The organism is Dyella telluris (genome assembly GCF_014297575.1).
Taxonomy (GTDB): domain Bacteria; phylum Pseudomonadota; class Gammaproteobacteria; order Xanthomonadales; family Rhodanobacteraceae; genus Dyella; species Dyella telluris.
On the sequence record NZ_CP060412.1, the window covers coordinates 396460 to 511802 of the forward strand.

Sequence of the window (115343 nt, forward strand, 5' to 3'; positions counted from 1 at the left end):
GCGGCAGCCCCAGCAGCACCTTCAGCGCCTCGGTGGCCTGCATGGCGCCCAGCACGCCGGGCACGGGCCCGAGCACGCCATTGAGCACGCAACTGCCCACGGCTTCCGGCGCGGGCTCCTGCGGCCACAGGCAGCGCAGGCATGGCATGCCGGGCCGGGCGGCGATGAACTGCAGCTGCCCTTCGTACTGGTAGATGCTGGCAAGGATCAGCGGCGTGCCACTGAGCACGGCCGCGTCACTGCTCAGATAGCGACTGCGCATGTCGTCCGTGCATTCCACCACCAGGTCGAACTGGCGGAACACTTCGACTGCGTTGCCCGCGTTCAGCGGTTCCTTCCACGCCTGCACCTGGACGGTCGGGTTGAGCGCCGCCACGCGGCGCGATGCCAGCTCGGCCTTGTAGCCGCCAATATCGCGCGCGTCGTACATCGTCTGCCGGTGCAGGTTGCTGGCGTCGAGACGATCGCCGTCCACGATGCCCAGCGTGCCTACACCCGCGCCCGCGAGATAGCTGATCACCGGACAGCCCAGCCCACCCGCGCCGATCACCAGCACGCGCGAAGCGGAAAGCTTCGCCTGCCCCGCCTCACCCACTTCCCGCAGGCGCATCTGCCGCGAGTAATCGGGAACGAAGGGTTCCACGTGTGCGTGGTGCTGATGATCGTGATGGTGGTGGTGACCTTCGTGTTCGTGCTCGCGATAGACATGCGTGCAGGCCACCCAGTCCGACTCGCCGGTGACGTAGTGCTCTTTTTTCCAGATCGGCAGGCGATGCTTGATCTCGTCGATGATGTAGCGGCAGGCGCGGAACGCTTCGTCGCGATGCGGCGCGGATGCGCCGACCCATACCGCCATGTCGCCGATCTTCAGGTCACCCGTGCGATGCACGCAGCGTGCATCGGTGACGCCGTAGCGTTCGATGGCCTCGGCCACGATGCGATCACCTTCGACCATCGCCAGCTCGGCATAGGCTTCGTAGGAAAGCCCGTCGACTTCGCGACCTTCGTTGCTGTTGCGCACCCAGCCCTCGAACGCGCAGTAACCGCCACTGGACGCGTGGCGCAGCCGCTCGCGCTGGGCCGCCAGGTCAACCGGTACAGCAGAGAGTTCGAAGTGGCTCATCCGCCGGCCACCGGTGGAATGAAGACGATGGTGTCACCGTCGCTCAGCGCGCGATCCCACGGGCTGAACTGGGTATTCACGGCGACCTTCAAGGCATCGGCCATCAGCGAGAACCCGTGCGTGGCGCGCAGTTCTTCATAGAGGTCGCGCAAGGACGTTGCCGATGTGACCACCTGTTCGCCGCTTACGCCGGCTTGCTCGCGCAGCTGCGCGTAGTACTGAAGATTCACCACCGTCATGCCAATGACTCCAGGCGTTGTTGCATGGCTTCGCGCTCCTCGGGGGTGTTCACGTTGTCCAGCGCATCGCCGGGCGCGGGCAGCAGCTTGATGCGGGACTGGATGAGTGCCTTGCGCGGGCAGTAGCTGCCATCCTGATAGCGCTGCAGCAGCCGCGCATGGCTGGACGGTTCCCATATCGCACAGAGCGGCTCCGGCAGGCCGTCGTGGTTGCTGGTGAACACGGTGGCATCGGCCTGCGGGTCGCGTGCATCGATCAATTGGCGCAGCGTGCCGCTGTCCAGCAGCGGCAGGTCGCACGCCAGCACCAGCCACGCCGCGTCAGGGTGTCGAGCCTGTGCGGAAAGGATGCCGGCAGCGGGGCCGATGGCATCATAGGTGTCCACGATCTGCGGCAGGCCGGCACGCAGCGGGTCATCACGCTGGCTGTCGCGCACGGAAACAAAGGCACGTTCGGTCACCGCCTCCAGCAGGCGCCATGCACGCAGCAGCTGGGGTTCGCCGCGATAGGCAAGTATGGCCTTGTCCTGGCGCATGCGCTGGCTGGCGCCGCCACTCAGCAGCAAGCCGTACAACGGAGTAGGTGCCTGACTCATGCGGTCTCCACGGTGCCGAAGTCGCTTTTGCCGCCGGTCTTGGATACCAGCCGGATCTCGCCGATCACGATGTCGTGAGACATCGCTTTGCACATGTCGTAGATGGTGAGTGCGGCCACGCTGGCGCCGGTCAGTGCTTCCATCTCCACGCCGGTGCGCCCGCTGCAGGACACCGTGCAATCGACCAGCGCGTCCACGCCCTCCATGTGGATGGCGATGTCGCATTGGTCGATGGCCAGCGGGTGGCACAGCGGAATCAGCTGCGAGGTCGCCTTGGCACCCATCACGCCGGCAACCTGCGCCACGGTGAGCACGGCGCCCTTGGGCGTGACGTAACCGGCCTCGTGCAGGCGTTGTGCCACCTCCGCCGGGAAGGTAACCCGGGCGCGCGCCTGTGCCGTACGGCGGGTCACGGCCTTGGCCCCGACATCCACCATGCGAGGCTGCTGCTGGTCATCGACGTGGGAAAGCTGGGTGGACATCGAGGTCACGCGTCACTCCGGGTAAAACGCCTGGGGGCATTATCGACCCGGCGCAGGCGGGGGGAAATCAAGGATCTGTCTAAAAGGCCCTGCAGGACAGCGCCGGGCCCGATTTATCCGCCGATATAGTGCATTTCGATCTTGCGGACGACCCTGCCGTGGCGTTCGGCGCGCTCCTCGCTGTAACGGTCGCGGCGGCGCAGCCAAGTATCCCGCAGCAGTTGGCTGATCTCCTCGTCGCCGGCCCCGTCTCGCAGCAGCATGCGCAGGTCAGTGCCCTGGTTGGCGAACAGGCAGGTGTAGAGCACGCCCTCCGAGGAAAGACGCGCGCGCGTGCAGCCGCCGCAGAACGGCTGGCTGATCGACGAAATGGTGCCGATCTCGCCGGTGCCGTCCTCGAAGCGGTAGCGCGTGGCGACCTCGCCCGGGTACTTCGGCGGCACGGCGCGCAGCGGCCAGCGTTCATGGATCAGCTTCACCAGTTCCGCCGACGGCACCACGGCCTGCGGGCGCCAGTCGTTGCGGTTGCCCACGTCCATGTATTCGATGAAGCGCACCACGATGCCGCTGCCGCGAAAGCGTTCGACCAGATCCAGCACCGTGTGCTCGTTGACGCCCCGCTGCACCACGGTGTTGAGCTTCACGCCATGGGGGAAGCCGGCCGCCTGGGCGGCCTCGATACCCGCAAGCACATCGTCCAGCGCACCACGGCCACCGCTCATGCGATGGAACAGCGCAGGATCGAGCGTATCCAGGCTGATGGTGACGCGGTCCAGCCCTGCGTCGCGCAGTTCGGCGGCGTGGCGCGACATCAATACGCCGTTGGTGGTCAGGGCGAGATCGGTAATGCCTTCGATCCGGCGCAGGCGGTTTATCAGCTCGGCCAGATGAGGACGCAGCAGGGGCTCGCCACCGGTCAGGCGAAGCTTGCTGACGCCCAGCGGCGCAGCCAGCCGGCACAGCCGTTCGATCTCATCGAAGCTCAGCCGCTCGTCGTTGCGCAGGAAGGTGAAGTGCTCGCCGTACGTCGACTCCGGCATGCAGTACGGGCAACGGAAATTGCAGCGATCCATCACCGAGATGCGCAGGTCGTGCAGCGGCCGACTCCAATGGTCGACCGGCAGCGCGGCAGTCTCGTTGAGGGCATCGATTGCGTTCATCTCACCACCGGTAGAAGGCCGCCACCGTACCGGCGGGCGCCTTGCCCTGCCCCGGCGGCAACTGCACGAATCCCTGCGTACGTGGCAGGGAAGAAAAATCACCCGACGTGCGTGAAGGTACCGGATAGGCGACCAGGCGACCTGAAGCGTCGCTTTCCACGCGGGCGGGGAGAAAACTGGCCAGCGAGGGGTTGGCGTCCACCGCCTCGCTCAGGCTGACCAGCTCCCTGACCGGTGCAGCCATGCCCTGCGCCGCCAGCAAGGCGGGTCTCGCATAGCGCGTGGCACACACCAGCGCCGATACCGGGTTGCCGGGCAAGGCGAACACCGCCTGCCCGCGCGGGCCAATGCCGAACCACATCGGCTTGCCCGGCTTCTGTGCGATCCGGTGGAACACCTTGCGCACCCCCTGCGCGGCCAGCGCGGCCGGCACGTAATCACGCTGGCCCATCGACACGCCACCGGAGAGCAGCAATACGTCGTGCCGCTCCAGCAACGCGGCGATGCGCTCGCGAGTGGCCGCTTCGTCGTCCACGATGTGCTCCATCGCCACGCGGTCGAAACCATCCATGCGCAATGCGGTGCGCACGGCAGTGTCGTTGGAACGGCGGATCTGGCCTTCACCCAACGCCGCACCGACATCCACCAGTTCGTCGCCGGTGGACACGATGGCCACCGAAGGCACGGATGCCACTTCCACGTTCGCCACGCCGTTGGCTGCCAGCAAGGCCATTTCGGCCGGGCCCAGCCGCATGCCCGGCGACAGCAGGCGCGCGCCCTGCACGCAATCGGAACCGCGGCGGTGAATGAACTGCCCGGCGAACGGATGGCAGTCGTCGCCCAGCACATAGTCGTCGCCGTCGCGGCGCACCTGCTCCACCGGAATCACGCAATCACTGCCGTGCGGCAGCATGGCACCCGTGGTGACTTCCAGGCAGTCGCCCTCACCGGACAACGACTGCCGTCGCATGCCGGCCATCTGCGCCCCGGCCACGTGCAGGCGCTGCGGCAAGGTCTCCGACCAGAGGGTGGCAATGCCATCCATCATCACGCGGTCAAAGGGCGGATGGTCGTGCTCCGCATGCACGGATTGCCGCAGTACCCGCCCTGCTGCATCGTCCAGACGCACGCGCTCACTGCCAAACGAAGGCATATGTTCGGCGATCAAGGCTTCCGCCTGACTGACGCTGATCAATTCGCTCATGGTCCCTGCCATGCAAGGGAAAAAGGCTGCACGCCACGCAGCATAGCGCGCCCGTCAAAGCCCCAGCGCAACGGCCTTCACCTGTGCCCAGGCCGTGCCGCCCGGCGCAAGCGCCAGCGCGTGCCAGGAACGCCGGGTGACGCGCGCCAGCAGGATGCTGCCGCCCACATCCAGTTGCACGAGCACCTGGGAAGGATGGTCGGCGTCGGCCACGGCGACAATACGGCATGGCAACTGGTTGAGTGCGCTGGTGCCTTCGTGCGGGGTTGTGGTCAGCACCACGTCCCGCGCGCCGATGCGGCAGCGCAAGCGCTGGCCGACCGTTTCGTGGCGATAAGGCAACCATAGCCGCCCACCCGCGAACTCCAGCGCAATCAGTTGGTCGTGTGCGTCATAGTCCACCACCTGGCCATCGATCACCGCGCCCATGGCCTCGCCCAGCGCCGGCGGCAGGTCCAGCCGGGTCAACGTGTCCTGCAGCGAGCCCTGTGCGACCACGTGCCCGGCTTCCATCAGCACCAGGTGATCCGCCAGGCGAGCCACTTCATCCACGTTGTGGCTGACGTAGATCATCGGTACCCGCAGCGTGTCATGCAGGGCTTCCAGGCTGCCCAAAAGATCGGTGCGGGCCGTGCCGTCGAGGGCTGAAAGGGGTTCGTCGAACAACAGCAGTGCGGGATCGGACAGCAGCGCCCGCACCATCGACACGCGCTGCCGTTCGCCGCCGGACAAGGTATCGACGTGGCGCGCCAGCAAGGCGCGCAGGCCGAAGCGGTCGATCAGGCCCTCGCGATCCAGATGGGCAGGCCGCCCCGCGCGGCGAAAACCGAAGTCCAGGTTGCCCGCCACGTTGAGGTGGGTGAACAGGCCAGGCTCCTGGAACACATAGCCGATGCGGCGCTGATGCGGCGGCACGAACGCGCGATGCAGGGTGTCCTGCCACACCGCCGACCCGAAGCTCACCCGCCCGACAGCATCGCGCTCAAGACCTGCCACGGCACGCAGGCAACTGGTCTTGCCGGCGCCCGACGGCCCGAACAAGGCGGTAATGCCCTGCGCCGGCAGGCTCAGGTCGATCTCGAACGCCAGCGCGCCACGCCGCCAGGTGAGCTTGGCCTCCAGCCCGTGCGACTCAGTCATGCGCCTGCCTGCGCGTGCGCAACAGCGACATGGCGAGCAAGGCCGCGAATGAAACCACCAGCAGGCACAGCGAGAGCACGTTCGCCTGGTGGTATTCCCCCGCCTGCACGTGGTCATAGATGCGCATGGAAAGCACGCGCGTCTGGCCGGGGATATTGCCGCCAATCATCAGCACCACGCCGAACTCGCCCACCGTATGAGCGAAACCCAGCACGGCCGCCGTGAGGACGCCCGGCCACGCCAGCGGCAAGGCGACACTGAAGAAGCGATCCAGCGGGCCGGCGCGCAGGCAGGCCGCCACTTCCAGCGGGCGCCTGCCCACGGATTCGAAGGCATTGTGCAGCGGCTGCACCACGAACGGCAGCGAATAGATCATGGAGGCAACCACCAGCCCCTTGAAGGTAAATGGCAGCGCCGCCAGCCCCAGCGCCGCCATGGTCCGACCCACCACGCCGTTGGGGCCCAGCAACATGAGCAGGTAGAAACCCAGCACCGTAGGTGGCAGCACCAGCGGCAAGGCCACCACGGCAGCCAGCGGGCGCCGCCAGCGCGACCGCGTATGCGCCAGCCACCAGGCCAGCGGCATGCCCAGCAGCAACAAGAGCACAGTGACCGTACTCGCCAGCCGCAGGGTCAAGCCGAGCGCCTCCATGTCCGGTTCAGTCAGCAAGGCCATCGATGCGGCTCAGGGGGCGTTTTCCACGGGAAGGTTGAAGCCGTAGCGCGACAGGATGGCCTTGCCCTGCCCGCCCTGCACGTAACTGGCAAAGTCCTTGGCCAGCGCATTGGCTGCACCGCGCCGGGTGATCACGAAGCTCTGCTTCAAGGGCTCATAGAGCGACGACGGCACCGGCGCGGAACTGCCTTTGACGGGTGAGTTGATCACCAGCGACTCGGCCACCAGCCCCACCTGCGCGTTGCCGCTCTGCGCGAACTGCGCGGTCTGGCCAATGTTGTCGCCAAACACCAGGCGCGACTGCACTTTGTCCCACACGCCTGCCGCGCGCAGCGCCTGCTCGGCCCGCTTGCCATAAGGCGCATGCTGCGGATTGGCGATGGCGATGCGGCCGAAGCGCGGCTGCGCCAGGTCAGCCACCTGCACGCCCCGCATGTCGATGCTGGCGCTCCACATCACCAGATGGCCCAGCGCATAAGGGACCGGCGTGCCGCCCGCCTTGCCGTGTTCCACCAACTGCTGCGGGTAGTTGCTGTCGGCGGAGAAGAAGATCTCGAACGGCGCCCCCTGCTCGATCTGGGTCAGCAAATTTCCGGAGGAACCGTACACCACGTCGACCTTGCTCGCGGGATGATCGTGGCGATAGGCCGCGACCACTTCGTCCATCGCCTGATGCAGGTCCGCCGCTGCGGCAACGGTGATGTGCTCGTCGGCAGGTGCGGCCATCGACGACGAGGCCCACGCCACTCCCAGTGCCAGCAGGCCCTGCAACCAACGGCGCTTCATCATGTCGCTCCTTTCACCCGGCCGGGCAGAGGCGCCGAGAGTAGCCCAAGGTGGCCGGTGTACGTGTCTATTTGGCGCGACGATGGCGCACGCTGTCACGCACGTCCACGTCGAACAACAGGGTCAGCGGCTTGCCGTCCCCGCTTTCCAGCTCGAAGCTGAGTCCGTCGCGCGTGGGCAGCACGGCTGCGTGCTCGCGCACCGAGGCTTCGGGCAGGTCGATCGACCAGGCGTCCGGCTGCCCACTGAAGCGCGCCGCCGCTCCTGCCACCGCACGCACAGTGCAGGACAGCGACATGGTGTGCGTAAAGCGCGTGTGCAGCACCACCGGCTGGCCGGTCAACAAGGTGGCCAGCTCTTCTTCGCCAATGCGCACGCGCAACTTCTGCCCTTCAATCTGCAATTTCATGATGCGACTCCCGATGAATCGAGCACGCCGGGAAATGGCGCGCCCGAATGCAGGCCGGTAACGACCACCCGCGTCCCTGCCTCCAGCGCACCGCCTTCTTCGGACAGCACCACCCAGGCTCCGGCCTGCGAGAACGGCTGGATGCGGAACGGCTGCTGCTGGGCCAGCACCTGCGCATGCAGGCGGCCGGTTTCGTCCTGGCTCACGCTGGCGCGCAGGAAATGACGCAGGCCCGGCTTGGGCTGCTGCGGCGTATCGAGCATGGCGTGCCACTGCGGCTCGGGGCCCTGCCCGCGCATCGCGCGCAATACCGGCGTGATGAAGAACCGCAACCCCACGCCTACCGCCATGGGTGTGCCGGGCAAGGCGAAGACCATCGCGTCATCCAGCACGGCGACCAGCTGCGGCTTGCCCGGACGAATGGCGACCTTGTGGAACAGCACGCGCGCACCGAGTTCCGCCAGGGCATCGGGCACAAAGTCATAGCGCCCCATGGAAACGGCGCCGGTGGTCACGATGAGGTCGGCGCCGGCACCGCGCGCACGCTGCACGGCGCTGACAAAGGTGGGCCCGGTGTCGTCCACGGTTTCGCAGGACAACACCGTGGCGCCCAGCATGCCCAGGGCCGCGGCCAGATATGGGCCGTTGGAGGCGTAGATCTCGCCATCGCCCAGCGGCGTGGCCGGGTCGGGCTGCAGTTCCTTGCCGGTGCAGACGATGGCGACGCGCGGCGCACGCACCACCGTCACGCTGGCGATGCCCAGCGCCGCCAACAGCATGATGTGGTTCGCCTCGATGCGGGTACCCGCGGCGGCAACCAGCGCTCCCTTGGCGACATCGCTGCCGGCATAGCGCACGTTGGCCGCCGGCATCAGGGTGTCCAGCAGACGGATGCGGGCGGGCGAGCCATCCGCCCGGCGTTCGAGCAACTCGGTGCGTTCCACCGGCACCACGGCATCGAGCCCGTGCGGCAGCCGCGCACCCGTCATGATCTCCCACGCGCCACCGCCGGAAGCCTGGCTTGCGTCGCCGGCCGCCTGGGAGCCGTGCACGGCATGCTCGGAACCTGCCGCCAACGGGGTGGCTGCGTGCAGTGCATAACCGTCCATCGCCGAGTGGTCGAATGAGGGCAGGTCCATCGGGCTGGCCACATCGCAGGCCAACACCCTGCCAAGAGACTCGCCCACCGGACAGGACACCGCGTCCAGACGCCTGACGTGTTGCAGGAGTTCGTGCAGGGCGTCGGCGTAGGAGATCATGCGTGGCTGGGCCTGGGGCGTCGGGCGGGAGGAAATCCGTGCGGACATGCTCGGCGCGGTCGCCGTGACATGCAAGGGTTCAAGCGACATTGATACGATGCGAGGCGTCGACCGGGATGGCTCTTGTCCCGTGACCATGCGACGCCATGCCGCCTTCGCCGGAGGAACCGAGTGACCACGCCCGAGCGCGAAGAAACCTCCCGAGGCTACGCCGTGCGGTCCGTCGACCGCTGGCGTGATGGCGTCTCCACGCATGACGAGGACTTCGTCGCCGAGGAAGTCCCCGTCGCCATGGTCTACAACGGCGCGACCTTCGCCGTGATGATGGCCTCGCCACACGACCTTGACGATTTCGCCCTGGGCTTCTCGCTCACCGAGCGCCTGATCACCGACGCCTCGCAGTTGTTGCAGCTGGAAATCCACCCGTTGCTGGAAGGCATCGAGCTGGCAATCAAGGTGACCGACAACGCCCCCGGCGCGCATCTGGACAAGGAACGCGAGCGACTGCTGCCCGGTCGCAGCGGTTGCGGCATCTGCGGCACGCGCGACCTGGAGAACGCCATACGCCATGACGGTGCGGTAGGCGCCGGCCCCCGGCTGTCGCGCGAGGCACTGGAGCAGGCGCTGCGCGAACTGAAGGATGGTCAACCGATGAACCTCGCCACGGGCGCCGTCCATGCCGCGGCGTGGGCCGACACGGAAGGCCACATCCTGGTCGTGCGCGAGGATGTCGGGCGCCACAACGCGCTGGACAAGCTGATCGGCGCCATTCGGCGCGCGGACATCGATGTCGATACCGGCTTTGCCCTGGTGACCAGCCGCGCCAGCTACGAAATGGTCACCAAGGCCACCAGCGCGGGCATCAGCCTGGTGGCGGCCATTTCCGCGCCCACCGCGCTGGCCGTCGAACTCGCCCGCAGCGCCGGCATCACCCTGGTCGGCTTCACGCGGCCCGGCAGCCACAACATCTACACGCATCCCGACCGGCTACTGCCCGGCACCACTGCCTAGGCGGTAACCCGGCAGGAAACGCCCCCTGCCGACAGACCGGGGTGGCCACTTTTCGTCGCCATACCGCCGCAGTGAGCGAATCCGGCGCTTCACCTGACGTGCGGTAAGGCAAGGCCTGCCCCACGAGCGGAAGATCACTCCCAATCCCTTGCTGCGCGCGGCCATCGAAGTGTGCGCGCCGTTCATGGCTGGATATCCCTTCCCGAAACATCGAAGCCAATCCCTGCCTGGGATCGGATATCGCGCGCCTGCCTCGATGCCCATTCCGACCGACGGCGATCAGGTCAAACCCACGGAAAACCCATGCTCACACTGGACACGTTCTACATCGACGGCCGCTGGGCGTCCCCCGCTCCCGGCGCCACCCTGATGGATGTGATCGATCCCGCCACGGAAGCCCCCATCGGCAAGCTCGCCATGGGTGGCGAGGCGGATGTCGACCGCGCGGTCAGTGCCGCACGCAAGGCGCTGGCCAGCTGGTCCCAGACCAGCCAGGCCGAGCGCATCGCCCTGCTCGAACGCATCGTCGACGCCTACCAGGCGCGCTTCGACGATCTGGCCGAAGCGGTCTGCACCGAAATGGGATGCCCGCTGCCGCTGAGTCATGAACTGCAGGCCGCCATGGGTCTGGCGCACTTCCGGCTGACCTTGAAAGCCCTGCGATCCTTTGCGTTCGAGCATGCCCAGGAACAAACCCTGCTTGTACGCGAACCCATCGGCGTGGCCGCGCTCATCACGCCCTGGAACTGGCCCCTGAACCAGATCGTGGCCAAACTGGCGCCGGCCCTGGCCGCCGGCTGCACGGTCGTGCTCAAGCCCTCGGAAGTCACCCCGCTGAGCGCGCGGCTATTGGCCGATGTACTGCACGATGCCGGCGTGCCGGCCGGTGTGTTCAACATGGTGTTTGGCCTGGGCCCCGTGGTCGGCACCGCCATGGCGCGCCACCCTGATGTCGCCATGATCTCCATTACCGGGTCCACCCGGGCCGGCATCGACGTCGCCGTGAATTCGGCGCCCACCGTCAAGCGCGTGACCCAGGAGCTGGGCGGCAAGTCGCCCTTCATCGTCCTTGACGATGCCGAGCTGCCCGCGGCCATCTCTGCGGGTGTCCTCACCTGCATGTCCAACTCCGGCCAGACCTGCGTCGCCCCCACGCGCATGCTGGTTCCCCGCGCGACATACCAGGAAGCCACCGTCATCGCCGCCAACACCGCCCATGCGCTGCAGGTCGGCCCGCCCAGGGATCCCGCATCCAAGCTTGGGCCCATTGCCCATCGCGCGCAGTACGAGCATGTGCAGCAGATGATCGACAAAGGCATCAACGAAGGCGCCCGCCTGATCGCCGGCGGCCCGGGTCGACCAGCGTCCCTCGCCAGGGGTTTCTACGCCAGACCAACCATTTTTGCGGATGTGTCCAACGACATGGCGATTGCCCGCGAGGAAATCTTCGGCCCCGTGCTGGTCATGATTCCTTACGACACGGAAGAGGACGCCATCGCCATCGCCAACGACACGCCATACGGCCTTGCCGGCTATGTCTGGTCAGGCGACGCGGCACGCGCCCTGCGCGTGGCCCGCCGCATTCGCGCGGGAGCCGTGCAGATCAATGCCGCCCATATCGATCTCTCGGCCCCCTTCGGCGGATACAAGGCTTCCGGCAACGGCCGGGAATTTGGCCACGAGGGCATCGGCGAGTTCCTGGAGTGGAAGTCCATTCCCGGCGGCGTGATGTAACCGGGTGGCGGATGGCCGGTCTTCATGATCGCCCATCCGCTCGCCTGCTCGCTGGCGCGTCCGTCAGGGCCGACGGGTAGTACCACCGTCCACCACTTCGATAGTGGTTACGTTGCGCACCCACCGCGCGGGACGCTTGTCGCCAGGCACCAGCAGGCGGAAGGGCCCATCCTTGTCCAGCGGTTTGCCATCACGCGTATCGACCAGCAATACCTGGGTGTGTCCCAGCGTGGCGTCGAGATCAGCCAGCCCGAACACGACCTGATAACCATCGGCGCCGGTAACGCGCACGAAGGTCGCCAGCGACTTCCCGCGCAGCGGCTTGTCCAGCGACACACCCACCTTGGCCAGCACCTCGTCCAGCTTCACGCCTCGCCACTGACTCGCAGGCTCGTCGTGGGCCGATGCGGTGACTTCCTCATGGGCCATGCCAGCCAGCGCCTTCGCATCCAGCCGCAGCCCGGGGTTGTCGGGCGCTGACACCTGCACCCCTGAACCCGGGACCGCCATTGGCGCATCTGCCGCGTGCGCGGCAAACATCAGACACGCAGTCAGCACAAAACTACTTAAGTAGAACAACGACCCTGTCCGCTTCTTCATGTCCGGTTCCTTCATTACGGTAATTCACAACGCCTTCATGGCGACGAAAATCAGCGGCGCGTAGACTCGAACGAGCATGCATCGAAGCATGCTTTGCCGGCCATCGCCACCAGCGACGGCTGGGCTGATCCATGTCAGTGGTCCGGGGGACATGCCGGTTTAGTTTATCGCGCAGATCTGGGTAGAGCCGTCCTGCAGGAAGGAGGTGCGCGTGGAACCCATGAACAACATAGGTACGCGCAAACAGGAACGCACCACTTTCCTGCTGCTGCTCGTGCTGTTTCCGGCACTGTCGGTCTTGTTCATTGCCGCCTTCGGCTTTGCCGTGTGGTTCTGGCAGATGTTCGTCAGCGGGCCACCCCATGTCTGAGTCCCACGCTTCCCCCTCGAGGAACGCCATGCGGGATGAACACCATATTTCCAGCCTGGTCGTGCTGCACAGGCCCGACGCCATCGAAGCACTGAAGTCCTTCGTCGACGATCACGCCGCCCTGGACATCGCCGCACAGGGCGACAGCCGCTGCGTGATGGTGTGCGAAACCGACAGCCAGCGGGCAGTGATGAACCTTATCGACGCCCTGGAAGCCCTGCCCGGCGTCATCAACGTATCGCTGATCTACCACCACGTGGAGCCACACGCCGTCATGGACGACGTGATGGTAACGGGCGCATCGCCCCAAGGAGCCGACGCATGACACTGCCCCTGACCCGACGGGAATTCATCCGCAACACCGCCATTGCGGTCGCGGCGAATGTGGCCGGCCTCGCGCTGCCCGCCAGTGCCACCAATGTGCTGCTCGAGGGCGACCTGACCCAGCTCAAGTGGAGCAAGGCGCCCTGCCGTTTCTGCGGCACCGGTTGCGGCGTCAACGTGGCGGTGAAGGACGGCCGCGTGGTGGCCACGCACGGCGACCAGCTGGCCGAGGTCAATCGCGGCATCAACTGCGTGAAGGGCTACTTCCTTTCCAAGATCATGTATGGAGCGGATCGCCTCACCGCCCCGATGCTGCGCAAAAAAGATGGTGTCTACGCCAAGGACGGCACCTTCACCGAAGTGTCGTGGGATGAGGCCTTCGACGTGATGGCCCAGCAGTTCAAGCGCGTACTGAAGGAGAAAGGCCCCGAGTACGTCGGCATGTTCGGCTCCGGCCAGTGGACGGTGTGGGAGGGCTACGCCGCCAACAAGCTGTTCAAGGGCGGCTTCCGCAGCAACAACCTTGACCCGAACGCACGCCACTGCATGGCATCGGCCGTGATGGGCTTCATGCGTACCTTCGGCATGGACGAGCCGATGGGTTGCTATGACGACATCGAAGCCACCGACGCCTTCGTACTGTGGGGCTCGAACATGGCGGAGATGCATCCCATCCTGTGGACGCGCGTGACCGATCGCCGCCTGTCCAACCTCAATGTGAAAGTGGCAGTGCTGTCCACGTTCGAACATCGCAGCTTCGAGCTGGCGGATATCCCCATTGTGTTCACGCCACAGACGGACCTGGTGATCCTCAACTACATCGCCAACCACATCATCCAGACCGGGCGCGTGAACAAGGACTTCGTCACCAAGCACACCAGTTTCAAGCGCGGCGTTACCGACATCGGCTACGGCCTGCGCCCGGACAACCCGCTGGAGGTGAATGCGAAGAACGCGAAGGACCCCAATGCCAGCGAGGTGATCGACTTCGATCAGTTCGCCGCCTTCGTCAAGCCTTACACGCTGGAAAAAGCGGTGGAAATGACCGGCGTGGAAAAAGGCTGGCTGGAGAAACTGGCCGAGCTTTATGCCGACCCCAACACCAAGGTCGTGTCGTTCTGGACCATGGGCTTCAACCAGCACACGCGCGGCGTGTGGGCCAACAACATGGTTTACAACCTGCACCTGCTCACCGGCAAGATCTCCACGCCAGGTAACAGCCCGTTCTCGCTGACCGGCCAGCCATCGGCCTGCGGCACCGCGCGCGAGGTGGGCACGTTCAGCCACCGACTGCCCGCCGACATGGTGGTGACCAACCCCGAGCACCGCAAGCACGCCGAAGACATCTGGAAGATCCCGCACGGCATCATCCAGCCCAAGGCCGGCTACCACGCGGTACAGCAGAACCGCATGCTGCGCGACGGCAAGCTCAACGCGTACTGGGTCCAGTGCAACAACAACGTGCAGGCCGGCGCCAACCTGATGCAGGAGACCTACCTGGGTTATCGCGACCCGCGCAACTTCATCGTGGTGTCCGATGCCTACCCCACCGTCACCGCGCAGTCGGCCGACCTGATCCTGCCTGCCGCCATGTGGGTGGAGAAGGAAGGCGCCTATGGCAACGCCGAACGCCGCACGCAGTTCTGGCACCAGCTGGTGAAAGCGCCAGGGCAGGCCCGTTCGGATCTCTGGCAGCTGATGGAGTTCTCCAAGCGCTTCACCACCGACGAAGCGTGGCCGGCGGACATCCTTGCCGCCAATCCGCAATTCAAGGGCAAGACCCTGTTCGACGTGCTGTTTCGCAACGGCAACGTGGACAAGTTCCCCGCCACGGAGATGGAAGCGGGCTACGACAACGACGAAACGGCTGCCTTCGGGTTCTACGTGCAGAAGGGCCTGTTCGAGGAATACGCCACGTTTGGCCGTGGCCACGGCCACGACCTGGCGCCGTTCGACGACTATCACAAGGCGCGCGGCCTGCGCTGGCCCGTGGTCAACGGCAAGGAAACGCGCTGGCGCTATCACGAAGGCTCCGACCCGTACGTCAAGGCGGGCACCGACTTCCAGTTCTACGGCAACCCCGACGGTCGCGCGGTGATCTGGGCCCTGCCCTACGAGCCGCCCGCCGAGATGCCGGACAAGGAATACGACCTGTGGCTGTCCACCGGCCGCGTGATTGAACACTGGCACTCCGGCTCGATGACCATGCGCGTGCCCGAGCTTTATCGCGCGTTCCCCGAGGCCGTCGTTTTCATGAACCCCGATGACGCCCGTGCGCGCGGACTCAAACGCGGCGATGAAGTAAAGGTGATCTCGCGTCGCGGCGAAATGCGTTCGCGGGTGGAGACGCGTGGCCGCAATCGCCCGCCGCAGGGCCTGGTGTTCGTACCGTGGTTCGATGCCGGCCAGCTGATCAACAAGGTGACGCTGGACGCGACCGATCCCATCTCCAAACAGACCGACTACAAGAAGTGCGCCGTCCGGGTCGTGGCCGTCTAGGAGAACCAGCCATGCGCGACAAGTCCCTCATCATCATCGCGGCCGTGGTGGTCTGCGTGGCGGCTGTCATCGGCTTCGCCGTGGGTCGCAAGTCCACGCCCGAGCCACGCGTCACCGCGAGTGCCCTCACCCAACCGGCCACCCCGGGGTCGGCCGAACCGGCCCCGGCTGCTGACCAGATCGACGCCATCCGCCGGGGCGCCGCCATCAATCAGGAAATCGCCCCGCCGCTGATGGCTCACGTGGAAAACACGGACGTCAAGCGCAACCGGGCCTACCCGATGCAGCCGCCGACCATTCCGCACTCCATCGACAACTACCAGATCGACAAGAACTCCAACCGCTGCCTGCTGTGCCACTCGCGCGCCAACGCGGACAAATTCCAGGCGCCGCCGGTCAGCGTGACCCACTACATGGATCGCAACGACCAGTTCCTGGCCACCATTTCGCCGCGCCGCTATTTCTGCAACCAGTGCCACGTAGTGCAGACCGACGCCAAGACACTGGTCGCCAACAACTTCAAGGACATCGACACCATCCTGTCCGAAGAACACGACAAGAAGGCGAACTGACCATGTGGCAGCGACTCAAGCGCTGGCTCGTCGCCCTGTGGCAGACCGTTCGCAAACCCAGCGTGCACTACAGCCTGGGCTTCCTCACACTGGGTGGGTTCATAGCCGGCGTGCTGTTTTGGGGCGCGTTCAACACCGGCCTTGAGATGACCAACACGGAAGCGTTCTGCACGGGTTGCCATGAAATGCGCGACAACGTGTTCCAGGAGCTGAAAACCACCATCCACTACACCAACCGCTCCGGCGTGCGCGCCACCTGCCCCGACTGCCACGTGCCGCACAACTGGACGGACAAGATCGCCCGCAAGATGCAGGCATCCAAAGAGGTGTGGGGCAAGATCTTCGGCACGGTCGACACGCGCGAAAAATTCCTCGACCACCGCCTGGAGCTGGCCGAGCACGAATGGGCCCGACTGAAGGCCAACGACTCACTGGAATGCCGCAACTGCCACAACTACACGTCGATGGACCTGACGCGGCAATCCGAGCGTGCGGCGGCCATTCACAAGCGGTGGCTGGGCACCGGCGAGAAAACCTGCATCGACTGCCACAAGGGCATCGCGCATCACCTGCCTGACATGACCGGGATCCCGCAGGGCTGACCGCTGCCACCACCGTCCACGAGAGACCAGACCCGACGCGTTGGGTCTGGTCTGCCCGGGAAAGCGTTGGCTAACCCATCTTGCCCAGCACCGACTGCATCTCCGCGCCGGTGAACGCGCGCAACAGTTCGGACCGCGTATTTCCCGCGGCGCTGATGGTCAGGCCAAAGGCCACGGCGGACTGCTCATCGGGGGCATCGATAATGGTCACGATGTCGTACTGACCGAACGTCCAGTAGACGTCCCTGAGTTTGGCGCCGAACTTCCCGGCGACCGCCTGCAGCGCCTCGGCGCGCTTGGTGGTGTCCTTGATTGACCGCATGCCTTGCTCGGTCAGGTGCGTCAACGTGATGTACGTCGCCATGCTCGTTCTCCTGTCTGGATCCAGCGTGAGAGTGGAACGGTGGGCGGTACAGACACTGCGCCTGCCCCGGAACGCCAGGCTGCGCCTTGCCGGGGACGGGGCACCACCGGTGGCAGGGCATCCACGCCGCCGGGTCCAACGGTCGGCGACTATAGGCACGGCCTCGCGAGCGGCAGGTGAAGCCGGCAAACCGGGAGCTTCAGGCCCTCGGCGGCCCCTTCAGCTCGACCATGTTGCCCTGCGGGTCGTACAGGTAGATGGACGGCCCTTCGCCCCTGGCTCCGTAGCGCGAGCCGATCTCGCCCACGCGTACGCCATGGGCCTTGAGGTGGGCCACGATGGCGGCTTCGTCATAGCCCTCCACCTGCAGGCACAGGTGATCCATGTTGTGGCCCTGCTGGCCCGGACCCGCGCCACCCAGCCGGCCGAGCTTGCCGTCCAGTGCCACCAGGTCAATCAGGGAGTCGCCGGCACGCAGCTGTACCAGGCCGATCTCGTCCTGCCGGCGTTCCTCCCGGCAGCCCAGTACGTCGCAATAGAAGCGCCGCATGGCATCCATGTCGGCCACGCGTAGTACCACATGGTCGATCCGGGCCAGTTGGAACGGGGGCTGGGACATGGGGAGGCTCCGTAGATGGTCTTCTCGAGAGGCTCGATCAACCGGGCAGTTGGCTCGTCATCCCCGCGAAGGCGGGGACCCAGCGCCTTTTCCTTTCTGCGGTGGCATGGAAAGGCACTGGATTCCCGCCTTCGCGGGAATGACGGGCGATGGGATGGCTCGCGATCTTAAGTCCTTTGAGACCAGGGCCGCACCGTGGCTGAAGCCATGGCCCGTCGGGGAGGCAAACGCGGCCAAGGCACCTTATAATCGTCAATTAGCGTGTGGTGGGAGAAGCGGTGCGAACCGCTGCCGAAGGCGCAAACGCCCGTAATCGCTCAGGCCCCAGACCATCACCCGCATCAACACTCTGGAGAGACCGGTTCAATCCGGCGCCGAAGGGGCACGAGGCCCGGGTCACCCGCCCGGTCTTCCAAACTCTCAGGCAAAAGGACAGAGGGGCGCTTTGCGTGCGGCTTGCACGTTCGGCCGTTTACGGCCCCGCTCTTCCATTGTCACTCCGGATGCCCCTGCCATGAGTCAGAACGCCAATCCTTCCCTGCGCGACCTCGAGCACCACGACGCCTTCATCGAGCGTCATATCGGCCCCAACGAAGCAGAAATCGCCACCATGCTGGCGCTGCTGGGCTACGAATCGCTGGAAGCGATGACCGACGCCATCGTGCCGGGCAAGATCAAGTCGCCGGCCCCGCTGGCCCTGCCCTCGCCGATCAGCGAAGTGGAAGCGATCGCCAAGATCCGCGCCATCGCCGACAAGAACCAGGTGCTCAAGAGCTTCATCGGCCAAGGCTACTACGGCACGCTGACCCCGAACGTCATCCTGCGCAACATCCTGGAGAACCCGGCGTGGTACACGGCCTATACGCCGTACCAGGCGGAAATCTCGCAGGGCCGCATGGAAGCGCTGATCAACTTCCAGACCATGTGCGCCGACCTCACCGGCATGGAGATCGCCAACGCGTCCCTGCTCGATGAAGGCACCGCCGCCGCCGAAGCCATGACGCTGGCCAAGCGTTCGGCCAAGTCCAAGTCCAACGTGTTCTTCGTTTCCAACGCCGTGCATCCGCAGACGCTGGAAGTGATCAAGACCCGCGCCGAGGCCATGGGCATCGACCTGCACATCGGCGACGACAGCGATGCGACCACGGTCGACAGCTACGGCGTACTGCTGCAGTACCCCAACACCTTCGGCCAGATCAACGACTACAAGGCGCTGGCCGATGCCGTCCACAAGCGCCACGGCGTGGTCTGCGTGGCCACCGACCTGCTCGCGCTGACGCTGATCGCCGCGCCGGGTGAATGGGGCGCCGACATCGTGGTGGGCAACACCCAGCGCTTCGGCGTGCCGTTCGGCTTCGGCGGCCCGCACGCCGCCTTCATGGCCTGCCGCGACAGCTACAAGCGCTCCATGCCGGGCCGCCTGATCGGCGTGTCCATCGACGCCGAAGGCAAGCCGGCCTACCGCCTGACGCTGCAGACGCGCGAGCAGCACATCCGCCGCGAGAAGGCCACGTCCAACATCTGTACCGCGCAGGTGCTGCTGGCCGTGATGGCGAGCATGTATGCCGTGTACCACGGTCCGGAAGGCCTGACCCGCATCGCCCGCCGCGTGCATCGCCTGGCTTCGATCCTGTTCGTGTCGCTGCGCCAGGCCGGCATCGCCGCCAACACGCACTTCTTCGACACCCTGCACGTCACCGGCGTGGACGCCGCCGCGCTGCACGCCAAGGCCCGCGCTGCCGGCTTCAACCTGCGCGCCATCGATGCGAACAGCGTTGGCGTTGCCCTGGACGAAACCACCACCCGCGCCGACGTCATCGCCCTGACGGAAGTGTTCGGCGCCAAGATCACCGACATCGACGCACTCGATGCCAGCGTGCACGACGCCCTGCCGCCGCAGCTGGTGCGCACCACCAAGTTCCTGACCCATCCGGCGTTCAACACGCACCACAGCGAGCACGAGCTGCTGCGCTACATGCGTTCGCTGGCCGACAAGGATCTGGCGATGGATCGCACCATGATCCCGCTGGGCAGCTGCACCATGAAGCTCAACGCCACCGCCGAAATGATCCCGGTGACGTGGCCGGAATTCGCCAACATCCATCCGCTGGCGCCGGCCGACCAGGCCGTTGGCTACAAGCAGCTGATCGACGAGCTGGAAGCCATGCTGGTCGAGTGCACCGGCTATGACGCCGTCAGCCTGCAGCCGAACTCCGGCGCGCAGGGCGAATACGCCGGCCTGCTCGCCATCCGCGCCTACCACCGCTCGCGCGGCCAGGGCCATCGCGACATCTGCCTGATCCCTGAATCCGCGCACGGCACCAACCCCGCTTCCGCGCAGATGTGCGGCATGCAGGTGGTGGTGACCAAGTGCGACGCGAACGGCAACGTGGACGTGGCCGACATCCAGCGCGCTGCCGAGAAGTTCAGCGACCGCCTTGCTGCCCTGATGATCACCTACCCGTCCACGCACGGCGTGTTCGAGGAAGACATCGTCAAGATCTGCGAGATCGTGCATGAGCACGGCGGCCAGGTGTACACCGACGGCGCCAACATGAATGCGCTGGTTGGCGTGGCCAAGCCGGGCAAGTGGGGTTCGGACGTCTCGCACCTCAACCTGCACAAGACCTTCTGCATCCCGCACGGCGGTGGCGGCCCGGGCGTGGGCCCGTGTGCGGTCAAGTCGCACCTCGCGCCGTTCCTGCCGCGTACGTTCGGCGGCGAAGGCGACGTGGGCATGGTCTCGGCCGCCAGCTTCGGCTCGGCCTCCATCCTGCCGATCAGCTGGATGTACATCACCATGATGGGCGCCGCCGGCCTGCGCCGCGCCACCCAGGTGGCCCTGCTCAACGCCAACTACATCGCCAAGCGCCTGGCGCCGCACTACGAGACGCTCTACACCGGCCGCAACGGCCTGGTGGCGCATGAGTGCATCCTCGACCTGCGCCCGCTCAAGGACGCCACCGGCATCGGTGCGGAAGACGTGGCCAAGCGCCTTATCGACTTCGGCTTCCACGCCCCGACGCTGAGCTTCCCGGTGGCCGGCACGCTGATGGTCGAGCCGACCGAAAGCGAATCGCAGTACGAGCTCGATCGCTTCATCGACGCGATGATCCAGATCCGCGACGAAATCCGCGCTGTGGACGAAGGCAAGCTCGATCGCGAAGACAACCCGCTCAAGCACGCCCCGCACACCGCCGTGATGGTGTCGGCCAGCGAGTGGACCCACGCCTACCCGCGTGAGCTCGCTGCCTTCCCGCTGCCCAGCCTGAAGTTCCAGAAGTACTGGTCGCCGGTGGCCCGCGTGGACAACGTCTACGGCGACAAGAACGTGTTCTGCAGCTGCGTGCCGGTGGAAGCGTTCAAGGGCGAGATCGAAGCCTTCAGCGAGCCGAACGTGGCGTAATCGCGCTCCGCAATAGATGCATCAAAAAAGGGCCCCGCAAGGGGCCCTTTCTATTTCTACGTCCAAAGTTCCGCGGGTCGGGTGGCACGTCAAACAATCACCCCCATCTAAAGAACCAGATCACGCCGACAGGCTGGATTGGTCGATTCCTTCATTGAGCGAATCCAACCGTGTTTTTCGACGTCCGTATAGTCGATAGCATCTACGCCATAAGCGAGCAAAGGATTTTGCGCACATGATGAGAAAGCGAAGAATTCTGGGTGGAAGTACTTTTGCCGGGCTCGGTTCACGCCTGGACAGTAGATTGGCTGAACATATGATGCGGTCGCACTCCGCCAATCACACGGAGCAGTTGCCCACTAGCACTGTTGAAACCGCCGCTGGCTCAATCCGACTGTATGACTCGGGAAAGAGCGCGAAACCCTCGGTGATCATGGTCCCGGATGGCCCCAACGTCATTGAGCACTGCGCCCCTTTGATCCGACTGCTTGAGTCCAAGGTGCGTGTTATATGTTTCGACATGCCGGGCTTCGGTTATTCGATCCCGGCCACTTCGCACTTGCATTCATTGAACCAAGGCGCACAACTCATACTGAGCGTGATGGATAGCCTCGGGATTGGCAGCGCCACCTTGGCATTTAGCTGCGCGAACGGATTTTATGCATTGAATGCGGCAAGGATGGAACCGGCCCGCGTCACCAGCTTGATGCTATCGCAGACACCTTCGCTGGTGGCCATGCATGCCTGGGTCGGGAGGATCATTCCGCGACCGCTGCTCATCCCGATAGTCGGTCAGATCGCGACCTGGCTGTTCCGCAGAAAGCTCATTACACGTTGGTATCCCGCCGCGCTTCCGCGTACAGCCAACGTATCCAGTTTTAGGGAGCGTGCACTGGATGCCATATCTCACGGCGCGTGCTTCTGCCTTGCAGGTGTGGTTCAAGGCCTCACCCGAGAAGCAATGCCACCCATGGACGACATGAAAACCCCTTGCACGATGGTCTGGGGCGGCGGCGACCCATCACACACAGTGACCGATCCACTATCGCTGCTTCATTTGGTTCCCCACGCTAAAGTCATCACGTTCAAAGACTGCGGGCATTTTCCCGACATTGAAAGGCACACCCGCTTTAGCGCGCTTCTTCTGGAACAAGTGATGCGCTACGCGTGACACTGACTCGAAGTTTCCGCCATGGTCTCGGGGTGCCTCTCCGTGTACTGGCATGTCATCCCGAGGTCGGCAATTTAGCCGCCATCATGTAGCGATGAGCACGCACGCCCCGCACACCGCCGAGATGGATCGGCTTCCGAGTGGACCCACGCCTACCCGCGCGAACTGGCCGCCTTCCCGCTGCCCAGCCTGCACTTCCAGAAGTACTGGTCACCGGTGGCCCGCGTGGACAACGTCTACGGCGACAAGAATGTGTTCTGCAGCTGCGTGCCGGTGGAAGCGTTCAAGGGCGAGATCGAAGCCTTCAGCGAACCGAACGTGGCGTAACGCGCTCCGGTATCGATGCATCAAAAAAGGGCCCCGCAAGGGGCCCTTTTTCATGCGCCCCGTAGCCCGGATGGAGCGCAGCGGGAATCCGGGGATGGCCGTGCGGAAACACAGCTCGCACTCGCTGACTCACCGGTTGTGTGAATGACACATCCCGGATTCCCGCTGCGCTCCATCCGGGCCACAGGATCTGGACAACGTTGTCAGAAAAGTCCTACGCCAATCTGAGAGACGTCCAGACGTCTGAATCGGTCTAGACGCATCGCAGCATTGCGTCACATCACCTCCTGGCCATGTACACACGGCTATTCGCAAAAAATCACGCCAAAAGACGCTGCATTGCGCCACATAAACGGGCTTTCCCGCTGATGACATCCGCGTTTCATTTTCCCTACGGCCGTCACAGTTTGGCGTGTCCGATGGAGACAACGTTGTCATGAAAGGACAAGCAGATGACATGGCCACGGCACCGGCACGCCGCGGCAGGCAGGGATGCCGACCACAGGGGACCACGCCACGGACGACGGCCGTTCGCCACGGATACCTTCCGCTTTAGTCACGCAACACAACCCGGAGATCCTTCCATGCGCTTGAAGAACTCGGTTGTCTGGCTACGCACCGCCCTCAACGCCATCGGCACCACCGCCGGTGGCGCCATGGCCATGAGCCTGTTGACGTTTGCCCCCATGCAGGCCGCACACGCGCAGGCCACCTGCGCTGCTGCGTGGAGTGCCACGGCCGTCTATACCGGCGGCATGACGGCCAGCGAGAACGGAACCAACTACGTCGCCAACTGGTGGACACAGGGCAATGACCCGGCCACCAACAATGGCGGATCGGGCTCGGGCCAACCGTGGACCTCGCAGGGCGCGTGCACGGGCGGCTCGTCCGGTGGCGGCAGCACCGGTGGTGGCGGCACCACGGGCGGCGGCACGACCGGGGGTGGCACGACCAATCCGCCGGGCACGGGTTCCAGCCTGCTGTTCAGCCCGTACAAGGACGTCACCATCAACCTCAACTGGAACACCGACACGATGCAGACCGCCGCAGCGACGGGCTCGTCGATTCCGGTGGTAGGCAGCGGCAGTCTCAAGTCCAACTACGTCACCAACCTCGGCGCCATTACCCTGGCCTTCGCCACGGGTGAATGCGGCAGCGAAAACTGGGGTGGCGTCGCCGGTGCCAGCTTCGCCAGCGCCAACATTCCAGCGCTGTCCGCCGCGGGCGTGCAGTACGTCGTTTCCACGGGTGGCCAGGCCGGCAGCTTTACCTGCGGCAGCACCGCGAATTTCGCCACCTTCCTGTCGCGCTACATGTCGCCGCAAATGGTGGGCGTAGACTTCGACATTGAAGGCGGCCAGTCGCAGGCCACCATCAACAATCTTGTCGCCGCGGCGGTGTACGGCCAGTCGCTGTATCCCAACCTGCGCTTCTCCTTCACGCTTGCCACGCTTGGCGCGTCCGATGGCAGCTACGGTGGCGTGAACAGCCTGGGCGACATGGTGGTGCAGGCGATCAAGGCGTCGTCGCTCACCAACTACACCATCAACCTGATGACGATGGATTACGGCTCCTCCGCTGCCTCTTACCTGTGCGTGGTCTCGGGCAGCAGCTGCGACATGGGCCAGTCGGCCATCCAGGCAGCGATCAACCTCGAACACACCTACGGCATTTCGCCCAACAAGATCGAGCTCACGCCGATGATCGGCATGAACGATGCCACGAGTGAGAATTTCAGCATCGCCAACGCCGACACCATCACCAGCTATGCCGTCGCCAACGGCCTTGCGGGGATCCACTTCTGGTCGCTTGACCGCGACACGCCGTGCAGCCAGAGCTATGCCTCGGCCACCTGCAATTCCGTGCCCAGCAGCACGCCACTGCAGTACACCAAGCGTTTCCTCAGCGATCTGGGAAGGTAAGCCGGGTACCTGACGCTGCTTACCTTTCACCTGACCACGGGCGCTGCGCAACGCAGCGCCCGTTTTCTTTGTACGTGCGGCCATCCGCACTGCGCGCATCCGTCGCCGATCTATTGCACACTCACGTCCGGAGTCGCACACAAGGACGCGGCTCCGCCCTTCCTTTGCCGCCAGTGACGCACATCATGCAAGGACCCGCACCCTTCCCCGCTCCGCCGCCGATTCCCGCGCCCTCCACGCCGGCAGCGCCGAAGCCGCGCCGCGCGTTTCCACTCTGGCTGGGCGTCGCGCTGGGTGTGGTCCTTGGCGTGGTGCTCATGGTCGGCGGCTTTGCCTGGTGGGGCTGGAACCTGTTCGAAGACCAGGCCACCGCCGCCATGAACGCGCACCCGGTGATCCAGCGCTGCATCGGCACGATCGAACACACCTCGCTGGACCTCAGCGCCACCGGCGACGACCCGCGTGACGACGCCTTCGGCTTCCGCGTGCGCGGCACGCGCGGCTCGGGCTTGGTGATCGCCGTATTCACCACCGCCGATGCCGACAATGAAGCAATGGAAGACGGCGAGCTGCGCCTGGACAACGGCAAGACCATCAGGCTCGTCAGCGACGAGGATGACGACGATGACCACGACCCCGGGCAGGATTGCGCCTAAGAAAAAAGGCCCCGCTGAGCGGGGCCTTTTCCGTTCCGGCCAGTGTATCTAGCGGCGAGGCATCAACCGTTCTTCGACAGCCACGCATCCACGTCCGGCAGGCGTTCGTTGCGCACCATGATGCGGTACTTCACGTTGGCCACGGCGGTTTCGGCGTCGCGACGCGAACCCGCATCGAGGTACTGGTTCGCATAGGCGTTGATCTTGTCGACCATGGCCGGGTTGAACGAACTGCTGCCGAGCGCCGGGTAGTAACGGCTGTGCGAGCTGCTGTCGACCAGCTTGTCGACCTGCTCGCGGTGCGCCAGGGCGAAATCGAAACCCAGTTCCGGATGCTGGCGCGACACGCTGCTGATCATGCCCGCGCTGTTGGTGGCACCCGGCTCGTCGGTGAGGGCCAGATCCAGCGCGCGCTGGGCCAGTGCCTGGTCCTGGGCGGAAGCCAGCAGGCCGTACAGGCGATCCTTCACCAGCGGCGTCTTCTCGGCCTTGGCTTCGGCGTGCAGCTTGTCCCAGGTGGCGGCATCCGCGTGACGTGCCACTACAGCAAGGATGGTCTTGCGCAGCGCTGCGGGCACGGCCTTGGGATCGGTCGCCTGTGCTGCGTAGCGACGACGCGCTTCAGCCACCACGGCCTGATCGTCCAACCCCGACAGCACCGAGATCAGGTGCGTGCGCAGGATGGTGGTCGGCACGCTTTCGCCCGGCTTGGCTTCCCAGCCCACGCGCTGGAACACCGGATCGAGCTGCTTGACCGCGAAGGCACGAAACGCGGCCTGGCGCTTCGCATCACCGCGGTAATAAGCATCCAGGCCCGACAGGTCGCCGGCCATCTCGTCCCAGATCTGCGGATCGGCATCCACCGGCGTGGCCTTGGCCAGGTCGAGGATGTCCGACGCCGGACGCAGGCCTGCCATGCCCAGCGCCCAGGTGTCACCCATCACGCCCATCTGGTCGATCGGCGCAATCTTGGCGAAGTCCTTCTTGATCGCGGCGAACTGCGCCGGCGTGTAGAGCGTGCGGTAGTAACCGGTCTGCCCGGCGTTCACCAGCAGCGTGCCGCAACCCGGCACGGTCAACGTGGCCTCACCATCGACAACGGCGCTCACCGCCTTGCCGCCAGCTGCCTGCGCAATGACTGGCACATGCCAACGCAGCGGCTGCTTGTCCGGGCGATCGCGGGTGAACTCGCCCTGGGTCAGCTTGATCGTGGTGGTGTGTTTGCTGCACGTGCTCGTTTCCACGCGGATCAGCGGGATGCCCGGCTGCAGCGTGAAGTCGTGCGCGATGGTGGTGATCTGCTTGCCCGGCGCCGCTTCATCCATCGAACGCCACAGGTCGTCGGACACCGCATTGCCGTAGGCGTGGGCCTTGATGTAATCGCGCACGCCGGTGCGCCAGGTGTCTTCGCCCACATAGGCTTCGAGCATGCGGATCACCGACTCACCCTTCGAGTAGGTAATGGCATCGAAGGCCTGGCTGGCCTGATCCACCGTTTCAATGTGCTGCACCACCGGATGCGTGGTCGCCACGGCGTCGCGGGCCATGGCCGTTTCGCGCGAACCCACGCCGTCACCCAGCTTGGTGTTCCATTCCGGATGCAGGCGCGCGGTGGTGCGCGAGGCCATCCACGAGGCGAAGCCCTCGTTGAGCCACAGGTCGTCCCACCAGCGCATGGTCACCAGGTCACCGAACCACTGGTGCGCCATTTCGTGCGCGGCGGTGCCGAACACGTTCTGCTTGTCCTGCAGCGTGGAGATGGACGGGTCCAGCAGCAAGGCATATTCGAAGGTGTAGATGGCGCCCCAGTTCTCCATCGCGGAGAAGAACTGGCTGCTGCCGGGCGAAGCCACGTTGTCCAGCTTGGGCAGCGGGAACTTCGTGCCGAAGTAGTCGTTGTATTCCTTCAGCACCGCCTTGCCCGATTCCAGCGTGAAGGCACCCTGCGCGGAGAGGCCCTTCTGCGTGATTACGCCGATCTCGGTGCCGTCTTCGCTGGTGGTGACGCGGTCGAAATCACCGGCGCCAAAGAACAGCAGGTAGGTCGACATCTTCGGCGACGACTGGAACGTCACCTGGCTCAGGCCATGGCCCACGTCCTTCTTCGAGGCCACCGGCATGTTGCTCACGGCCATCTGCTCGGACGGCACCGTGGCGGTGAGGTCGAATGTCGCCTTGTAATTGGGCTCATCCCACGACGGGATGAAGCGGCGCGCGTCGGAGTTCTCGAACTGCGTGTACACCGCGCGCTTCTTGCCGTCCTTGCTGTCGTAATCGATGGCGAACAGGCCGTTGGCCTGCGTGCCGATCTTGCCGGTGTAGCTCATGGCCAGCTTGTAGCTGCCGGCGGGAACGGGCTTGTCGAAGGTGAACGTGGCGGTCTGCGCCTTGTCGTCCACCGCCACCTTGGCCTTGAACGTGCCCTTGCCCGTGGCCGGCGCCAGCGTCACCGCCGAGAAGCGCAGGTCGATGGCGTTGAGCGTGATGCTGCGCGTGGCTTCCAGCACGTCCACGTCCACCACCACCTTGCCGTCGAAGCTCAGCGTGGAGGCGTGCGGCACCACCGAGACGTCATAGTGGGTCGGGCGCACGTCGCGCGGAAGCTGCGTGGGCGCCTGCGCCGAAGCGGGCGCATCCAGCGCGATGGCGGAACCGACGGACGAGAGGCCAGCCAAAGCCAGCGCAATGGCGGAAGCCAAGCGAATTCGCATGTTTTATCCCCAGTTTGACGAGGCCGGTGCGGCCCGTGTTGACGCGTATCTGGTCGATGGTGCTGTGTGAGGGCCGACGCTGGTATGGCCCGGAAGTCATGGTGCGGCCGGGCATCCAGTGCCCTTGCCGATCGAAGCGAACCACCCCGCACTCCCCTTCGTCCACAAAAAAGCCCCGCAACGCGGGGCTCTTCTGTGGTTACCGCTCAGGATCGAAAGATCACGCGAACGGATGATCCAGCACGATGGTGTCATCGCGGTCGGCGCCGGTGGCGACGAGCGACAGCTTGCAGCCGGAGAGCTCTTCCACCGCGCGCAGGTAGGCGCGGGCGGCGGCGGGCAGCTTGTCCCACTCGCGGATGCCGGCGGTGGACTCTTCCCAGCCCGGGAACTCCAGGTACACCGGCTTGCACTCGGCCCAGCCGTCCGCGTCCAGCGGAGCCAGTTCGCGGCGCTTGCCACGGTATTCGTACGCGATGCAGACCTTGATGCTCGGCAGGCCGTCGAGCACGTCGAGCTTGGTGATGGCCAGGCCGTTGATGCCGTTGATCTGCACGGCGCGCTTGAGCGCGACCAGGTCGATCCAGCCGCAGCGACGCGGACGACCGGTGCTGGCGCCGAACTCGTTGCCGACCTTGCGCAGGCGCTCGCCCATCTCGTCTTCGAGCTCGGTCGGGAACGGACCGCCGCCCACGCGCGTGGCGTACGCCTTGCAGATGCCCAGCACGTAGTCGATGTCGTTCGCGCCCACGCCGGTACCGGCCAGTGCACCGCCGACGGTGGTGTTGGACGAGGTGACGTACGGATAGGTGCCGTGGTCGATGTCGAGCAGCGCGCCCTGGGCGCCTTCATACAGGATATGGCCGCCTTCCTTGCGCACGTCGTGCAGGATGGTGGCGACGTCGTCGACCATCGGGCGGATGAATTCGCCATAGGCCAGCGCATCGTCCAGCACCGTCTGGAAGTCGACCGGCTCGGCCTTCAGCCACTGGGTGAGGATGAAGTTGTGGTATTCCACGGCCGCCTTGATCTTCTCGGGCAGTTCGTGCGGGTACATCAGGTCGGCCACGCGCACGCTGCGGCGGGCCACCTTGTCTTCGTAGGCCGGGCCGATGCCGCGGCCGGTGGTGCCGATGGCACTCTTGCCGGCGGCCACTTCGCGCGCCTTATCGACGGCAATGTGGTACGGCATGATCAGCGGGGTCGCCGGGCTGATCTTCAGGCGCGAACGCACTTCCACGCCCTGCGCTTCCAGCTCCTCGATTTCCTGCTTGAGCGCCTGCGGCGACAGCACCACGCCGTTGCCGATCAGGCACAGCGCGTCGTCGCGCAGGATGCCCGACGGGATCAGGTGCAACACGGTCTTCTTGCCGCCGATGACCAGCGTGTGGCCGGCATTGTGGCCGCCCTGGAATCGAGCGACGGCTTTGACCTCTTCGGTCAGCAGGTCGACGATCTTGCCCTTGCCTTCGTCGCCCCACTGCGCGCCAAGGATGACTACTGACTTGCCCATGATGATCTTGCTCTCGTCAATTTGAAGAATCGGGTGCCCCGAAGGGGCGACATGAGGGTGGCTATCCTCGCCCGTCATTCCAGCGGAAGCCGGAATCCAGCGCCTTCAGTCGCTGGGCCCCTGCCTTGGCCGGGACGGCGGTGAGGAAACCAGGTTGTTCTCGATGGATTGAACGGCCCATCCACCGCATTAACTCAATGAACCAGTTGCAATGCCGCCAGGCCGACGATGATGGCCACGGCGCCACACACGCGCAGCGCCCGCGGGCTGAGCTTCACCGCCTCGCGCATGGTGGCTTGCCAGCCGCGCGGCATGGCGAACAGCACCAGCCCTTCGATCACCAGCACCAGGCACAACGCGCCGGCCAATTCACTGGACATCGCCTGTCACCACTCAGTGACGCGACGACGTGCCGTCGTTGAAATACTTCAGGAACTCCGAATCGGGCTTGAGTACCAGCACGCCCTTGCCGTCCTTGAAGGAGGTACGGTACGCGGACAAGCTTCGATAAAACGCGAAGAACTCCGGATCCTGCCCATAGGCCTGCGCGTAGATCGCGGCCGCCTGGGCATCGCCCTCGCCCTTCACCTTGGCCGCATCACGCTCGGCTTCGGCCTTGACCACCTGCGCCTGGCGATCGGCATCAGCCTTGATCGTCTCGGCAGCCTGCTGGCCGGTGTAGCGCAGTTCGTTGGCCAGCTGGGCGCGTTCGGCGCGCATGCGCTTGTAGACCGACTCGCTCACTTCATCCGGCAGATCAATGCGCTTGATACGCACGTCGATCACGGCAATGCCCAGGCTCTTGCCGGCGGCAGCGTCGGTCTGCTTGCGCACGCGCTCGGTGACGTCCTTGCGGCCAGCCGAGACCAGCTCCTGCAGGGTGCGACCGTTGAACTCGAAGCGCAGCGCATCCTTCACGATGGGCGTGAGTCGGTTGGCCGCCTGCAGCTCGTCGCCAGCGGTGGCGCGGTAATAGGCGGCGTTGTCGGCAATGCGCCACTTCACGTAGAAGTCGACGTTGACGCTCTTCTTTTCCGAGGTGAAGTAACGCTCGGGCGGCGCTTCCAGGGTGAGGATGCGGTTGTCGAACGTCATCACCTGCTGGATGAACGGGATCTTCGCGTGCAGGCCGGGCTGGTCGCCGGTGCGCACGATGCGGCCGAACTGCAGCACCAGCGCGGTCTGGCCTTCGTGCACCACGAACAGGCTGTTGAAGCCGAGCAGCACGATCAGCACGGCAAGAATGGCGGAGGCGAACTTCATGGCTGCTTCTCCTTGCCGCCGCCGAGGCTGCTGTCGCTGCCCGCCGATTGCATCACCGAACCCACGCCCTGCACTTCTTTGCCGCTGGCACGGTCAAGCGGCAGGTAGATCATGTTGCGACCGCCGGAGCCGTCCAGCACCTTGGGATTGTTCGACATCACGTCCTCGACCGTTTCCAGCCACAGGCGGCGACGTGTCACGTCCGGCGCGCCCTTGTATTCCTTGAGGATCAGGTTGAAGCGGGAAGCATCGCCCGTGGCGGTGGCCACGCGCGCCGCGGCATAACCCTGCGCTTCGGCGGCAATGCGCGCGGCATCGCCGCGGGCCACCGGCACGACCTGGCTGGCGTAGGCGCGCGCGTTGTTCTCGGTACCCTGCTTGTCTTCGCGGGCGGCGTTGACGTCGTCGAAGGCGTCCTTCACTTCCTGCGGAGGCGCGACGTTCTGGAAGCTCACGTCGGTGACCATGAGGCCGGAGTCATACTCGTCCAGCGTGGACTGCAGGATTTCTCGCGTCTGCTGCTGCAGCGTGTCGCGGGTCTGGGCCTTGGCCGAAGCAGCCACGGCGCTGGGCGCGGGGCTGGCCACGGCCGGTGCGGACGAAGCCGGCGCCGCGCTGCTGGCCGGTGCCGGGGCAGCGGCGGCCGCCACGGCCTCGGTACCCTGGCTGGTCAGGATGTTGTCCATCACGTTGGCGCCCACCACCGTGCGCACAGCGGCTTCGGCGGCCTGGCGCAGCGTGTCTTCCGGCGGACCGCTCAGCGAGAAGAGGAACTTGCGGGCATCGGACACCTGGTACTGCACGTTGAAGTCGACCGAGATGATGTTCTCGTCGCTGGTCAGCATGCGCACCTTGTCAGACACCGAACGGATTTCGGTGGTGCCGACCTTGGTGACGGTTTCAATGGGGCTGGGCGCCTTCAGGTGAAAGCCCGGCTGCAGCGTACGGGCGTACTTGCCGAAGCGAAGCACCACGCCGGCCTGGCGGGCATCCACGATGGTGAAGCTGCTCATGCCGACCCATACGATGACGAAGGCCAGCAGGATGGTGAAGACGCCGCCGGCGCCGCCACCCAGCTTGCCGAAGCGGCCACGCAGCTGCTTGAGCATGTCCTCCAGCCCCGGCTTGTTACCAGGCTGGCGATTCCTGTTCCACGGATCACGCTGCCCGTTACCGGGTTCGTTCCAGGCCATGGTCAGTCTCCTTGAGGCCGCTGGGAGGCCGGCTGCATTGGCCGGAAATCGCTTTGAACGGGTTGGGACATGGTCTCGGGTGCTTGTCGTGGCAAGTGTGCCGTCCAGGCCCTGATGGCCGCACAAACGCCGTCCATTCTACCAGACCCGCGCGACGTTTCCGCATGGGTCCGGGCCGTTCCTGCAGGAGCGCATCAGGCGCTCGCTGGACCTGCAGGGCCTGCCGCCAAGGCGGACGGGGCGCCTGCAGGGCCCGCCATTACAGCATTTCCGCCTCTTCGACGGAGCCAAGGATGCCCCGCAGCAGGGCCGCTTCGGCCGCACTGCCACCGCTCAGCGGCGCAATGACGCTGCGCGGCGCATCGATATTCAGGCGCCAGCCGTCCTCATCCACCTCTTCGCCGACGATGGCGCCGGCCGCCTTGAGGCGGGCATGCAGGCGCCCGGCCGAATGCGGCAGCCGCAGTTCGGACTGAACGCGGTCACCGCCAAGCAGTTCACCCAGCGCCTGGCGCAGCAGATCCAGGCCCTGCCCGCTTGCCGCCGACAGCCACACCGTGGTCGGGCGCCCTTCGGCATCGCGGTCGATGCGCGGCTCCACGCCAGCCAGGTCGATCTTGTTCATCACGCGCAGCTGCGGCAGGTCGCCTGCGTCAATCTCCTCGAGCACACCATCCACCACGCGGGCCAGGCGTTCGCGCTCTTCGTCGGCGGCGTCGCTTACATGCAGCAGCAGGTCGGCGTCGCGCGCCTCCGCCAGGGTGCCGCGGAAGGCCGCGACCAGGTCATGCGGCAACTCGCGGATGAAACCCACGGTGTCGGCCAGCACGGCCGGGCCGCAGGAAAGCCCGTCCAGCTTGCGGACGGTGGGGTCCAGCGTGGCGAACAACAGGTCCGCAGCGAACACTTCGCCCTCGGTCAACACGTTGAACAAGGTCGACTTGCCGGCGTTCGTATAGCCCACCAGCGCCACCCTCGGCACCGTGTTGCGCAGGCGCGCGCGACGCTGCTGCACGCGCTGGGTCTGCACCTTTTCCAGGCGCTTGGTAAGCATCTTCACCCGCTCGGCGAGCAGGCGGCGGTCGGTTTCCAGCTGGGTTTCACCCGGACCGCGGTTGCCGATGGCACCGCCGCGCTGGGCGTCAAGGTGGGTCCAGCCTCGCACCAGGCGGGTGGCCAGGTGCTTGAGCTGGGCCAGCTCCACCTCGAGCTTGCCTTCGTGCGAACGGGCGCGCTGGGCGAAGATGTCCAGGATCAGCCCGGCGCGATCCACCACGCGGATGCCGAGATGCTTTTCGAGGTTGCGCTCCTGCACGGGCGTGAGCAGGTGATCGATCAGGACCAGGTCGGCGCCCATGGCACGGGCGGCCTCGGCGACCTCGTCGGCCTTGCCGGTACCGATGTAATAGCGGGGATTGGGCACGTCGACGCGCGCCGTAATGCTGCCGAGGATCTCGGCGCCAGCCGAACGGACCAGCTCGGCGAATTCTTCGGCGCGACGCTCCGCATCGCCGGTGCCGCGGGAATGCGGCAGGACCAACAGGGCGCGTTCGCCTTTCTTTTGACGATCAAACACGTGGGCGGAAAAACCTCTATGGAGACGCCGCGCCGTGGACCCTTGCGGGCCCACGGCGCGAATCGGAGTGGAAAGTGTATGTGGACTTGCCCCTGGCCGCTAAGTGCAGCCCCAGAGCACCTCCCTCACTCTTACTCAGATGGGTCGACCACCCCGGTGAATCAAGCTTCAGGTTCGCCAGGGCCCGCGCCCTCGTGACCATCGTGGCCATTGCCGACGCGGACGTTGCGGCTGGGCACCACGGTGGAGATGGCGTGCTTGTAGACCATCTGGCTCACCTGGTTGCGCAGCAGGACCACGAACTGATCGAAGGACTCGATCGTGCCCTGCAGCTTGATGCCATTCACCAGGTAGATGGCGACCGGAATGCGCTCGCGGCGCAGTGCATTGAGAAATGGATCTTGCAACGATTGCCCTTTGGACATTTTTTGTTCTCCCCTCGCATCGGACGGACCGGGATAAAAGACGCTTGACGCGCCCCGGTCCAAGGCCGAGGAATATTAACCACTTTTAAATCGTTGATGAAAGAGCAAATGCACGCTTTCTTCAGGTGTGAAAAAGGTGTTTAGAAAACTGCAGCGAACACTATTCTCCCGCGCCGACGAACAACGCCATCGCATCCTCGGCGATACGCGTGATATCGGGCTTTTCCGGGTCGATCACCCGCGCATCGAGCTCACTGCGCAGCCAGGTGATCTGCCGCTTGGCCAGCTGCCGGGTGGCAAAGATGCCGCGATCGCGAAAATCTGCGGCGCTCGTTTGGCCATCCAGATGCTCCCAGGCCTGGCGATAGCCCACGGCCCGGATGGCCGGAAGGTCGGCATGCAGGTCGCCGCGCGCCTTGAGTGTGCGGACCTCGTCCAGAAACCCGTCCTTGAGCATGGCGTCGAAGCGCTGGGCGATCCGGGCATGCAGCGGGGCGCGGTCCGCCGGCACCAGCGCCAGCTTCAGCACACGCCAGGGAAAAGGCTCGCCACTGCCGCCGCTTTGCTGCTCTGACAGAGGGCGACCGGTGAGCTCGATGACTTCCAGGGCGCGCTGGATGCGCTGCGCATCATTGGGGCCAATGCGCCCCGCCGCGACCGGGTCGCGCTGTCGCAGGCGTTCGTGCAAGGCCGGCCATCCTTCCGAGGCGGCCTGCCCGGAGAGGCGCTCGCGGATGGCCGGGTCGGCCTCGGGCAGCTGCGAAAGCCCGCGCTGCAGGGCGCGGAAATACAGGCCCGTGCCGCCGACCAGCAACGGCACCTTTCCCCGCGCGGTGATGTCCTGCATGGCCGCCACCGCGTCGCCGCGGAAATCCGCCGCCGAATACGGCTCGGCCGGGTCGCGGATATCGATCAGCCGATGCGGGTAACGCGCCAGCGTTGCCGCGTCGGGTTTGGCCGACCCAATATCCAGGCCGCGATAGACCAGGGCCGAATCGACGCTGACCAGCTCCACGGGAAAGCCGTCGCCCAGTGCACAGGCAAGCGCCGTCTTGCCCGACGCGGTCGGGCCCATGAGGAATACGGCAAGCGGGCGCTGATCGATAGGCATCCTGCCATTCTACCGGCGAACCGAGACCTCACTGTAGGAGCGCACTTGGGCGCGACCGTGGCGACGGGACGTGCCGCGGTCGCGCCCACGTGCGCTCCTACAGGAACAGTTCCGGCGCGTCAGGCGTAGAACTCCACCTTGCCGCCCACCAGGTGATACATCGAGCCGACGATCTTGATCTTGCCGTCCTTCTCCAGCCCGGCAAGCACGTCGCTGCGATGGCGGATCTCGTCCACGGTGCGGCGCACATTGGTGGCTGCCACGGCGTCCACGAAGTCATCGTTCTTGCTGGTGCGCTCACCACTGAACTGGGTGGCATCCACGGCGGGCCTGATCTTGTCGAGCAGACCAGTGAGGTTGCCGAGCTTGGCGCCGTCGATCGCACCCTTGATGGCGCCGCAGGCGGTATGCCCCATCACCAGCACCACCTTGGAGCCGGCAATGGCGCAGGCAAATTCCAGGCTGCCCAGCAGGTCGTCGTTGGCGATGTTGCCAGCCACGCGCGCGGTAAAGGTTTCGCCGATGCCGGTGTCCAGGATGATCTCGGCCGGTGCGCGCGAGTCGATGCAGCCCAGGATCACTGCGGCCGGGTATTGGCCGCTGGCGCTCGCCCGCTTCTGCGCCAGATAGTCATGGCCCTGCATCTTGCCGGCACGAAAACGCTCGTTGCCTTCCCTGAGCAGGGTGATCACCTGGTCCGGGGTCATGGCATCGCGTTGTTCTTTCGTCAGGGCTGCGGCCTGCGCGAGCCCGGGTAACAGCCACGAGGCACCGCCGACGGCGGCGAAGGCACCCGCTCCCAGTGCCGACGCCAGCCACGTGCGCCGCGAACCATCCACTGCGTTCCCGCAGCAGCCCTCATGCTGATCGTTCATGGCGCCCCCAAAGCGTTGCGGAGCGAATACTCCGCGCCCGGAGGGATGAAACCGGCGTGAACCCATACGGCCGGATAACCCATTGTAGGAGCGCACCCTGTGCGCGACCGCGGCGCCTGGCCGATACCGCTCCGTCAGGCTGTCGCGCACAGGGTGCGCTCCTACAGAAGGAGCGCGGAGCGTCAGCGCGCCGGCACGCCCATTTCCTTCAGCAGCTGCGGCGCCGGATAGACCTTGTCCATCAACCAGCGCATGTAACGCAGGTCGACGTGGATGGCGCGCTTGTAGCGAGGGTCGAACATCCAGCTGGCGCTCACCGCCTCCCAGTTGCTGTCGAAATTGAGGCCCACCAGTTCGCCCTTGGCGTTGAGCACCGGCGACCCGGAGTTGCCACCGGTGGTATCCAGGTTGCTCAGGAAATCGACCGGCATGGCGCCGGACTTCGTATCGACGTAGTCACCGTAGTCGCCCTTGGCGATGGCGTCGAGCAAGGGACCGGGCGCGTCAAATGGTGCGGCGCCGGTGTTCTTTTCGACGATGCCGGCCGTGGTGGTGAGCGGTTCGTATTGCACGGCATCGCGTGCCTTGAGCGGCGTGACCTTGCCGTAACTCACGCGCAGCGTGGCGTTGGCGTCGGGATAAACGGCCCTGCCCTGTTTCTCACGGTACGCAATGAGCGCGTCCATGTACGCCGGACGCAGGCGCAGCAGATCACCTTCACGCGACTTGCGTTCGTCTTCCACCCGCAGCAACGCGGGCATCAACTGCGAGGCAAGCGACAAGAGTGCATCGTCCGACGCGTTGACCGCCGCAGGATCTGCCTTCAACCACGCCAGTCGCTGAGATTCGTCACCAAGATGGCTGGCGCCATAGACCTGGTCGAGCTTGTGCGCCAAGGACTCCGGAGTGCGCCCGAAGGCGGCATCGAATTCCTGCAGGCGCTGCGCATCCGGCAGTTGCTGGTAGCGAAGCAGCAATGCGGTGAGCAGCCGCTTCTCGATGCGCGCGTCGTAGCGGCGCTGCACCTGGCGCAACGTGCCGGCGATAAGGTCCTCGTCACGCGCCTGATAACCCGATTCGCGATGCGCATCGGGGCGGCCGCGCTCGTGCGCCAGCCGTTGCAGCATGATCGCCGAGCGCATCAGCTGCGTCTGCGACTGCAACAGCGTCAGCAGCAGATCGCGTTCGCGCGTGGCGCTGGCGGCGGCAATCAGTTGCTTGACCTCGTCGATCTGCGGTCGCAACCCGCCCGCCTGCGGCTGGTCTGCCAGCCACGCCATCATCGCGTCTTCGTCCTTGTGCCGGACGGCCACGGCATCACTGCGCCTTAGCCCATCCAGTTCGCCCTGGTAGCGCTTGATGTTGTTCTTCAACGACTGCAGTTGCGAGGCATAACGGATCGCCGCCTGCCGGTCGTCGCTGCCCGTGTCCTCGATGATGTGCTGCAACTGCTGCATCACCTGCACCGTGGTCGGCAGCCGCCACTGCACCTGATCAGCGAATTCGGCTGCCGTGCGATGGCGATAAGTCACGCCCGGATAACCGGCCAGCATCACGAAATCCCCTTCATGCACGCCTTCGCGTGCCACCTGCAGATGGGCCGGCGGGTGGTAAGGCACATTGTCCTTGGCATAGTCCGCCGGCTTGCCGTCCGGCCCCACGTAGGCACGCAGCAGGGTGAAATCACCCGCGTGGCGGGGCCACACGAAGTTGTCCACTTCGTCGCCGTAATTGCCGATGGCGCGCGGTGGCGCGTAGACCAGTCGCACATCGCGCAGCTCGAGCTGTTTCACCAGATAGAAATCGCGGCCGTAGAACATGTTGACCACGCTGCAGCGCACGCCTGGCTCGCGCTCGCATTCGGCCACCAGCGACTTGCTGATCGCGTCCACGGCATCGAAGTAGGCACGCCCGGTCTTGCCCTTGGCGGCGGCAAGCACTGTGTCGCTGACCTTGTCGAAGCCGGTGGTGACGCGCAGGCGGAAATCCGGATTCGCCGGCAGTTCCTCGCTACGTGCATGCGAGACGAAACCGTTCTGGATCAGGTCGCGCTGCGCATTGCTGTTGTACTGGATCACGCCGAAGGCCACGTGGTGGTTGGTCAGCACCAGGCCGTCGTCACTGATGAAGGAGCCCGTGGCCCCTCCCACCTTCACCACCGCATTGAGCGGCGCACGCGTCAGGTCCGCCAGATCGCCCGGGTTGCCCTGGAAGCCCGCCTCGCGCAGCTGCTTGCCGATGGTCGGCAACTGCGAGGGCATCCACATGCCTTCGTCAGCCTGCGCAGCCGGAGCGAACATCATGGCCATGGCCAGTCCCATCTTCTTCAAGCGCATTGGTGACACTCATTAAATCGCAACAACTTGCGACATTAAAACGGAACGGCCCTGACCGTAACGCTGCATTGCACACCTCAGCAACGAAAACCCCTGCGCCGGCATGCCGGCGCCGATGCCCGCAGCACTCAGGCGACGGGCATCGGCGTGCATCATCGGCAGGACTGCCCGGCCGGCGGCGGCAGCGCCAGGAACACCGTGCTCCACAACTGCGCCGCGTTGGATTCGTCCTCGTGCGCGCCTTCCGCGCCGAAGGGTTCGATGCGGTAATGGCCGTTGACATACGACCATGACCACAGCTCCGACGTGCGCATGGAGCCTGCGGCGCAGATGCCCTTCCACAGTTCGGTCTGCGCAGCTTCCACGTGCGTGCGGGTGGTCGCCGCCAGGTCATCACGCGCCAGCTGGCGCTTGAGGCCTGCCGCCATGATGGCCTGCTGCCAGGCCCACACCACCGTGCCGTGGTAGGCACTGTTGCCGAAGCGCGGCCACACGTCCTTGCCGGCATACGCGGGGTTGGCCACCACCATGCCCACGTCCGTCATCAGGCCCGCCGGGAACGGGCGCATCAGGCTGCTCACGCGGCGATCCAGCACGGCAGCATCCGGCCGGCCGAACAACAGGCGGAAGCCTTCGTCCGAGTGCAGCACCGGAATCGGGTGGCCCTGCGCATCGAGTGAAATAGCCGGGAATTCCAGCGCGGAATCGCCCAGCGCCTTGAGCGCCGATGCATCCGATACGCCGATCTGGGTGGCGTAATCACGCACCTGCTGCGCGGCCTGCTCGTTGTTCAGCTGCACGGAGAACAGCGCGCTGGCGTGCTGCTCCCACTCGCCGGCACTGTTGGCAGCAGCGCGCAGGCGCTCGCGCTGGGCGGGCGTGGTGTAGTCGGTCAGCAGGCCAGCGTCGAGGAACTGGCCGATGGCCCGCAACGCGGCCGGCATCCAGACGGCATTGACGTCGTAGGGATAGCGACCGCGGCCGATGCCTTCGTTGCTGTCGCGCCACTGCCCCACCGGGGCATTGGGCTTGAGCGATATCAAGTTGGCATACACCGGCTTGCGTGCGAACGCTTCGCTGCTGCCGGCGACAAATAACAGGTTGCGCACCAGCGCATCGCCTTGGCGCTGCCCGTTGAGCTTGCCGGACAGGAACGCGCGGGCGCCCTCGCGGCCGCGCGGATCATCCAGCAGCCAGGCCGCGGCCACCGGCGGCAACATGTAGTCGTCGTCCACCATCACATAGTCATAGATGGGATCGGCCGACGGCTTGCCCTGCTCCTTGAGGTGCTGCAGCACGGCGAACTCGCCGATGCCCTCTTCGTGCGCGACTTGTCCGTCGGAGGAAAGGCGCGCCAGCACCGAACCGATGCCGGCATCCACGGCTGCCGGCTGCAGCACCGGCATCAGCAGGCGCAGCGACATCAGCGTATCGCGCCCGAAATAAGTGTCGAAGCGCCAGGAGCCGGCGAGGAATTTCTCGCGATAGCTCAGGAACTGCAGGGCATCACGGCTGCGCTTGTCGTTCTGCGCGTTGTCGTTGAGCAGGTGGGTGAACGGCGTCAGCGGGGTCTCGCCGGTGCTGGCCTCGATGCGCAGGTGCACGGCCTCGCCGGCGTGATCCGGATGCAGCACGATGTGGCCGTCCTCGCGCACGAAGCGACCATCCTTGGCGGTCAGCGCCATGGCATAGCCCGGGGCACCATCCAGGCGCGGGCGCTGCCAGCGCACGGAGCGTTCGGTCAGCTCGGGCTGGGCGACGATCTTCGGCGTGGCGGCGACCTGCTCGGCGTAGCCCTGGCCCAGCTGGTAGTCGCGAAGTACGCGGATGCTGCCCAGCACGGCGTCCTTGATCACCAGGGTGTCGCCGGTGACGCTGGCCTGGGCGGCGATGCCGTGCCAGGGGTGGCCATCCACCGTATAGGTCTGGCCGGTGACCGGACCCAGCGTCCAGCGCACCCGGGTCACGGTAGGCTCGAACCAGATGCCGGCGCCGCTGTCCCCGGCCGGAAAGGCCACCAGGATGCGCGGCTTGTCACCCGAATTGAGCAGCAGATGGGCGGCCACGTCGCCGCTCTGGAAGAACGCGTTCTCGATGCCCCCTTCGGTAATGCGGAACTGCAGCGGCGCCTTGGCGCCCTGCTCCGGCGCCTGCCCGGCCCATGCGGCCGGCAGCACCGCCAGACCCATGGCCAGCGCCAGCGCCCGCCACCGATAACCCCGCCCCGCCATGCCGACTGCCCGGCCCATCGTGTTCAAACGCATTCGCCTGCTCCGTTCAGTCGCGCACAATTTTGCGACAGTACAAAGCAAGGCCCCTGAACGGCAACGTTGCAGTGCACGAAGCCGCCGCCCCACCGGCCTTCTATAATGTCGGTTTCCCCAGCCCTGCCCCACGGAAACCCCATGCCTCAGATGATGAAAGCCCTGGTCAAGCGCAATCCCGAACAGGGCATCTGGATGGAAGAAGTGCCCGTCCCCGAGGTCGGCCCCAATGAGGTGCTGATCAAGATGGAAAAGACCGCCATCTGCGGCACCGACCTGCACATCTACAAGTGGGACGACTGGTCCCAGCGCACCATCAAGCCCGGCCTGACCATCGGCCATGAGTTCGTCGGCCGCATCGTGGAGATCGGCCCCGGCGTGACCGGCTACAAGATTGGCGACCGCGTCTCGGCCGAAGGCCACATTGTGTGCGGCCACTGCCGCAACTGCCGTGCCGGCCGCCAGCACCTGTGCCCGAACACCGTGGGCATCGGCGTGAATCGCAACGGCGCGTTCGCCGAATACATGACCATGCCGGCCTCGAACCTGTGGCCGATTCCGGACCAGATCCCGTCCGAACTGGCTGCCTTCTTCGACCCCTACGGCAATGCCGCGCACTGCGCGCTGGAGTTCGACCTGATCGGCGAAGACGTGCTGATCACCGGCGCCGGCCCCATCGGCATCATCGCCGCGGGCATCGCCAAGCACGTGGGCGCGCGTAACGTCGTCGTCACGGACATCAACGACTACCGCCTCAAGCTGGCCGCCGACATGGGCGCCACCCGCGTGGTCAACGTCGCCAACCAGTCGCTGAAGGACGTGATGAAGGACCTTCACATGGAAGGTTTCGACGTGGGCCTGGAAATGAGCGGCAACCCGCGCGCCTTCAACGACATGCTCGACTGCATGTACCACGGTGGCAAGGTGGCCCTGCTCGGCATCATGCCCAAGGGCGCCGGCATCGACTGGGACAAGGTGATCTTCAAGGGCCTTACCCTGCAGGGCATCTACGGCCGTCGCATGTACGAGACCTGGTACAAGATGACCCAGATGGTGCTCACGGGCTTCCCGCTGCAGAAGGTGCTCACCCACCAGATCCACATCGACGACTTCCAGAAGGGCTTCGACCTGATGGATGCCGGCAAGTGCGGCAAGGTCGTCTGCTCCTGGAGCTGAGCGAATCCTGTCACACCCTGGATTTCTGCTTGAGAAATCCGACCTGAAATCTCGGCCGCCCTAGTACACTCGCGCTCAGGGCGGCCGACAGAATCGCTGGGATTGTGAAGGTGCACGGCCCAAGGGCCCTGCACGGTCGGCACGCGATGTCATGGGAGCATCGTGATGGCGGGCCTTTTCAGCAATCCACGTCTGGCCGCAGGACGCGACCGCGCCCTGGCCATCGCCAAGTCACACCGCACGCGCAAGATCACGCTGATCGTTGCCATCGTGGTGGTCGTGTTCGGCCTGCTCGGCTTCCTGGCCGCGCCAGGCATCATCCGCAGCCAGATCGAGAAGCGCGCCAGCGCCGCACTGGAACGCCCCGTTACCCTGGGCGCGGTGCATCTCAATCCGTACACACTGCGGCTGCAGCTCGACCAGCTGCACATTGCCGACCATGACGGCAAATCACCTTTCGTCGACATTGATCAAGCCGTGATCAACGCATCGTGGGGTTCGGTGTTCCGCCTGAAGCCGGTGCTGGATGAACTCTCCGTGCAGCATCCGCGCATCCGCATCGTGCGCACGGGTGACCAGCGCTTCAACTTCAGCGACATCATCGACCGCATCAACGCCACGCCGTCCGATCCGAACGCCGCGCCCACGCGCTACTCGCTTTCGAACATCAGCGTGCACAACGGCGACATCCAGTTCGAGGATGAAGCGCTGAAGACGAAGCACCAGGTGCAGAACCTGGAGCTGGGCATTCCGTTCATCGCCAACCTGCCCAGCGACACCGACGTGTTCGTGCAGCCGCTGCTGTCGATGAAGGTGGACGGCAGCCCCCTGCGCGTGGACGGCCACGCCAAACCCTTCGCGGACAATCGTGAGTCGACCGTCGACTTCCATCTCGACCGGCTCGATCTTGCCCGTTACATCGGTTACGCCCCCACCACGCTACCGGTCACGATCCCCAAGGGCCTGCTCAGTGGCGACCTGACCCTGCATTTCGTGCAGGCCAAGTCGTCGCCGCAGGTGCAACTCACCGGCAAGCTGCAGCTGGACGACTTTGCCCTCAACAGCAGCGACGGCCAGGCGATCGTGGGCCTGGGCAAGGCCACGGCGGATCTGGCCGATGTCCAGCCACTGGCATCGCGCTATGTGATCGGCACGCTCGCGCTCGAACAGGCTCACCTGTACTACACGTCCACGGCGGACGGCCGCAGCAACTTCGACACGCTGACGGCAGCACCGGCGAAACCCGCGACGGAAGCGAAAGCCCAGCCGATGGACCTGCGCATCCATGCGTTGACGCTGGCCAACAGCGCCATCCATTACGGCAGTGCCACCGGCAAGATCGACCTGACCAACCTGCACGGTGGCCTGCAGGGACTGAGCATGCTGGCCGCCCCACCGGCGAAGCTGGACGTCACCGCGCAGATGTTTGGCGGTGAGCTCGGCCTGAACGGCACGGTGGATCTTGCCAAGGACAAGCTGGTCGCCGCGCTCAACGTCAAGCAGGTCGACCTGGCACCGCTGCAGGCGGCCACCTATCAGGGCCTGGCCGCGCGCGTGACCAAGGGCAAGCTGGACCAGACCGGTCAGCTCGAGGTGAACTGGGGCAAGCCGTTCAACGTGAATCTGGCCAAGTCCAAGGCCACAGTCACCGACTTCGCCATGGAACCCCAGTTCAAGGGTCACAACGCACCGGTGGCGTGGACCCGCATGGAGGCGGAGATCAACCAGATCGACCTTGCCTCGCAGCAAGCCCAGCTCGGCACGGTCACGGCGACGGGCCTGAACCTGGACGTGCAGCGCAACAGCAACAAGTACATCAGCCTGGTCGATCTGTTCGCCGCCAAGGACGCCCCGGCAAAGAAGGCTTCCGCGAAGAAGGGCGACGACACCAGCGCGCCGTGGCACTGGAGCGTCGCCCACCTGGCGCTCGACAAGGCGGCCATCGTCTTTACCGATCTGGCCGCCGGCGACAAGCCGGTGAAGATCAAGATCGACTCCCTCAGCGGCGGCATGGACAACCTGAGCGACAAGCTCAACGAGCCGCGCGCGATGAAGTTGTCGGGTAACGTCGACAAGGGCAGCTTCACGGCCAATGGCAAGGTGCAGCCCGTACCGGCAGTTGCCGACATCCAGCTGGACACCAAGCGCCTGGACATCGCCACCTTCCAGCCGTACATCAGCGTGCCGCTGAACGTGACCATTTCCAGCGCGCGCATCAGCAGCACCGGCAAGGTGCACTACGACGGTCGTAGTGCGGACCCGAAGCTGACTTACAAGGGCAACGCCGCACTGGAACAGGTGCGTATCCAGGACAAGCTCACGGGCGATGACTTCCTGCGCTGGCGCACGCTGAGTGGTTCCAGCCTTGACGTGTCCTACGGCTACGGCCCGCCGCGCATGCACGTGGCGAACCTGGTGCTTACCTCGTTCTATGCGCGCATGATCGTCAATGCCAACGGCACGTTGAACCTGTCGGAGGTCGTGGCCAACCCCGAAGCGGCACCGGTATCGGTGACCCGCACCGAGAGTGAGCAGCCCGCCGGTGCCGCCACGCCGGCGCCGGCAAAACCCGCTCCGGCCCCGCCGCAGGCTCCTGCCGCAACGTCGACGGCGAAGTCGCAGGTGGCTGCTGCGCCTGCGCCGGCCTCTTCGGCCCCCGCGGCACCGCCGGCCGATATTCGCATCGGTGGCATCACCCTGCTCAACGGCCAGCTCAACTACACCGACAACTTCATCAAGCCGAACTACACCGCCAACATGACCAAGCTCACCGGCAAGATCGGTGCGTTTGGCACCACGCCGGGCGACCCGCCGGCCGATCTGGCGGTGCAGGCGGCGTTGAACGATGACTCGCCGATCGACATCGACGGCACCATCAATCCGCTCCAGCCCGTGGCCTTCCTCGACATCAAGGGCAAGGCGAACGATGTGGAGTTGACCGGCATGAGCGCGTACTCCACCAAGTACACCGGCTACCCGATCACCGCGGGCAAGCTGACGATGGACGTCCACTACATGCTGGACCAGCGCAAGCTCAATGCCGACAACCACATCTTCATCACCCAGCTGACCTTTGGTGATCGCGACGAGAGCCCGGGCGTGAAGCACCTGCCGGTGAAGCTCGCAGTGGCCTTGCTCAAGGACACCAACGGCAACATCGACGTGAACGTGCCGGTGTCCGGTTCGCTGGACGATCCGCAGTTCAGCATGGGCAGCCTGATCTGGCACGCGCTGGGCAACCTCATCGCCAAGGCCGCCACGGCGCCCTTCCGCCTGTTGGGCGCGGCATTCGGCGGTGGCAATCACGAGGACCTGGGCTACGTGGAGTTCGATCCCGGCTCGGCCGTGCTCGACAAGGCGGCGCAGGAACGGCTCGGCAAGATCGTGGCGATGCTCAACCAGAAGGCATCGCTCAACCTCGACATCATCGGCCGCGTGGATCCGTCGAAGGATCAGGATGGCCTGCGCAAGGTCACCGTGGACACCATGGTGCGCAAGCAGAAGGTGCTGGACCAGGAAGGCAAGAACGCCGACACCTCCGATGCCGCCCTCGCCGCCGTCAACGTCACGCCGGATGAATACGAGAAGTACCTCAAGCGTGCGTACAAGGACGACGACTTCAAGGACAAGCCGAAGAATTTCATCGGCCTGAAGAAGTCACTCGAACCGGACGACATGCGCAGCCTGATGGAGACCAACGTGGCCGTGGACGATGCCGCCATGCGCGACCTGGCGCAGCGCCGCGCCGCTGCTGTGGCGACCTGGCTCAAGGGCAAGCTCGACGACAAGCGCTACGCCATCAAGGATCCGAAGCTCGACACCAAGGGCATCGACGACAAGGGCAAGACGACGCGCGTGGAGTTTGGCTTGCATCAGGGGTGAGCGGAGGCAGAGGCAGCCTCAATGCCAAAGCCATACGCTCGCGAAGCCCCGCCTTGGCCGTCATTCCGGCGCAGGCTGGAATCCAGTGGCACCCGTTTTCGGTTTTCGTCGGGAGTCCGGCGACGCTCTGCAGGTCCAGTGTGGCGCATGGCCATAACCTCACCCTGACGCCACTGGATTCCGGCCTGCGCCGGAATGACGGGCTTGGGGCGTACGGCCAGCACCGCGCCCTTCCTTCCCAGCCAGCCCCCGAGGGGTCAAAATAGCCTTTTGACCCAGCTGGAATTTCCCCATGAACTACCCCGGCCAGTCGCGCTTCGCCAGCGAACTCGAATCGATCCGTGAGCAGGGCCTGTTCAAGGCCGAGCGCATCATCACCTCGCCGCAGTCGGCCAAGATCCGCCTCGACAGCGGCAAGGAAGTGCTCAATTTCTGCGCCAACAATTACCTGGGGCTGGCCGACCACCCTGACGTGATCCAGGCGGCGAAGGACGCGCTGGATACCCATGGCTTCGGCATGGCCTCGGTGCGCTTCATCTGTGGCACCCAGGACCTGCACAAGGAACTGGAAAAGAAGATCGCCGAATTCTTCGGCACCGAAGACACCATCCTCTACGCCGCCTGCTTCGACGCCAACGGTGGCCTGTTCGAGCCCCTGCTGGGTGAGGAAGACGCGATCATTTCCGACGCGCTCAATCATGCCTCCATCATCGACGGCATCCGCCTGTGCAAGGCCAAGCGCTTCCGCTACGCCAACTGCGACATGGCCGATCTGGAAAAGCAGTTGCAGGCCGCCGACGCCGCCGGCGCCCGCACCAAGCTGATCACCACCGATGGCGCGTTCTCGATGGACGGCTTCATCGCGCCGCTGGACGAGATCACCGCACTCGCCGAGAAGTACAACGCACTGGTGCACATCGACGAATGCCATTGCACCGGCTTCCTTGGCGACACCGGCCGTGGTTCGGCCGAAGTGAAGGGCGTGCTCAACAAGATCAACATCATCACCGGCACGCTGGGCAAGGCCCTCGGCGGCGCGCTCGGCGGCTTCACCACCGGTCCGCGCGAAGTGATCGAAATGCTGCGCCAGCGCTCGCGCCCGTACCTGTTCTCCAACTCCCTGCCGCCGCACGTGGTCGCTGCCGGCATCAAGGTGTTCGACATGCTCGCCGCCGCCGACGACCTGCGCGACCAGGTCAAGGCCAACACGGCCTACTTCCGCGACGAGATGACCAAGGCCGGCTTCGACATCAAGCCGGGCGTGCACCCCATCGTGCCGGTCATGATCTACGACGCGAAGAAGGCTCAGACCATGGCGTCCGAACTGCTCGACGAAGGCATCTATGTCACCGGCTTCTTCTACCCGGTGGTGCCGCAGGGCCAGGCGCGCATCCGCACGCAGATGAGCGCCGCGCACACGCGCGAGCACCTTGACCAGGCCATTGCCGCCTTTACCAAGGTGGGCAAGAAGCTGGGCGTGATCTGATAGACATCGCATCGGCTTGCCTTACGGCAAGTCGATGCGTCTCTTTCTTGTAGGAGCGCACGTGTGCGCGATCGGAGCGCAATGGCGCAACCCCTTTGTCAGGTGGTCGCGCACAAGTGCGCTCCTACATTCTCCACGACAACACAATAGGCCTGTCAGTGCGTCCCGTCGCCACCCAGAAGGCGAACCTCATCGGGCGTCAGGTGACGCCACTGCCCCTTGGGCAATTCACCCAGCACCAGTGAACCGATCGCCACGCGTATCAGGCGCAACACATCGATACCATGGGCCGCCAGCAAACGCCGGATATGGCGGTTGCGTCCTTCATCCAGCACGATCTCCAGCCACGCATTCTTCTCGCCGTGGCGCAGCAGGGTGACGCGACGCGCAGTGAGGCGCTCGCCTTCGTCCACCACGCCATCGACCAGCCGGTCGAGCAGCGCCTGATCCGGAATGTCGTTGACCTGCACGTGATAGGTCTTGTCGACGTGGTGTTTCGGCTCGGTCAGGCGCGCAGCCCACACACTGTCATTGCTCAACAGCAGTAGCCCTTCGCTCGCCTTGTCCAGACGGCCCACCGGACCCAGCCACGGCAGGCCGGCATCCTTCATCAAGTCATAGACCGTATCGCGGCCGCGCTCGTCGGCCGCACTCACCACGATGCCGCGCGGCTTGTTCAGCAGGATATACACGCGCGTACTCGCCGCCACCGGCGCACCGTCCAGCAAGATGCGTTGCCGATCCGGATCGGCCGAGCGCTCGGGATCGAGCACCACCCGGCCATCCACCTGCACCCTGCCCTCGCGTATCGCCTTTTCTGCCTGGCTACGCGAACACACACCCATCTTGCTGAGGACGCGTGCCAGCCCGTGGCGCGGTGCTGATGGCGCGGCGGATCGCGATGGCGGGCGGGATGGGCGCATGGGAACTCGAACAACGTGGGACGACTGCCGCATGGTAGGCGATAGGTGCGGGCTTACGCACAAAAAGAAAAGCCCGGCTTGCGCCGGGCTTTTCGGTACTACCTGTACAGATCCGATTACTGCTGGACCTGGAGTTCCGTGCGACGGTTCTGAGCGCGGCCAGCGTCCGTATCGTTCGAGCCGATCGGATCATTCTTGCCGTGGCCGATCGGGCCAACCAGACGGTCGGCCGTGATGCCGTGAGCCGTCAGGTACTTGAACACGATCGAAGCGCGACGCTCGGACAGATCCTGGTTGTAGGCATCCTTACCGACCGAGTCGGTGTAGCCGGCAACCGTGACCTTGACCTGCGGGTAACGCTGCAGGGTGTCGACAGCCTGGTCGAGGATGGCAACCGAGTCAGCGGTCGGCTCAGCCAGCGCCTTCTTGATGTCCGTCTCGCCCTTCTTCGGGCGGTCGAACTTGAAGTTGACGCCGCGCAGGTCGATCACGACCTTCTGCGGGCAGCCGTCCGGACCGACGATCGTGCCTTCCGGCAGATCCGGGCACTTGTTGTCGCACAGGTTCACGCCGTTGCGGAACTGCTTGGAGCAGTCCGGAGCAACCGGAGCCACCGGAGCCGGGGCCGGAGCAGCAGCCGGCTCGCCGAAGCGGGACACGATGCTGAAGCCCAGGAACCAGTCGCCGTAGCCGTTCTTCGACGGCTGGCTCTTGTCGTCCCAGTCGTAGCGGTAGCCAGCTTCCACGCGGAAGTCGGTGCTGTCGGTAACGGTCTTGGAGACACCGCCGCCGATTTCAGCCGCCGGAGCCCATGCCTTGTCGGCCGGGTTCGAGTGATAGCTGCCCATCACGCCGACGAGGGCGTACGGACGCCATGCGTTCCAGTCGCCGTAGTAGAAGCGTGCGGCGACGCCGACATTGTTGTTCGACCAACGCTGGCTGTTGCCACCGTCGATGGTGCGCTTGGTGCGGTCGAAGAACACGTCGAGCGAGGTGTACGAGTTAATGAAGCGACCGAAGCCCAGGCCGTAATAGACCTGACGGCTGTTGGTGTTGCGATCGGTGTCGTTGTAATAGCCGCCCACGGTGGGTGCGATGTACCAACGGCCGTCGTAGCTCTGCGTGGCGCTGTCCTGCGCGTGGGCTGCGCCCACTCCGCCCAGGGCCAGGGCGATCACGAAATACAAGCCCTTACGATTCATCAGGTGTCTCCTCGTTTTATTGGTATCCGCGTCCGTTCCACCCCAGACAGAAACGCGCGTCAAAACTGACTTCCACTCCGGGACTTTTCCTGTCCCGTGCTTTGCGTCCCGATCAAAGGTAAGTGTCACAAGATCACAAGCGGCGCGAAGTGTAGCAAAACCGTTAAGAGCATCGCACGCGCAAATAGACGCAGTTGGTGAACCCCTGTTCAGGCAGTTGTTGAAGACACAACGACTGCGACATTTGACTGCGACAATCTGTCACCAAGGAACAACGCGTTACTGCAAAAATCGATCTTGCAAAAAAAGAAAAGCCCGGTTTTCACCGGGCTTTTCTGACTTTCCGAGAGTTGTCGGATTACTGCTGAACCTGCAACTCCGTACGACGATTGCGGGCGCGACCGGCATCCGTATCGTTGGTGTCGATCGGATCGTTCTTGCCGTGACCGATCGGACCTTCCAGACGGCTGGCGTCGATACCATGAGCAGTCAGGTAGTCGTACACGATCTTCGCACGACGCTCCGACAGACTCTGGTTGTACGCGTCCTTGCCCACGGAGTCGGTGTAACCGGCAACCACGACCTTGACCTGCGGGTAACGCTGCAGGGTGTCGACGGCCTGGTCGAGCACGGCCAACGAATCCTTCGTCGGTTCGGCCAGCGACTTGGAGATGTCCTTCTCGCCCTTCTTCGGACGATCGAACTTGAAGTTGACGCCGCGCAGGTCGATCACGACCTTCTGCGGGCAACCATCCGGACCGACGATCGTGCCTTCCGGCAGATCCGGGCACTTGTTGTCGCACAGGTTCACGCCGTTGCGGAACTGCTTGGAGCAGTCCGGAGCCGGCGGCGGCGGCGGCGGAGCCGGCGGTGCCGGCGGTGCGCCGATGCGCGACACGATGCTGAAGCCCAGGAACCAGTCGCCGTAACCGTTCTTGTTCGGCTGGGTGTTGTCATCCCAGTCGTAACGGTAGCCACCTTCGACGCGGAAGTCGGAGCTGTCGGTGATGGTCTTGGACACACCAACGCCCACTTCAGCAGCCGGCGACCAGCCGTGCTCGAAGTTGCTGATGTGCTGGCTGCCCATCACGCCGCCCAACAGGTACGGGCGCCATGCCGTCCAGTCGAGGAAGTAATAGCGTGCGGCAAAGCCGTAGGTGTTGTTCGACCAGCGCCCGTTGTCGCCGTCCACGGTGCGCTTGGTGCGGTCACCGAAGAAGTCCAGCGAGAAGTTGGGCGAGAAGAAACGACCAAAGCCGATGCCGTAATAGAACTGACGGCTGTTGGTGTTGCGGTCGGTGTCGTTGTAGTAACCGCCGACGGTCGGTGCGATGTACCAGCGATCGTCGTACGTAGGCGTTGTGGTCGGTTCGGCAGCGCTGCCAGAAGCGGTATTGTCCTGCGCGTGAACGGCGCCGGCGCCGCCCAGGGCGAGGGCAATCAGGATGTACAGGCCCTTACGTTTCATCAGGTGTCTCCTCGTTTATTGGTGTACGCGTCCGTTCACCCCAGACGGGAAAAGCATCAGCCGGGACTTCCAACTCCTATAGAACGCCCTGGCATGACTTCGAACCCAACAACTTTTTACCCGAAACGGGCGCGGAGTAGTCTAGCAAAAGTTAAACAATTGCAAATCGACCCCAAACGCCCGTTCATTTTCAACTCACGCTGTCTTTACAACGTGAAGAGCCCCAGAAATTCCTGAACGGGCATGGCGTCCAGCCGGACCGGATCCGCCGTGGCTCCAAGAATGGCGTTGACCCGGTGGTCTGGCAAGTGGCTACGAAGGGCGGCCTCGAACTTCCCCAGCAGGACCGGGATGCCTTCGGCCCGTCGCCGGCGGTGGCCGATCGGGTAGTCGACGGTCACCTTGTCGGTCCGGGTACCGTCCTGGAAGACCACCTGCACCGAGTTGCCGATATAGCGCTTGTCCGGGTCGTAGTAGTCCCGCGTGAACCCGGGGTTCTCACTGACGACCGTCTTCTCGCGGAGGGCGTCGATGCGAGGGTCGGCGGCGATCTGGTCGCTGTAGTCATCGGCCGTGAGGCGTCCGAAGATCAACGGCACGGCCACCATATATTGAATGCAGTGGTCCCGGTCGGCGTAATTGGCCAGCGGCCCGGTCTTGTCGATGATGCGCCGGCCGGCCTCCTGGGTCTCGATCAGCACCTTCTCGACCTGCCCGAGCCTGCCCGCCACGGCGCCGTGCAGCGCCATGGCGCACTCCACGGCCGTCTGGGCGTGGAATTCAGCCGGGAAGCTGATCTTGAACAGCACGTTTTCCATCACGTAGCTGCCGAACGGGCGCTCAAACTGGAAGGCTTCCCCCTTGAAGGCCGCGTCGTAATAGCCCCAGGTCCGGGCGCTCAGGGCCGAGGGGTAGCCGACCACGCCGCGATACACCGCATTAATAGCGTGGGTGACGGCGCGACGGCAGGCATCCCCCGCCGCCCAGCTCTTGCGCGGGCCGGTATTCGGGGCGTGGCGGTAGGTACGCAGGGCGCCGTTGTCGATCCAGCTGTGGGAAATCGCCGTAATGATTTGCTCCCTGGTGCCGCCCAGCATGGCCGTGGCCACGGCCGTGGACGCCAGGCGGACCAGGATCACATGGTCCTGACCCACCCGGTTGAAGCTGTTCCTGAGCGCATAGCACCCCTGAATCTCGTGGGCCTTGATGGCCCAGGTCAGCACGTCGCGCACCGTCAGGGGCGTGCCGCCTTCACGCCCGGCCTTGCGGCCGAGGTAGTCGGCCACGGCCAGGATGGTGCCGAGGTTGTCCGACGGATGCCCTCACTCGGCGGCCAGCCAGGTGTCGTTGAAATCCAGCCAGCGGATCTGGGTGCCGATGGCGAAGGCGGCCTGCGCCGGGTCCAGCTCATGGCTGGTGCCCGGCACCCGGGCGCCGCCCGGCAGGGTCGCCCCCGGTACGAGCGGGCCAAGATGCTTGACGCATTCGGGAAACGTCATGGCCAGCATGGCCGTGGCCAGCGAGTCCAGCAGCATGATGCGCGCGGTGTCGTAAGCCTCGGCAGAATCGATGGTGTAGTCGACGACATAGTCGGCGACGTCGACCATCGGCGCGTCCGGATCGGGACGCCTGGCGGAACGGATGTCCTGCGTACTCATCGGAGCGGCTCTCCTGGCGGCACGGGGAACCGCCGTGTATCGGGATGGGTCGGCCCCGCCGCTTGTCGCGTACATGGACGAGGTCAGCTCGCCACGCCACTACCACAGAAAGGAGTCCGTACCCTCCCCTGCAGGCTCAGCCTGCAGGTATCCGAACCCAGCCTTCCATCAGCACGCGCGCGCTTCGGCTCATGATGGCCTTGGTGACAGTCCACGTACCGTCAACCCGCGCAGCCTCCGCGCCCACGCGCAAGGTGCCCGACGGATGACCGAAACGCACCGCCTGCCGCTCACCGCCACCCGCGGCCGTATTCACCAGCGTGCCGGGAATGGCCGCCGCGGTACCGATGGCCACTGCCGCCGTACCCATCATGGCGTGATGCAGCTTGCCCATCGACATGGCGCGTACCAGCAGGTCGACATCACCCGCCTTCACCGGCTTGCCGCTTGAGGCGACGTAATCGGCGGGGCCCGCAACGAAAGCCACCTTGGGCGTGTGCTGGCGCGTGGCGATCTCGTCGAGCGACTGGATCAGGCCCATGCGCAGCGCACCGTGCGCGCGGATGGTCTCGAACATCGCCAGCGCCTTCGCGTCGCCGTTGATGGCGTCCTGCAACTCCGTGCCGGTGTAACCGATGGCGGAGGCCTCGACGAAGATGGTGGGAATGCCCGCATTGATCATGGTGGCCTTGAGCGTGCCGACGCCCGGCACCTCCAGGTTGTCCACAAGGTTGCCCGTGGGGAACATCGCGCCACCCGCCCCATCCTCCTCGGCAGCCGGATCCAGGAATTCCAGCTGCACCTCGGCGGCCGGGAACGTCACCCCGTCCAACTCGAAGTCACCGGTTTCCTGCACGACGCCATCCGTCATCGGCACATGCGCGATGATGGTCTTGCCGATATTGGCCTGCCAGATGCGCACGGTAGCCATGCCATCGCGCGGGATGCGCGCGGGGTCGACCAGGCCACCGGCGATGGCGAACGGACCCACCGCCGCCGAGAGATTGCCGCAATTGCCGCTCCAGTCGACAAAGGCCTTGTCGATGGCCACCTGGCCGAACAGGTAATCCACATCGTGATCCGGCCGGTTGCTGCGGGAGACGATCACCGTCTTGCTGGTGCTGGACGTGGCGCCACCCATGCCGTCGATCTGCTTGCCATACGGATCAGGGCTGCCGATCACGCGCATCAGCAAGGCATCGCGCGCGGCGCCCGGCACCTGCGCTGCCTCGGGCAGGTCCTGCAGGCGAAAGAACACGCCCTTGCTGGTGCCGCCGCGCAGATAGGTGGCGGGAATGCGGATCTGGGGGTTATGGCTCATGGGAATCCCGTGTCGAAACAAACTTGCCGTCCCCCCTCTCCCCTTGTGGGAGAGGGGTCGGGGGAGAGGGGATGCTTTTGGCGAGCTCGATCAGGATCGCCTCAAGCACCGCTTCGATGTTCTGCAATATGTCGTTGTTCCAGAAGCGCAGCACCGTGAAGCCCTGGCTCTTCAACCATGCATCACGTACCGCATCATCGGCGCTACCGTTGTGTTGTCCACCGTCGGCCTCGATGACCAGTCGTGCACCGAAATGCACGAAGTCCACGATGTAAGGGCCGATGGGTTGTTGACGGCGGAACTTCTGATCGCACGTGCGATGGGCACGGAGATGGCGCCATAGCAGTTGTTCCGCCTCCGTCATGTTCTGGCGCAAGACTTTGGTGAACTGTCGCTGGTCCATGTCAGTCGCTCCGTTGCGCCCCCTCTCCCCAACCCCTCTCCCGCGAGGGGAGAGGGGCTTAAGGTCAGGCCGCCTGCGAAGCCTCGAGGAAATCCTGCGCAAAACGCTGCAGCACGCCACCGGCTTCGTAGATCGACACTTCTTCCGCGGTATCCAGACGACAGGTCACCGGCACGTCGACGCGCTCGCCATTCTTGCGGTGAATGACCAGCGTGAGGTCCGCGCGCGGCGTGCGTGCGCCCACCACATCGAAGGTCTCGGTGCCATCGATGCCCAGCGTCTTGCGGTTGGTGCCCGGCTTGAACTCCAGCGGCAGCACGCCCATGCCGATCAGGTTGGTGCGATGGATGCGCTCGAAGCCTTCGGCTGCAATGGCTTCCACACCCGCCAGGCGCACACCCTTGGCCGCCCAGTCACGCGACGAGCCTTGGCCGTAGTCGGCGCCTGCGATCACGATCAGCGGCTGCTTGCGATCCATGTACGTCTCGATGGCTTCCCACATGCGCATGACCTTGCCTTCCGGCTCCACGCGCGCCAGCGAACCCTTCTTCACTTCGCCATCGATCACGGCCATCTCATTGAGCAACGTGGGATTGGCGAAGGTGGCGCGCTGCGCGGTGAGGTGATCGCCGCGGTGCGTGGCATACGAATTGAAGTCCTCTTCCGGCAAGCCCATCTTGGCCAGGTATTCACCGGCGGCGCTGTCGAGCAGGATCGCGTTGGACGGCGACAGGTGATCGGTGGTGATGTTGTCACCGAGCACCGCCAGCGGACGCATGCCCTTGAGCGTGCGCTCGCCGGCCAGCGCGCCTTCCCAGTACGGCGGGCGACGAATGTAGGTGCTTTGCGCGCGCCAGTCGTACAGCGGCGCAGCGCTGGTTCCGGTGCTGCCGCTGCGCGCGAACATCGGCTCGTAGACCTTGCGGAACTGCTCGGGCTTCACGCTGGACGACACGATGGCGTCGATTTCTTCATCGGACGGCCAGATGTCCTTGAGCGTCACCGGCTGGCCATGGGCATCCACGCCAAGCACGTCCTTCTCGATGTCGAAGCGGATGGTGCCGGCGATGGCGTAGGCCACCACCAGCGGCGGCGAGGCCAGGAAGGCCTGCTTGGCATACGGATGGATGCGGCCGTCGAAGTTGCGGTTACCCGACAACACGGCGGTGGCATACAGGTCGCGATCGATGATTTCCTGCTGGATCTTCGGATCGAGCGCGCCGGACATGCCGTTGCAGGTGGTGCAGGCGAACGCGACGATGCCGAAGCCGAGCTTCTCCAGATCCGGCAGCAGGTTCGCCTCTTCCAGATACAACTGCACTGCCTTGGAGCCCGGGGCGAGCGAACTCTTCACCCACGGCTTGCGCGTGAGGCCGCGCGCATTGGCGTTGCGCGCCAGCAGCGCGGCGGCAATCACGTTGCGCGGATTGCTGGTATTGGTACAGCTGGTGATGGCGGCGATGATCACCGCGCCATCGGGCATCTGGCCTGGCTGTTCCGTCCACTCGCCCGCGATGCCACGTGCAGCAAGATCGGACGTCGGCAGGCGCTTGTGCGGATTGGACGGGCCCGCCATGTTGCGCACCACCGACGACAGATCGAACGTCAGCGTGCGCTCGTACTGCGCGTGCGCCAGCGTATCGGCCCACAGGCCGGCAGCCTTGGCGTAGGTTTCCACCAGCTTGACCTGCTCGTCGCTGCGGCCGGTAAGGCGCAGGTAGTCGGTGGTCTGGCCATCGATGAAGAACATCGCGGCGGTGGCACCGTACTCGGGCGCCATGTTGGAGATGGTGGCGCGATCGCCCAACGTCAGACTGGATGCGCCTTCACCGCGGAACTCCAGGTACGCACCGACCACCTTCTCCTTGCGCAGGAATTCGGTGAGCGCGAGCACGATGTCGGTCGCGGTGATGCCCGGCTGACGCTTGCCGGTGAGTTCCACGCCAATGATGTCCGGCAGGCGCATCCAGGAAGCGCGGCCAAGCATCACGTTTTCAGCTTCGAGGCCGCCCACGCCGATGGCGATGACGCCCAGCGCGTCCACGTGCGGCGTGTGGCTGTCGGTGCCCACGCAGGTGTCGGGATAGGCGACGCCCCTGCCCTGATCATCGTGTTGCACCTGGATCACCGGCGACATCTTCTCCAGGTTGATCTGGTGCATGATGCCGTTGCCCGGCGGAATCACGTCGACGTTCTCGAACGCCTTCTTGGTCCAGTTGATGAAGTGGAAACGGTCTTCGTTGCGGCGATCTTCGATGGCGCGATTCTTGGTGAACGCGTTCGGATCGAAGCCGCCACACTCCACCGCCAGCGAGTGATCGACGATCAGCTGCACCGGCACCACCGGGTTCACCTTGGCCGGATCGCCACCGCGCTCGGCGATGGCATCGCGCAGGCCGGCCAGATCCACCAGCGCCGTCTGGCCCAGAATGTCGTGGCACACCACGCGCGCCGGGAACCACGGGAAGTCGCGGTCACGCTTGCGCTCGATGAGCTGACTGAGCGATTCGGTCAGGATGGACGGATCACAGCGGCGCACCAGATTCTCGGCGAGCACGCGCGAGGTATAGGGAAGCGCGTCATAGGCGCCCGGCTGGATCGCCTCCACGGCGGCGCGTGCATCGAAGTAATCCAGCGACGTGCCGGGGAGAGCTTTGCGGTAGACGGTATTCATGGAGTTCGAAACCCTGGGAACGGACGCCGGGCTGACGTGGTCTGCCCATTTTAGCGGGATAAAGCCTTTTACTTAAGGGGTTTGGCTTGACTGGTATGCTCGATGGCATCGACAATGGCCCGATACTGATCCCAAAGGGGAGTAGTTCCGGGCACAGGCGTCATCCGTGCTCTCGCAGTGGTCGTCATCACGGGTGCAGCAGCACCCCGGTCACTGCGGCGGTCCTGCCGCGAACGAGACTTTTGCAGTAATGACAGGCCGCGCGTGCCTGTTGTTGCTGCATTCGTCTTACGCGCAGAGATACGCTCATGGACCTTGCGGTTACCGAATTCCTTTCCGGCCTGATGGCCATCGTGCTGCTCGACCTGGTGCTCGCGGGCGACAACGCCATCGTGATTGCGCTGGCTGCACGCAACCTCCCCCGCCAGATCCAGAAGAAGGCCGTGCTGTGGGGCACCCTTGGCGCAGTGCTGGTGCGCGTGGCGCTGACCGGCATCGTGGTCTACCTGCTGGAGCTGCCGGGCCTGATGCTGGCCGGCGGCCTGCTGCTGCTGCCCATTGCCTGGAAGCTGCTGAAACCGGATGACCCGCACGCGCACCAGGTCAACGCGGCCGGCAACTTCTGGGCGGCCATGCGCACCATCATCGTGGCCGACGCCCTCATGGGCATGGACAACGTGCTGGCCATCGCGGGCGCCGCCAAGGGCCACATGGCGCTGGTGATCATCGGCCTGGCCATCAGCGTGCCGCTGGTGGTGTGGGGTTCGTCGCTGATCCTGCGTCTGATCGAGCGCTTCCCGGTCATCGTCTATATCGGCGCTGGCGCCATTGCGTGGACTTCGGCGCGGATGATCGCCCACGACCACTGGCTGTCGCCCTGGTTCGAGGCACATGGCTGGGCGAAGTACGCGCTCGACGCCGTGCTGGTGATCGGCGTATGCCTGGGGGGCTGGCTCGCGCAACGCCGGCGTGCGTCCGCCCCTGCACAAGCTTCGGATTGATGACGACGGGCGCGGCAGGCGACACTTCATGGCTAACGCACACCGAGGAAACACCCATGAAGTTGTACTACCTGCCGGGCGCCTGCTCGCTCGCCGACCACATCGTGCTCGAATGGATTGGCCAGCCTTACGAGGCCAATCGCGTCGCACGTGAGGAACTGGGTTCGGCCGACTACCTGCGCATCAGCCCGTCGGGCTGCGTCCCTGCCCTGCAGGAACCGGATGGCTGGGTGCTGACGGAGAACGTGGCGATCCTCAACTACCTCGCGGACAAGTATCCGCTGGCCAGCCTCGGCGGCGAAGGTGCGCGCGGTCGTGCCGAAGTGAACCGCTGGATCGGTTTTCTCAACTCGGACCTGCATCCGCTGTTCAAGCCCGTGTTCCGTCCCGAACGTTTCATTGACGACGAGGGATCGCAGGAAAAGCTCCGCACCCGCGCCATCGCCCGCCTGCGCGCGTACTACGAGCGCCTGGATGCGCAGCTGCACGGACGCGACTGGCTCACCGGCACGCGCTCCTTCGCCGACCCGTACCTGTTCGTCGTGCTGCGCTGGGCCGTGGCCAAGGGCGTGGATCTGTCGGGCCTGGACAACCTGGCCCGCTTCCAGCAGCGCATGCTGGAAGATGCCGGCGTGAAGGCTGCCCTGCAGCAGGAAGGCCTCTGAGCGCATCCGCCACATGACGGCGCGCGTGCCATGGCCTAGAGCATCATGGGCACACGTACTGTCACGGTGGCATCCGGCGTGTCACGCGTCACCCCCACGCCCAACGTAAAGTTGAGCGTGCGTTTGTCGCTGAAGCGCCACGAGCCGCCGATCAGCAGCGTGCCGAGCACGGTTTTCACCGAGCCCGGCACGGTCTGCCCGTTCTGCTTGGTGACGCCCACGAAACTCTGGTCGTAGCCGATGCTGAAAGAGGCCTTTTCGTTGAGCGAGATACCCATGCCGATGCTGACATCGGCGATATCGCCCTCTTTCACTTTGCCCAGGGATTCCGTGCCGCCCAACAGGATCTTGCGCGTGAGGTTGTCGCGAGGCACGTTGTACAGGTAGCTCAGGTTGCCGAAGAACACCACCGGATCGGTCGGATAGAGCCAGGTGACGCCGGGCTGGATGGACCAGAAGCCCGTGCCGGTCGGCTGCTCCAGTGGCAATCCGGTGCCGGTGGCGGAAAGATCCACCTCGTCGATGACGTTCTCCACGCAGCGATGGACGCAGTCGGTGGTGACCTCGAACGGATCGGTGCCGGTGCGTGACTTCACGCGCAGCCAGCCCACGTAGTACGCCTTGTCCGGCCCGCCGACATTGAGCTGATAACGCAGGGTCGCCTCGACGTCGCCCAATCCATGGCCACTGGAACCAAAGGCATTGTCCGTGGCGCTGCCGGTGAAGATCTCGCGGCTGATGGTGTCCTGGTGTGCATACACATACGGCACGCGCACTTCCACTTCCATGCGGTTGGTAATGCCATAACGCGCGGTCAGCCAGCCGATCTGGGTGGTGTCCTTCACCTGCCGCGCATCGATCAGGCCGATCAGGATGGCCGGAATCACGGTGTAGCCCACCAGGGCCACGCGATCCAGCGAGGAATAGCCGAACTGGTAGGCCGGCTCGATGATCACCTTGCCCTTGGGCGTCAGCACACCGGGCTGCTGGAAGATCGGTGCCACCTCCGGTGGCCGCGTATCCTGCTTGGGCGCCTGCCCCACGGCCTGCTGCCCTTGCGCCTGGTCGGTGGATGGCGCGTTGGCTGCCACCGCGTCCCCCGCCGGCATGGGCAGTGCCGATGCGCCGGGTCCACCGGCGGCAATGCTGCCGGCGCGCTGCTTGTCGAGCACGTCCATGCCCACGGCATGACGCAAGGCCTGGTAATCCGCTTCCTGCTGAGCCAGCGCGCGTTTCATGGCGTCCAGCTGTTCCATCTGGGCGCTGATCTGGCTGCGCATCGCGTCGATGCGCTCGCCTTGCTCCGACACCTTTTTCTGCAGGTCTGAAGCCGGTGCATCAGCGGTCGGTGCATTCGCTGCCGTTGCTGTCGAAGGAGCGGCAGCCGCCGCCGGTGTGCCGGGTTCCTGTGCGGAAACAGGCGCGCCAAGCATCGCCAGTCCAGCACATCCCGACGTCAGGAAATACCGCCACGTTGTCTGTCGCATCGTGCTTCCCCCGAGGCTTCCGTGTTGTTGATGTCACACAGACGAACGCGTCGCGATGCTTCTCGCGGCGCGTTCGTCGTCCAGGAAAAACCGTGGCGGTGCCCGTTCCATCTCAGTGCACCAAGGACTGAAGCTGTGCCTGTTGCAACGCGTCCTGGAAGTTCGCCGATCGGAAAGCGTTCAGCGAATTGACCGACGTGTTGAGCGTGGTGACGCTCTGGATGTTCTGATTGTTCAGCGTGTTCTGGATCACCGCCCCGGCGCTGGTCTGGCCCAGCGACGAGGGATCGAACGTATTGTTGGGGCCGATCTGCGTGATCGACATGGCATTGAGCGCGCTGGACATGGCCGACGCCTGTGTCGTCGTCATGCGCGCGATGTCGGGCACGTTGAAGCTGGTCTGGGTGACGAGGTTGCCGTTGACGTACACGGCGCGATTGATGCCAAACGAGGCCATCAGGCCATTGCCCACATCGAACCCGCCGCGGGTTTCGTCCAGGGTCTGCTCGCTCACCGGCACCCAACCGGAACCATCGGCCGGCGTCGTCGGGCTGTCGTCCGCCAGCGCACTGGCCCAACCCGCCGCGCCGACGAAAATCGTCGTTCCCAGGAAAATGACACGAAGCGTCGAATTCATCGGCATAACCTCAAAGGTCGTCCGGCCCTTTCTTGGGCATCACGGTGAAGAAAAGGCTGTTGCGGTCCACCGCGGTATCGATGGGCGCCGGTGGCGCCACCTTCCAGTCGCTGGCACTGTTGAACACCGCCAGGTTCCGACGGTTGTGGATGACGAACACCAGCCCGCTCTTCCACATGGCCATGAAGTGGCTCTGCGAGATCACGCGCGTGCCGCGTGCCGGATCGCCCACCAGCACGCGTTCATTGCGGATACCCTTGATGACCACGAAGTGGTGATAGCCCTTCTCGTCGATCAGCACGATCGCCGGCAGTCTTTCCTGCACGAGCTTGTCCAGTGGCACCTTGAAACCATCGGCCTCGAAACCGTTGGCATCCAGGAAGCGCTTGATGTCGAGCAGCGAGAACCCTTCCTTGTTGATCTTGGCGCGATCGCCATGGGTATACATCTGCTCGAAGGCCACCTGCTCGTTCATCGGGTAGCCGTACTGATAGGTCAGCAGGGTTGCGACAGCCGCGGAGCCGCAGCTGAAGTCGTACTTCTGATGGATGGTGGTCTTGTAACGGGCCTCTTTGATGCTCGTCAGGTGAATGGCGTAGTTGCCGTTGCCACTCACCACGGAAATATCGGAGGCCGGGCTCCCCGTCGGCAGCGCCACCAGAACCATCAGCAGCGCTGCAAGCATTTTCACGGTTTGAACTCGACGCTGATCACGGTGGCGTTCTGGATCAGCACGTTGCTGCCCGAGTTCTGTATCACCATCGGTATGCCCGCTTCGCCGCTGAAGGCACCGCCCGTGATGACATTGGCACCTGAAATGACATGGTCCGCGGTGTCGTTGGACACCGTGCCGGTCAGCGTAGTGTTCTGCACGACCAGGGTGCCGCCACTCAGGCCGTCCAGGGTGGCGTTGTCCACGCCGGTCCCCAGGTCCGCGGCAGCCGCCCCCTCATTCTTGGTGACATCGACGGCGGCCGCGTAGACGGCAACCGGAGACTGCGCGCCATCCAGCAGATAGGCGGCAGGTATCTGCGCGTTTTCCGCGCAGAGCAAAGTAGGTACGACCATGGCGCAGAGCGCGATGACGCCAGGCAATGCATGGAGAATCCGCACGGCACTCACTCCTGAAGGCTTGAGCACGTCCATCGACCGCGCGTTTCGCGCGCTCGCTCTGAGCAACCCTTTGCAGTTGCAGCCGGGCATGGGGGAGCCGGAACGGCTCCACCATGCCGGATGCGTACTCACTTAATGTGCGAAGTTCAGGTTGGCCTGGACATTCACGCTCTGCTGGATCAACGCCGCTGCGCCACTGTTCTGCGCAAGGATCGAGACACCAGCCGCTGCGGCTGCCGAACCGTTCATCTGGTTCGACATGTCGAAGGCACCCGTCGTGGCATAAGCCGTGCCGCCTGCGCCGCCGTTGCCGCCCGCGCCACCGGAGCCTGCGCCACCGGTACCACCCATGCCTGAGCCGCCCGCACCGCCTGCACCGGCCGTTGCGTCAGCCGCACCACTGGTGCCACCCGTGGAGGTCGACGAACCGCTATAGCTGCTCGGCGACGATGCACCCGACGAACCTGCGCCACCGGCACCGCCGGCACCACCGGCTCCGCCTGCACCACCGGCCCCTGCCGTCGCCGTACCACCGCCGGCGTAACCGCCGCCGCCGCTGGTGCGCGAATGACTGTGGCTGTTTGCACTGGAGTTGCCGCCGTCGTTGCCGCCGCCGCCATCACCGCCGCTGCCGCCACCGGCCAGCGATGCGCCAAGGGCGCCGGAATCACCCGACGAACTGCCTGAACCGCCGGCATGACCGCTACGTGCATGGGCGTCGCCGCCCGATCCGCCGTCGCCGCCGTTGCCGCCGATGGCCTTGCCACCGTAGCCGTCGCCACCGCTACCGCCGCGGCCGCCACTGGCATTGCCATTGTTGGTGGATGAGTTGCCAATACCCCAAACGGCAACGTTCGACACCGAGCCGGTAAGCGTGCTGTTGGCTACGGCTTCATTGGTATTGAAGGAGTCAGCATTACCACCGCTACTCGCTGCGGAGCCGTACTGACCGGTCGCATACGTGCTGTAGGTGTTATTGGAATCACTGCTTCCATGGTTGTGGTCATTATCCGCAAATGCCGGCAATGCCAAGCCCATGCCGAGCACAATTGCGGTCGCAATTAGAGTCTTACGCATAGTCATTACTCCTGGAACGATGCGGTGACCCCCTGTGTAGCTGGTGTTGCGAGTCCAGCAAGGCTTATTCGCAACATGCGTGCCAGCCAACGCTGCGTCTCCTTGGGCAGCGCGACTGGCATGAGATAAGCGATTACAGGGGGCCTGCGGCACGTGATCCAGAAGGTCCGCCAAGCATGCAACGGACAAAGTGACACAGCACCGTTACACCCTTTTCGGCATGTGGGTAGCGCGAGCACCCGGATGCATCAGAACAAGATGCTCAACTTCAATGATTTGCGGTGCATTGGTGATCTCGATTTTTGCAATGTAAGCCACGTATCAAAGCTGTTACACCGATGCATACGAAACCATAGCAATCTCGTACAGACACATGAACCACAACGAAATCTGCAAAAAAAAGAGGGAGCCTTTCGGCTCCCTCTTCGCAAACGCTGGCAACAGCGATCAACGCTTCTCGATCGGCACGTAGGCCTGGTCTTCCGGTCCGGTGTAGTTCGCGCTGGGACGGATGATCTTGCCGTCCTCGCGCTGTTCGATCACGTGCGCGCTCCAGCCGGAGGTGCGGGCGATGACGAACAGTGGCGTGAACATGGCCGTCGGCACGCCCATCATGTGATACGCGCTGGCCGAGAACCAGTCGAGGTTCGGGAACATCTTCTTCTGCTCCCACATCAGCTTCTCGATCTTCTCCGACACGTCGAACAGCGTGGGGTTGCCACCTTCGGTGCAGAGCTTGCGCGAGACTTCCTTGATGATCTCGTTGCGCGGATCGGACACGGTATACACCGGGTGGCCAAAGCCGATGATGATTTCCTTGCGCTCGACGCGGGCGCGGATATCTGCTTCCGCCTCGGCCGCGTTGCGATAGCGCGCGATGATCTCCATCGCCACTTCGTTGGCGCCGCCGTGCTTGGGACCACGCAGCGCGCCGATGGCACCGGTGATCGCCGAGTACATGTCCGAGCCGGTACCGGCGATGACGCGCGCGGTGAAGGTGGACGCGTTGAACTCGTGCTCGGCGTAAAGGATCAGCGACTTGTCCAGCGAGTGCGCGTGCAGCTCGCTCGGCTTCTTGCCATGCAGCAGGTGCAGGAAGTGACCGGCGATGGATTCGTCATCCGTCTCCGTTTCGATGCGCTTGCCGTTGTGGCTGTAGTGGAACCAGTACAGCAGCATCGAACCGAAGCTGGCCATCAGGCGATCGGCGATGTCATGCGCGCCGGTTTCGTTGTGATCGTCCTTCTCCGGCAGCACGGTGCCCAGCACCGAACAACCCGTACGCATCACGTCCATCGGATGGGTGGCGGCCGGCAGCAGCTCCAGCGCGCTCTTCACCGGGGCCGGCAGGCCACGCAGGCGCTTGAGCTTGGCGCGGTACGCGTTCAGTTCCGCCCAGTTCGGCAGCACGCCGTGCACCAGCAGGTACGCCACTTCCTCAAAGCAACCCTTGGCCGCCAGGTCATGGATGTCATAGCCGCGGTAATGCAGGTCATTGCCGCTGCGGCCCACCGTGCACAGCGCGGTGTTGCCGGCGGCAACGCCCGACAGTGCGACGGATTTCTTGGGCTTGGGAAGGGTTTGCTCGGTCATCGGATACGTCTCCTCAACATGCGACTCTGCCGGCCGTGGCGCACCACGACCGACGATTGGGGTGGCCGATCAGGCCTTCTTCTGGCTGGCGAACAGCGCGTCGAGCTTGTCCTCGTAGGCGTTGTAGCCCAGGAAGTCATACAGGTCGGCGCGGGTCTGCAGTGTGTCGATGATGTTCTTCTGGGTACCTTCGCGGCGCACCGTCTCGTAGAAGTTCAACGCCGCCTTGTTCATGGCACGGTAGGCGCCGCAGCAGTAAAGGGCGATATCGACGTTGGCGTCACGCAGTTCGTCGGTAGTAAAGAACGGCGTGGAACCGAACTCGGTCAGGTTCGCCAGGATCGGCACCTTCACCGCGGCCTTGAAGCGGCGGTAATCGTCCAGCGTCTTCATGGCTTCGGGGAAGATCATGTCGGCACCGGCCTCGACATAGGCGCAGGCACGATCGATCGCGGCATCAATGCCTTCGGCGGCCGCGGCATCGGTACGCGCCATGATCACGAAACCTTCATCGGTACGCGCGTCCACGGCCGCCTTCACGCGGTCGACCATTTCGTCCCTGGGCACCACTTCCTTGCCTGGGCGGTGGCCGCAACGCTTCTGGCCGACCTGGTCCTCGATGTGCACGGCGGCCACGCCGACGTTGATGAACGAGCGAATGGTGCGCGCGATATTGAACGCGCCGCCCCAGCCCGTATCGATGTCCACCAGCAGCGGCATCTGGGTGGCGTCGACGATGCGGCGTGCGTCAGTGAGCACGTCCTCCATGGTCGAGATGCCGAGATCGGGGATACCCAGCGAGTTGGCGGCGACGCCGCCACCGGAAAGATAAAGCGCCTTGTAGCCCACGCGCTTGGCCATCAGGCCGGCGTAGGCAGTGATGGCACCCATCACCTGGAGGGGACTTTCGGCGGCGACGGCGGCGCGGAACCTTGCGCCGGGGGATGCGATCTGTGCCATGAAACCTCCGCTCATAAAAACGCGATTTTAGCGCAGGGCGTGTTCAAGGGCTGTTGCGCGGCAACATGCATGGTTTCGAACGCTGCGTGTAATGAAAGTGGAAGGCCCTGATCGTTCCACGCCTTTGCGGCCTTGAGCCCCCCTCTTCTCGGAGGGGAGCGGGGGACTCGGCCTCCCCATGGGGGATGCCATCGCGCCATCAGCAGACGTCGAGTGGCAACGTGCGAGGCGACGACCCTGCGCGAAGCCACTGGATGCCCCCGCTCTTAGGCGGTTGAAAAGCGCTTCCCACCCTTGCCCCCTTTCAGGGTTCGCAGGAATGACGGACAGGAAACCGTGGAGCAGGCCCCATGGAGTGAAGGAAACCCGTCAGCGCCGTGACTTACTCCCCCTGCTCCGGCCCTCTCTCCAAGGCCTTGCGCACCTCGTCCAGCGCCGCCGGATCATCCAGCGTCGAGAGATCACCCGGGTCGGTATGCTGCACCAGCGCCTGCAGCGACCGACGCAATAGTTTCCCCGAACGCGTTTTGGGCAACGCATTGACCACGTAAACCCGTGCCGGCCTGGCCACTTTGCCCAACTGATCGCAGACGCGCTGCTGCATGGCTTTCGCCACGTCCGCGGCGCCTTCGACCACGCCCTGTCGCAACGTGGCGAACACCACGGGCACCTGCCCTTTCAACTCGTCCTGCATGCCGATCACGGCAGCTTCTGCACACGCAGGATGTGTCGCCACCGACTCCTCGATCTCGCGCGTGCCCAGTCGATGACCGGCCACGTTGATCACATCGTCGGTGCGTCCCAGGATGTTGGTGTAGCCGTTCTCGTCGCGGATGGCCCAGTCCAGCGAGCTGTACAGCAGTTCGTTGAAGTGGCTGAAGTAGCTGGTGACGTAGCGCTCGTCGTCGCCCCACACGGTGGTGAGACAACCGGGAGGCAGCGGCGGCACGAACACCAGCACGCCTTTCTGGTTCGGCGGCAATTCCTCGCCCGTGCCTTCGTCGATCACCTTCATGCGGTAGCCGGGCGCGGGCAATCCCGGTGATCCGAATTTCACCGGCTTGAGGTCCAGGCCCGGCATCAGTGTAATCGCCGGCCAACCGGTTTCGCTCTGCCAGTAGTTGTCGATCACCGGCACGCCAAGGCCGTCGGTGATCCAGTGCGCGGTGGGTTCGTCCAGTGGCTCGCCTGCCAGGAACAACCATGTCAGGCGGGACAGGTCGTACTTCTTCAGCCAGCCCGCGTCCTGCTTCTTCAGCACGCGGATGCCGGTGGGTGACGAGAACATGGTGCGCACGCCGTAGCGTTCGCACAGTTGCCACCATATGCCCGGATCAGGTTGCGTGGGCAGTCCTTCGTACAGCAATGAGGTCGCACCGCCGATCAAGGGGCCGTACACGTTGTACGAATGCCCCACGGCCCAGCCAACGTCGGAGGTGGAGAACATCACCTGCCCCGGCGCCACATCGAAGATGGTCTCGATCGACATCGCCATGGCAACGGCGTAGCCGCCCACATCGCGCTGGATGCCCTTGGGCTTTCCGGTAGTGCCCGAGGTATAGAGCAGGTAACTGGGCTCGTTCGATTCCAGCCACGCCACCGGCACCTCGGCACCTTCGTACGATGCACGCAGACTGGCGTAGTCCAGATCGCGGCCGGCAACACGCGTCATCTGCGGATCCAGTCCGCGGTCGACAATGAGCACGTGCGCGGGAGCATGCTTCACTTCATCCAGCGCAGCATCCACCAGCGGCTTGTAGGGAATGATCTTGCCTCCGCGCATGCCTGCATCGGCGGCAATCAGCAGCGTCGGCTGCGCATCATCGATGCGAAGGGCAAGATTGTGTGCCGCAAAACCGCCGAACACCACGGAATGGATGGCCCCCAGGCGCGCGCACGCCAGCATGGCAAAGACGGCTTCGGCGATGTTGGGCAGGTAGATCACCACGCGATCACCCTTGCCTACGCCCAGCGATGCCAGCACGGCGGCGAACGTATTCACTTCGCGATACAGGTCGCGATAGGTGAGCTCACGCGTGATGCCGGTTTCGGTGGAGATGGCCACCAGAGCAAGCTGGCCGCCGCGCGCATCCAGATGCCGGTCGACCGCGTTGTAGCAGAGATTGGTGGTGCCACCCACGAACCAGCGCCGGAACGGCGGGTTGGATACATCGAGGATGCGCTCGGGTGGCGTGTGCCAATGGATGCGTTGCGCCTGTTCGGCCCAGAAGGCCTCTGGCTGCTCTATCGAACGCTGATAGAACTCCTCGTAGCGCATCATGATCATCCTCGGCTCAACGGCTGTCTGGCTAGCCTAGATCAGCCGTGCGAAACGGGCTTTGCGACCTTGGTCGAGTCGCCGGAGGGGATGAGCGCCCGCATGGCGTTCATCCCTGTCCGTGGCTTACAGGCAGGACACCGCCGCGTCGCGGTAGGCGCTGTTGTATTCCTTCTTGGTGTTCTGGGTTTCGTACATCATGGCCTGCGCACCCGTGCCGTCGGAGGTCACTTCGATCAGCTCATGCGCGCCATTCTTGTCGGTGCCCGACACGGTGCCCGACTGGTCCTTGTGCGAAACGCTCACCTCGGCCGTTTCGGCCCACTTCGCGCGCACGCATTCCAGATAGGTCGGAATGTCTTTGTTGGTACGGCTGCTCATCTTCGGCGTGGTGTCACGCAGGCCGTAGCTGCCGCAGGCAGCGAGCAAAACGCAGGAAGTAGCGATGACGAGGAGTTGCTTCATGTCCGGGTTCCAGTCGAGGATTCGCTGATTTAACCATGAAGCGCCACCCGACGGAGAGGCTTGACCCTCACGTTACGTGAGCCCCCAGAGTGACCGGCACGCAAGGAGGACACCCCATGGAACTGACCGTAGGCGAACTGGCAAGGCGCAGCGGGCTCACCGTCCGCACGCTGCACCACTACGACGCCATCGGCCTGCTGGTGCCCTCGTTGCGCTCCGCTGCCGGCTACCGGCTGTACGACCGGGCCAGTATCGAACGCCTGCATCGTATCCAGGCCCTGCGCCAAATGGGTCTGTCGCTGGCCGACATCGGAGTCGCCCTGTCCGGGCCGGAACTGCCATTGGCCGAGCTGATCGACCGCCAGCTGGCGCAGATCGATCGCGAGATGGCGCGCGCCGTCCGTTTGCGCACCAAGCTTGTCCATCTGCGCGCGCAACTGGCAACCGGACAGCCCCCTGATCTGGCCGAATGGCTGGACACCCTGGAGCTGATGACGATGTACGAGAATTACTTTTCCGCCGAAGAAATCAGGCAACTGCCCCTGCTTCACGATGCCGATACCCGCGCCGAATGGGGCGCCTTGGTCAGCACCGTGCAGGCCGCGTTGGATCGCGGTGTTTCGCCCGGTTCGCCCGAGGCGCAGATCCTGGCGCTGCGCTGGATGCGCACGCTGCACCGGGACACCGGCGGCAACCCGGATTTCCTGGTGCGCCTCAACACCATGCACGACAACGAGCCGGGCTCGTGGGACGCGATGGGCGTCACCACCGCCGTTCGGGACTTTATCGAGCAGGCATTCGTGGAGAGCCGGCTGGCGATCTACCAGCGCTACCTGAAGCCCGATGAGTTCGCCTTCATGCGCAGGCACTACGGCGAAACGTTTGACGCCTGGCCGCCATTGCTGGTCGAGCTGCGCAAGGCCATGAACGATGGCGTCGCACCACACGCCCCCGAGGCACGTGCACTCGGCCTGCGCTGGATCACGCTGTTCCGCAGCTATGCCGGCGACGATCCGGGCACGCACGAACGCATCCGCGAAGCCCACGCAAGGGAACCGGATCTTACCGACAGCTCGTGGGCTGACGACGCCCTGATCGGCTACGTAAAGAACATCCTCGCCACACTCTAGGCCGCGCCGCGCAGCCACCGGGCAGCCAGACGCGACAAGGGCGGCACAGGGCCGCCCTTGTCGTGGCAACGATGACTGCTCACTTACTTCTTGGCGAACAGGTGCTCGACGCCGGCGCGCTCTTCGCGCAGTTCCTTGTTGGTGGCATCCATGCGGGCGCGCGAGAAATCATTGATTTCCAGGCCCTGCACGATGGCGTACTTTCCATCCTTCACGGTCACCGGGTAGCCGTAGATCACGCCCGGCTCGATGCCGTACGAACCGTCAGACGGGATACCCATCGAAGCCCAGTCACCTTCCGCGGTGCCCAGTGCCCAGGTGCGCATGTGGTCAACGGCGGCCGAGGCAGCCGACGCGGCCGACGACGCACCGCGAGCCTTGATGATGGCCGCGCCGCGCTGCTGCACGGTCGGGATGAAATCGCTCTCGTACCAGGCCTGGTCGACCAGCGACAGCGCCGGCTTGCCGCCCACGGTGGCGTGGTACAGGTCCGGGTACTGCGTGGAGCTGTGGTTGCCCCAGATGGTCATCTTCTTGATGTCGGTGCTGTGCTTGCCGGTCTTCTCGGCCAGCTGCGACAGCGCGCGGTTGTGGTCCAGGCGAACCATCGCGGTGAAGCACTTCGGATCCAGATCCGGAGCGTTCTGCTGGGCGATCAGCGCATTGGTGTTGGCCGGGTTGCCGACCACCAGCACGCGCACGTCACGCTTGGCGTGATCGTTCAGGGCCTTGCCCTGCGGGCCGAAGATGGCGCCGTTGGCTTCCAGCAGGTCCTTGCGCTCCATGCCCGGGCCGCGCGGACGTGCACCCACGAGCAGCGCGTAGTCCACGTCCTTGAAGGCGACGTTGAGGTCATCGGTGGCGACCACGCCAGCCAGCGTCGGGAACGCGCAATCGTTGAGCTCCATCACCACGCCCTGCAGCGCGGGCAGCGCCGGGGTGATTTCCAGCAGGTGCAGGATCACCGGCTGGTCCGGACCCAGCATGTCGCCTGCGGCGATGCGGAACAGCAGGGCGTAACCGATCTGGCCGGCAGCGCCGGTAACGGCAACACGAACGGGTGCTTTCATCGGAGAAACTCCTTCAACTTGGCTAGTGCTTACAAAAGACAAGGCCCACGTCACGCGACGCGGGCCCCAAGACCATCAGGCCAGTTCTGCAAAGAACGCCTGGATACGTTCCAGCCCGGGCTGCAATTGTGCGGTCGGGCAGGTATAGGAAATGCGCAGGGCACGCGGCTCGCCGAAAGCCGAGCCCGGCACACAGGCCACGCCCTTGGCTTCCAGCAGCGCCGCGCACAGGTCCACATCGTTGTCGATGCGCGTGCCGTTGTGGCTCTTGCCGAAGGCAACGGAGATGTCGGGGAACGCATAGAACGCGCCCTGCGGATAGGGGCAGACCACACCGGGAATCGCACGCAGCGCGTTCACGACCACGTCGCGCTTGCCGGCGAATTCCTTGCACTTGGCTTCCGGCACGTCCTGCGGGCCGGCGAACGCGGCCACGGCGGCGGCCGTGATCACTTCCGGCACGCTGGTGATGTGGTTGGAATTGAGTGTGGTGATGGCCTTGGCCACGTTCTCGGGGCCCGCGATCAGGCCCACGCGCCAACCCGGCATGCCGTAGGTCTTGGACACCGAGTCGACGAAGATCTGGCGGTCCTTCAGCTCCGGCTTGATGTGCACGAAGTTGTGGTAGCCGATGCCGTCGAACACCATCGAGTTGTAGATGTCGTCGGTGATGATCCAGGTGTCCGGATACTTCACCAGCACCTCGGCCAGCGCGGCGATTTCATCGCGCGTATAGACCATGCCCGTGGGGTTGGACGGGTTGTTGAACAGGAACACTTTCGGCTTGCGCGCCAGCGCGGCATCGAGCTGCGCGGGCGTGAGCTTGTAGTTCTGCTCGGGGCCGCAATGCAGGATGTTGGCCTTGGCACCAAGGATGTCGGCGATGTCGCGGTAGGTGGTCCAGAACGGCGCGGCAAAGGCAATTTCATCGCCCTCGTTCAGCAGCGCCTCGCCCAGGTTGTACAGCACCTGCTTGGCGCCGATGCCGATGGACAGATTGGTACGGCCGTAACCGGTGAAGCCGAGCTTTTCGATGTGGACCAGGAAGGCATCCAGCAGCGCGTCGGCGCCGCGGTTGCTGCCGTACTGGCCGGAATCATGCTGGAGTGCTTCGCGTGCGGCGGCATACACGTGCTCGCCGGGAAGAAAATTGGGGACGCCGATGGAGAAGCTGATGATGTCGCGACCGGCAGCCTTGAGCTGCTTGGCCTTTTCGGCGATGACCATGATCGCGCTGGGCTTGGCGCGACCGACACGCTGGGCAAGCTGGGGCATGACTTCCTCTTGTTCGGGGACAGGCAGCGAAAGACAGCAAACTCGGAAATTTTAGCATGTGGCGGCGCGTCATCCGCCCCGCCCGCCCTATCGGATGGTCTAACCCCGCCCCCGGAGGTGCGCTGTCATGCCCGCGAGTGCATGATGGACCTGCCAGACCGTCCCACCCGGATGGGGGCGGACGCATGGCAGGGGCCCGCGGGATGCGGGCCAGCCGTTCGGAACCAGGAAACCTTTCCAACGCTCACCAAGGACATACGCGTATGCATTGGTTATGGGTAATCATTGTCGGTCTGGTCGTCGGCATCATCGCCAAGGCGGTCACCCCGGGCAAAGAAGCCATGGGTTGGATCATCACCGCCATTCTCGGCATTGCCGGTTCGTTCATTTCCACCTATGTCGGCGAAAAGCTGGGCTGGTGGCCGGAAGCCGGTTTCATGCACTTCCTGGGCTCGATCCTCGGCGCCGTCGTGCTGCTGGTGATCTATCACGCCCTGTTCCGCCGCGGCGCCACCTCGTAGCGCCCGTTACCCGGCGGTGCCTTGCGCACCGCCGGGCTTTTGCCGCCCTCAGGCGGTTTTGTTGCCACCGAGCAGCTTGCCCGCCAGCGAGGCGAGCGAACCCAGGTCGAAACCACCCTGGCCCTGCTCCGGCACCTGGCCATCGGGGGTCAGATGGTCCACCGCATGCGGCAGCACCTGCGAGAGCTGGCCGATCAGCTGGTTCTGGTCCACGCCCAGCTTGCCGGCGGCTTCCTGCAGCACCGAACCGAGGCCACCGTTCTGCAGCGCCTGGCCCAGCTGTTCACCGGACACCTGCTGGTTGGTGCCCGAGCCGACCCACGACTGCACCGCATCGCCCAGCCCGTGCTGCTGCAGCATGGACACCAGACCCTGCACGCCGCCCGCCTTGTCGATCAACTGGCCGGCGATGGCCACCAGGGAAGAACCGCCAGCCGAATTGGCCTGGGCACCACCGAGCAGATCATTGAGGAAGGACATGGTTACCTCTCCTTGAGTGGGATGACGCACATCGTGCGTGGGGTGGAGCCGTTCGATTCTAGGCCGCTGTTTCGCACACCGCCATGACAAAACTCCCAAAGAAAAAGCCGCCGTCGACATCGACGGCGGCTCTTCACGCAATCACCACGAACAGGATCAGCCGCGCTCGTCGAGCACCGCGTTCCATTCCTTCACGCGATCGGCCTGCGCGGCCAGCAGCGCGTCGACGTCGCCTTCCACGGTGACCTTTTCGATCACGTCGCCCTGGCGGATGGCGTCGACCACGGCCTGGTCTTCCGCGCCGAGGATTTCGCCGAACACGCTGTGCTTGCCGTCCAGCCACGGCGTGGCGCCATGGGTGATGAAGAACTGGCTGCCGTTGGTGCGCGGACCGGCGTTGGCCATGGACAGCACGCCCGGCTTGTCATGACGCAGCGAGGGGTTGAACTCGTCCTCGAAGCGGTAGCCCGGGCCACCGCGACCGCTGCCTTCCGGGCAACCGCCCTGGATCATGAAGTCGGCGATGACGCGGTGGAACGCGAGGCCATCGTAGTAGCCGCGACGCGCCAGGTTGACGAAGCTGGCCACGGTCACCGGGGTCTTGTCGTCGTGCAGACGCAGGTGGATGGGACCGCGGTTGGTGGTCATGGTGACGTTGATGGTCATCAGGGAATCCTTCGTTCGCAAAAGCCGGGCGCAACCACAGGCGCCCCGCGGGGCGGCAAGGATACCCCAGCCGGCGTGACAGGCCGATCCCCCTGAATACGGCACGCCATGCGCCGTACCTAGACCGGCCCGGGTGTCCAGGTGGCTGGCAGATCCAGCGCCTCCCGGGTCAGGGTGCCGGTACCGCGCGACCTGGGCGCCGGCGTGGGCACCCTCACCGGCCACGGGGCTCCCTCATATAAGTGTGCCCAGAGGCGATCCAGTGCGGCATAGCCGTAGGGCAGCAGTGGAACGTGCCGGTCTCCGAAACCGGGAATGGCGAGGAAGGCATCGAAATGCTGGGCGCCGGGCACCTTCCAGTACAGCGGTCGCCCGCCGCCGGCCCGGAGCCAGGCCACGTAGGGCTCGGAAGTGAACGAGGCGGGCAGCAGGCCATCGTCAGCGCCATGCACGACCCAGAGCGGCAGACTGGCCCGCGGCTGCTTCACCGTCGTTGCCGCCACGCCATCGCGCAACGCCTGGGTGCTCGCATCCTTGTCCTCCCAGAGCGTCCGCAGGCAAAGAGCGCCCGGCAAGCTCGCATCGGCCGAGTGATCCATCCCGCCGGACAGGCCCACGCCCTGCCCGGGTGGAATGCCCGACGCATCCGTCCACCAGCTGGCCCTGATCACGGGGTCGATAGCCCCCGATCCGCCATAGCGGAATCCGCAGGGCATCTCGTCCGGGCCGCGCCGCATATAAGCCGATGCGTAGCCGGCGGTAATGGCACGCCACAGGTCCAGCGCCGTGGTGGAAGCGGCCGTAGCCATGACTTCATCCGTCCAGCCGCTGGCACGCAGGCGTTCATGGGCTTCCGCGGCCTGCCCGGCAAGGTGCGCGGCACTAAGTAGGCCGCGTTCGTGGAGTTGGTGGCAACGCTGCACCCATGAAGGCGGCACCTCGCCTTGCGGGGTACGCGCCATCGGCGTGCTGTCAAAACGAGCGTCCGCCAGCGCGCAGGGCAGCCAGATCGAGGCTTCCGTGGCGTAGTCGAACAAGGCTCGGCCCTGCCCCGGCACGAGCACATTGGGTTCCAGCGCCACCACACCGGCCAGCAGGTGTCCGTCATCCAGACCCGCCGCCTGCAGCACCGCCCCGCCACCATTGGAAAGGCCGGTGGCGATGATGCGGGTGTTCTGGGCCGTGAAAGGCGCCAGCTCGGGAAATGCGCGATCCAGCATGGCCAGGCCGAACTGCGCGGCCTGCAGCACGTGGCGACCCCAGTCCGCTTCGGGGTTGTCCCCGGAATGCAGGTGCTTGATGCCGATGCCACCCTGCGCGGAGGCCCGCGGTGGCTCGAATTCCAGCGTCGCGCTGCCGCGCCTGGCGCGCGTACCGTCCAGCGCGACGCCGGTGTCGTCAGCGGGGTCGAAATAGCCGCTGCCGGCCCCTTTGTCGGTGTAGGCCACGGCACAGCCGCGGGGCAGCCCCCAGGCACCCGCCAGTGCGATGGCGCCGTAGATGCCGCGGGACCCGGACGAGGCCGTCACCACCAGGCAACGATGCGCCGGGCCGAAATGGTCCGGCACCTGCACCAGCACCCGGTGCGGGGACTGCGCCCCGGGAATCCAGGCAAACGCCTGATACTCCCTCCCGGGAACATCCGGCACCGCCCCGTAGACACGCCCATAACCGCCCAGCGGTCCCAGATCGGCGATGCCTTGCCAGCTGGACTGGATCGCCCGCCGCCGCAATTCCGCCGGCGTGGGACGCAGCGGGTGCGCGATGGACGATGGCTCGGCGCCCAACCCGGACTGCCCCAACCCCGCGCTCAGCAGGTCATCGCCCTGGCGGTGCCCGGTGACGCGCACTTCGCCGCGCAGAAAATCGGGTGCCTGCATGCCTGACTCCTTTGAGGTTGCGATGGTCGTTGCCGATGACGCCGGCAACGGCGCTCGCCACAGTATCCACGGGCAAAGGTGACGGCCCACTCGCCCCATCCCTTCACACGGCCGGCAGCCCGTTTTTTCCCGGTAAGCATGTGCCGCGGCGCGGATCCCCGCGGGGTGGCGGCCCGTCCGCTTCCGACCGGGTCAGCCGCCGTGCCCCACCCGCCTGAACGAATTTGTTAAGGCCTTTCAAGCAAGCTGTCACATAACCCCGTATAATTGTCGGGTTACCCCTATAGAAACCTCACGCGACGGCCCCGTGCCGCCCGAGACGACCTCATGTCCATCGAAAATCTGCGCAATATCGCCATCGTGGCCCACGTTGACCACGGCAAGACCACGCTCGTCGACCAGCTGCTCAAGCAGTCCGGCACCCTCAACGAGCGCACCGTGCTCGCCGAGCGCGTGATGGACAGCAACGACCAGGAAAAGGAGCGTGGCATCACGATCCTGGCCAAGAACACGGCCATCACCTGGACCGACAAGAAGACCGACACCAAGAACCGCATCAACATCGTCGACACCCCAGGCCATGCCGACTTCGGCGGCGAAGTGGAGCGCGTGCTGTCGATGGTCGACACGGTGCTGATCCTGGTCGACGCGATGGACGGCCCGATGCCGCAGACGCGCTTCGTGACCCAGAAGGCCTTCGCCATGGGCTTCAAGCCCATCGTCGTGGTCAACAAGGTCGACCGTCCGGGCGCGCGTCCGGAGTGGGTGGTCGAGCAGGTGTGGGATCTGTTTGAAAAGCTCGGCGCCACCGACGAGCAGATGGAATTCCCGATCGTTTACGCCTCGGCGCTGAACGGCTACGCCTCGCTGGACGAGAACGCCCGCGAAGGCGACATGACCCCGCTGTACGAAGCGATCATGCAGCACGCGCCCAAGCCGGACGTGGATCCGGAAGGCGCCTTCCAGATGCGCATCAGCCAGCTGGACTACAACAACTTCGTCGGCGTCATCGGCATTGGCCGCATCCAGCGCGGCACCCTGAAGAAGGGCATGCCGGTCTCCGTGATCGACCGTGAAGGCAAGAAGCGCCAGGGCAAGATCGGCCAGGTGCTGGGCTTCCTCGGCCTCGAGCGCATCGAGCAGGACAGCGCCGAAGCCGGCGACATCGTCGCTATCTCGGGCATCCCCGAGCTGACCATTTCCGATACCGTCACCTCGCTGGAAGTGCCCGAAGCGCTGCCGGCGCTGAGCGTCGACGAGCCGATGATCAGCATGACCTTCCAGGTCAACAACTCGCCGTTCGTCGGCAACAAGGATCTGTCGGGCGGCAAGTTCCTCACCAGCCGCCAGCTGCGTGAGCGCCTGGATCGCGAGAAGGTGCACAACGTGGCACTGCGCGTGGAAGACGGCTCCGACGCCGACAAGTTCCTGGTCTCGGGCCGTGGCGAACTGCATCTGTCGGTGCTGATCGAAAACATGCGTCGCGAAGGCTACGAGCTGGCCGTGTCGCGTCCGGAAGTGATCATCAAGGAAATCGACGGCCAGAAGATGGAGCCGATCGAGCAGCTGGTGGTGGACATCGAAGAGCAGCACCAGGGTGGCGTGATGGAACGCCTGGGCATCCGCAAGGGTGACCTGAAGAACATGGTGTCGGACGGCAAGGGCCGCGTGCGCCTTGAATACCTGATCCCGGCCCGTGGCCTGATCGGCTTCCAGAACCAGTTCAAGACCCTCACCCAGGGTTCGGGCCTGCTGTTCCACGTGTTCGACCACTACGGTCCGTACACGCCGGTGGCCATCGCCAAGCGCCTCAACGGCGTGATGATCGCCAACGCCGGCGGCACCACCCCAGCCTACTCGCTTGGACCGCTGCAGGATCGCGGCAAGCTGTTCGCCGCCGAAGGTGATTCGGTGTACGAAGGCCAGCTGATCGGCATTCACGCCAAGGACAACGACCTCACCGTCAACGCCATCAAGCCCAAGCCGCTGACCAACATGCGCGCCTCGGGCAAGGACGATGCGATCCAGCTCACCCCGGCGACCAAGTTCTCGCTGGAGCAGGCACTGGACTTCATCGACGACGACGAGCTGGTCGAAGTCACGCCGAAGGAAATCCGCATGCGCAAGAAGCACCTGACGGAAAACGACCGCAAGAAGGCTTCGCGCGGCGTCAACTGATCGCTTAGCTTCCTGCGTTGAAATCAAAAGGCCAGGTTCTTCGGAACCTGGCCTTTTTCGTGTCCGCGTGCCGCAGGGACGCGGCCATCCCGCGCATGACGCCACAAGGGAAAGCTACAGGCCGCACGGCAAAGCGGCGACTTCGCGCTCGATCTCGGAAACCTACGATGACGTGTTGCAGCTGTCGCCGCGGGCATCTCTCGCCGGAATGCACGCCGACAGCCCGTCCTGTCACGTCTTTTCCCAGGAGTCGCCATGAAAATACGCCGCACCCTTGCCGCCATCACCGCCATCGCCCTGCTCGGCGCATGCGCCAACACACCCGCCGGCTCGTCCACCGGCGCCACGGAGATCCGTGCCGGCGTGATCGAGCAGATCAGCAACGTGCAGATCCAGACCAATCACCACACTGGCGTGGGTGCCGTGGTGGGCGGCGCCGTCGGCCTGGGCGTCGGCAGCCTGATCGGCGGTGGCACTGGGCGCGACGTGGCCATGGTGCTGGGCGCCGTGGGCGGCGCAGTGGCCGGCAACGAGGTACAGAAACACTACGACAAGCCCGTGGCTGGCCAGCAGATCATCGTGCGCCTGAAGAACGGCGTGCTGGTCTCCGTCACCCAGCCGGCCTCGTCAGCGCTCCACACAGGCGAGCGAGTCTACGTCGAGGGCAACGGAGAGAACGCCCGCGTGGTTGCCTCGCAGTAACCGTCCGCCAACACCGATTTCCCCTGCTGGCAAAAGGCCGCCGCAAGGCGGCCTTTCTACATTGGGCGGATCATCATGCAAGGCCGGCACGGCATTGCATCGCCCCCCATCCACGTTGCCGCCCCTCGATGCGATTCCAACTCGCCACCACCGCAGCATGCCTGTTGTCCGCCACGTGCATGCTCCACGCCGACGAACCCAGCCTGTTCGTACCGCAGTGGCTGGGCGCGCAATACACCTTCGTCGACCAGCACCAGGATTCGCTGCACTCGCCCTACTCAGGCCCGCTCAGCCTGCACGCGAATGGCGATACCGAACGCTCCCACACCTTCGGCGCGTACTTCGGCGTGCCGTTGCCAGCGCATCTGCAGTTCTATCTCGACGTGGAAATGTTCAAGGGCGAAGGCGTGTCCGGCGCCACGGGCCTGGGTGGCCTGACCAACGGCGACGTGATCCGGGCCGGCTCCAACAACCTGCCCAAGACGCCCTATGTGGCACGCGCCTTCCTTCGTTGGACGCAAGCACTGGGCGATGGAACAACCCACGTGGAGCGGGCGCAGGATCAACTGCCCGGTGACGAAGCCGACGAACGCGTCGAGGTGAAGCTGGGCAAGATGTCGGTGACCGACGACTTCGACAAGAACCGCTACGCCGGCAGCACCCGCACCCAGTTCATGAACTGGGCGCTGTTCAACAACACCGCCTGGGATTTCGCTGCCGATACACGCGGCTACACCGACGGCCTGGTGTTGGCCCTGGTACGCAAGACCTGGAGCCTGCGCTACGGCATCTACCGGATGCCTTATGAAGCCAACGGGCAACGCCTGGTCAACGCGCTGGGGCAATCGCAGAACCAGCAGGTCGAGCTGACCCTGCAGCCGCAATCCGATGGCTGGGCACTGCGCTTTCTTGCCTATCGCAACACCGCACGCATGGGCATCTACAGCGATGCCCTGGCCATTGCCGAAGCCACCGGCCAGCCCCCGGACATCCACGCCGACGACGCACCCGGCCGGCATAAATACGGCTTTGGCATCAACGGCGAACTGCCGCTCGCCGACCACGGCGACACCGGCCTGTTCATGCGCGCAGGCTGGAACGACGGCCATACCGAATCGTTCGTGTTCACCGAGGTGGATCGCACGATGACCGCCGGCTTCCAGTTGTCCGGCGTGCACTGGTCGCGCCCTACCGACCACGTCTCGGTGGCCGTCGCGGTCAATGGCCTGTCAGGCGACCATCGCGATTATCTAGCCGCTGGCGGCAATGGCTTCGTGCTGGGGGATGGCGCACTGAACTACGGCCGTGAACAGATTCTTGAGGCGTACTACAGCTTCACGCCCTTCGCGCACTTCACGCTGAGCCCCGACCTGCAACTGGTCCACAACCCGGGCTACAACCGGGACCGCGGCCCGGCGCGATTCGTAGGGTTGCGCGCGCACATCGACATCTGACGAAACAAAGCGTCAGCTGCTTTGCACGCGCTCCAGCGCCGCCACGCGACGCTCCAGGCGCGGGCCGAGATAACAGTGCGAGCCGCACGGCATCAAGCCGGCGTCGTTGAAGGCCTTCAGGTACCAGGACGGTGCACGCGCGTGGAAGCCATCCATGTCGCCATCGACACCGTCCTTGTTGGTGAACACCTCGAGAAAGGCCACGCCCTCGAGCATGTCGCTGATGCCTCCAAGGCCCGCGCGGATCTCGGCCGGCTTGAGGTAATGCAGTACGTCGGTACAGACGATGACGTCGAAGCGGTGATCGAAGCGCAGGTACTCCAGCTGGCCGAAACGCGCCAGGCCGATATTGCGGCTGCGCCCGAAGCGGGACACTGCATACTCGCTTGCCTCCAGCCCCTGATAATGAAGGCCGGGGCGCAGCTTGAGCAGAGGCGCACGCCATACACCCTCGCCGCAGCCCACGTCGAGCACCGAGCGCACCGGGCGCCCGAGGTAATACTCGGCCTGCGCCACCACCATGGCGATCTTGCGGCGCAGTTCGGCCGGCGAGGCCACCGTATGGTCGGGGTGCCGATACCACTTGTCGAAATAGGCGCGGTCGTAAATCTTGGGCACAGGTACTCTCCGGCGAAGGCTGAATAGTAGCGCAGCGGCCATGATCACCCGCCCTGAACATGGCTTGCCGCAGGATAAGGACGATGGAACCTGGGAGCCGCCCGCCCATGCCCACGATCCACATCCGCATGACCGGTACGCGCGACAGCGCCGATACCCTGCTGACGATCCTGCACGGCATCGATGGCATTGAGCACGTCGAGGAGATCGACGATCCCACACTGGACATGAGGGATGACTCCAGTTCCTCGGACCTGATCGACGACAACAGCGCCGAACTCTTCGTCATAGAAGTGACTGCGCGCGACCTGCTTCACGCCGATGCCGTGCGAGCGGTGGCGGAAGTGGAGGCATCCATGTTGGGCGCCCTGGTGGAATTCACCGACGATTTTTGAGATCTGCGTCGTCGCCCACTTCGCCACGCAGACAACCTCACATGCAGAGAAGGCTGTTCCTGATCCCGGCCACCCATGCCTGTGGCCTATGTTCATCACGCGCATCCGCGCTGAACACGGACCAAGAAAGGAGCAGCCATGGCAGAAAACAACAGCTTCAGAAACCGGTACCCAATCATCCTTGTGCACGGCATCTTTGGATGGGGTCGCGACGAAGTGCTGGGATTCAAGTATTGGGGCGGCAATGTCGACATCGAGGCCCGCCTCAACGACATGCACTATCGCACCCAGACGGCCACCGTCGGCCCGGTGTCCAGTAGTTGGGAACGCGCCGTGGAGCTTTATCACTACCTCGTGGGCGGCAGGGTCGATTACGGTGCGGCACACGCCAGCAAGTACGGCATCCAGCGATACGGCCACACTTTCCCCGGCATCTACCCGCAGGTCAGCCACACCAACAAGATCCACCTCGTGGGACACAGCATGGGCGCCCAGACCATCTGCGAACTCGAATCCATGCTGCGCAACGGATCACAGGAAGAGCGCGACTACCATCAGGCCCATCCTGGGGACACGATCTCCGAGCTGTTCCTGGGTGGCAAGAACTGGGTCCACAGCATCACGGGCGTGGCGCCCGGGTTCAACGGCACCACGTTTCTCGATACCACCAATGGTCCGGTCAACATGATGAACCTGTTCAGGCAAAACATGCTGTGCCTGGCAACCGCCAACGGTGCCGACCCGACCAATTTCGTCTACGACTTCAAGCTTGACCAATGGGGCCTCAAGCGTGAAAAGGGCGAGCATTTCATCGAGTACCTGGAGCGGATCATCGACAGCGACCTCTGGAAGTCGCGCGACACCGCGCTATTTGACATCTCGACCGCGGGCGCCGCGAAGATCGTGCGCGAACGGATCCGCCTCTTCCCGGGAACGCACTATTTCAGCTTCTCCGGCAAGACCACCTTCATCAATCCCAGGACAGGGTATGCCCTCCCGCTGCCGGCCACTCACCCTGCCCTGTACCTTGGTGCACTGGTCATGGGCCGCAACCATGGCAATCCTGAGCTGCCGGGCGAGCCCATCGAATGGCGCGACAGCGACGGGTGCATCCCCTGCGCGGGCACCCGATACATATTCGATCACCCCCACCGTGACGCCGATCCCCTCGACATGTCCTTCCCGGCGGGCATCTGGAATGCCTTCCCGGTCATGCACGATTGTGACCATATGGCGCTGGTCGGCATCGGCGCCGCCTACCAGTCGGAACGAAAGGACATCATGCCGTTCTATGCGGACATGGCCCGCATACTGACGGCGACCGAGCAGCAAACGGATGCCGCGCATGCCGATGCCGCCACGGCACACGGCGCAACGCATCCGACGCACCGGCAGGCAAGCACCACGAAAGCCAGTGCACCCCATGCAAAGCATCATGACGCCAAGGCTCCCCCGAAACGAAAGCACTGAGGTCCGGAGGGATAGCACGCACCCGCGTGCCATCCCTGCGCCAGGCTGTCGAAGTGCATGAATACCAACCAACACATCGGCATTTCCGGCAGCCTAGGCGGTAAGCCGCTCGTCTCCTGCTACGTTGTCACTCCTGAAGCGCGCCGCCGTTCAATTGCCGCCAGGAGCCCAGACGCATGCAGGAACGCCCGAACCTTCCTTCCCACGCTACATGCCGCCGGCTGGTTCTCGCGGGCATGCTGCTGGCACTTGGCACAGGCGCCGCGGCGGCCCGCGACGCCCACGCGCTGTCGCAGGACGACATCGACTGGCTTCGTCGCGACAGCTTCGAACTCGACAGCACCACTGTATCCATGTACCGGGACCTGGGCCGCTCGCGCCTGCTCGACCGGCAACTGGATGGCCGCGTCGGCGACGAGCTGCCGGCACCGATCAATGCCCTGATCAATTCCTATGAAGCGGGCAGCGTTTCAACGGAACAGCTCCTGACCAACCTGCGTGACGAGCAGGAGAACATCAAGGCAATGCCCGATGGCGACGCCAAGACCGCCGCCAGGAAGGCCCAGCAACAGCACGCCAACGACCTGCTGCAGCAAGCGCAGGAAATCGAGATGCTGCACGCCATCTATGGACCGAACCAGCTCAAGGAACAGATGGTGTGGTTCTGGCTGAACCATTTCAGCGTGTATGGCGCCAAGGGCCGCGTGCGTTGGGTGGCGGCCGACTACGTGCAGAACACCATCCGTCCGCATGCGCTGGGCAAGTTCCGCGACCTGGTGATGGCGACGCTGGAAAGCCCGGCGATGATGGAGTTCCTGGACAACGCGCAGAACGCCAAGGGCCACGTCAACGAGAACTATGCCCGCGAACTGATGGAGCTGCACACGCTGGGCGTGGGCTCGGGCTATACGCAGCAGGACGTGCAGCAACTCGCACTGATCCTTACCGGTGCTGGCGTCGCGCCGCTGCGTGATCCCAAGAATATGCGCCCGCGCGTAGCGGAGATGGTTGTACGCAACGGCATGTTCGAATTCAATCCCCGACGCCATGACTTCAGCGACAAGGTGTTGCTGGGCCACAAGATCAAGGGCAGCGGCTTCGACGAAATCAGCGAGGCGGTGGACCTGATCACCAGGCAGCCCGCCTGCGCCCAGTTCGTCTCCAGGAAGCTCGCGGAATACTTCGTGTCCGACACCCCGTCGCCCGAGCTGGTGGCCAGGATGGCCCACACCTTCCAGCGCACCGATGGTGACATCGCCGAAGTGCTGCAGACCATGTTCGACTCCAAGGAACTGGCCGCCAGCTACGGCAAGAAGTTCAAGGACCCGATGCAGTTCGTGGTGTCTTCCGTGCGCATGGCCTATGACGGCAAGCCCATCGCCAACGCCAAGCCGCTGCTCAACTGGCTCAACCAGCTGGGCGAGCCGGTGTTCGGCCGGCTGACTCCGGATGGCTGGCCACTGGACAGCACCGGCTGGTCCAGTTCCGGCCAGATGGCCAAGCGCTTCGAGATCGCCGGCGCCATCGGCACGGGCAACAACCGCCTTCTGACACCGGAAGGCCAGCCCAAGAGCGGTGGCGATTTCCCCATGCTGACTACGCGGCTCTATTACGACACCTTCGACACCAAGCTGAGCGTGCCCACGCGTGACGCGCTCGCCAAGGCCACTACGCAGCAGGAATGGAACACCTTCCTGCTCTCCTCACCCGACTTCAACTACCGCTGAGGCACAGCCATGAAACGCCGCGAATTCCTGCTCGCTGCCGCAACCGCTGCCGTCGCCGCGCCTGCGCTGTCCTTCTCCGGAAAATTGTTCGCCACGCCTGCCAGCAACAGCCCGCGCTTGCTGCTGGTGTTCCTGCGCGGCGGCTACGACAGCAATAACCTGCTGGTGCCTTACAGCAGCGACTTCTACTACGAGTCGCGCCCCACGCTGGCCATCGCCAAGCCCGATCCGTATAACGCCAACAGCGCCATCGGGCTCGACAACAGCTGGGGCCTCAACCCCGTGTTGCGCGACACCATCTACCCGCTGTGGCAGAAGCGCCAAGTGGCCTTCATTCCGTTCGCAGGCACCGACGACATGTCGCGCAGCCACTTCGAAACGCAGGACAACGTCGAGTCCGGCGAACCCACCGGACAACGCAGCAACTTCCGCTCAGGCTTCATGGCGCGCCTGTCGGGACAGATGAGTACCGTGCCGGCCATCGCTTTCACCGACGCCCTGCCGTTGTCGTTCCAGGGTAGCGGGCACGACATCCCCAACATCTCGCTGCGCGGCAATCCCAAGCCGGTGTACGACGAGCGACAGGCCAACATCCTCGCCGGCATGTACCGCGACACGTCGCTGGCCTCGGCTGCGGCCGATGGCCTTGAACTGCGCCAGACGGTTTCGAAGGAGCTGCAGGACGAGATGATGAAGGCGAATCGTGGCGCCCCTAACGCCAAGAACTTTGCCGACGAAACGACGCGTATCGCCACCATGATGCGCGACCAGTACCGCCTTGGCTTTGTCGACGTCGGCGGCTGGGACACGCACGTCAACCAGGGCAGCACTACCGGCCAGCTCGCCAACAACCTGAGCAACCTCGGCAAGGGTCTCGCCGCCTACGCCGATGCGCTGGGTGACGAGTGGAACAATACGGTGGTGGTGGTGGTGTCGGAGTTCGGCCGCACCTTCCGCGAGAACGGCAACAAGGGTACCGATCACGGGCACGGCACGGTGTACTGGGTACTGGGCGGCAAGGTGAATGGCGGTCGGATCGCCGGTCAACAGGTCGCGGTAGCCCCGCAGAGCCTGCTGCAGAACCGCGACTACCCCGTGCTCAACAACTACCGCGACGTGCTGGGCGGCCTGATGGGGCGCATGTGGGGCATGTCCGGAAGCCAGCTGCAATCGGTGTTTCCGGGCGCGCACCCGAAGGACCTGCAGTTGGTGTAACGAACTTGTCGCGCGCAAGCGCGCTCCTACAACGACGGCATCCGGTAGGAGCGCGCTTGCGCGCGATGCTGCCAATCAATCAAGCGATGCGGCGATAAACGCCGCTCATCACCCGTTCCCAGCTCACCCCGCCGTTGAACGAACTCTCCAGCTGCAGGGTGAACGTATCCTCGTTCTCGAAAGCGTAGACGTGACGCGTCTGTCCGCGCGGCGAACTGCGCACGAAGGTCAGTCGCTCGCCATTCCACAGGCCCGGCGCCGGTGTGCCCGGCACGAAACCGAAGCTGTCGAACCAGTACAGGCTGTACTGATCATGGTCCGGCTCCGCCACGAACACCGCATGCGCCTGGAGGGCCGTGTTCCCATCGCGCTCTTCGCGATAGTCCTGCACCAGGACCCGTCCGTTGAGCTGCAGACGCGCCGTCGCGTAACCCGTTGCCGGGCCGCCCGGCCCCCAGCGCGTAGTGGCCAGGGTTTCCTCGCCCACCCATTCGCCCGCAAAGCGGGCCAGCATGCCCGGGGACATGGCTCAGGCGCCCTCGCCGACGATGCGCACCAGCAGGCCCTTGGCTATCGCGCCATGGAACTTGCCCATGCCACGCACCATGTGCAGCGTGGCAAACAGCAGGAGCACGCCGGCAATGCAGGTCAGCACGGCCAGTGGCCAATAGTTGTTGTCGCACAGCCACTCCGGGTAGCCGCACTGCAGGTAGATCACGTCCGCCACGCTCAGCGCCTTCAGGATCGGCGTGGCGACAAGGGCCAGCGCAATGCTCAGGAAGGTGATCGTCACGGTGAAGTAGAAGATGCCCAGCGGCAACATCAGCACCATGTAGAACAGCGTGGTCCAGGTGCGTGCATCGGTGAAGATCGCACCCATGCGCTGCCAGAAGGACTGGCCAGCATTGGACGGATATGGCGGGCGACGCGGCATGCGCACACCCAGCATCGTCTCCACGATGCGCCCTTCCAGCAGCGACAGTGCGCGCACCGTGCCCAGGAACAGGATGGTGAACGGAATGCCGATGATCAGCACCGACAGGCCGGCCGACAGCGATACGCCGGTTACCGCCCAGGTGAAATAGAAGATGCCCGTTGCCAGCGACAGCAGCATGTAAAACAGCGCGCCCCAGGTATGGGAATCGGCGGCCACGCCGAAGAAACGGCCCAGTGCGGAGCGTTGCTTGGGCACCGGCGGCGGACGCAGCGCCCGCTGTATCTTGATTTCCTGGTCGCGGTAGATGTCCGCCACCTCTTCCGGTGCACCGTAGGTGCCCACCACATGCGCCAGCATATCCGCCTCGCTGCGCTGGGGATTGTCGGCCAGCTCGGCGCGAAGATGTTCTTCCGCGTCATACAGCGCGTCCTGGATCAACGCCGGGTCCGCTCCCTTGAGGGCAGCCCGCAGCTGGTTCAGGTATTCAGCAATCGTGCGTGGTGCGTTCATTACACCCCTCCTTGCAGAACGGCATCGACGGAATCGCGCGTGGCGTTCCAGGCTTCCACCCAGTCACGCAGCACTTCGCGCCCCGGCTTCGTGATGCGGTAATAGCGCCGCGGCGGACCGCTGATGGAAGGCTCCACCTCGCTGTCCAGCAGCCCCGCCCCCTCCAGATTGCGCAGTACGGGATACAGCGCGCTCTGCTTGCCCGCAAGCACGCCCTCGCCCACTTCTTCCAGGCGCTTGGCAATCTGGTAGCCGTACATCGGCTGACGCGACTGCCCCAGCACCGCCAGCAGCACCAATGACACCGTGCCCGCCGACAGTTCCTTCTGGAATTTCTTCAGATGGCTGCTGTTGTCTTCCATGCCCCACCCGCACTGCGACATACCTTGGAGTGAACCATAGTGTGAAGTTAACAGTAGCCGGATGGGCCTGAAGTCATACCCCTGCCATAAGGCATGCCCGGAGCCCCTGTCCCACGCGGGTGTTTCCATCGCACGGACCCCGGCCTTCCGCGCCGCCATGCGCTGCAGCGCGACCAAAGGCGACATTGCAGACACACTTCGCCCCACTAGAATTCCCTGATGCGCAGCCATCTGGCCCAACATGCCTGAGCGGGAAAGCCATGGTCCGGGTAGCGGCATGGGCAACGCCCGACGCATGCTGGCCGACCTGAAGACACTGTTACGCGGGTTATGGCGCGACCTTGCCACGCTGCTGAAACCCGGGCCGCGCCTGGTGGACCAGGCCGAAGCCGTGGCCTCCGTGTTGCTCGCGATCGCGCTGGCGCAACTGGCCGGTACGCGGAATGTCGGCTGGGCCGCCTTCAGCGGCTTCATGGTCATACGCTCGCACCTGGCGGCCAGCACCCAGCGCGCGGCGTTGCGCGTGCTCGGCACCGTGGCAGGTGCGCTGGCCGGCTATCTGGTGGCGGTACGCATCGTCGGGCACCCGTGGTGGGCCTGCCTCGCGCTGGCCGTGGTGGTCACCGGCACCATGTACATGGTGCTGGTCGGACGACGCACCTACGCCTGGCTGTTCACCGGCCTCACCTTTCTCATGGTGGTGGTCGAAGGCGTGGTCCCGCAGGCGGCCTCGCCCGCATCATTTGCACTGGCGCGCGTGGAGGAAATACTGATCGGCACCGGCGCGAGCCTGCTGGTGAGCTACCTCTCCTCGAAAACCCTGCGACGCTGGGTGCCAGGCCAGCCACCCAAGGCTGCCGTGTCGAACTTCGGCTGGTATCCGGATGCGGCGTGGCACGCCGTACAGGCGGGTCTCGCGGCAGCGGTCATTCCGCTCTTTGCGCGATGGATCGCCGTTCCCACGCTGATCCAGGCCGGCATCACCGTGATGGCCGTGATGGCCATTCCGCTGGCCAGCCTCACCCCTGCCAGCAAGGTGGTTTCCACGCGCATGGTCTACCGCTTCATCGGCTGCGGCCTCGGCGCGCTGCTTGCCATCGCCATCCTGCTGGTCTCGCATCACAGCGTGGTACTCATCACGCTGGGCGTGTGTCTTGGCGTGGCCATCGGGCGACATATCGAGAACGGCCCGCATCGCTACGGCTACATTGGTGTGCAGTTCGCCCTTGCCTTCCTGGTGGTGCTGGTGCCCGACCGCTATGCCAGCGCGAATATGGAACCGGGCCTGGAGCGCCTGCTTGGTATCCTGGCCGGCTTCGCCGTGCTGCTGCTGACGCAACAGCTGTTCAGGGCATGGCGCCTACTGCTACCGCGCATCAAGTGAAGCCCGGTTGGAAACCATGATCACTCTCCGCACCTCCACACCCGCCGACGGCCCACAGATCATGCAGGTCTGGCGCAGCGCCGTGGACGCCACCCATCACTTCCTCACGGGTGACGACAGGCGTGCCATCGAAGAGGAAGTGGCCGCCTTCCTGCCCTCGGCGCCGCTGCTGCTTGCCGTGGACGAACTGGATCGTGTCCTCGGCTTCATGTTCCTGCATGAAGGCCATATGGAAGCACTGTTCGTGGACGCCAATCATCGGGGCGCCGGCATCGGGCGCGCCCTGCTGAAGCATGCGCTGCAACAGCACCCTTCGTTGACCACGGATGTGAACGAGCAGAATGCGCAGGCGATAGGCTTCTACGAACGCATGGGGTTTCGCCGCACCGGCCGTTCCGACAAGGATGGTCAGGGGCGTCCCTATCCGTTGATCCATCTGCGCCACGCACCTGGCTGAGTCGCTTCATCGGTGAAGGCTCCGCATGGCGGCGGAGCCTTCACGCCGATCAGTGCTGCGCTGCCCGCACGGGCGTGGCAATGAAGCCGTGCTGCTTGTGGTTGGCGTCGAGGTAGTAGCCCGCAACCACGCCGAAGTTGTTGATGGCAGTGGCCGCCGTGCCAGTCGAGCCGGGTACGTCGAGCGTCACGAACTTGCCGTCGGCCTCCACGAACGAATGCATCGGACCCGTGGGGCCCCAGTCATAGCCGGCGATCTGGCCGACGTCGTTGATGGCGAAAGCCACGGTATTCGTGGCGCCGGGCACATCCAGCTGGGTGATCTTGCCGTTCGCATCGCGGACGAATCCGTGAGGCTGCGGTGCCTTCGGGTTGGTGTCCCAGTAACCCACGGACTCATTCAGATCATTGATGCCCAGCGGATAAGTTTCCGCCGCGCCGGCCACATCGAACGGTGTGTCCCAGCTCTTCCCGCGTCGCAGAATGCCGTGAAACGCACCATCGGCGTCCCAGTACACGCCGAGAATGGTGCCGAACTCGTTGTAGCCATCCACGTTCGAACCGACATGACCGGGGAAGTCCACGGTTTCAAGATGGCTGCCGCGCAACACGAAACCATGCTGCGTGCCGGATGCATCGGCATAGGCGCCGTACGTCGCGCCCAGGTCGTTGGGGCCACCGGCAGCGCTGAAGTACGATCCCAGCACCGCCGGATCGAGCAGTTCGAAGCGACCATGGCGATACGCCATGGCATGCGCCGCGCCGCCATTCAATGCGTACTGGCCGGCCAGCTCGCCGAAATCGTTGATGCCCCAGAAAATCGTTTGCGACGAGCCGGGATAGTCGAGCGTCTGATAGGTATATCCCGCGGTCGAGGCGGCGTTCTCCGCAGCGGCCGTGGCGACAACAGCAAGGCTGGCGAAGGCCAGCGTCAGCCAACCCGCGGCCCTTGTGAGCCGGCCGTACGTAGCGCGATGATTCGACATGACTTCACTCCTCTCTTGGATGCGACGGGCGATGGCATTCCCTGGGTCTGTAGCTCTTCCTGACTGCGCCATCTCCTCTTACAGCGCAGAACGGCGGCCGATACCGACATGCCGCGCAGGAGATTCGCGCGCATGAACGCGGAGCCGCGGATCACCGAGGTCCTTTCGCAGGCCGCCGGTGGCGATGCCGCTGCATTCGCCACACTGATCCCGAAGATCTATGCCACGCTGCAGCGGCTCGCCCACCGCCAACGCGTGCACGAGGCTGCACACACGCTGGAAACCACGGCGCTGGTGCACGAGGCTTACCTGAAACTGGTCGCCAGCGATGCCCTGGCCTTTGCCGATCGCAACCATCTGTACGCGTACATGAGCCAGGTGATGCGTCACCTGCTGATCGACCATGCGCGCAAGAAGAAAGCCCAGAAGCGCCAGGCGCCGGACCGGGCCACCACCGAAGCAGCCGCCGACATCATCGACGTGCTGGCGATCGACGAAGCACTGACCCGTCTGGCCGCCACCGCGCCGCGCCTTGCGCGCGTGGCCGAGCTGCGCCTGTTCGGCGACCTGTCGGCTCCGGAAATTGCCGTGGCGCTGGGCGTCACCGCCCGCACGGTGGAACGCGATTGGCTCAAGGCGCGCACCTTCCTTTCCGCCTGTCTGCTGCCTGATATCTGAGCCATGTCGGATCGGGCCTCCTGAATCCGCTAAAGGAATAGAACCGTCCGTGAGCACCCGCCGCCGATGATTTCCGCGTTTGCCCAACGCTGGCACGAGATCGAACCTCTGATCGACCAGCTGTTCGAAGTGCCTGTCGCCGAACGGGAGCCATGGCTGCGCAGGCACTGCCACGACGCCACCCTGCGTTCACTGGTGGCGCAAGCACTGGACAACGCGCCCGGCGTGGAAGCGCTGGAACGCGGCATGGAGCAATGGCTGCCCGGGCTCACGGGTGATGAGCCCGATGCCTTGCCGGCCATCGATGGCTACCGCGTGCTGCGTTTCGTGGGCGCCGGCGGCATGGCCAGCGTGTTCGAGGCGGAACGCGAATTGCCCGGCGGCCCGCAGACGGTGGCGCTCAAGCTGTTGCGCATCGATGTGCACGATGCCGACGAGCGTCGGCGCTTCCTGCGCGAACAGCACATCCTGGCCCGGTTGCAGCATCCGCATATCGCGCAATTGCTGGACGCGGGCTTCTCCCCCACCGGCACGCCGTTCCTCGCGCTGGAGTTCGTGGCCGGGGACGATCTGCTGTCGCACTGCGCGCTTCGCGGCTTGAACACGCGCGAGCGCCTTGCCCTGTTCATGGACGTCTGCGCGGCGGTGGACCATGCCCATCGCAACCTGATCGTGCACCGCGACCTGAAGCCGAACAACGTGCTGGTGGCGACCGATGGCTGCGTGAAGCTCGTGGACTTCGGCATTGCCAAGCTACTCACGGGCGAGGCCGAGTACACGCGTACCGAAGCTCGTCGGCTGACCCGTTCCTACGCGGCGCCCGAACAGCTGGTGGGCGATGTGGCAACCACGGCCATCGACGTGTATGCGCTGGGCATCCTGCTTGGCGAGCTGCTCGGTGAGCAACAGCCGCATCGCGTCGATGCGTACACCGATATCCGCTCGTCCGTGTTCGACGACGAGGCGCTGCGCAGCAAGCTCGGCATCGACCTGCACGCCATCGTGCTGGAAGCCACGCGGCCCGATCCCGTGCGTCGTTACCCCAGCGCGGCGGCGCTGAGCGCGGATATCCAGCGCTATCTCGACGGCATGCCACTGCAGGCGCGCCCGGACACGTGGGCCTATCGCGCGGTGACATTTGCCAGGCGGCATGCGCTGGCCGTATCCGTCGGCGCCATCATCGCGGTATTGCTTGCCGGCACCACCGTGGTGGGCCTGCATGAGGCGAACCTGGCGCGCGAATCCGCCCGGGAAGCACGCGCGCAGGCCATCGCGGCATCCAGCGAAGCCCGGCGCGCGGACGCGCTGAAGACCTTCCTTGAAGGCCTGTTCGACAGTTCGGCGCACGGCACCGAGGCCAACGAAACGGCCAGGGAACTTCTCACGCGCGGACGCGAACGCGCCGACCGCGACTTCGCCACGCAGCCCGCACTGCGCGCCGAGATCCTCGCCTTGCTCGGCGATCTCGAACGACGCAGCGGCCACCCCGAACTGGCCTGGCAACCGCTGGAAGAAGCAGCCGCGCTGGCAAGGTCACAATTCGGCGCCGTCGACCGCCGCACGCTGCATATCGAATACCTGCTCGCCAAGGAAGCCGACGAGCTGGGCCGGTTCCGCGAGGCGGCCGCCCGTCTGCAGGCCGCCATCGACGCGTTCGAGGCCGGCCCGAACCACGATTCGCCCGACGAGGTACAGGCCCTTGCCTGGCTGGCCGGCCTGGACGAACGCGTCGGCGATTCATCCAAGGCCATGGCGATCGGCGAACAGGACGTGGCCCTCGCGCGTCGCAGCCTGCCAGCGGACAGCGAGGCACTCACCGAAGCCGCACTCAACCTGGGCTGGATCTACGAAGACGCCGGCCACCCCGAGCGCGCCGAGCCCCTGCTGCAGGAAGCCCTGGCGCGCAAGCGCGACCATCTCGGCGCCAGGCATGCCGATGTCGCGGATACCATGGCCATCCTCACCTCGGCCCTGATGCGTCTGGGTCGCTATGGCGAAGGCGAACAGCTGATGCGCGATGCCATTGCCATCGACACCAGCGCCTACACCCACCCCAATGCGCATACGGCATGGCATCTCAATGACCTGGCTACCGTGTATTTCCTCGAAGGCAGGTATGACGAAGCGTATGCGTTCTACACCAAGTCGCTGGCGATCGACCGGGCGCTGACACCCGCGCCGGCACTCACCGAAGCCACCAGCATCGGCAACATCGGCAAGTTGCGTTTCCGTCAGGGCGCATATGACGAAGCCGAAAGCCGCATGCGCGATGCCATCGAGCGCAGGCAGCGCCTGCTTGGCGTCGACTACGCCGACAATGGCCGCAGCTACGACCTGACCTGCCTCGCCGAGATCCTCATTGCCCGCGGCAACCTGGATGACGCGCGCAGGAGCCTGGACAACGCGCTTGCCGAAGACCGTCAGCGACATCACGACGCCCATCCCGACACGGCATTCGCGCTCGCCGTCGAGGCCGAACTGATGGAGGCCCGCGGCGAGCACGAACACGCCGCCATCCTTGCCGCACAGGCCGTGGACATGTACGCCACGCTGGCCGACCACGCATCGGACAAGGCCATCCGCGCCGGCCTGCTCTATGGCGACATCCTGCAGTCGCTAGGCCGGAACCGGGAGGCCGCGCAGCAGTTGGATGGCACGCTTGCCAACGCGCGCGCTGCCTCGCCGGAAACACCCGCGCTGGTGGCACGCCTTGCGGCAGACCTTGCACGTGTCGACGCAGCCTTGGGCGATCGCGTCACGCCGGATCGCCTTCGCGCCGACGCCAGGGCCTCACTGTCGCGCGTCGAAGCGGGTCCGAACGTGGATCGCGCGTTGGCAGAACATCTGCTGGCGGACCGGGGGCTGGCCTCGCGCTGAGGCTCAAACAGAGCGGATCACGGCAGCGGTTCGGCAGCGTCGCTCCGATCGCGTGGCCGGCACTTTAAGACTCGTCCTATGGGGCGGACGCAACGACAGGCGCAACCTTCCTGCATCTCGCCGCGGAACCCGATGAAGGGCATGCGGCCTGTCTGCCGGAGAACGCCCATGCTTGCAGCACACTTCGTACCGCACAACGAGATTCATGTCTTTCATGGCGACGAGTGGCAATTCAGCGTTGCCGAACTGCGCCTCCGAGGCAAAGACCCCACCCAACTCGAACCACTGACGCACCAGTATTGCCTGCGGGCGCCGGGCCTGGATCAGGTCGCCTTCGATACCCGCGACATCCTTCAGATGGATCGGCCCACGGCATGGGATCCGCATCTACGCGTGGGCAAGCTTTCGCGCTGGCTGAGTCATTCCTTCGACGATATCAGCGGCATCGTCGGTGCCATCGACCGCTTCATGTGTCCGCTCGATGCGTCGGTGCGCTTTGAGACCACACCGTCACCGCCAGCGATGACGGTGGAGCTGTAGCGCCGGGAACGTGGCACCCGTGCACGGCGCCGCTGCCATAATCGGCGTCCCGCCCTGCACTCTTCGTCCCCATGACCGATGGCTTCACCCAGGACCGCCGGATAGACACACCCAACGGCACACTCCATGTGTGCTCGTGGCAACCCGAAAACGGCCATGCCTCCGCTGCACCACCCATCGTGCTGTTTCACGATTCGCTGGGTTGCGTGGCCTTATGGCGTGATTTTCCCGCAAGGCTGGCGCGAGCCACCGGCCGCACGGTGATCGCGTATGACCGGCTGGGCTTCGGCCAGTCCGATCCGCATCCGGGCAAGTTGCGCCCTACCTTCATCCATGATGAAGCCCATGGCGACTTCCGTGCCCTGCGCGAAGCACTGGGCATCGGCAGATTCATTGCCTTCGGCCACAGCGTGGGCGGCGGCATGGCCGTGGCCTGCGCAGGGGCGCATCGCGATGGCTGCGTGGCCCTGATCACCGAGTCCGCGCAGGCATTCGTCGAGGACCGCACCCTTCGTGGCATCGGCAACGCCAGGGAAGCTTTCCGCCAGCCGGGACAGGTGGACCGACTGACGAAGTACCACGGCGACAAAGCCGATTGGGTGCTGCACGCGTGGACCGATACCTGGCTGGCCGACGACTTCGCCGACTGGCGTCTGGACGATGACCTGGGGCGCGTCGCCTGCCCTGTGCTGGCCATTCATGGCGATCTGGACGAATACGGCTCTGTCCTGCATCCGCAGCGCATCGCGCAGCTCACCGGCGGCTCCACGGCCATCCTCGAACAGTGCGGCCACGTGCCCCATCGCGAACAGCCCGAGGTGGTGCTTGGTCTGGTCGTGACGACGCTTGATCGCCTCCCGCGCGAGTCCTGATTCACTCAGCGCATACGCAGAGGGCGCCCTTGTGGGCGCCCTCTGAAGTCACTTCTTTTCCGCCGATAGTCGCTTTCGCAACTCGGGCACCGGCAACCCACCCCAGCCCCAGTTCGCAAGCCCCACTTCCTCGATCACCACGAAGGTGGAGTCCATCGGCTTCTTCAGCACATCAAGCAGCACCTGGCTGACGCCCCTGATCACCGCCGCCTTTTCTTCCGCCGTGGCGGCGTTGCGGCCCGGGCCCGTACCCTCGCGGGTAATCTGGATGTTGACCATAGGCATGACGTTCTCCTCGTTGGATGCGGCGCAGGCACCATGCCCACCCCGAGTCTGGAATCAGTGACCGGCGCTCTGGCCGCCATCGACGTGCAGGATCTCGCCCGTCACGAAGGCGGCGTTGTCGAGATAGAGCACCGCATCGACCACGTCGGCGATGTCGCCCATTCGACCGACCGGGTGCAGGCCAGCCAGCGCGCCGTGGGTTTCCGGTGCATGCATCGGCGTCTTGATCACGCCCGGCGCCACGGCATTCACGCGCACGCCGCGCTTGGCATACTCGATGGCCAGCGACTTCGTCGCCGCGTTGAGACCACCCTTGGTCATCGAGGCCAGTACGGAAGGCACGCCATCAATGGCATGGTCGACCAGGCTGGTGGTGATGCTTACGACATGGCCACTGTGCTGCTTTTCCATTTCGGCGATGGCGAGCTGGGTGATGTGGAAAAAGCCGGTAAGGTTCACGCCGATATTGTCGGCATAGTCCTGCGCGGTAAAACCAGTAAACGGCTTGGCACTGAAGATGCCGGCGTTGTTCACCAGCGTGTCGACGCGACCGAAACGCGATACCGCTTCCTTGACGATGCGCGCGGCCACAGCACGATCGGCGATATCACCAGCCACCGTAAGCACCTCCGGATCACTGGACGGCGTGATGGAGCGGGAGTTGGCCACGACGCGGTAGTTGCGGTCGCGGAATGCCTTGACGAGGCCTGCGCCGATACCCTGCGATGCACCGGTGATGATGACGACTTTCTGCTGGTTGCTCATGGCATGGATCTCTCGTAGATGGAAGTTGGGCCAGCGTGTGCTGTCCGGCGTCTCTCGCCGACCACTTCAATCTAGGAGCCTGCAGGGGATAAGCGAATCCCTGCTACTGGGCAGACACTCTTCCGCGGCGCGGTGGAATCGGCGGGTCGCCCGCAAGTTCGGCATCCGCCGCCAGGCTGGCGAAGCGCGTGCGCAGGCGTGGCAGGGCAAAGTCGACAAACGCGCGCACCTTGGGCACCGACAGGCGTCCGTACGGCGATACGATGTTCACCGGGATCGGAGGAGGTTCGTCGCCGGCGAGCAATACCTTCAGCTTGCCCTGCCGGATCTCCGGTGCCACGTGATACGACAACAGGCGTGTCACGCCGTGACCGTCCACGGCCGAATCGATCGCGGCGCGAATATTGTTCACCACCAGCCGCGGGGTGAACGATACGGTGCGCGACATGGACGAACCATCCAGCGGCGGAAAACTCCACGAATCCATGCCCATGTGCGCCATGGCGATGATCTGCTGCTTGCCGAGATCGGCCGGTTCGGCGATCTGCGGATGCGTCGCCAGATAGCGCGGCGAAGCCACAACCACGCGACGTACCTCGCCGATACGATGCGCCACCAGCGTGGAGTCGGCCAGATGCGTGATGCGCAGTGCCAGGTCCATGCCTTCCTCGACCAGGTTGACCGGGCGCTCCAGGAGATGAAGCCGCACGTTCACCGTGGGGAATTCGTCCATGTAGGCATCCACGATGGGACGCAGGATTTCCAGCCCCGAGAATACGGTGGCCGAGATGGTGAGCGTGCCGCGCGGCACGGAGCGCTCGCCGGCGGCCTGGCGATCTGCCTCATCGAGTTCCGCCAGCACCTTGCGGCACGCTGTGGCGTAGCGCTCGCCCGCTTCGCTCAGCTTGATGGAGCGCGTGGTCCGGTGCAGCAACGGCACGCCCACATGCGCTTCGAGAAAGGCGATGGCACGGCTCACGGCAGCGGCAGAGCGCCCGGTACGCCGGCTCGCGCCAGCAAGGCTGCCCTCGTCGAGGGCAGCGACGAACACCTTCATGGCATCGATGCGATCCACGGGTCACTCTCCGGGCAGCGGCTTGCAGGCCGTGGCCGGCAGTCTCCTACATCCCTTCGGCTCGCGCCTAGCGTCGAGCTAAAGACTTCAGCGCTCGCGCTGAAGTCTTTAGCTGTCCAGCCGCCATTCGTTGATCAAGGTGCGCATCAACGCCTGCGCAGACATCGGCCGCGCGAGTGGGGCTCCCTGCCCCGCCCAGTGCGCGCCATAACCGGCTTCTCCGGCGGCTCGCGCAGCGGCGTTCAGCGCCTTGCCCGCATCGTAGCTGATCGGATAATCCGGAATGTCCGCTGCCGGCACGGATGCCCCAAGCCGCGTGAACAGGCTGGCCAGGCTGCGCGCGGGCCGCCCGGATACGGCTCGGGTCATCACGGTGGCATTCGCGGCTTCACTGGCCATGGCCTTGCGGTAACCCGCATCGGCGAGTGACTCATCCGTCACTACAAATGCCGTACCGAGCTGTGCAGCCGCCGCACCCAGCTTCAGCGCCGCCGCGATGCCCGCGCCATCCATGATGCCGCCCGCTGCTATCACGGGAATACGCAGGCTCTCTACCAGCACGCGCGTCAGGGCGAAGGTGCCCAGCTGGCTGTCTTCCGCATTCGGATCAAACACGCCGCGATGGCCACCGGCTTCATAGCCCTGCGCAACGATGGCATCCATGCCGGCCCCTTCCAGGGCCTTCGCTTCATGCAAATTGGTCGCACTGCCCATGAGGAAGATGCCCGCTTCGTGCAGCGCCTTGACCTGCTCGGGACGCGGCAACCCGAAATGGAAGCTCACCACGCTCGGCCGTTCGTCCACCAGCATGGCCAGCATGTCGTCATCCACGAGGAAAGACGTGTAGATCTCCTTCAGCGACACCGGCGGCCTGGCATCGAAACGACTGAACTCCGGTGCCAGTCGCGCCAGCCATGCGGCTTCTTTCGCCGCATCCGCATGGGCCGGTTGGTGCACGAAAAGATTGATGTTCAGCGGCCCTTCGCTGGATTGGCGAAAGGCATGGATCGCCTCCCGCGCTTTCGCCGCCGTCATCGCTCCCACACCGAGCGACCCCAGCCCGCCGCTGTTGCTCACCGCCGCCGCCATGGCAGGCGATGACACGCCTGCCATGGGCGCCTGGACGATGGGCACGCTGATGCCGAGGGCAGCCAGCAGTGAAGAAGACGCGTTGCTTGCCATGACCGATCGCTCCGCTTCGTGGGGACACGATCACTCTACGCGCCTGCGATGTCCTGTCGAAGACTTGCATTACGGCGATCAGCCTTCCGCGCGATGCAAGAATGCCGGCGGATAGCCATGAGTCGCGGCCTGCCGGGGCTCCGGCGGCCTGATCACTGTTCCGGTCGACTCAGGATTTCACGTACTGCCGACCGTAGGCACCCGGACTGCTGCCGTAACGTGCCTTGAAGGCACGCGTGAAAGCCGCCTCCGAGGCATAACCGGCCAGTTCGGCGGCCCGCCCTGCAGAAAGCTTGCCCGCGCGCAGCGATCGCGCAGCCAGGCCCAGACGCACGCCATTGACCCAGTCCATCGGCGTGACGCCCGCCGTTTCACTGAAATGGCGTGCAAAGCTGGCTCGTGAGGTATGCGCCAGCTCGGCAAGGTTCTGCAAAGTCCACGCATGGGTCGGTTCCTTCAGCACGGCATCGACCACGCCTGCCATGCGCGGGTTGGCGAGCAGCCCGAGGATGCCTAGCTGCCACTGGCCCTGACCCGTCATGCTGCGGAGCATCAGCGTGAACATCGCCCCGGTGATCATGCGGATCACGCCCTGCCCGCCGGGCTGCGCGCTTGCGGTTTCATCGCGCAGCAGACGAACCAGATCGGGCAACGCCTCGCCATTCCCGGCACGCAGATGCAGCACGCTCGGCAGCCCTGTCCACAGCGCATCCGTCGCGCCTGCCAGGGTGAATTGTCCGCACAACATATCCAGCGCTTCACCGTCGCCGGAGCGTTCCACCAGAGTCACCCTGCCTCGCAGCCGGCGTGTTTCGCGTGAAGCCGGCCTGCGCTGCTCACCGGCTGGAGACCGGCTGCGCATGATGTGGGCGTCGCCATAGGGAAACAGCAACACGTCGCCCTTCTGCAGGGCCGTACGCTGGCCATCCATCTCCAGCTCGGCGCTCCCGCCCAGGATCACGTGGTATGGCAGGTGATTGGGTGGCGCAGGCGGATGATCCAGCGACCATTCGCCGGCAAAACGGCATTGCAGCTCCACGCTGCCGGTCGGCGCGATGGCTTCCACCAGTCGATCGAGGCCATCCATCGGTCTGAGACTCCCGGGCAAATAGTTGAGACGCGCATGTGCGGAAGCGCCCATGGCGCCTGCCTACCATGTCCCCATGGTCGAGGTTTCACCCGCCCACTTGCAAACCCATCATCGAGGAGTCAATGCCATGAGCCGTCTGAGCACCATCAACATTGCCGAAGCGCCCGAAGCCTCGGCCCAGCTGTTCGCCAATATCAAGAAGGCCGTAGGCAAGGTACCCAATGCCTATGCCGCCATCGGCACGCATGCACCGCAGGTGCTCGCCAACCTGCTGCAGACCAATGCGCTGCTCAAGCAGGGTGAACTTTCCTCGCTGGAACTGGAGGCGATCAACCTGGCGGTGAGCGAGGCCTCCCAGTGTGACTACTGTCTGGCAGCCCACTCCATGACCGGCAAGATGGCTGGCTACACGAGCGAACAGATTCACCAGATTCGCAACGGCGGACTGGAGGGAAACACCAAGGTTGATGCACTCATCAAGTTCGCCCTGACCCTGGTGACGACCCGTGGCACGCTGCCTGAGAGTGCGGTGACAAGCGTGAAGGACGCCGGCTACAGCGATCGACAGATCGTGGAAGCCATCCAGGCCATCAGCGCGATCCTGTTCACGAACATGTTCAATCGGGTCAACGACACCGTGGTCGATTTTCCCAAGGCTGCGTGACTTGCGTTCGCCGGGCCACCATGAAAATCGTGGCCCGGCGAGAGCGAGTCAACCGCCTGATCCGTCCTGGTCTTCTTCGGAACGGCCCATGCATGCCGGATGGCCACACTGGCACTGCTGCTCCAGGCTGCCCGAGGCATGGGCCTTCCGGCAGTGGGAACTGCAGAACTCGCCCTGCTTGTCGACGTAGCACTGGCAGGGAGCATAAGCGCACTGGTAACCCGTAGGCATGGCTGTCCTCCGTTATGCAGAGAGCCCAGCTTAGTCACCAACGCCGCTGCATAAGTCATCGCTGCGTTAGGGCGACGTTGGTGTTTTGATACACGTGTCAGCATGGATCGGCCTCGATGGCTGCACGACGCCTGTTCAGGCGACATATCGTCATAACAAGGCCACAAACACGTGGTGATAACAGCGAACGCATTTCCCAGGGTCCACGATCATGGCCACTCGTTCCTTTCGCAACAGGAAGGTGGCAACCATGAAACGACTGTCCTTCATCTTCGCCGCAACATGCCTGGTATCCGCGTCAATGGCGGGAAACGCATGGGCGCAGGCAGCCACGTCCGGCCAGTCATCCGCGACGCAGAGCCCGCTCTCGGACCAGGAGTTTTTCACACGGGCGTCCCGCGACGGGGCCATGGAGGTACAGATCAGCCAGCTCGCGGTGCGCAAGGCGTCGTCACCGCGTACGCGGGCTCTCGCCCAGCAACTGCTCGACGATCATGCCGCCGCCAACAAGGAGCTCGCTGCGCTCGCAGCCAACGAGCATGAGCCTGTCGTGCAGAAGGCACCCGATTCCGCACTGATGGAGCGACTGCAGTCGCTGAACGGTGATGAGTTCGACAAAGCGTATGCCTCGGCCATGATCGGCGGGCACCAGAAGGCCATCGAATTGTTCGATGACGCGACGCATAGCAACGATCCGAACGTGCGGGCTTTTGCCAGCAAGACCCTACCTACGCTGCGACATCACCTCCAGATGGCACGGGCGATGGATACCCATGCACCACTGGGCACGCCCTGAAGTTTCCGTCCATCCGAGTGACGCAATGAAAGACCTCCAGCCCCGGCGAATGCCAGAGGCTGGAGGTCGTGCCAGCAGACCGCTATCAGTGCGTCGTACTTGCCGGTGCTGGCGAACTCTGCGGATAGGCCGGAGCCGCCGTCGACGCAGGCGCAGGAGCGGTTTGCGACGGTGCAGGCATGGCAGGAGACGGGGCCGCGGCGGTACTCACCGGAGCGGGCGGTGGCGTGCCGGCATTTTCACCGCCCTGGTTGCCGCAACCCGCAAGCGCAGCCGCTGCAAGCACCAGCGGTGTGAGGAATTTCATTGTCGAAGAAACCATGTCTCTTACCTCCGTGGGCGTGGGAACACATACACGCGACCGCTCGGGCACGTGGCGCTACAACACTTACACCCATAACGGTGTTCGTGGTGTCTAATGCCGCCGCGTGTTCAGCCCGCGTCATGATTGCGCGTATGCAGGAGCCTGCATTCAGTGGGCACTCATGCTTCTGTCAGTGCCGGTCACGGCGCGACGCCGTTGCGTTAACGCTGGCGATGCAAGGCTCCCCACTCATTGCCAATTGCGCAGGGAGAACACCATGAGCAGCCTCATCGTCGCCAGGTTCGGCAGTCAGTTTGCTGCCGCCTCCGCCTTCGCCAAGTTGATGTCATGCGGCCTGTATCGCCGCAAGGGTGTCGTGCAGTGCGACGAAAGCGTGGATGGCTCACCTGCCAGCGCCAGCGCCCCCACCAGTGTGGTATCGAGCGTCAGTCACCAGGGCCGCCGCGACGGAGCAAAACACGTCCTGCGCGGTCCCGAGGCGTCACCCGATCCCGCCGACATGGGCAGCGCCATTCTCACCGTGGAGATCGATGACGACCAGCCACTCGAGGAGGTGATGGAGGTCATGCGCGCCATGGATGCCGTCCACGTGCACATCCTTCCCGGCAAGATCCTCGACGACAACGATGCCCCGCTCTGGCCGGAAGAAGGCCTGGGCCGCTGGGCTGACGTGCAGCGCGCTGTGCGGGCCTCACGCCGGGGCAAGCCGCGGCTGCACTGATGGCCCGGGATCACACGTTAGCCCAGTAGTTCTACTCATGTCGATCGAGTAGTTCCACGATTGTCCAGCCCCGACGCGTCAGCAAACATCGCTCAGTGTGATCATCCTTGCGAGGTGGGCGATGAAGGCGAGACGGCTGGCGCTTTACGTATCCGTGTGCGCGGCAATGACCGCCTCCCTCTGCGTGTTGAATGCCAGCGCTGCAGATGCGCCGCCGCGCATGAAGATGACCACGCCGATCCCGCCACAGATCACCACGCCTGCGGAAGTGCAGACCAGCATCGGCAAGATCAACTTCGATGACGGCGTACCCACGCCGGAAAGCACCACCAGGATCTACGACAACCTCGACACCATCCGCGCCACCGAGGTGTTCCTCAACGCCATTCCCGGCGCATCGATGGCCTCCATCCGCGCAGGCCTGCGCGAAGTCGGTGCAGTCGACAGCACGGTCGGCGTGTTCGAGACACTGATGGATTCGAAGTCACTGTTCCTCACCGCCAACAGTGAAACCATCTACTTCTGGAACTGGATGGACCTGAAGAACGGGCCGATGGTAGTGGAGACGCCACCGAACATCCTTGGCGTGGTGGACGATTTCTGGTTCCGCTACGTCACCGACATGGGCAACGCGGGCCCCGACAAGGGCAAAGGCGGCAAATACCTGTTCGTGCCGCCGGGTTACCAGGGCGAGATTCCGGCGGGCTATTTCGTGATCAGGCCGCCGACGTTCGGCAACCTGCTGTTCGGTCGCGCCTTCATGAAGGATGGCGATACCCGGCCGGGCGTGGCCAGCCTCAAGCAGGGCCTGCGCGTGTATCCCCTGGCCAAGGTGGCCAAGCCGCCGGCCACGCGCTTCATCAACCTGTCGGGCAAGGTGATGAACACCGTGCACGCCAACAACATCCAGTTCTACGACGAGATCAACCAGATCGTGCAGGAGGAACCGGCGGGCGCCTATGGCCCGGACATGACCGGCCTGTTCGCGTCCATCGGCATGGTGAAGGGCAGGCCGTGGGCGCCCGATGCGCGCATGAAGAAGATCCTCACCGACGGCGCCGCCATCGGCAACGCCACGGCGCGCGCCATCGACTTCCGCAGCCGCAACGAGGCGGCACTGATCTACCCCGGCAAGCACTGGAACACACCCTTCATCGGCGGCAGCTACGAGTGGCTCAACGATGGCGCGCGGAATTTCGATGCGCGCACCATGTTCTTCTACGCCGCCACCATCGACACGCCGGCGATGGCCATCGCCATGCCGGGCATCGGCTCGCAGTACGCCGCGGCCAATCTGGACGCCAAGGGCAACCCGTTTGACGGCAACAAGACCTACCGGCTCCATGTTGCCGCCAACGTACCTGTCAAGGATTTCTGGTCGGTGGTGATCTACGACCCGCAGACGCGCTCCATGCTGCAGACCGACGCGCAATTCCCCAGCTTGTCCAGCGCCCATGGCCTGAAGCTCAACGCCGATGGCAGCACCGATCTTTACTTCGCGCCGAAGCGGCCGGCCAACGCGGCCAACTGGATCCAGACGATTCCCGGCAAGGGCTGGTTCCTGATTTTCCGCCTGTACGGCCCGCTGCAGCCGTGGTTCGACAAGAGCTGGTCACTGGAAGACATCCAGTCCGTCGACTGACGACCACCGATGACGCTTCACCTGCCCCATCTTCCGAGAAGGACGCCTCCCATGTGGTCGATGCGCGCGTATAAACCCACCCTTGTCGCCAGCGCCGTGTTGCTGGCCTTCGCCTCCACCGGCACGTTTGCGCAGAGCGCGAATCCGCACGGCTGGCTGGACAACGACCATATCCAGACGCCCTATGGCGCGCTGGACTTCAAGGGCGGCTATCCCACCCCGGAAACCACCACCCGCCTGCGGGATGCCGTCACGCTGAATCGCGCCATCGATGTCTATATGGCGCAGATGCCGACGGTGTCCTGGTATGCCGTGTGGAAAGGCGTCGCGGAAGCCGGCAGCAAACAGCCCAACCAGATGGTGATCTGGGAAAACCTGATGGATGCGAACACCCTGCTGCTGACGGGCAACACCGAAACCGTCTACGGTCTGGCCGCCATCGATCTGCGCAAGGGGCCGGTGGTGATCGAAGTGCCCCCGAAGATGCTGGGCGGCTTCAGCGATATCCGTCAAACCGAAATCATCGGCATCGGCCCGCCGGGCGCCGACAAGGGCCAGGGCGGCAAGGTGTTGCTGCTGCCGCCGGGCTACAGCGGCAGCGTGCCTTCCGGATACATCGTCGGCCACTCGGAAACCAACCACGTGGTGTTTGGCGTGCGCGGCTTTCTCGTCGAAGGAAAAACCGACGAGGCCGTCGCGCTCATGAAAAAGACGCGGATCTATGCGCTCGCCGATGCCGCCCATCCACCGCAGCAGACCTTCATCAATGGCTCGGGCAAGGAGATCGATACGGTCTTCAACGACACCTACGACTACTTTGCCAGCTTGGGCCGCATCGCCCAGGAAGAACCGGCCAACATCTTCACCACCTCCGACCGCTTCGCCATGGCGAGCATCGGCATCGAAAGCGGCAAGGCATTCCAGCCTGGCGATGCACAACGCAAGGTGCTCGCCGAAGCGGCGAAGGTAGGCGGTGCGTACGCACGCGTAAACGGCTTCGATTCGAATGATCCCGAGCGCCTGGTGTATCCCGATCGCCGCTGGGAGTGGACCTTCATTGGCGGCAGCGCCACCTGGGATACCCAGGGCTACGTCAATGCCGATCGCCGTGCCGGCTTCGCCTATTCCGCCATCGGCATGTCACCGGCCATGGCATCGAAAGCCGTGGGCGTGGGCTCGCAGTACATCTGGTCGATGCGCGACAAGCACGGCGATTACCTCGATGGCGGCAAGAGCTACCACCTGCATGTCCCGCCGAATGTCCCGGTGAAGAACTTCTGGTCCGTGGTGGTGTATGACGCTGTCAGCCGGTCCATGCTGCGCAATGGCCAGAAGTTCCCCACCGTGAGCCAGTACACCGGCCCCACCGCCAACGCCGATGGCTCGTACGACATCTGGTTCGGACCCAAAGCCCCGGCCGGCAAGGAAAAGAACTGGGTGGAAACGGTGCCGAACAAGGGCTGGTTCACCATCATGCGCTTCTATGGCCCGCTGCAGCCTTTCTTCGACAAGAGCTGGAAGGTGGACGATATCGAGCTGGTCAAGTAAGCCGGCCGGGGCCGGGATCTTTCCAGGGTAACTTGGTGAGACTCCGGCCAGCCGGGTTTCTCTGCGCGTCCGGGCGAAGCCAGCGCATCGACGTTGTCATCGTCGTGTACTTAAGCGGAATTACCTACGCGCTTTCCCGTAGATATTCGCTGGTCCGGCGGACGTCCAAACGGATGAAATACAGGGGTTAGCCCCCTTCCCCGGGCCGGCACACGACGGGACGCCTCTTGCCAGACACGAGCCGCCCCTGTTCCTCCAAAAGACTGGCGACACTGACTTCTCCGGAGCAGACCATGGGCAAGGCTACCGCCAAGATCAAAGAAGAATTCCTGAAGATGCTCCCGCCGACCATCTTTTTCTTCGTCGCGCTGAATCTCGTTCTGCTCATACGCGCCCTGCTTACACGGGGCACGGGGCTTTCGCTGCCCACGTTTGCCACCGTGATCATCTCCGCACTGATCCTGGGCAAGGCCGTGTTGCTGGCCAACATGCTGCCCTTCATCAACCGCTTCCCGGAAAAGCCGCTGATCTGGAATGCAGCCTGGAAAACGGTGATCTATACCATCGTTGCCACCTTCATCCACTTTCTGGAACGCCTGCACGAGTTCTGGAAGGAAACACACGACATCGGTACGGCCAACCACCAGCTGCTGACGGAAACGAACTGGGCCCACTTCGTGGCCATCGAGATCCTGTTGCTGGTGCTGATCTTCAACTACTGCGTGTTCGCTGAACTTGGCCGCGTGATCGGCCCGACAAGGCTCAAGGCGATGTTCCTGGGTCCCATGTCTGCGGCGACGAGTGCGGCGAGCGAAGCGGCACGCTGAAGCCGCCCCGCCAGGCACGACACCGGGACGCTCTCCCTCGCCTTCACACCTCGTTGGCAGGGGAAGGTATGCAGTGAAGAAGTCCGGCAATCCTGCTGGGCCCCACGGAGGCCATGCGCATGTCCGAGCACGTCTACAAGTCCATCGAGCTCACCGGCTCGTCGAAGATCAGCTGCGACGACGCCATCCGCACGGCCATCGAACACGCCTCCAAGACCGTGCGCAACATCCGCTGGTTCCATGTCATCGAAACCCGCGGCCATGTCGACGACGGCAAGGTGGCCTACTGGCAGGTGACGCTGAAAGTGGGCTTCACCCTCGAATAGCCAGCCCACCACCCGCGGCCCCGTTCACGCAGTGCCAAGCAGCCACGCGGCGCAGCGCTCGACGTCGGTCGCCCCATGCCAACCGTGGAAGGCGATGCGCAGATAGCCCTCACGCGTGCTCGTGCTGATGCCGTGCATCTGGGCGGTGCGCAGCAGCTCGTCGCTCTGCCTTGTCGGCAAGGCAAACGACAGGGTGGACCCCAGCTGGTCCGCACGCACCAGGGCATCCAGTCGCGCAGCCTCTGCAGCCCAACGCGCATCCTGCGCGAGCCTGCTCAGCAAGGCGCGTTGCAGCGACACGATATGCCTCTGCAGCGCCGCCGTGCCGCCACACTCCACCAGCAGGCGCAGCGATGACGCCAGCGCGGCACACGACAGGATCGACGGGCTACCCGCCTCCAGACGCCGGCCATCGGCGGCCCACAGCTCGTCGCTCTGCGACTGTGTACCACCCTGCGAGAAGTCATCCGGCGCGGACAGCCACGTGCCCAACGGCAGCAGCTGCTGGCGAAACGCCGGGTCAGTCCACAGCAGCCCCTGCCCCTGCAGGCCGAGCAACCCTTTATGTCCGCCGGTGGCAAAGGCGCTGACGCCCTCGAACGACGCAACCATCGTGCCCGCGCCCTGGATGCCATCCACCACCAGATGCACGCCGCGCTCGCGGCAGCCTCGGCCGAGCTTTTCCAGATCCAGTCGCACGCCGTCCTGATAGCGCACCCACGACACCGCCATGATGCGCGTGCGCGGGCCAATGGCCTCCAGCAGACGTTGCTCGGGCGTCATGCCAGCCACGGGAGCGGCGGTAACCGGCGCCGCCTGCCCTTCCCACAATGGGACTTCCCTGCAATCCACGCCGCGACGCGCCAGGGCAAGCCACGGCAGGCGGTTGCTCGGAAATTCGCCAAGCGGAAGCAACACCTCGTCGCCGTCCTGCCACGGATAACCCAGCGCCACCGCTTCCAGGCCACTCGACGTGCAGGTCACCAGGCTGATGTCCTGCTCCACCACGCCCAGCAGCGTGGCACCGACCTGGCGCAGCGAGCGCTGTACGTCGAGGAAGTCCTCGCTCCAGCGCACCTCCCACGGACGCAGCTCCGTCTCCATCAGCGCGCGCACAGCAGCAGCGGACGCTCGCGGCAGCGGGCCATCCTTGCAGTGCGAGAACCAGTACACCCCAGCGGGCATGTCGAACCATTCGCGAGGCAGCAACGGCGAGGGAAGGTGCGACACGGTGGATATTCCTTGTTACCGGCATGACGGAAGCCCGCAAACCTAGCACAGCATGCTCGAGTTACCTGGCGCACCGGACCTGCTTTCACCTCACCTGCACATTTGCGCACTGCTTGCGGACAGTGGGTGTCCGGCGTCCATGCCGCGTTGTCCGGACACCGTCCGCGGACACTCGAAGGTGCGCGGAGCGCAACAGAAAAACGGCACAACGGCGCGGGTTTCCAGCCATCGGCACGGTTGGCACGAGGCTTGCCATCTATCCAGTGAAAGCCACTCAACCCTGTTCAAGGAGAACGATCATGAAATTCGAGAACCTGATGCTGCATAGCCTGTTCGCCGCCTGCCTGCTGGTCTGCGTGCTGACGCTGGGCGCCATGATCACCGCACCGGCTTTCACCCCCGCTTCCGTGGCAAGCAATGCACCGGCAGCCACCGCCACGCAGCCGGCCGGCTGAGCGAGCGGACCATGCGCAGCGCCACGTCCATCACGGCACGTCGGGAAGGCTGGTCGCACGGAACCCCTGAAGAATGAGCCCCGGGATATCCCGGGGCCCGAAGAGCGCAAGGGCGTGCGCTTGAAGACGACGAGTTCGCTTCGAAAGATGGATCGCCCCACGTTGCCGCTTGATCAGCGCGCGGAGGAAACCCTTCGGCTCAACTCGGTAAGCGCGTGGCGCTCCATGGTGGCGTAGACCTGCTCCCACCACCAGCGACGGTCTGCCTGGTCGATGGTTATCGCGGGCACGTGCACCAGTTGCTCGAATGCCGCCCACAGATCCTCTTCGGGTGCGTCGAGGGAAGCGAGACGGCACAGCTCGGTATCGAGCTCTGCAAACTTCACGGCCAGTTGTTCTCTGGAATAACGCACAAGCACCACGCCTCGACACGGTTGACCCACCGTTGCATCGCTTCCTTTCTGTCGCATTTCATGCCGAGCGGATGCACGGGCCCGGCAAGCGCCCCAGAAAACGGGTACCTGCGCCTGGATGCCCCCAGCCGTCGTCGGGCTGTTCAGCCCACAACCCAGCGGTTTGCGGCACGTTCGGCGGCGTTCCCTGCAGACCGCGCACTGTCATCCTTCGATCCGGACGGCCAAACCGCACCCCGAGCGCGACCCTGAACAGCCTGCCGCCGTCCTTGCGGCATCAGCTGGCGTTCATCGCCACGCCACGGCCACTCACTTCCGTACCGCCCTGGCCAAGGTCGAGGCGCCGAGGACAACAAACAGCACACCGACGCCGCCGAACACCACGAATCTGCCGATGGCGGCAGCGAGCAAGAACATGCATCCCGCGGCGATGAACAGCACGCCGCTGCGTTTTCCGTTACGTGTGCCTGGCAATGCTGCCCCCTGTTCTGATGACGTCGCTGCGCTGCTGATGACCTTGCTGGGCTTTCCATCGCCAGCAGCAATAACCTGCGCATTGGCGCACATTCATGCTGCCGCATGACGGTAACGCGCATCAACGGAAGAGGTTGGTCTTCGCCAGTTCGATCAGTTCGTCACCGCGCCCGTTGATCACGGTGCGCAATGCCCAAAGGCCAAAACCCTTGGCCTGCTCCAGCTTGATGCTGGGCGGCAGCGCCAGCTCCTGCGTGTTGGTGACCACATCGAGCAAAGCCGGACCGTCGTGAGTCAGGATGTCCTTCACCGCTGCCGGCAGATCGCCCGGATCTTCCACGCGTATGCCATGCACACCGATGGCGCGCGCCATGGCCGCGAAATCCGGATTCACCAGCGACGTGCCGGTTTCCAGATAGCCACCGGCCTTCATTTCCAGTGCGACGAAGCCCAGCGTGTGGTTGTTGAACACCACCACTTTCACCGGCAGCTTGTGCTGCACCAGCGTGAGGAAGTCGCCCATCAACATGGAGAAACCGCCGTCACCGGAAAGACTGATCACCTGCCGGCCCGGAAACGCCGCCTGCGCGCCGATCGCCTGCGGCATCGCATTCGCCATCGAGCCATGCACCAGCGAACCGATCATCCGTCGCCGTCCGTTCATGGCCAGATAGCGCGCTGCCCAGATCGAGGGCGTGCCCACGTCGAAGGTAAACACGGCATCGTCGGCGGCGGCCTCGCTGATCAGGCGGGCGAGGTACTGCGGATGGATGGGCTTGCGTCCCGGCTGGCCCGTGGCCAGATCGTCCAGGCCCTCGCGCGCCTTGCGGTAGTGCGCCAGGCAGGCGTCGAGGTGCGCCCTCTCCGTCCTCGGCCTCAGCCGGGGCAACAAGGCCTCGATAGTGGCACCCACATCACCCACCAGGCCCACGTCCAGCCGCGCGCGGCGCCCCAGGTTCTCGGCACGGAGGTCCACCTGGGCAATCTTCGCGTCCGTCGGGTAGAACTGGCGATACGGAAAATCCGTGCCCAGCATCAGCAAGGTGTCGCAGTTCAGCATGGCGTGGTAACCGGAACTGAAACCGATCAGGCCGGTCATGCCGACGTCGTACGGGTTGTCGTATTCGACATGTTCCTTGCCGCCAAGCGCGTGCACAATCGGCGCCTTCAGCGTTTCGGCCAGCTTCACCAGCGGGTCATGCGCACCGGCGCAACCGCGACCGCACAGCAAGGTGGTCTTGCCGCTGCCATTGAGCAATTGTGCAAGTGCATCGACATCCGCGTCGGCCGGGCGCACTACGGGCGGACGCAAGGCAATGGAAGCACCTGCTGACGGTTTTGCGTTCAACTCGCGCAGCGCGACATCGCCGGGAATGATGACCACGGCCACGCCACGCAGCCCGATCGCTGCGCGCATCGCGCTCTCCAGCACGCCGGGCAGCTGCTCTGCGCTCGATACCAGCTCGCAGTAATGGCTGCACTCGCGGAACAGCGACTCCGGGTGCGTTTCCTGGAAATAGCCGCGACCGATCTCGGCACTGGGAATGTGCGCCGCAATGGCCAGCACGGGCACGCGTGAGCGATGGCAATCGAACAGGCCGTTGATGAGGTGCAGGTTGCCGGGGCCGCAACTGCCTGCGCATACGGCCAGCTCGCCCGTGAGGTGTGCTTCGGCACCGGCGGCAAACGCCGCCGTTTCTTCGTGGCGAACATGGATCCAGTCGATGTCGCCACGACGGCGCAGGGAATCGGTGATGCCGTTGAGGCTGTCGCCCACTACGCCGTAGATGCGCCGCACACCCGCTACGTGCAGCGTTTCCGTCAGGACATCAGCCACTTTCGTGTTCGCCATAACCCGGATCCTTGAGAGGATGGAAGAACGCAACCGTTACCGGCCGTCGTTCTTTCGAGTATGGCGATGGCCTCGTGACAGAGGCGTCAGACCCACCGGGCGCAGCGGCGCACCCGCGCAGCTGGCGCTACTCGCTGGCTGAGCGCTCCCAGCGCGCGAGCTGTTCACGCAAGGCTTCGTTGTCGGCTTTCAACTCGGCCACTTCCGCCGTCAGCTCCGCTACCTGGCGGCGCAGCGTGGGCAGGTCTTCGTCGCCACCGGCTTCCGGCTCTTTCTTCGGTTTACGTTTGGCGTCGCGTGCGCGCTTGGCCGCCTGCTTGAGTTCGTCGTCGCCCGCAACAGCCGCGGCGCGCTGTTCTTCTTCCGGCAGGCTGGCCACCGCGGCAGCGGCGTTGATCGAGAGCACGCCGGATTTCACGGCGGCCACCACTTCGGGCGCGGCCTGCTTCTGGATCTTCTCGATCATCACCACCTGGTTATTGCTCAGGCGTGCCTCGCGCGCCAGGTCCTGGCGGCTGGGCAAGGGTTCGGCTTTCGCAGGTGCCTCTGCAGGCATCGGCGCCGGCGCATCCGGCGTGGCCTCGACCACGGGCGCCGGGGCGGCTTCGTCCACAAGCTGTTTTGCGCGGGAACGGCGCTCGGCCATGATCTCGCGCTTGCGCAGCGCCAGCACGCCGCGCTGGAAATCGGACACGCTGCGACGTCCCAGGTGCTGCTCGATCATCCACAGGTGCACGTCTTCCATGGACTGGAAACGCGTGTTCTGCACCGTATTGAACGGCAGGTCGTGCTTCTTGCAGATGCCGTAGCGATTATGGCCGTCTACCAGCACATTGCCCCACAGCACCAGCGAGTCCCGGCAACCTTCAGCCAGCAGGCTGCGTTCCAGCGCCTCGTGTTCGTCCGGGGTCAGCGGATCGATGTAGGCCTTGAGTTCTTCGTTGACGACGATGTCCATGGGTACGTGCTGATACGGCAAAGGGGTCGCATTGTAGAGAACCCCGGCCCGCGTTTCGCGGCTTGCATTGGCGGAGCGAACGTGCACTCGCCGCCCCCCTCCTGCAGGAGCGCACTCGTGCGCTGCTGGCCTCCCCGGGCAGCCATGGCTCCCAGCCGATCGCGCACAAGTGCGCTCCTACAGGGAAGGCGCGAGATTCCCTGCTCTGCTACCTTCGGACTTTCCATCCAGGGGGAGTTCCATGCTGCTGCGCCGTTGCCTTGCCCTTGCACTTGCCGTTTCGCTGCCCGCGATTGCCGTGGCCGACGAAGCGAAGCCCGCCCACACGCCCACGCCCAAGGAGCTGCTCGCCAAGTCGCAGCCGCAGGAGTGGCGTACGCCCGATCCGAAGAACCTGATGGTGATGGATTTGCCGCAGGGGCGCGTGCTGATCGAGCTGGCGCCGGACTTCACGCCGCTGCACGTGGCCAATATCCGCACCATGGCGCACGAACACTATTACGACGGGCTCGTGATCGAACGCGTGCAGGACAACTTCGTGACCCAGTGGGGCGATGCGGCCAACGAGGACGAGGGGAACGACAAGAGCAAGCTCAAGCCGCTAGGTTCGGCCAAGGATCGCCTGCCGCCCGAATACACCCGCCCGTACGATGCCAAGCTGCCCTTCACCGCCCTCAAGGACGGCGATTTCTATGCGCCCGAGGTGGGCTTTTCCGAGGGCTTCCCCGTGGCGCGCGACAAGGCCCATCAACAGGAATGGCTGACGCACTGCTACGGCATGGTGGGCGTGGGTCGCGACATCGATCCGGAAACCGGCAGCGGCAGCGAGCTGTATGCGGTGATCGGCCAGGCCCCGCGCACGCTGGATCGCAACATCGCGCTGGTGGGCCGCGTGCTGCAAGGCATGGAATATCTGTCGGGCCTGCCGCGCGGCACCGGCCCGCTGGGCTTCTACGAGAAACCCGAGCAGCGCATCACCATCCGCTCCGTGCGCCTGGCGTCCGACCTGCCGGCCGGTGAGCGGCCGAACGTGGAAGTGCTGCGCACCGACAGCGCCACCTTCACCGCGCTGGTGGAGGCCAAGCGCAATCGCGTCGACGATTTCTATCGCCTGCCCACCGGCAAGATCGACGTGTGCAACCTGAGCATTCCCGTACGCGACGCCAAGGCGGCGCATTGATGCTACGGAACGTTGCCGCCTCCGGCGGCAACGTTCTCGCGGCACGCCAGGCCTGCATCCGGCGCTTTGCCACACTCAGGTTCATGTTCGATCCACGAATGGCAGCGTGACGCGCCTGTTGCAGCCACGGGTGGCTTTTGCCACTGAATCAACGCGGGCTGCGTGAATATTGCCTTACCGCTACACCCCAAGACCACGCGATCTTCACCCCTTGGGCGGTCAGGATGCCTGCGTGGTCGCAATGGAGTGAGGCATGCCGCGGGTCTGGAAAATCGTGTCGTGGATCATCGGTGTCTGTGTGGCGCTGATAGTGGTGCTGTTGATCGTGATCGCCACCTTCGACTGGAACCGGCTCAAGCCCACCATCAACACGCAGGTCAGCCAGACCATCGGTCGGCCCTTTGCCATCAATGGCGACCTGAGCGTGCGCTGGCAGCGCGAACGACGCGCCAGCGGCATCGGAAGCTGGATTCCGTGGCCCGAGTTCGTCGCGCAGGACATTCGCGTCGGCAACCCCGATGGCGCCAGCCAACCCCTGTTCGCACAACTGGAAGCGCTGCGCTTCCGCCTCGCGCCCCTGCCCTTGCTTGCGCATCGCGTGGAAATTCCGGTGCTGTACCTCACCCAGCCCAGCATCGACCTGGAACGCAATGCCCAGGGCCAGGCCAACTGGAATTTCGACCTTGCCGACAGCGGCTCGTCGTCGACGTGGCAGCTGGATCTGCATGCCATCGGCTTCGATCGCGGCCACGTAACGCTCAATGACGCGATAACCAAAAGCAACCTGCAGATCACCATGGAAACGCTGCAGCGTGCCATTCCCTACAGTGAGATCGTTGCACAGCAGTCGAGCGATGCCCGCGAACAGGCTTCGAAAACCGTGGGCGCCAGCGCGAAGACCGCACTGGCCAAGCAGGCTGACAAGGAGGGCAATGAACCGGGCAAGACCAACGCCGCCTATCAGTTCGTGTGGCAAGCCGTGGGTAAATACCAGGGCCTGACGGTGGATGGTAATGGCAAAACGGGTGGCGTGCTGGCCTTGCAGCAGACCGACCAGCCCTTCCCGTTGCAGGCCGACGTGCACATCGGCGATTCGCACATGGCGCTGGTGGGCACGCTGACCGATCCGCTGCATCTGGCCGCGCTCGACATCCGCCTGTGGTTCTCGGGCACGAGCATGGCCAAGCTGTATCCGCTGATTGGCGTGACCCTGCCCGATACGCCGCCCTATGCCACCGAGGGACATCTACGCGCCAACCTGAAGCGCGGGGCGAGTCATTTCTCCTACGACCACTTCCGCGGGCGCGTGGGTGGCAGTGATCTCTCGGGCAGCCTCACCTTCGACACCGGCGGTGCACGCCCGAAGCTGAGCGGCACGCTGAGTTCCCAGTTGCTGCGCTTCGCCGACCTGGCGCCGCTGATCGGCGCGGACAGCAATGCGCAGAAGCAGCAACGCGGCGATGCCACGCCGCAACCGGCCGACAAGGTGCTGCCGGTGGAGCCCTTCCGCACCGATCGCTGGCGGGCCATGGACGCCGATGTCACTTTCAGCGCTGCCCGTATCGAGCGCGAAGCACAGCTGCCGATCAATGCCTTGTCGACCCACGTGATCATGGACAACGGCGTGCTTACGCTTGATCCGCTGGACTTCGATCTGGCCGGTGGCAAGGTGGCCAGCAACCTGCATCTGGACGGCAGCACCACGCCGATGAAGGGCACCATCCGGCTCAAGGCGCGCCATCTGAAGCTGAAGGAGCTGTTCCCCACCTTCGAGCCGATGAGCACCAGCTTCGGCGAAATCAACGGTGACGCGGCGCTGGATGCGCGCGGCAACTCCGTGGCCGAGTTGATGGGCACGTCCACCGGCGAGCTCAAGCTCCTGATGAACGATGGCGCGATCAGCAAGACGCTGCTTGAAACAGCCGGCCTCAACGTGGCCAACATCGTCATCGCCAAGCTGTTCGGCGACAAGACGGTGAAGATCAACTGCGCCGCCTCCGACCTGACCGCCACCAACGGCCTCTATGACACCCGCCTGTTCGTGTTCGATACCGAGGACGCCACCATCCGCGTGAACGGCACGGTCAACTTCGCCAGCGAGAAGCTGGACCTCGATGTGAGGCCGGCATCCAAGGGCCTGCGCATCCTGTCGCTGCGTTCACCGCTGTACGTCAAGGGCACGCTGAAGAATCCGGACGTGGGGGTGCAGCCGGGGCCGCTGATCCTGCGCGGCGGCGGCGCGGTGGCACTGGGTATCTTCGCGGCCCCCGTGGCCGCCCTGCTGCCGCTGGTGGCCGCCAGCCGGGGCGCTCCAGACAACACCTGTGCCACGGTGCTGGAGCAGATGCGCGGCTCGTCGAAGGCGCATCCTGCCCCGCTACCGGCGAAGACGGCACCCAAGGCCACCCCGGCGCACTGATGCCGGGGGACAACGGTAGAATGTCGGGCCCTCTTTCCGACGTCCGACCATGCAACCGGCAATCAAGGCCCGCTGGCAGATCCACTTCTGCGTCCTGCTCTGGGGCTTCACCGCTATTCTCGGCAAGCTGATCACCCTGCCGGCCCTGCAGCTGGTGTGGTGGCGCACGCTGCTCGTGGCCGGTTCGCTGCTGCTCATTCCACGGGTACGGCGCGGCCTGAAGGCCATGCCGGCGAAGTTGCGCTGGGGCTATGCCGGCATCGGCGTGCTGGTGTCGCTGCACTGGCTTACCTTCTACGCCGCGATCAAGCTGGCCAATGCCTCGGTGGGTGCCACCTGCATCGCGCTGGGCCCGGTGTTCCTGTCGCTGGTGGAGCCATGGATCGCCGGGCGCAAGTTCGACCCGCGCGAGCTGCTGATCGGCGTGGCCGTGGTGCCTGGTGTAGCGATGGTGGTGGGTGGCGTGCCGCTGGACATGCGCATGGGCATCGTCGTGGGCACCGTGTCGGCCCTGC

Annotated in this window: 101 protein-coding genes, 3 pseudogenes and 1 riboswitch (2 of these 105 only partly in view); of the genes and pseudogenes, 43 read left to right on the top strand and 61 right to left on the bottom strand. The window is 64.7% G+C overall.

Features of this window, described 5'->3' with window-relative positions; all coding sequences use genetic code 11:
* The 11 genes from H8F01_RS01955 to H8F01_RS02005 form a co-directional block, all read right to left on the bottom strand.
* A protein-coding gene (locus tag H8F01_RS01955; protein ID WP_187057421.1) for a ThiF family adenylyltransferase crosses the window boundary here: on the bottom strand, window positions 1-1123 show its 5' portion. 440 nt of this gene lie to the left of the window's left edge; the window shows 1123 of its 1563 coding nt (coding positions 1-1123); the start codon lies at window positions 1121-1123; its stop codon lies off the left edge, out of view.
* Window positions 1120-1362, bottom strand: a complete 243-nt coding sequence (locus tag H8F01_RS01960) for a MoaD/ThiS family protein (protein ID WP_187057422.1) — start codon at window positions 1360-1362, stop codon at window positions 1120-1122. The genes H8F01_RS01955 and H8F01_RS01960 overlap by 4 nt, the downstream gene beginning before the upstream one ends.
* The gene (locus H8F01_RS01965) at window positions 1359-1958 is read right to left on the bottom strand and encodes an NTP transferase domain-containing protein (RefSeq protein ID WP_187057423.1); all 600 of its coding nucleotides are present in this window, start codon (window positions 1956-1958) and stop codon (window positions 1359-1361) included. The genes H8F01_RS01960 and H8F01_RS01965 overlap by 4 nt, the downstream gene beginning before the upstream one ends.
* A complete protein-coding gene (gene moaC / locus H8F01_RS01970; RefSeq protein WP_187059101.1) occupies window positions 1955-2440 on the bottom strand; it encodes a cyclic pyranopterin monophosphate synthase MoaC in 486 nt (161 codons plus the stop codon). Before moaC ends, H8F01_RS01965 begins: the two co-directional genes overlap by 4 nt.
* 113 nt (window positions 2441-2553) lie before the next feature.
* Window positions 2554-3600 (bottom strand): GTP 3',8-cyclase MoaA, encoded by a 1047-nt coding sequence (gene moaA, locus H8F01_RS01975; RefSeq protein ID WP_187057424.1) that lies wholly within the window; start codon window positions 3598-3600, stop codon window positions 2554-2556.
* A gap of 1 nt (window position 3601) precedes the next feature.
* A complete protein-coding gene (locus H8F01_RS01980) occupies window positions 3602-4804 on the bottom strand; it encodes a molybdopterin molybdotransferase MoeA (RefSeq protein ID WP_187057425.1) in 1203 nt (400 codons plus the stop codon).
* A gap of 54 nt (window positions 4805-4858) precedes the next feature.
* On the bottom strand, window positions 4859-5944 hold the full coding sequence (gene modC, locus H8F01_RS01985; protein ID WP_187057426.1) for a molybdenum ABC transporter ATP-binding protein: 1086 nt from the start codon (window positions 5942-5944) through the stop codon (window positions 4859-4861).
* Window positions 5937-6620: a molybdate ABC transporter permease subunit gene (gene modB, locus H8F01_RS01990; RefSeq protein ID WP_187057427.1), complete on the bottom strand. Its 684-nt coding sequence runs from the start codon at window positions 6618-6620 to the stop codon at window positions 5937-5939. Before modB ends, modC begins: the two co-directional genes overlap by 8 nt.
* A gap of 9 nt (window positions 6621-6629) precedes the next feature.
* Complete coding sequence (gene modA / locus H8F01_RS01995; RefSeq protein WP_238481110.1) at window positions 6630-7409, bottom strand: molybdate ABC transporter substrate-binding protein; 780 nt, start codon at window positions 7407-7409, stop codon at window positions 6630-6632.
* A gap of 64 nt (window positions 7410-7473) precedes the next feature.
* Window positions 7474-7815 carry a DUF7009 family protein gene (locus tag H8F01_RS02000; RefSeq protein ID WP_187057428.1) on the bottom strand — a complete coding sequence of 114 codons (342 nt, stop codon included), beginning with the start codon at window positions 7813-7815 and terminating at the stop codon, window positions 7474-7476.
* On the bottom strand, window positions 7812-9074 hold the full coding sequence (locus H8F01_RS02005) for a molybdopterin molybdotransferase MoeA (RefSeq protein ID WP_187059103.1): 1263 nt from the start codon (window positions 9072-9074) through the stop codon (window positions 7812-7814). The genes H8F01_RS02000 and H8F01_RS02005 overlap by 4 nt, the downstream gene beginning before the upstream one ends.
* A gap of 171 nt (window positions 9075-9245) precedes the next feature.
* Between H8F01_RS02005 and fdhD the strand changes: the two genes are divergently transcribed.
* Together fdhD and H8F01_RS02015 are read left to right on the top strand one after the other, a co-directional pair.
* On the top strand, window positions 9246-10085 hold the full coding sequence (fdhD, locus tag H8F01_RS02010) for a formate dehydrogenase accessory sulfurtransferase FdhD (protein ID WP_187057429.1): 840 nt from the start codon (window positions 9246-9248) through the stop codon (window positions 10083-10085).
* 303 nt (window positions 10086-10388) lie between these two features.
* Complete coding sequence (locus H8F01_RS02015; RefSeq protein ID WP_187057430.1) at window positions 10389-11819, top strand: aldehyde dehydrogenase family protein; 1431 nt, start codon at window positions 10389-10391, stop codon at window positions 11817-11819.
* Window positions 11820-11882: 63 nt separating this feature from the next.
* Here H8F01_RS02015 and H8F01_RS02020 read toward each other — a convergent pair whose 3' ends face one another.
* Window positions 11883-12302, bottom strand: coding sequence for a molybdopterin-dependent oxidoreductase (locus H8F01_RS02020; RefSeq protein WP_187057431.1), 420 nt, complete (start codon window positions 12300-12302; stop codon window positions 11883-11885).
* 337 nt (window positions 12303-12639) lie between these two features.
* Between H8F01_RS02020 and H8F01_RS02025 the strand changes: the two genes are divergently transcribed.
* From H8F01_RS02025 to H8F01_RS02045, 5 genes are read left to right on the top strand one after another with little or no spacing between them, the layout of a single operon-like run.
* Complete coding sequence (locus H8F01_RS02025; protein WP_187059104.1) at window positions 12640-12789, top strand: nitrate reductase; 150 nt, start codon at window positions 12640-12642, stop codon at window positions 12787-12789.
* A 28-nt stretch (window positions 12790-12817) separates the two neighbouring features.
* Complete coding sequence (locus tag H8F01_RS02030; protein WP_187057432.1) at window positions 12818-13114, top strand: chaperone NapD; 297 nt, start codon at window positions 12818-12820, stop codon at window positions 13112-13114.
* Complete coding sequence (gene napA / locus H8F01_RS02035; RefSeq protein ID WP_238481112.1) at window positions 13111-15612, top strand: periplasmic nitrate reductase subunit alpha; 2502 nt, start codon at window positions 13111-13113, stop codon at window positions 15610-15612. Before H8F01_RS02030 ends, napA begins: the two co-directional genes overlap by 4 nt.
* Before the next feature lie 11 nt (window positions 15613-15623).
* Window positions 15624-16184, top strand: coding sequence for a nitrate reductase cytochrome c-type subunit (locus tag H8F01_RS02040; protein ID WP_222615712.1), 561 nt, complete (start codon window positions 15624-15626; stop codon window positions 16182-16184).
* A gap of 2 nt (window positions 16185-16186) precedes the next feature.
* Entirely contained in the window at window positions 16187-16786 is a 600-nt protein-coding gene (locus tag H8F01_RS02045) for a cytochrome c3 family protein (protein ID WP_187057433.1), read from the top strand.
* Between the two features lie 70 nt (window positions 16787-16856).
* Here the strand turns inward: H8F01_RS02045 and H8F01_RS02050 are convergent, their stop codons facing one another.
* Window positions 16857-17150: a GYD domain-containing protein gene (locus H8F01_RS02050; protein WP_187057434.1), complete on the bottom strand. Its 294-nt coding sequence runs from the start codon at window positions 17148-17150 to the stop codon at window positions 16857-16859.
* Window positions 17151-17349: 199 nt separating this feature from the next.
* Window positions 17350-17769: a VOC family protein gene (locus H8F01_RS02055; protein WP_187057435.1), complete on the bottom strand. Its 420-nt coding sequence runs from the start codon at window positions 17767-17769 to the stop codon at window positions 17350-17352.
* A gap of 339 nt (window positions 17770-18108) precedes the next feature.
* A riboswitch (glycine riboswitch) is annotated at window positions 18109-18215 on the top strand.
* Between the two features lie 68 nt (window positions 18216-18283).
* Between H8F01_RS02055 and gcvP the strand changes: the two genes are divergently transcribed.
* The 5 genes and pseudogenes from gcvP (at window position 18284) to H8F01_RS02080 (ending at window position 25251) form a co-directional block, all read left to right on the top strand.
* On the top strand, window positions 18284-21175 hold the full coding sequence (gene gcvP / locus H8F01_RS02060) for an aminomethyl-transferring glycine dehydrogenase (RefSeq protein WP_187057436.1): 2892 nt from the start codon (window positions 18284-18286) through the stop codon (window positions 21173-21175).
* Between the two features lie 235 nt (window positions 21176-21410).
* Complete coding sequence (locus H8F01_RS02065; protein WP_222615713.1) at window positions 21411-22346, top strand: alpha/beta fold hydrolase; 936 nt, start codon at window positions 21411-21413, stop codon at window positions 22344-22346.
* 103 nt (window positions 22347-22449) lie between these two features.
* A pseudogene (locus H8F01_RS22005) lies at window positions 22450-22673 on the top strand (hypothetical protein); the annotation flags it as partial.
* Between the two features lie 584 nt (window positions 22674-23257).
* The gene (locus tag H8F01_RS02075) at window positions 23258-24595 is read left to right on the top strand and encodes a carbohydrate-binding protein (protein WP_187057437.1); all 1338 of its coding nucleotides are present in this window, start codon (window positions 23258-23260) and stop codon (window positions 24593-24595) included.
* A gap of 185 nt (window positions 24596-24780) precedes the next feature.
* The gene (locus H8F01_RS02080) at window positions 24781-25251 is read left to right on the top strand and encodes a hypothetical protein (protein WP_187057438.1); all 471 of its coding nucleotides are present in this window, start codon (window positions 24781-24783) and stop codon (window positions 25249-25251) included.
* A gap of 62 nt (window positions 25252-25313) precedes the next feature.
* On the opposite strand, the gene H8F01_RS02085 is transcribed toward H8F01_RS02080, so the two are convergent.
* The 11 genes from H8F01_RS02085 to H8F01_RS02135 all read right to left on the bottom strand — a co-directional run bounded on the left by H8F01_RS02085 (window position 25314) and on the right by H8F01_RS02135 (window position 40518).
* Complete coding sequence (locus tag H8F01_RS02085; RefSeq protein ID WP_187057439.1) at window positions 25314-27962, bottom strand: M1 family metallopeptidase; 2649 nt, start codon at window positions 27960-27962, stop codon at window positions 25314-25316.
* 220 nt (window positions 27963-28182) lie between these two features.
* On the bottom strand, window positions 28183-29475 hold the full coding sequence (locus H8F01_RS02090) for an adenylosuccinate synthase (protein ID WP_187057440.1): 1293 nt from the start codon (window positions 29473-29475) through the stop codon (window positions 28183-28185).
* Window positions 29476-29669: 194 nt separating this feature from the next.
* Window positions 29670-29855, bottom strand: coding sequence for a DUF2065 domain-containing protein (locus H8F01_RS02095; protein ID WP_187057441.1), 186 nt, complete (start codon window positions 29853-29855; stop codon window positions 29670-29672).
* 13 nt (window positions 29856-29868) lie between these two features.
* Window positions 29869-30738, bottom strand: a complete 870-nt coding sequence (gene hflC / locus H8F01_RS02100; protein WP_187057442.1) for a protease modulator HflC — start codon at window positions 30736-30738, stop codon at window positions 29869-29871.
* Window positions 30735-31931: an FtsH protease activity modulator HflK gene (hflK, locus tag H8F01_RS02105; RefSeq protein ID WP_187057443.1), complete on the bottom strand. Its 1197-nt coding sequence runs from the start codon at window positions 31929-31931 to the stop codon at window positions 30735-30737. Before hflK ends, hflC begins: the two co-directional genes overlap by 4 nt.
* Before the next feature lie 259 nt (window positions 31932-32190).
* Window positions 32191-33507 (bottom strand): ribosome rescue GTPase HflX, encoded by a 1317-nt coding sequence (gene hflX / locus H8F01_RS02110; RefSeq protein WP_187057444.1) that lies wholly within the window; start codon window positions 33505-33507, stop codon window positions 32191-32193.
* Window positions 33508-33668: 161 nt separating this feature from the next.
* Window positions 33669-33932: an RNA chaperone Hfq gene (gene hfq / locus H8F01_RS02115; protein WP_187057445.1), complete on the bottom strand. Its 264-nt coding sequence runs from the start codon at window positions 33930-33932 to the stop codon at window positions 33669-33671.
* A 160-nt stretch (window positions 33933-34092) separates the two neighbouring features.
* The gene (gene miaA, locus H8F01_RS02120) at window positions 34093-35043 is read right to left on the bottom strand and encodes a tRNA (adenosine(37)-N6)-dimethylallyltransferase MiaA (RefSeq protein WP_187057446.1); all 951 of its coding nucleotides are present in this window, start codon (window positions 35041-35043) and stop codon (window positions 34093-34095) included.
* Between the two features lie 119 nt (window positions 35044-35162).
* Window positions 35163-35918 (bottom strand): carbonic anhydrase family protein, encoded by a 756-nt coding sequence (locus H8F01_RS02125; RefSeq protein WP_187057447.1) that lies wholly within the window; start codon window positions 35916-35918, stop codon window positions 35163-35165.
* Window positions 35919-36100: 182 nt separating this feature from the next.
* Window positions 36101-38254, bottom strand: coding sequence for a S46 family peptidase (locus H8F01_RS02130; protein WP_187057448.1), 2154 nt, complete (start codon window positions 38252-38254; stop codon window positions 36101-36103).
* A 152-nt stretch (window positions 38255-38406) separates the two neighbouring features.
* A complete protein-coding gene (locus H8F01_RS02135) occupies window positions 38407-40518 on the bottom strand; it encodes a hypothetical protein (protein WP_238481113.1) in 2112 nt (703 codons plus the stop codon).
* 141 nt (window positions 40519-40659) lie between these two features.
* Here H8F01_RS02135 and tdh point away from each other — a divergent pair, with 141 nt between their 5' ends.
* The 3 genes from tdh to kbl all read left to right on the top strand — a co-directional run bounded on the left by tdh (window position 40660) and on the right by kbl (window position 47062).
* Window positions 40660-41694 carry an L-threonine 3-dehydrogenase gene (tdh, locus tag H8F01_RS02140; protein ID WP_187057449.1) on the top strand — a complete coding sequence of 345 codons (1035 nt, stop codon included), beginning with the start codon at window positions 40660-40662 and terminating at the stop codon, window positions 41692-41694.
* A 165-nt stretch (window positions 41695-41859) separates the two neighbouring features.
* Window positions 41860-45576, top strand: a complete 3717-nt coding sequence (locus H8F01_RS02145; RefSeq protein ID WP_187057450.1) for a DUF748 domain-containing protein — start codon at window positions 41860-41862, stop codon at window positions 45574-45576.
* 292 nt (window positions 45577-45868) lie between these two features.
* Window positions 45869-47062, top strand: a complete 1194-nt coding sequence (gene kbl, locus H8F01_RS02150; RefSeq protein ID WP_187057451.1) for a glycine C-acetyltransferase — start codon at window positions 45869-45871, stop codon at window positions 47060-47062.
* A 155-nt stretch (window positions 47063-47217) separates the two neighbouring features.
* Here kbl and H8F01_RS02155 read toward each other — a convergent pair whose 3' ends face one another.
* The 7 genes and pseudogenes from H8F01_RS02155 to acnD form a co-directional block, all read right to left on the bottom strand.
* Window positions 47218-47985, bottom strand: coding sequence for a pseudouridine synthase (locus H8F01_RS02155; protein ID WP_187057452.1), 768 nt, complete (start codon window positions 47983-47985; stop codon window positions 47218-47220).
* A 116-nt stretch (window positions 47986-48101) separates the two neighbouring features.
* Window positions 48102-49187 (bottom strand): OmpA family protein, encoded by a 1086-nt coding sequence (locus tag H8F01_RS02160; protein ID WP_187057453.1) that lies wholly within the window; start codon window positions 49185-49187, stop codon window positions 48102-48104.
* 358 nt (window positions 49188-49545) lie between these two features.
* Complete coding sequence (locus tag H8F01_RS02165) at window positions 49546-50655, bottom strand: OmpA family protein (RefSeq protein WP_187057454.1); 1110 nt, start codon at window positions 50653-50655, stop codon at window positions 49546-49548.
* Window positions 50656-50861: 206 nt separating this feature from the next.
* A pseudogene (locus H8F01_RS02170) lies at window positions 50862-52313 on the bottom strand (bifunctional 2-methylcitrate dehydratase/aconitate hydratase).
* A 136-nt stretch (window positions 52314-52449) separates the two neighbouring features.
* Entirely contained in the window at window positions 52450-53634 is a 1185-nt protein-coding gene (prpF, locus tag H8F01_RS02175) for a 2-methylaconitate cis-trans isomerase PrpF (protein ID WP_187057455.1), read from the bottom strand.
* Window positions 53624-54037 (bottom strand): endonuclease domain-containing protein, encoded by a 414-nt coding sequence (locus tag H8F01_RS02180; RefSeq protein WP_187057456.1) that lies wholly within the window; start codon window positions 54035-54037, stop codon window positions 53624-53626. Before H8F01_RS02180 ends, prpF begins: the two co-directional genes overlap by 11 nt.
* A gap of 64 nt (window positions 54038-54101) precedes the next feature.
* A complete protein-coding gene (gene acnD / locus H8F01_RS02185) occupies window positions 54102-56711 on the bottom strand; it encodes a Fe/S-dependent 2-methylisocitrate dehydratase AcnD (RefSeq protein ID WP_187057457.1) in 2610 nt (869 codons plus the stop codon).
* Between the two features lie 308 nt (window positions 56712-57019).
* Between acnD and H8F01_RS02190 the strand changes: the two genes are divergently transcribed.
* A complete protein-coding gene (locus tag H8F01_RS02190; protein ID WP_187057458.1) occupies window positions 57020-57712 on the top strand; it encodes a TerC family protein in 693 nt (230 codons plus the stop codon).
* 56 nt (window positions 57713-57768) lie between these two features.
* Window positions 57769-58377, top strand: coding sequence for a glutathione S-transferase N-terminal domain-containing protein (locus H8F01_RS02195; protein ID WP_187057459.1), 609 nt, complete (start codon window positions 57769-57771; stop codon window positions 58375-58377).
* Between the two features lie 35 nt (window positions 58378-58412).
* Here the strand turns inward: H8F01_RS02195 and H8F01_RS02200 are convergent, their stop codons facing one another.
* The 9 genes from H8F01_RS02200 to H8F01_RS02240 form a co-directional block, all read right to left on the bottom strand.
* Window positions 58413-59864 (bottom strand): acetate kinase, encoded by a 1452-nt coding sequence (locus tag H8F01_RS02200; protein ID WP_238481114.1) that lies wholly within the window; start codon window positions 59862-59864, stop codon window positions 58413-58415.
* Between the two features lie 112 nt (window positions 59865-59976).
* Window positions 59977-60501 carry a hypothetical protein gene (locus H8F01_RS02205; RefSeq protein WP_187057460.1) on the bottom strand — a complete coding sequence of 175 codons (525 nt, stop codon included), beginning with the start codon at window positions 60499-60501 and terminating at the stop codon, window positions 59977-59979.
* Window positions 60502-60511: 10 nt separating this feature from the next.
* Window positions 60512-61186, bottom strand: a complete 675-nt coding sequence (locus H8F01_RS02210) for a C39 family peptidase (protein ID WP_238481227.1) — start codon at window positions 61184-61186, stop codon at window positions 60512-60514.
* Between the two features lie 2 nt (window positions 61187-61188).
* Window positions 61189-61647, bottom strand: a complete 459-nt coding sequence (locus H8F01_RS21770) for a hypothetical protein (RefSeq protein ID WP_238481115.1) — start codon at window positions 61645-61647, stop codon at window positions 61189-61191.
* A gap of 99 nt (window positions 61648-61746) precedes the next feature.
* Complete coding sequence (locus H8F01_RS21930; protein ID WP_187057461.1) at window positions 61747-62691, bottom strand: hypothetical protein; 945 nt, start codon at window positions 62689-62691, stop codon at window positions 61747-61749.
* A 447-nt stretch (window positions 62692-63138) separates the two neighbouring features.
* Window positions 63139-64284, bottom strand: a complete 1146-nt coding sequence (gene prpC, locus H8F01_RS02225) for a bifunctional 2-methylcitrate synthase/citrate synthase (protein ID WP_187057462.1) — start codon at window positions 64282-64284, stop codon at window positions 63139-63141.
* A 69-nt stretch (window positions 64285-64353) separates the two neighbouring features.
* A complete protein-coding gene (prpB, locus tag H8F01_RS02230; RefSeq protein ID WP_187057463.1) occupies window positions 64354-65244 on the bottom strand; it encodes a methylisocitrate lyase in 891 nt (296 codons plus the stop codon).
* Between the two features lie 382 nt (window positions 65245-65626).
* Complete coding sequence (gene prpE, locus H8F01_RS02235; protein WP_187059112.1) at window positions 65627-67522, bottom strand: propionate--CoA ligase; 1896 nt, start codon at window positions 67520-67522, stop codon at window positions 65627-65629.
* Between the two features lie 126 nt (window positions 67523-67648).
* Window positions 67649-67987, bottom strand: a complete 339-nt coding sequence (locus H8F01_RS02240; protein ID WP_187057464.1) for a hypothetical protein — start codon at window positions 67985-67987, stop codon at window positions 67649-67651.
* 116 nt (window positions 67988-68103) lie between these two features.
* Between H8F01_RS02240 and H8F01_RS02245 the strand changes: the two genes are divergently transcribed.
* Complete coding sequence (locus H8F01_RS02245; RefSeq protein WP_187057465.1) at window positions 68104-69117, top strand: MerR family transcriptional regulator; 1014 nt, start codon at window positions 68104-68106, stop codon at window positions 69115-69117.
* 83 nt (window positions 69118-69200) lie between these two features.
* On the opposite strand, the gene H8F01_RS02250 is transcribed toward H8F01_RS02245, so the two are convergent.
* Both H8F01_RS02250 and H8F01_RS02255 read right to left on the bottom strand, forming a co-directional pair.
* Window positions 69201-70187: a malate dehydrogenase gene (locus H8F01_RS02250; protein ID WP_187057466.1), complete on the bottom strand. Its 987-nt coding sequence runs from the start codon at window positions 70185-70187 to the stop codon at window positions 69201-69203.
* 75 nt (window positions 70188-70262) lie between these two features.
* Window positions 70263-71462, bottom strand: coding sequence for an aminotransferase class I/II-fold pyridoxal phosphate-dependent enzyme (locus H8F01_RS02255; protein WP_187057467.1), 1200 nt, complete (start codon window positions 71460-71462; stop codon window positions 70263-70265).
* A 263-nt stretch (window positions 71463-71725) separates the two neighbouring features.
* Here H8F01_RS02255 and H8F01_RS02260 point away from each other — a divergent pair, with 263 nt between their 5' ends.
* Window positions 71726-71983 carry a GlsB/YeaQ/YmgE family stress response membrane protein gene (locus tag H8F01_RS02260; RefSeq protein WP_187057468.1) on the top strand — a complete coding sequence of 86 codons (258 nt, stop codon included), beginning with the start codon at window positions 71726-71728 and terminating at the stop codon, window positions 71981-71983.
* Between the two features lie 48 nt (window positions 71984-72031).
* Here H8F01_RS02260 and H8F01_RS02265 read toward each other — a convergent pair whose 3' ends face one another.
* From H8F01_RS02265 to H8F01_RS02275, 3 genes are all read right to left on the bottom strand, one after another.
* Window positions 72032-72463, bottom strand: coding sequence for a YidB family protein (locus H8F01_RS02265; RefSeq protein ID WP_187057469.1), 432 nt, complete (start codon window positions 72461-72463; stop codon window positions 72032-72034).
* 156 nt (window positions 72464-72619) lie between these two features.
* On the bottom strand, window positions 72620-73129 hold the full coding sequence (locus H8F01_RS02270) for a peptidylprolyl isomerase (protein WP_187057470.1): 510 nt from the start codon (window positions 73127-73129) through the stop codon (window positions 72620-72622).
* Between the two features lie 119 nt (window positions 73130-73248).
* Window positions 73249-75108, bottom strand: coding sequence for a 3-hydroxybutyrate oligomer hydrolase family protein (locus H8F01_RS02275; protein ID WP_425490061.1), 1860 nt, complete (start codon window positions 75106-75108; stop codon window positions 73249-73251).
* Window positions 75109-75336: 228 nt separating this feature from the next.
* Between H8F01_RS02275 and typA the strand changes: the two genes are divergently transcribed.
* The 3 genes from typA to H8F01_RS02290 all read left to right on the top strand — a co-directional run bounded on the left by typA (window position 75337) and on the right by H8F01_RS02290 (window position 79343).
* Entirely contained in the window at window positions 75337-77187 is a 1851-nt protein-coding gene (gene typA, locus H8F01_RS02280; RefSeq protein WP_187057472.1) for a translational GTPase TypA, read from the top strand.
* A gap of 255 nt (window positions 77188-77442) precedes the next feature.
* Window positions 77443-77889 (top strand): outer membrane lipoprotein, encoded by a 447-nt coding sequence (locus H8F01_RS02285; RefSeq protein ID WP_187057473.1) that lies wholly within the window; start codon window positions 77443-77445, stop codon window positions 77887-77889.
* Window positions 77890-78017: 128 nt separating this feature from the next.
* Window positions 78018-79343, top strand: a complete 1326-nt coding sequence (locus H8F01_RS02290) for a carbohydrate porin (RefSeq protein WP_187057474.1) — start codon at window positions 78018-78020, stop codon at window positions 79341-79343.
* A gap of 12 nt (window positions 79344-79355) precedes the next feature.
* Here H8F01_RS02290 and H8F01_RS02295 read toward each other — a convergent pair whose 3' ends face one another.
* Window positions 79356-79961 carry a class I SAM-dependent DNA methyltransferase gene (locus H8F01_RS02295; RefSeq protein ID WP_187057475.1) on the bottom strand — a complete coding sequence of 202 codons (606 nt, stop codon included), beginning with the start codon at window positions 79959-79961 and terminating at the stop codon, window positions 79356-79358.
* Window positions 79962-80068: 107 nt separating this feature from the next.
* On the opposite strand from H8F01_RS02295, the gene H8F01_RS02300 reads away from it, so the two are divergent.
* The 4 genes from H8F01_RS02300 to H8F01_RS02315 all read left to right on the top strand — a co-directional run bounded on the left by H8F01_RS02300 (window position 80069) and on the right by H8F01_RS02315 (window position 84768).
* Complete coding sequence (locus H8F01_RS02300) at window positions 80069-80356, top strand: hypothetical protein (RefSeq protein ID WP_187057476.1); 288 nt, start codon at window positions 80069-80071, stop codon at window positions 80354-80356.
* Between the two features lie 138 nt (window positions 80357-80494).
* Window positions 80495-81826, top strand: a complete 1332-nt coding sequence (locus H8F01_RS02305) for an esterase/lipase family protein (protein WP_187057477.1) — start codon at window positions 80495-80497, stop codon at window positions 81824-81826.
* A gap of 236 nt (window positions 81827-82062) precedes the next feature.
* Window positions 82063-83553, top strand: coding sequence for a DUF1800 domain-containing protein (locus tag H8F01_RS02310; RefSeq protein ID WP_238481116.1), 1491 nt, complete (start codon window positions 82063-82065; stop codon window positions 83551-83553).
* Window positions 83554-83562: 9 nt separating this feature from the next.
* Entirely contained in the window at window positions 83563-84768 is a 1206-nt protein-coding gene (locus H8F01_RS02315) for a DUF1501 domain-containing protein (protein WP_187057479.1), read from the top strand.
* Between the two features lie 79 nt (window positions 84769-84847).
* On the opposite strand, the gene H8F01_RS02320 is transcribed toward H8F01_RS02315, so the two are convergent.
* The 3 genes from H8F01_RS02320 to H8F01_RS02330 are packed head-to-tail and all read right to left on the bottom strand — an operon-like array spanning window position 84848 to window position 86577.
* Window positions 84848-85294, bottom strand: a complete 447-nt coding sequence (locus tag H8F01_RS02320; protein WP_238481117.1) for a DUF1579 family protein — start codon at window positions 85292-85294, stop codon at window positions 84848-84850.
* Window positions 85295-85297: 3 nt separating this feature from the next.
* On the bottom strand, window positions 85298-86215 hold the full coding sequence (locus H8F01_RS02325; RefSeq protein ID WP_187057480.1) for a sensor domain-containing protein: 918 nt from the start codon (window positions 86213-86215) through the stop codon (window positions 85298-85300).
* Window positions 86215-86577, bottom strand: coding sequence for a PadR family transcriptional regulator (locus tag H8F01_RS02330; RefSeq protein WP_187057481.1), 363 nt, complete (start codon window positions 86575-86577; stop codon window positions 86215-86217). The genes H8F01_RS02325 and H8F01_RS02330 overlap by 1 nt, the downstream gene beginning before the upstream one ends.
* A 277-nt stretch (window positions 86578-86854) precedes the next feature.
* On the opposite strand from H8F01_RS02330, the gene H8F01_RS02335 reads away from it, so the two are divergent.
* Window positions 86855-87961, top strand: coding sequence for an FUSC family protein (locus tag H8F01_RS02335; RefSeq protein WP_238481118.1), 1107 nt, complete (start codon window positions 86855-86857; stop codon window positions 87959-87961).
* A 16-nt stretch (window positions 87962-87977) separates the two neighbouring features.
* The gene (locus tag H8F01_RS02340) at window positions 87978-88418 is read left to right on the top strand and encodes an acetyltransferase (protein WP_187057482.1); all 441 of its coding nucleotides are present in this window, start codon (window positions 87978-87980) and stop codon (window positions 88416-88418) included.
* A 49-nt stretch (window positions 88419-88467) separates the two neighbouring features.
* Here the strand turns inward: H8F01_RS02340 and H8F01_RS02345 are convergent, their stop codons facing one another.
* Window positions 88468-89403: a hypothetical protein gene (locus H8F01_RS02345; protein ID WP_187057483.1), complete on the bottom strand. Its 936-nt coding sequence runs from the start codon at window positions 89401-89403 to the stop codon at window positions 88468-88470.
* Between the two features lie 132 nt (window positions 89404-89535).
* On the opposite strand from H8F01_RS02345, the gene H8F01_RS02350 reads away from it, so the two are divergent.
* The 4 genes from H8F01_RS02350 to H8F01_RS02365 all read left to right on the top strand — a co-directional run bounded on the left by H8F01_RS02350 (window position 89536) and on the right by H8F01_RS02365 (window position 94370).
* Window positions 89536-90081 carry an ECF-type sigma factor gene (locus H8F01_RS02350; protein ID WP_187057484.1) on the top strand — a complete coding sequence of 182 codons (546 nt, stop codon included), beginning with the start codon at window positions 89536-89538 and terminating at the stop codon, window positions 90079-90081.
* A gap of 66 nt (window positions 90082-90147) precedes the next feature.
* A complete protein-coding gene (locus tag H8F01_RS02355) occupies window positions 90148-92958 on the top strand; it encodes a serine/threonine-protein kinase (protein ID WP_187057485.1) in 2811 nt (936 codons plus the stop codon).
* Between the two features lie 168 nt (window positions 92959-93126).
* Window positions 93127-93498 (top strand): hypothetical protein, encoded by a 372-nt coding sequence (locus tag H8F01_RS02360; protein ID WP_187057486.1) that lies wholly within the window; start codon window positions 93127-93129, stop codon window positions 93496-93498.
* 71 nt (window positions 93499-93569) lie between these two features.
* Window positions 93570-94370 carry an alpha/beta fold hydrolase gene (locus tag H8F01_RS02365; protein WP_187057487.1) on the top strand — a complete coding sequence of 267 codons (801 nt, stop codon included), beginning with the start codon at window positions 93570-93572 and terminating at the stop codon, window positions 94368-94370.
* Between the two features lie 48 nt (window positions 94371-94418).
* Here the strand turns inward: H8F01_RS02365 and H8F01_RS02370 are convergent, their stop codons facing one another.
* The 5 genes and pseudogenes from H8F01_RS02370 to H8F01_RS02390 form a co-directional block, all read right to left on the bottom strand.
* Window positions 94419-94655 (bottom strand): tautomerase family protein, encoded by a 237-nt coding sequence (locus tag H8F01_RS02370; protein WP_187057488.1) that lies wholly within the window; start codon window positions 94653-94655, stop codon window positions 94419-94421.
* 54 nt (window positions 94656-94709) lie between these two features.
* A complete protein-coding gene (locus tag H8F01_RS02375; RefSeq protein ID WP_187057489.1) occupies window positions 94710-95420 on the bottom strand; it encodes an SDR family NAD(P)-dependent oxidoreductase in 711 nt (236 codons plus the stop codon).
* Between the two features lie 103 nt (window positions 95421-95523).
* Window positions 95524-96495 (bottom strand): LysR family transcriptional regulator, encoded by a 972-nt coding sequence (locus tag H8F01_RS02380; RefSeq protein ID WP_187057490.1) that lies wholly within the window; start codon window positions 96493-96495, stop codon window positions 95524-95526.
* Window positions 96496-96603: 108 nt separating this feature from the next.
* A pseudogene (locus H8F01_RS02385) lies at window positions 96604-97680 on the bottom strand (NAD(P)H-dependent flavin oxidoreductase); the annotation flags it as partial.
* Window positions 97681-97846: 166 nt separating this feature from the next.
* The gene (locus H8F01_RS02390) at window positions 97847-98764 is read right to left on the bottom strand and encodes an AraC family transcriptional regulator (RefSeq protein ID WP_187057492.1); all 918 of its coding nucleotides are present in this window, start codon (window positions 98762-98764) and stop codon (window positions 97847-97849) included.
* Between the two features lie 130 nt (window positions 98765-98894).
* On the opposite strand from H8F01_RS02390, the gene H8F01_RS02395 reads away from it, so the two are divergent.
* The 7 genes from H8F01_RS02395 (at window position 98895) to H8F01_RS02425 (ending at window position 105847) form a co-directional block, all read left to right on the top strand.
* Window positions 98895-99431 carry a carboxymuconolactone decarboxylase family protein gene (locus tag H8F01_RS02395; RefSeq protein WP_187057493.1) on the top strand — a complete coding sequence of 179 codons (537 nt, stop codon included), beginning with the start codon at window positions 98895-98897 and terminating at the stop codon, window positions 99429-99431.
* Window positions 99432-99912: 481 nt separating this feature from the next.
* Window positions 99913-100458 carry a DUF4142 domain-containing protein gene (locus tag H8F01_RS02400; protein ID WP_187057494.1) on the top strand — a complete coding sequence of 182 codons (546 nt, stop codon included), beginning with the start codon at window positions 99913-99915 and terminating at the stop codon, window positions 100456-100458.
* A gap of 581 nt (window positions 100459-101039) precedes the next feature.
* Entirely contained in the window at window positions 101040-101504 is a 465-nt protein-coding gene (locus tag H8F01_RS02405) for a hypothetical protein (RefSeq protein ID WP_187057495.1), read from the top strand.
* Between the two features lie 166 nt (window positions 101505-101670).
* Window positions 101671-103146 (top strand): DUF1254 domain-containing protein, encoded by a 1476-nt coding sequence (locus H8F01_RS02410; RefSeq protein ID WP_187057496.1) that lies wholly within the window; start codon window positions 101671-101673, stop codon window positions 103144-103146.
* A gap of 51 nt (window positions 103147-103197) precedes the next feature.
* Complete coding sequence (locus H8F01_RS02415) at window positions 103198-104694, top strand: DUF1254 domain-containing protein (RefSeq protein ID WP_222615714.1); 1497 nt, start codon at window positions 103198-103200, stop codon at window positions 104692-104694.
* Window positions 104695-104987: 293 nt separating this feature from the next.
* Window positions 104988-105521, top strand: a complete 534-nt coding sequence (locus tag H8F01_RS02420) for a hypothetical protein (protein WP_187057497.1) — start codon at window positions 104988-104990, stop codon at window positions 105519-105521.
* A gap of 119 nt (window positions 105522-105640) precedes the next feature.
* The gene (locus H8F01_RS02425) at window positions 105641-105847 is read left to right on the top strand and encodes a dodecin (RefSeq protein ID WP_187057498.1); all 207 of its coding nucleotides are present in this window, start codon (window positions 105641-105643) and stop codon (window positions 105845-105847) included.
* Between the two features lie 24 nt (window positions 105848-105871).
* Here the strand turns inward: H8F01_RS02425 and H8F01_RS02430 are convergent, their stop codons facing one another.
* Window positions 105872-107077, bottom strand: coding sequence for an aminotransferase class V-fold PLP-dependent enzyme (locus tag H8F01_RS02430; protein WP_187057499.1), 1206 nt, complete (start codon window positions 107075-107077; stop codon window positions 105872-105874).
* A gap of 299 nt (window positions 107078-107376) precedes the next feature.
* Here H8F01_RS02430 and H8F01_RS02435 point away from each other — a divergent pair, with 299 nt between their 5' ends.
* Window positions 107377-107532 carry a hypothetical protein gene (locus tag H8F01_RS02435; RefSeq protein ID WP_187057500.1) on the top strand — a complete coding sequence of 52 codons (156 nt, stop codon included), beginning with the start codon at window positions 107377-107379 and terminating at the stop codon, window positions 107530-107532.
* A gap of 173 nt (window positions 107533-107705) precedes the next feature.
* Here the strand turns inward: H8F01_RS02435 and H8F01_RS02440 are convergent, their stop codons facing one another.
* The 4 genes from H8F01_RS02440 to H8F01_RS02455 form a co-directional block, all read right to left on the bottom strand.
* A complete protein-coding gene (locus H8F01_RS02440; protein ID WP_238481119.1) occupies window positions 107706-107918 on the bottom strand; it encodes a hypothetical protein in 213 nt (70 codons plus the stop codon).
* Window positions 107919-108254: 336 nt separating this feature from the next.
* Window positions 108255-108512, bottom strand: a complete 258-nt coding sequence (locus tag H8F01_RS02445) for a hypothetical protein (RefSeq protein ID WP_187059428.1) — start codon at window positions 108510-108512, stop codon at window positions 108255-108257.
* Window positions 108513-108540: 28 nt separating this feature from the next.
* The gene (gene poxB, locus H8F01_RS02450; RefSeq protein WP_425490105.1) at window positions 108541-110256 is read right to left on the bottom strand and encodes a ubiquinone-dependent pyruvate dehydrogenase; all 1716 of its coding nucleotides are present in this window, start codon (window positions 110254-110256) and stop codon (window positions 108541-108543) included.
* Between the two features lie 142 nt (window positions 110257-110398).
* The gene (locus H8F01_RS02455; protein WP_187057503.1) at window positions 110399-111229 is read right to left on the bottom strand and encodes a plasmid replication/partition related protein; all 831 of its coding nucleotides are present in this window, start codon (window positions 111227-111229) and stop codon (window positions 110399-110401) included.
* A 241-nt stretch (window positions 111230-111470) separates the two neighbouring features.
* On the opposite strand from H8F01_RS02455, the gene H8F01_RS02460 reads away from it, so the two are divergent.
* From H8F01_RS02460 to H8F01_RS02470, 3 genes are all read left to right on the top strand, one after another.
* Window positions 111471-112409, top strand: coding sequence for a peptidylprolyl isomerase (locus H8F01_RS02460; RefSeq protein WP_187057504.1), 939 nt, complete (start codon window positions 111471-111473; stop codon window positions 112407-112409).
* Between the two features lie 253 nt (window positions 112410-112662).
* Window positions 112663-114828, top strand: coding sequence for an AsmA family protein (locus tag H8F01_RS02465; protein ID WP_187057505.1), 2166 nt, complete (start codon window positions 112663-112665; stop codon window positions 114826-114828).
* 49 nt (window positions 114829-114877) lie between these two features.
* On the top strand, window positions 114878-115343 hold the 5' portion of the coding sequence (locus tag H8F01_RS02470; RefSeq protein ID WP_187057506.1) for a DMT family transporter. 458 nt of this gene lie beyond the right edge of the window; 466 of the gene's 924 nt are visible here — the first part of the coding sequence; its start codon is at window positions 114878-114880; its stop codon lies off the right edge, out of view.

Excerpts from the sequence above, each read along its gene's own strand:
- H8F01_RS01960 (WP_187057422.1), bottom strand. The coding sequence starts at position 1,362 with ATGACGGTGGTGAATCTTCAGTACTACGCGCAGCTGCGCGAGCAAGCC.
- H8F01_RS01965 (WP_187057423.1), bottom strand. The coding sequence starts at position 1,958 with ATGAGTCAGGCACCTACTCCGTTGTACGGCTTGCTGCTGAGTGGCGGC.
- moaC (WP_187059101.1), bottom strand. The coding sequence starts at position 2,440 with ATGTCCACCCAGCTTTCCCACGTCGATGACCAGCAGCAGCCTCGCATG.
- moaA (WP_187057424.1), bottom strand. The coding sequence starts at position 3,600 with ATGAACGCAATCGATGCCCTCAACGAGACTGCCGCGCTGCCGGTCGAC.
- H8F01_RS01980 (WP_187057425.1), bottom strand. The coding sequence starts at position 4,804 with ATGAGCGAATTGATCAGCGTCAGTCAGGCGGAAGCCTTGATCGCCGAA.
- modC (WP_187057426.1), bottom strand. The coding sequence starts at position 5,944 with ATGACTGAGTCGCACGGGCTGGAGGCCAAGCTCACCTGGCGGCGTGGC.
- modB (WP_187057427.1), bottom strand. The coding sequence starts at position 6,620 with ATGGCCTTGCTGACTGAACCGGACATGGAGGCGCTCGGCTTGACCCTG.
- modA (WP_238481110.1), bottom strand. The coding sequence starts at position 7,409 with ATGATGAAGCGCCGTTGGTTGCAGGGCCTGCTGGCACTGGGAGTGGCG.
- H8F01_RS02000 (WP_187057428.1), bottom strand. The coding sequence starts at position 7,815 with ATGAAATTGCAGATTGAAGGGCAGAAGTTGCGCGTGCGCATTGGCGAA.
- H8F01_RS02005 (WP_187059103.1), bottom strand. The coding sequence starts at position 9,074 with ATGATCTCCTACGCCGACGCCCTGCACGAACTCCTGCAACACGTCAGG.
- H8F01_RS02015 (WP_187057430.1), top strand. The coding sequence starts at position 10,389 with ATGCTCACACTGGACACGTTCTACATCGACGGCCGCTGGGCGTCCCCC.
- H8F01_RS02025 (WP_187059104.1), top strand. The coding sequence starts at position 12,640 with ATGAACAACATAGGTACGCGCAAACAGGAACGCACCACTTTCCTGCTG.
- H8F01_RS02030 (WP_187057432.1), top strand. The coding sequence starts at position 12,818 with ATGCGGGATGAACACCATATTTCCAGCCTGGTCGTGCTGCACAGGCCC.
- napA (WP_238481112.1), top strand. The coding sequence starts at position 13,111 with ATGACACTGCCCCTGACCCGACGGGAATTCATCCGCAACACCGCCATT.
- H8F01_RS02040 (WP_222615712.1), top strand. The coding sequence starts at position 15,624 with ATGCGCGACAAGTCCCTCATCATCATCGCGGCCGTGGTGGTCTGCGTG.
- H8F01_RS02045 (WP_187057433.1), top strand. The coding sequence starts at position 16,187 with ATGTGGCAGCGACTCAAGCGCTGGCTCGTCGCCCTGTGGCAGACCGTT.
- H8F01_RS02050 (WP_187057434.1), bottom strand. The coding sequence starts at position 17,150 with ATGGCGACGTACATCACGTTGACGCACCTGACCGAGCAAGGCATGCGG.
- H8F01_RS02055 (WP_187057435.1), bottom strand. The coding sequence starts at position 17,769 with ATGTCCCAGCCCCCGTTCCAACTGGCCCGGATCGACCATGTGGTACTA.
- gcvP (WP_187057436.1), top strand. The coding sequence starts at position 18,284 with ATGAGTCAGAACGCCAATCCTTCCCTGCGCGACCTCGAGCACCACGAC.
- H8F01_RS02065 (WP_222615713.1), top strand. The coding sequence starts at position 21,411 with ATGATGAGAAAGCGAAGAATTCTGGGTGGAAGTACTTTTGCCGGGCTC.
- H8F01_RS02075 (WP_187057437.1), top strand. The coding sequence starts at position 23,258 with ATGCGCTTGAAGAACTCGGTTGTCTGGCTACGCACCGCCCTCAACGCC.
- H8F01_RS02080 (WP_187057438.1), top strand. The coding sequence starts at position 24,781 with ATGCAAGGACCCGCACCCTTCCCCGCTCCGCCGCCGATTCCCGCGCCC.
- H8F01_RS02085 (WP_187057439.1), bottom strand. The coding sequence starts at position 27,962 with ATGCGAATTCGCTTGGCTTCCGCCATTGCGCTGGCTTTGGCTGGCCTC.
- H8F01_RS02090 (WP_187057440.1), bottom strand. The coding sequence starts at position 29,475 with ATGGGCAAGTCAGTAGTCATCCTTGGCGCGCAGTGGGGCGACGAAGGC.
- H8F01_RS02095 (WP_187057441.1), bottom strand. The coding sequence starts at position 29,855 with ATGTCCAGTGAATTGGCCGGCGCGTTGTGCCTGGTGCTGGTGATCGAA.
- hflC (WP_187057442.1), bottom strand. The coding sequence starts at position 30,738 with ATGAAGTTCGCCTCCGCCATTCTTGCCGTGCTGATCGTGCTGCTCGGC.
- hflK (WP_187057443.1), bottom strand. The coding sequence starts at position 31,931 with ATGGCCTGGAACGAACCCGGTAACGGGCAGCGTGATCCGTGGAACAGG.
- hfq (WP_187057445.1), bottom strand. The coding sequence starts at position 33,932 with ATGTCCAAAGGGCAATCGTTGCAAGATCCATTTCTCAATGCACTGCGC.
- miaA (WP_187057446.1), bottom strand. The coding sequence starts at position 35,043 with ATGCCTATCGATCAGCGCCCGCTTGCCGTATTCCTCATGGGCCCGACC.
- H8F01_RS02125 (WP_187057447.1), bottom strand. The coding sequence starts at position 35,918 with ATGAACGATCAGCATGAGGGCTGCTGCGGGAACGCAGTGGATGGTTCG.
- H8F01_RS02130 (WP_187057448.1), bottom strand. The coding sequence starts at position 38,254 with ATGCGCTTGAAGAAGATGGGACTGGCCATGGCCATGATGTTCGCTCCG.
- H8F01_RS02135 (WP_238481113.1), bottom strand. The coding sequence starts at position 40,518 with ATGCGTTTGAACACGATGGGCCGGGCAGTCGGCATGGCGGGGCGGGGT.
- tdh (WP_187057449.1), top strand. The coding sequence starts at position 40,660 with ATGCCTCAGATGATGAAAGCCCTGGTCAAGCGCAATCCCGAACAGGGC.
- H8F01_RS02145 (WP_187057450.1), top strand. The coding sequence starts at position 41,860 with ATGGCGGGCCTTTTCAGCAATCCACGTCTGGCCGCAGGACGCGACCGC.
- kbl (WP_187057451.1), top strand. The coding sequence starts at position 45,869 with ATGAACTACCCCGGCCAGTCGCGCTTCGCCAGCGAACTCGAATCGATC.
- H8F01_RS02155 (WP_187057452.1), bottom strand. The coding sequence starts at position 47,985 with ATGCGCCCATCCCGCCCGCCATCGCGATCCGCCGCGCCATCAGCACCG.
- H8F01_RS02160 (WP_187057453.1), bottom strand. The coding sequence starts at position 49,187 with ATGAATCGTAAGGGCTTGTATTTCGTGATCGCCCTGGCCCTGGGCGGA.
- H8F01_RS02165 (WP_187057454.1), bottom strand. The coding sequence starts at position 50,655 with ATGAAACGTAAGGGCCTGTACATCCTGATTGCCCTCGCCCTGGGCGGC.
- prpF (WP_187057455.1), bottom strand. The coding sequence starts at position 53,634 with ATGAGCCATAACCCCCAGATCCGCATTCCCGCCACCTATCTGCGCGGC.
- H8F01_RS02180 (WP_187057456.1), bottom strand. The coding sequence starts at position 54,037 with ATGGACCAGCGACAGTTCACCAAAGTCTTGCGCCAGAACATGACGGAG.
- acnD (WP_187057457.1), bottom strand. The coding sequence starts at position 56,711 with ATGAATACCGTCTACCGCAAAGCTCTCCCCGGCACGTCGCTGGATTAC.
- H8F01_RS02190 (WP_187057458.1), top strand. The coding sequence starts at position 57,020 with ATGGACCTTGCGGTTACCGAATTCCTTTCCGGCCTGATGGCCATCGTG.
- H8F01_RS02195 (WP_187057459.1), top strand. The coding sequence starts at position 57,769 with ATGAAGTTGTACTACCTGCCGGGCGCCTGCTCGCTCGCCGACCACATC.
- H8F01_RS02200 (WP_238481114.1), bottom strand. The coding sequence starts at position 59,864 with ATGCGACAGACAACGTGGCGGTATTTCCTGACGTCGGGATGTGCTGGA.
- H8F01_RS02205 (WP_187057460.1), bottom strand. The coding sequence starts at position 60,501 with ATGAATTCGACGCTTCGTGTCATTTTCCTGGGAACGACGATTTTCGTC.
- H8F01_RS02210 (WP_238481227.1), bottom strand. The coding sequence starts at position 61,186 with ATGCTTGCAGCGCTGCTGATGGTTCTGGTGGCGCTGCCGACGGGGAGC.
- H8F01_RS21770 (WP_238481115.1), bottom strand. The coding sequence starts at position 61,647 with ATGGACGTGCTCAAGCCTTCAGGAGTGAGTGCCGTGCGGATTCTCCAT.
- H8F01_RS21930 (WP_187057461.1), bottom strand. The coding sequence starts at position 62,691 with ATGCGTAAGACTCTAATTGCGACCGCAATTGTGCTCGGCATGGGCTTG.
- prpC (WP_187057462.1), bottom strand. The coding sequence starts at position 64,284 with ATGACCGAGCAAACCCTTCCCAAGCCCAAGAAATCCGTCGCACTGTCG.
- prpB (WP_187057463.1), bottom strand. The coding sequence starts at position 65,244 with ATGGCACAGATCGCATCCCCCGGCGCAAGGTTCCGCGCCGCCGTCGCC.
- prpE (WP_187059112.1), bottom strand. The coding sequence starts at position 67,522 with ATGCGCTACGAGGAGTTCTATCAGCGTTCGATAGAGCAGCCAGAGGCC.
- H8F01_RS02240 (WP_187057464.1), bottom strand. The coding sequence starts at position 67,987 with ATGAAGCAACTCCTCGTCATCGCTACTTCCTGCGTTTTGCTCGCTGCC.
- H8F01_RS02245 (WP_187057465.1), top strand. The coding sequence starts at position 68,104 with ATGGAACTGACCGTAGGCGAACTGGCAAGGCGCAGCGGGCTCACCGTC.
- H8F01_RS02250 (WP_187057466.1), bottom strand. The coding sequence starts at position 70,187 with ATGAAAGCACCCGTTCGTGTTGCCGTTACCGGCGCTGCCGGCCAGATC.
- H8F01_RS02255 (WP_187057467.1), bottom strand. The coding sequence starts at position 71,462 with ATGCCCCAGCTTGCCCAGCGTGTCGGTCGCGCCAAGCCCAGCGCGATC.
- H8F01_RS02260 (WP_187057468.1), top strand. The coding sequence starts at position 71,726 with ATGCATTGGTTATGGGTAATCATTGTCGGTCTGGTCGTCGGCATCATC.
- H8F01_RS02265 (WP_187057469.1), bottom strand. The coding sequence starts at position 72,463 with ATGTCCTTCCTCAATGATCTGCTCGGTGGTGCCCAGGCCAATTCGGCT.
- H8F01_RS02270 (WP_187057470.1), bottom strand. The coding sequence starts at position 73,129 with ATGACCATCAACGTCACCATGACCACCAACCGCGGTCCCATCCACCTG.
- H8F01_RS02275 (WP_425490061.1), bottom strand. The coding sequence starts at position 75,108 with ATGGGGCGAGTGGGCCGTCACCTTTGCCCGTGGATACTGTGGCGAGCG.
- typA (WP_187057472.1), top strand. The coding sequence starts at position 75,337 with ATGTCCATCGAAAATCTGCGCAATATCGCCATCGTGGCCCACGTTGAC.
- H8F01_RS02285 (WP_187057473.1), top strand. The coding sequence starts at position 77,443 with ATGAAAATACGCCGCACCCTTGCCGCCATCACCGCCATCGCCCTGCTC.
- H8F01_RS02290 (WP_187057474.1), top strand. The coding sequence starts at position 78,018 with ATGCGATTCCAACTCGCCACCACCGCAGCATGCCTGTTGTCCGCCACG.
- H8F01_RS02300 (WP_187057476.1), top strand. The coding sequence starts at position 80,069 with ATGCCCACGATCCACATCCGCATGACCGGTACGCGCGACAGCGCCGAT.
- H8F01_RS02305 (WP_187057477.1), top strand. The coding sequence starts at position 80,495 with ATGGCAGAAAACAACAGCTTCAGAAACCGGTACCCAATCATCCTTGTG.
- H8F01_RS02310 (WP_238481116.1), top strand. The coding sequence starts at position 82,063 with ATGCTGCTGGCACTTGGCACAGGCGCCGCGGCGGCCCGCGACGCCCAC.
- H8F01_RS02315 (WP_187057479.1), top strand. The coding sequence starts at position 83,563 with ATGAAACGCCGCGAATTCCTGCTCGCTGCCGCAACCGCTGCCGTCGCC.
- H8F01_RS02320 (WP_238481117.1), bottom strand. The coding sequence starts at position 85,294 with ATGTCCCCGGGCATGCTGGCCCGCTTTGCGGGCGAATGGGTGGGCGAG.
- H8F01_RS02325 (WP_187057480.1), bottom strand. The coding sequence starts at position 86,215 with ATGAACGCACCACGCACGATTGCTGAATACCTGAACCAGCTGCGGGCT.
- H8F01_RS02330 (WP_187057481.1), bottom strand. The coding sequence starts at position 86,577 with ATGGAAGACAACAGCAGCCATCTGAAGAAATTCCAGAAGGAACTGTCG.
- H8F01_RS02335 (WP_238481118.1), top strand. The coding sequence starts at position 86,855 with ATGGGCAACGCCCGACGCATGCTGGCCGACCTGAAGACACTGTTACGC.
- H8F01_RS02340 (WP_187057482.1), top strand. The coding sequence starts at position 87,978 with ATGATCACTCTCCGCACCTCCACACCCGCCGACGGCCCACAGATCATG.
- H8F01_RS02345 (WP_187057483.1), bottom strand. The coding sequence starts at position 89,403 with ATGTCGAATCATCGCGCTACGTACGGCCGGCTCACAAGGGCCGCGGGT.
- H8F01_RS02350 (WP_187057484.1), top strand. The coding sequence starts at position 89,536 with ATGAACGCGGAGCCGCGGATCACCGAGGTCCTTTCGCAGGCCGCCGGT.
- H8F01_RS02355 (WP_187057485.1), top strand. The coding sequence starts at position 90,148 with ATGATTTCCGCGTTTGCCCAACGCTGGCACGAGATCGAACCTCTGATC.
- H8F01_RS02360 (WP_187057486.1), top strand. The coding sequence starts at position 93,127 with ATGCTTGCAGCACACTTCGTACCGCACAACGAGATTCATGTCTTTCAT.
- H8F01_RS02365 (WP_187057487.1), top strand. The coding sequence starts at position 93,570 with ATGACCGATGGCTTCACCCAGGACCGCCGGATAGACACACCCAACGGC.
- H8F01_RS02370 (WP_187057488.1), bottom strand. The coding sequence starts at position 94,655 with ATGCCTATGGTCAACATCCAGATTACCCGCGAGGGTACGGGCCCGGGC.
- H8F01_RS02375 (WP_187057489.1), bottom strand. The coding sequence starts at position 95,420 with ATGAGCAACCAGCAGAAAGTCGTCATCATCACCGGTGCATCGCAGGGT.
- H8F01_RS02390 (WP_187057492.1), bottom strand. The coding sequence starts at position 98,764 with ATGGATGGCCTCGATCGACTGGTGGAAGCCATCGCGCCGACCGGCAGC.
- H8F01_RS02395 (WP_187057493.1), top strand. The coding sequence starts at position 98,895 with ATGAGCCGTCTGAGCACCATCAACATTGCCGAAGCGCCCGAAGCCTCG.
- H8F01_RS02400 (WP_187057494.1), top strand. The coding sequence starts at position 99,913 with ATGAAACGACTGTCCTTCATCTTCGCCGCAACATGCCTGGTATCCGCG.
- H8F01_RS02405 (WP_187057495.1), top strand. The coding sequence starts at position 101,040 with ATGAGCAGCCTCATCGTCGCCAGGTTCGGCAGTCAGTTTGCTGCCGCC.
- H8F01_RS02410 (WP_187057496.1), top strand. The coding sequence starts at position 101,671 with ATGACCGCCTCCCTCTGCGTGTTGAATGCCAGCGCTGCAGATGCGCCG.
- H8F01_RS02415 (WP_222615714.1), top strand. The coding sequence starts at position 103,198 with ATGTGGTCGATGCGCGCGTATAAACCCACCCTTGTCGCCAGCGCCGTG.
- H8F01_RS02420 (WP_187057497.1), top strand. The coding sequence starts at position 104,988 with ATGGGCAAGGCTACCGCCAAGATCAAAGAAGAATTCCTGAAGATGCTC.
- H8F01_RS02425 (WP_187057498.1), top strand. The coding sequence starts at position 105,641 with ATGTCCGAGCACGTCTACAAGTCCATCGAGCTCACCGGCTCGTCGAAG.
- H8F01_RS02435 (WP_187057500.1), top strand. The coding sequence starts at position 107,377 with ATGAAATTCGAGAACCTGATGCTGCATAGCCTGTTCGCCGCCTGCCTG.
- H8F01_RS02445 (WP_187059428.1), bottom strand. The coding sequence starts at position 108,512 with ATGTGCGCCAATGCGCAGGTTATTGCTGCTGGCGATGGAAAGCCCAGC.
- H8F01_RS02455 (WP_187057503.1), bottom strand. The coding sequence starts at position 111,229 with ATGGACATCGTCGTCAACGAAGAACTCAAGGCCTACATCGATCCGCTG.
- H8F01_RS02460 (WP_187057504.1), top strand. The coding sequence starts at position 111,471 with ATGCTGCTGCGCCGTTGCCTTGCCCTTGCACTTGCCGTTTCGCTGCCC.
- H8F01_RS02465 (WP_187057505.1), top strand. The coding sequence starts at position 112,663 with ATGCCGCGGGTCTGGAAAATCGTGTCGTGGATCATCGGTGTCTGTGTG.